81 protein-coding genes, 1 tRNA gene, 4 pseudogenes and 1 riboswitch are annotated in these 97,330 nt (G+C 72.2%); of the genes and pseudogenes, 35 read left to right on the top strand and 51 right to left on the bottom strand.

Annotated elements, in window-relative coordinates; all coding sequences use genetic code 11:
- Positions 1-220: 220 nt before the first annotated feature.
- Positions 221-1,228, bottom strand: a complete 1,008-nt coding sequence (locus KYY02_RS24120; protein WP_371241238.1) for a stage II sporulation protein M — start codon at positions 1,226-1,228, stop codon at positions 221-223.
- Between the two features lie 148 nt (positions 1,229-1,376).
- Between KYY02_RS24120 and KYY02_RS24115 the strand changes: the two genes are divergently transcribed.
- Positions 1,377-2,339, top strand: a complete 963-nt coding sequence (locus KYY02_RS24115) for an RDD family protein (RefSeq protein WP_371241236.1) — start codon at positions 1,377-1,379, stop codon at positions 2,337-2,339.
- 19 nt (positions 2,340-2,358) lie between these two features.
- Here KYY02_RS24115 and KYY02_RS24110 read toward each other — a convergent pair whose 3' ends face one another.
- From KYY02_RS24110 to KYY02_RS24070, 9 genes and pseudogenes are all read right to left on the bottom strand, one after another.
- On the bottom strand, positions 2,359-2,973 hold the full coding sequence (locus tag KYY02_RS24110) for a hypothetical protein (protein ID WP_371241234.1): 615 nt from the start codon (positions 2,971-2,973) through the stop codon (positions 2,359-2,361).
- Positions 2,974-3,123: 150 nt separating this feature from the next.
- Complete coding sequence (ahcY, locus tag KYY02_RS24105; RefSeq protein WP_371241232.1) at positions 3,124-4,581, bottom strand: adenosylhomocysteinase; 1,458 nt, start codon at positions 4,579-4,581, stop codon at positions 3,124-3,126.
- Positions 4,582-5,262: 681 nt separating this feature from the next.
- Complete coding sequence (locus tag KYY02_RS24100) at positions 5,263-6,243, bottom strand: cation diffusion facilitator family transporter (protein WP_371241229.1); 981 nt, start codon at positions 6,241-6,243, stop codon at positions 5,263-5,265.
- 142 nt (positions 6,244-6,385) lie between these two features.
- Complete coding sequence (gene manA, locus KYY02_RS24095) at positions 6,386-7,537, bottom strand: mannose-6-phosphate isomerase, class I (RefSeq protein WP_371241227.1); 1,152 nt, start codon at positions 7,535-7,537, stop codon at positions 6,386-6,388.
- Between the two features lie 95 nt (positions 7,538-7,632).
- Positions 7,633-8,760, bottom strand: a complete 1,128-nt coding sequence (locus KYY02_RS24090) for an SIS domain-containing protein (protein ID WP_371241225.1) — start codon at positions 8,758-8,760, stop codon at positions 7,633-7,635.
- A gap of 63 nt (positions 8,761-8,823) precedes the next feature.
- Positions 8,824-8,994 carry a Trm112 family protein gene (locus KYY02_RS24085; RefSeq protein ID WP_371241222.1) on the bottom strand — a complete coding sequence of 57 codons (171 nt, stop codon included), beginning with the start codon at positions 8,992-8,994 and terminating at the stop codon, positions 8,824-8,826.
- Between the two features lie 234 nt (positions 8,995-9,228).
- On the bottom strand, positions 9,229-10,596 hold the full coding sequence (locus tag KYY02_RS24080) for a phosphomannomutase/phosphoglucomutase (protein WP_371241220.1): 1,368 nt from the start codon (positions 10,594-10,596) through the stop codon (positions 9,229-9,231).
- Positions 10,597-10,699: 103 nt separating this feature from the next.
- Positions 10,700-10,911 (bottom strand): annotated as a pseudogene (locus KYY02_RS24075) (L-lactate permease); the annotation flags it as partial.
- Positions 10,912-11,390: 479 nt separating this feature from the next.
- Positions 11,391-11,813: a DUF3499 domain-containing protein gene (locus tag KYY02_RS24070; RefSeq protein ID WP_371241218.1), complete on the bottom strand. Its 423-nt coding sequence runs from the start codon at positions 11,811-11,813 to the stop codon at positions 11,391-11,393.
- A gap of 282 nt (positions 11,814-12,095) precedes the next feature.
- Between KYY02_RS24070 and KYY02_RS24065 the strand changes: the two genes are divergently transcribed.
- Positions 12,096-12,545, top strand: coding sequence for a metallopeptidase family protein (locus tag KYY02_RS24065; protein ID WP_371241216.1), 450 nt, complete (start codon positions 12,096-12,098; stop codon positions 12,543-12,545).
- A gap of 314 nt (positions 12,546-12,859) precedes the next feature.
- On the opposite strand, the gene KYY02_RS24060 is transcribed toward KYY02_RS24065, so the two are convergent.
- The 3 genes from KYY02_RS24060 to KYY02_RS24050 form a co-directional block, all read right to left on the bottom strand.
- Positions 12,860-14,350, bottom strand: a complete 1,491-nt coding sequence (locus tag KYY02_RS24060) for a DUF5719 family protein (protein WP_371241214.1) — start codon at positions 14,348-14,350, stop codon at positions 12,860-12,862.
- Positions 14,347-18,009 (bottom strand): glycosyltransferase family 2 protein, encoded by a 3,663-nt coding sequence (locus KYY02_RS24055; RefSeq protein WP_371241212.1) that lies wholly within the window; start codon positions 18,007-18,009, stop codon positions 14,347-14,349. The genes KYY02_RS24060 and KYY02_RS24055 overlap by 4 nt, the downstream gene beginning before the upstream one ends.
- A 213-nt stretch (positions 18,010-18,222) precedes the next feature.
- Positions 18,223-18,486 carry a WhiB family transcriptional regulator gene (locus tag KYY02_RS24050; RefSeq protein ID WP_003975777.1) on the bottom strand — a complete coding sequence of 88 codons (264 nt, stop codon included), beginning with the start codon at positions 18,484-18,486 and terminating at the stop codon, positions 18,223-18,225.
- 716 nt (positions 18,487-19,202) lie between these two features.
- Between KYY02_RS24050 and KYY02_RS24045 the strand changes: the two genes are divergently transcribed.
- The 4 genes from KYY02_RS24045 to KYY02_RS24030 are packed head-to-tail and all read left to right on the top strand — an operon-like array spanning position 19,203 to position 23,093.
- Entirely contained in the window at positions 19,203-19,745 is a 543-nt protein-coding gene (locus KYY02_RS24045) for a cysteine dioxygenase (protein WP_371241210.1), read from the top strand.
- Between the two features lie 33 nt (positions 19,746-19,778).
- Complete coding sequence (gene cofD / locus KYY02_RS24040; protein WP_371241208.1) at positions 19,779-20,738, top strand: 2-phospho-L-lactate transferase; 960 nt, start codon at positions 19,779-19,781, stop codon at positions 20,736-20,738.
- Positions 20,735-22,036: a coenzyme F420-0:L-glutamate ligase gene (locus KYY02_RS24035; protein ID WP_371241205.1), complete on the top strand. Its 1,302-nt coding sequence runs from the start codon at positions 20,735-20,737 to the stop codon at positions 22,034-22,036. Before cofD ends, KYY02_RS24035 begins: the two co-directional genes overlap by 4 nt.
- A 55-nt stretch (positions 22,037-22,091) precedes the next feature.
- On the top strand, positions 22,092-23,093 hold the full coding sequence (locus tag KYY02_RS24030; protein ID WP_371241201.1) for a DNA-3-methyladenine glycosylase family protein: 1,002 nt from the start codon (positions 22,092-22,094) through the stop codon (positions 23,091-23,093).
- 438 nt (positions 23,094-23,531) lie between these two features.
- Here KYY02_RS24030 and manB read toward each other — a convergent pair whose 3' ends face one another.
- Both manB and KYY02_RS24020 read right to left on the bottom strand, forming a co-directional pair.
- Positions 23,532-24,614 carry a mannose-1-phosphate guanylyltransferase gene (gene manB / locus KYY02_RS24025; RefSeq protein ID WP_371241199.1) on the bottom strand — a complete coding sequence of 361 codons (1,083 nt, stop codon included), beginning with the start codon at positions 24,612-24,614 and terminating at the stop codon, positions 23,532-23,534.
- A gap of 96 nt (positions 24,615-24,710) precedes the next feature.
- Positions 24,711-26,339, bottom strand: coding sequence for an N-acetylmuramoyl-L-alanine amidase (locus tag KYY02_RS24020; RefSeq protein WP_371241196.1), 1,629 nt, complete (start codon positions 26,337-26,339; stop codon positions 24,711-24,713).
- 129 nt (positions 26,340-26,468) lie between these two features.
- On the opposite strand from KYY02_RS24020, the gene KYY02_RS24015 reads away from it, so the two are divergent.
- From KYY02_RS24015 to KYY02_RS23990, 6 genes are all read left to right on the top strand, one after another.
- A complete protein-coding gene (locus KYY02_RS24015; RefSeq protein ID WP_371241191.1) occupies positions 26,469-27,230 on the top strand; it encodes a TIGR03089 family protein in 762 nt (253 codons plus the stop codon).
- A gap of 215 nt (positions 27,231-27,445) precedes the next feature.
- Positions 27,446-28,639 (top strand): LCP family protein, encoded by a 1,194-nt coding sequence (locus KYY02_RS24010; RefSeq protein ID WP_371241189.1) that lies wholly within the window; start codon positions 27,446-27,448, stop codon positions 28,637-28,639.
- Positions 28,640-28,899: 260 nt separating this feature from the next.
- Positions 28,900-30,618 carry an LCP family protein gene (locus tag KYY02_RS24005; protein WP_371241187.1) on the top strand — a complete coding sequence of 573 codons (1,719 nt, stop codon included), beginning with the start codon at positions 28,900-28,902 and terminating at the stop codon, positions 30,616-30,618.
- Positions 30,619-30,783: 165 nt separating this feature from the next.
- Positions 30,784-32,430: an LCP family protein gene (locus tag KYY02_RS24000; protein ID WP_371241185.1), complete on the top strand. Its 1,647-nt coding sequence runs from the start codon at positions 30,784-30,786 to the stop codon at positions 32,428-32,430.
- Positions 32,431-32,631: 201 nt separating this feature from the next.
- On the top strand, positions 32,632-34,350 hold the full coding sequence (locus tag KYY02_RS23995; protein WP_371241183.1) for an LCP family protein: 1,719 nt from the start codon (positions 32,632-32,634) through the stop codon (positions 34,348-34,350).
- A gap of 117 nt (positions 34,351-34,467) precedes the next feature.
- Positions 34,468-36,039, top strand: coding sequence for an LCP family protein (locus KYY02_RS23990; RefSeq protein WP_371241244.1), 1,572 nt, complete (start codon positions 34,468-34,470; stop codon positions 36,037-36,039).
- 55 nt (positions 36,040-36,094) lie between these two features.
- Here KYY02_RS23990 and KYY02_RS23985 read toward each other — a convergent pair whose 3' ends face one another.
- Complete coding sequence (locus tag KYY02_RS23985; RefSeq protein ID WP_371241181.1) at positions 36,095-37,132, bottom strand: glycosyltransferase family 2 protein; 1,038 nt, start codon at positions 37,130-37,132, stop codon at positions 36,095-36,097.
- Between the two features lie 128 nt (positions 37,133-37,260).
- Between KYY02_RS23985 and KYY02_RS23980 the strand changes: the two genes are divergently transcribed.
- Positions 37,261-38,724 (top strand): LCP family protein, encoded by a 1,464-nt coding sequence (locus tag KYY02_RS23980; protein WP_442538163.1) that lies wholly within the window; start codon positions 37,261-37,263, stop codon positions 38,722-38,724.
- Positions 38,725-38,730: 6 nt separating this feature from the next.
- On the opposite strand, the gene KYY02_RS23975 is transcribed toward KYY02_RS23980, so the two are convergent.
- Complete coding sequence (locus KYY02_RS23975) at positions 38,731-39,288, bottom strand: acyl-CoA thioesterase (RefSeq protein ID WP_371241177.1); 558 nt, start codon at positions 39,286-39,288, stop codon at positions 38,731-38,733.
- Between the two features lie 119 nt (positions 39,289-39,407).
- Between KYY02_RS23975 and KYY02_RS23970 the strand changes: the two genes are divergently transcribed.
- Positions 39,408-40,670: an LCP family protein gene (locus KYY02_RS23970; protein ID WP_371241175.1), complete on the top strand. Its 1,263-nt coding sequence runs from the start codon at positions 39,408-39,410 to the stop codon at positions 40,668-40,670.
- A gap of 49 nt (positions 40,671-40,719) precedes the next feature.
- On the opposite strand, the gene KYY02_RS23965 is transcribed toward KYY02_RS23970, so the two are convergent.
- On the bottom strand, positions 40,720-41,085 hold the full coding sequence (locus KYY02_RS23965; protein ID WP_371241173.1) for a four-helix bundle copper-binding protein: 366 nt from the start codon (positions 41,083-41,085) through the stop codon (positions 40,720-40,722).
- A 229-nt stretch (positions 41,086-41,314) separates the two neighbouring features.
- Here KYY02_RS23965 and KYY02_RS23960 point away from each other — a divergent pair, with 229 nt between their 5' ends.
- Positions 41,315-42,478, top strand: a complete 1,164-nt coding sequence (locus tag KYY02_RS23960) for a phospholipase D-like domain-containing protein (protein WP_371241171.1) — start codon at positions 41,315-41,317, stop codon at positions 42,476-42,478.
- 72 nt (positions 42,479-42,550) lie between these two features.
- Here KYY02_RS23960 and KYY02_RS23955 read toward each other — a convergent pair whose 3' ends face one another.
- The gene (locus tag KYY02_RS23955; RefSeq protein WP_371241169.1) at positions 42,551-43,723 is read right to left on the bottom strand and encodes an acyl-CoA dehydrogenase family protein; all 1,173 of its coding nucleotides are present in this window, start codon (positions 43,721-43,723) and stop codon (positions 42,551-42,553) included.
- A gap of 180 nt (positions 43,724-43,903) precedes the next feature.
- On the opposite strand from KYY02_RS23955, the gene KYY02_RS23950 reads away from it, so the two are divergent.
- On the top strand, positions 43,904-45,247 hold the full coding sequence (locus KYY02_RS23950) for a UDP-glucose dehydrogenase family protein (protein WP_371241167.1): 1,344 nt from the start codon (positions 43,904-43,906) through the stop codon (positions 45,245-45,247).
- A 179-nt stretch (positions 45,248-45,426) separates the two neighbouring features.
- Here KYY02_RS23950 and KYY02_RS23945 read toward each other — a convergent pair whose 3' ends face one another.
- Positions 45,427-45,933, bottom strand: coding sequence for a CGNR zinc finger domain-containing protein (locus KYY02_RS23945; RefSeq protein WP_371241165.1), 507 nt, complete (start codon positions 45,931-45,933; stop codon positions 45,427-45,429).
- Between the two features lie 109 nt (positions 45,934-46,042).
- Here KYY02_RS23945 and KYY02_RS23940 point away from each other — a divergent pair, with 109 nt between their 5' ends.
- The gene (locus KYY02_RS23940; RefSeq protein WP_371241163.1) at positions 46,043-46,402 is read left to right on the top strand and encodes a VOC family protein; all 360 of its coding nucleotides are present in this window, start codon (positions 46,043-46,045) and stop codon (positions 46,400-46,402) included.
- 47 nt (positions 46,403-46,449) lie between these two features.
- On the top strand, positions 46,450-46,842 hold the full coding sequence (locus KYY02_RS23935) for a VOC family protein (protein WP_371241161.1): 393 nt from the start codon (positions 46,450-46,452) through the stop codon (positions 46,840-46,842).
- 265 nt (positions 46,843-47,107) lie between these two features.
- Here KYY02_RS23935 and KYY02_RS23930 read toward each other — a convergent pair whose 3' ends face one another.
- The 4 genes from KYY02_RS23930 to KYY02_RS23915 all read right to left on the bottom strand — a co-directional run bounded on the left by KYY02_RS23930 (position 47,108) and on the right by KYY02_RS23915 (position 51,265).
- On the bottom strand, positions 47,108-48,259 hold the full coding sequence (locus tag KYY02_RS23930) for a dipeptidase (protein WP_371241159.1): 1,152 nt from the start codon (positions 48,257-48,259) through the stop codon (positions 47,108-47,110).
- Between the two features lie 98 nt (positions 48,260-48,357).
- Positions 48,358-49,536 carry a dipeptidase gene (locus KYY02_RS23925; protein ID WP_371241158.1) on the bottom strand — a complete coding sequence of 393 codons (1,179 nt, stop codon included), beginning with the start codon at positions 49,534-49,536 and terminating at the stop codon, positions 48,358-48,360.
- 14 nt (positions 49,537-49,550) lie between these two features.
- Complete coding sequence (purE, locus tag KYY02_RS23920) at positions 49,551-50,129, bottom strand: 5-(carboxyamino)imidazole ribonucleotide mutase (protein WP_371241157.1); 579 nt, start codon at positions 50,127-50,129, stop codon at positions 49,551-49,553.
- Entirely contained in the window at positions 50,126-51,265 is a 1,140-nt protein-coding gene (locus KYY02_RS23915; RefSeq protein WP_371241156.1) for a 5-(carboxyamino)imidazole ribonucleotide synthase, read from the bottom strand. Before KYY02_RS23915 ends, purE begins: the two co-directional genes overlap by 4 nt.
- 153 nt (positions 51,266-51,418) lie before the next feature.
- On the opposite strand from KYY02_RS23915, the gene KYY02_RS23910 reads away from it, so the two are divergent.
- The gene (locus KYY02_RS23910; protein WP_371241154.1) at positions 51,419-51,958 is read left to right on the top strand and encodes a GtrA family protein; all 540 of its coding nucleotides are present in this window, start codon (positions 51,419-51,421) and stop codon (positions 51,956-51,958) included.
- A gap of 3 nt (positions 51,959-51,961) precedes the next feature.
- Here KYY02_RS23910 and KYY02_RS23905 read toward each other — a convergent pair whose 3' ends face one another.
- Both KYY02_RS23905 and KYY02_RS23900 read right to left on the bottom strand, forming a co-directional pair.
- Positions 51,962-53,236 (bottom strand): sensor histidine kinase, encoded by a 1,275-nt coding sequence (locus KYY02_RS23905; RefSeq protein ID WP_371241152.1) that lies wholly within the window; start codon positions 53,234-53,236, stop codon positions 51,962-51,964.
- Between the two features lie 34 nt (positions 53,237-53,270).
- Complete coding sequence (locus tag KYY02_RS23900; protein WP_371241150.1) at positions 53,271-53,948, bottom strand: response regulator transcription factor; 678 nt, start codon at positions 53,946-53,948, stop codon at positions 53,271-53,273.
- A gap of 513 nt (positions 53,949-54,461) precedes the next feature.
- Here KYY02_RS23900 and KYY02_RS23895 point away from each other — a divergent pair.
- Positions 54,462-55,958: an oligopeptide:H+ symporter gene (locus tag KYY02_RS23895; protein ID WP_371241148.1), complete on the top strand. Its 1,497-nt coding sequence runs from the start codon at positions 54,462-54,464 to the stop codon at positions 55,956-55,958.
- 521 nt (positions 55,959-56,479) lie between these two features.
- Here KYY02_RS23895 and KYY02_RS23890 read toward each other — a convergent pair.
- Positions 56,480-57,043, bottom strand: a complete 564-nt coding sequence (locus tag KYY02_RS23890; RefSeq protein WP_371241146.1) for an ATP-binding protein — start codon at positions 57,041-57,043, stop codon at positions 56,480-56,482.
- A gap of 242 nt (positions 57,044-57,285) precedes the next feature.
- On the bottom strand, positions 57,286-57,663 hold the full coding sequence (locus KYY02_RS23885) for an STAS domain-containing protein (RefSeq protein WP_371241144.1): 378 nt from the start codon (positions 57,661-57,663) through the stop codon (positions 57,286-57,288).
- Between the two features lie 239 nt (positions 57,664-57,902).
- Here KYY02_RS23885 and KYY02_RS23880 point away from each other — a divergent pair, with 239 nt between their 5' ends.
- On the top strand, positions 57,903-58,829 hold the full coding sequence (locus KYY02_RS23880) for an RNA polymerase sigma factor SigF (protein WP_371241142.1): 927 nt from the start codon (positions 57,903-57,905) through the stop codon (positions 58,827-58,829).
- 78 nt (positions 58,830-58,907) lie between these two features.
- Here the strand turns inward: KYY02_RS23880 and hutI are convergent, their stop codons facing one another.
- The 4 genes from hutI to hutU form a co-directional block, all read right to left on the bottom strand.
- Complete coding sequence (gene hutI, locus KYY02_RS23875; protein WP_371241140.1) at positions 58,908-60,080, bottom strand: imidazolonepropionase; 1,173 nt, start codon at positions 60,078-60,080, stop codon at positions 58,908-58,910.
- 20 nt (positions 60,081-60,100) lie between these two features.
- Positions 60,101-61,444 (bottom strand): formimidoylglutamate deiminase, encoded by a 1,344-nt coding sequence (locus KYY02_RS23870; protein ID WP_371241138.1) that lies wholly within the window; start codon positions 61,442-61,444, stop codon positions 60,101-60,103.
- Positions 61,441-62,643 carry an allantoate amidohydrolase gene (locus KYY02_RS23865; protein WP_371241242.1) on the bottom strand — a complete coding sequence of 401 codons (1,203 nt, stop codon included), beginning with the start codon at positions 62,641-62,643 and terminating at the stop codon, positions 61,441-61,443. Before KYY02_RS23865 ends, KYY02_RS23870 begins: the two co-directional genes overlap by 4 nt.
- Positions 62,644-62,828: 185 nt before the next feature.
- Complete coding sequence (hutU, locus tag KYY02_RS23860; RefSeq protein WP_371241136.1) at positions 62,829-64,493, bottom strand: urocanate hydratase; 1,665 nt, start codon at positions 64,491-64,493, stop codon at positions 62,829-62,831.
- A gap of 211 nt (positions 64,494-64,704) precedes the next feature.
- On the opposite strand from hutU, the pseudogene KYY02_RS23855 reads away from it, so the two are divergent.
- Positions 64,705-65,229: pseudogene (locus tag KYY02_RS23855) on the top strand (type III PLP-dependent enzyme domain-containing protein); the annotation flags it as partial.
- Positions 65,230-65,305: 76 nt separating this feature from the next.
- Here KYY02_RS23855 and KYY02_RS23850 read toward each other — a convergent pair.
- Together KYY02_RS23850 and KYY02_RS23845 are read right to left on the bottom strand one after the other, a co-directional pair.
- Positions 65,306-65,890: a hypothetical protein gene (locus KYY02_RS23850; RefSeq protein WP_371241133.1), complete on the bottom strand. Its 585-nt coding sequence runs from the start codon at positions 65,888-65,890 to the stop codon at positions 65,306-65,308.
- Positions 65,891-66,006: 116 nt separating this feature from the next.
- On the bottom strand, positions 66,007-66,849 hold the full coding sequence (locus KYY02_RS23845) for a MurR/RpiR family transcriptional regulator (protein ID WP_371241131.1): 843 nt from the start codon (positions 66,847-66,849) through the stop codon (positions 66,007-66,009).
- Between the two features lie 29 nt (positions 66,850-66,878).
- On the opposite strand from KYY02_RS23845, the gene KYY02_RS23835 reads away from it, so the two are divergent.
- Together KYY02_RS23835 and KYY02_RS23830 are read left to right on the top strand one after the other, a co-directional pair.
- On the top strand, positions 66,879-67,643 hold the full coding sequence (locus tag KYY02_RS23835; RefSeq protein WP_503167873.1) for an LCP family protein: 765 nt from the start codon (positions 66,879-66,881) through the stop codon (positions 67,641-67,643).
- A gap of 257 nt (positions 67,644-67,900) precedes the next feature.
- Positions 67,901-68,323, top strand: a complete 423-nt coding sequence (locus KYY02_RS23830; RefSeq protein ID WP_371241240.1) for a hypothetical protein — start codon at positions 67,901-67,903, stop codon at positions 68,321-68,323.
- A 339-nt stretch (positions 68,324-68,662) separates the two neighbouring features.
- Here the strand turns inward: KYY02_RS23830 and KYY02_RS23825 are convergent, their stop codons facing one another.
- Entirely contained in the window at positions 68,663-70,051 is a 1,389-nt protein-coding gene (locus KYY02_RS23825; RefSeq protein ID WP_371241127.1) for a cystathionine beta-synthase, read from the bottom strand.
- Positions 70,052-70,214: 163 nt separating this feature from the next.
- On the opposite strand from KYY02_RS23825, the gene KYY02_RS23820 reads away from it, so the two are divergent.
- From KYY02_RS23820 to KYY02_RS23810, 3 genes are all read left to right on the top strand, one after another.
- The gene (locus KYY02_RS23820) at positions 70,215-71,246 is read left to right on the top strand and encodes an SGNH/GDSL hydrolase family protein (RefSeq protein WP_371241125.1); all 1,032 of its coding nucleotides are present in this window, start codon (positions 70,215-70,217) and stop codon (positions 71,244-71,246) included.
- Positions 71,247-71,512: 266 nt separating this feature from the next.
- A complete protein-coding gene (locus tag KYY02_RS23815; protein ID WP_371241123.1) occupies positions 71,513-72,733 on the top strand; it encodes an acetyl-CoA C-acetyltransferase in 1,221 nt (406 codons plus the stop codon).
- Between the two features lie 284 nt (positions 72,734-73,017).
- Positions 73,018-73,797: a hypothetical protein gene (locus tag KYY02_RS23810; RefSeq protein ID WP_371241121.1), complete on the top strand. Its 780-nt coding sequence runs from the start codon at positions 73,018-73,020 to the stop codon at positions 73,795-73,797.
- A gap of 9 nt (positions 73,798-73,806) precedes the next feature.
- Here the strand turns inward: KYY02_RS23810 and KYY02_RS23805 are convergent, their stop codons facing one another.
- Positions 73,807-74,118: a hypothetical protein gene (locus KYY02_RS23805; RefSeq protein ID WP_371241119.1), complete on the bottom strand. Its 312-nt coding sequence runs from the start codon at positions 74,116-74,118 to the stop codon at positions 73,807-73,809.
- A 102-nt stretch (positions 74,119-74,220) separates the two neighbouring features.
- On the opposite strand from KYY02_RS23805, the gene KYY02_RS23800 reads away from it, so the two are divergent.
- On the top strand, positions 74,221-74,451 hold the full coding sequence (locus KYY02_RS23800; RefSeq protein WP_371241117.1) for a DUF4287 domain-containing protein: 231 nt from the start codon (positions 74,221-74,223) through the stop codon (positions 74,449-74,451).
- Between the two features lie 66 nt (positions 74,452-74,517).
- Here the strand turns inward: KYY02_RS23800 and KYY02_RS23795 are convergent, their stop codons facing one another.
- Both KYY02_RS23795 and KYY02_RS23790 read right to left on the bottom strand, forming a co-directional pair.
- The gene (locus KYY02_RS23795; RefSeq protein WP_371241115.1) at positions 74,518-75,411 is read right to left on the bottom strand and encodes a Bax inhibitor-1/YccA family protein; all 894 of its coding nucleotides are present in this window, start codon (positions 75,409-75,411) and stop codon (positions 74,518-74,520) included.
- A gap of 1,143 nt (positions 75,412-76,554) precedes the next feature.
- Positions 76,555-76,640, bottom strand: a tRNA-Leu gene (locus tag KYY02_RS23790).
- A 392-nt stretch (positions 76,641-77,032) separates the two neighbouring features.
- On the opposite strand from KYY02_RS23790, the gene KYY02_RS23785 reads away from it, so the two are divergent.
- Entirely contained in the window at positions 77,033-77,803 is a 771-nt protein-coding gene (locus KYY02_RS23785; protein WP_371241113.1) for an ABC transporter ATP-binding protein, read from the top strand.
- A 63-nt stretch (positions 77,804-77,866) separates the two neighbouring features.
- Positions 77,867-80,395 carry an ABC transporter permease gene (locus KYY02_RS23780; protein ID WP_371241111.1) on the top strand — a complete coding sequence of 843 codons (2,529 nt, stop codon included), beginning with the start codon at positions 77,867-77,869 and terminating at the stop codon, positions 80,393-80,395.
- Positions 80,396-80,455: 60 nt separating this feature from the next.
- On the opposite strand, the pseudogene KYY02_RS23775 reads toward KYY02_RS23780, so the two are convergent.
- Both KYY02_RS23775 and KYY02_RS23770 read right to left on the bottom strand, forming a co-directional pair.
- Positions 80,456-80,741: pseudogene (locus KYY02_RS23775) on the bottom strand (class I SAM-dependent methyltransferase); the annotation flags it as partial.
- Positions 80,742-81,217: 476 nt separating this feature from the next.
- Complete coding sequence (locus KYY02_RS23770) at positions 81,218-82,603, bottom strand: NAD(P)/FAD-dependent oxidoreductase (RefSeq protein WP_371241109.1); 1,386 nt, start codon at positions 82,601-82,603, stop codon at positions 81,218-81,220.
- A gap of 589 nt (positions 82,604-83,192) precedes the next feature.
- Here KYY02_RS23770 and KYY02_RS23765 point away from each other — a divergent pair.
- Together KYY02_RS23765 and KYY02_RS23760 are read left to right on the top strand one after the other, a co-directional pair.
- Entirely contained in the window at positions 83,193-83,465 is a 273-nt protein-coding gene (locus tag KYY02_RS23765) for a type II toxin-antitoxin system Phd/YefM family antitoxin (RefSeq protein WP_371241107.1), read from the top strand.
- Positions 83,462-83,731, top strand: coding sequence for a type II toxin-antitoxin system RelE family toxin (locus tag KYY02_RS23760; protein WP_371241105.1), 270 nt, complete (start codon positions 83,462-83,464; stop codon positions 83,729-83,731). The genes KYY02_RS23765 and KYY02_RS23760 overlap by 4 nt, the downstream gene beginning before the upstream one ends.
- 37 nt (positions 83,732-83,768) lie before the next feature.
- Here the strand turns inward: KYY02_RS23760 and KYY02_RS23755 are convergent, their stop codons facing one another.
- From KYY02_RS23755 to KYY02_RS23705, 11 genes are all read right to left on the bottom strand, one after another.
- Positions 83,769-84,722 (bottom strand): Ppx/GppA phosphatase family protein, encoded by a 954-nt coding sequence (locus tag KYY02_RS23755; protein WP_371241103.1) that lies wholly within the window; start codon positions 84,720-84,722, stop codon positions 83,769-83,771.
- The gene (locus KYY02_RS23750; RefSeq protein WP_371241101.1) at positions 84,719-85,252 is read right to left on the bottom strand and encodes a DUF501 domain-containing protein; all 534 of its coding nucleotides are present in this window, start codon (positions 85,250-85,252) and stop codon (positions 84,719-84,721) included. Before KYY02_RS23750 ends, KYY02_RS23755 begins: the two co-directional genes overlap by 4 nt.
- A gap of 30 nt (positions 85,253-85,282) precedes the next feature.
- Positions 85,283-85,759 (bottom strand): FtsB family cell division protein, encoded by a 477-nt coding sequence (locus KYY02_RS23745; RefSeq protein WP_371241100.1) that lies wholly within the window; start codon positions 85,757-85,759, stop codon positions 85,283-85,285.
- A 100-nt stretch (positions 85,760-85,859) separates the two neighbouring features.
- The gene (eno, locus tag KYY02_RS23740) at positions 85,860-87,140 is read right to left on the bottom strand and encodes a phosphopyruvate hydratase (protein ID WP_371241098.1); all 1,281 of its coding nucleotides are present in this window, start codon (positions 87,138-87,140) and stop codon (positions 85,860-85,862) included.
- 232 nt (positions 87,141-87,372) lie between these two features.
- Positions 87,373-88,101, bottom strand: coding sequence for a transglycosylase family protein (locus KYY02_RS23735; RefSeq protein WP_371241096.1), 729 nt, complete (start codon positions 88,099-88,101; stop codon positions 87,373-87,375).
- A 4-nt stretch (positions 88,102-88,105) separates the two neighbouring features.
- A riboswitch (cyclic di-AMP (ydaO/yuaA leader) is annotated at positions 88,106-88,274 on the bottom strand.
- A 205-nt stretch (positions 88,275-88,479) separates the two neighbouring features.
- Positions 88,480-89,496, bottom strand: coding sequence for a transglycosylase family protein (locus tag KYY02_RS23730; protein WP_371241094.1), 1,017 nt, complete (start codon positions 89,494-89,496; stop codon positions 88,480-88,482).
- Positions 89,497-89,694: 198 nt separating this feature from the next.
- On the bottom strand, positions 89,695-90,957 hold the full coding sequence (locus KYY02_RS23725) for a cytochrome P450 family protein (RefSeq protein WP_371241092.1): 1,263 nt from the start codon (positions 90,955-90,957) through the stop codon (positions 89,695-89,697).
- A gap of 182 nt (positions 90,958-91,139) precedes the next feature.
- Complete coding sequence (locus KYY02_RS23720; RefSeq protein ID WP_371241090.1) at positions 91,140-92,132, bottom strand: nucleoside triphosphate pyrophosphohydrolase; 993 nt, start codon at positions 92,130-92,132, stop codon at positions 91,140-91,142.
- A 69-nt stretch (positions 92,133-92,201) separates the two neighbouring features.
- Entirely contained in the window at positions 92,202-92,849 is a 648-nt protein-coding gene (locus KYY02_RS23715; protein WP_371241088.1) for a SurA N-terminal domain-containing protein, read from the bottom strand.
- Between the two features lie 163 nt (positions 92,850-93,012).
- Positions 93,013-94,986 (bottom strand): tachylectin-related carbohydrate-binding protein, encoded by a 1,974-nt coding sequence (locus KYY02_RS23710; protein WP_371241086.1) that lies wholly within the window; start codon positions 94,984-94,986, stop codon positions 93,013-93,015.
- 181 nt (positions 94,987-95,167) lie between these two features.
- A complete protein-coding gene (locus KYY02_RS23705) occupies positions 95,168-95,518 on the bottom strand; it encodes an ATP-binding protein (RefSeq protein WP_371241084.1) in 351 nt (116 codons plus the stop codon).
- On the opposite strand from KYY02_RS23705, the pseudogene KYY02_RS23700 reads away from it, so the two are divergent.
- The 3 genes and pseudogenes from KYY02_RS23700 to KYY02_RS23690 form a co-directional block, all read left to right on the top strand.
- Positions 95,513-95,785, top strand: a pseudogene (locus tag KYY02_RS23700) (replication initiator); the annotation flags it as partial. The gene KYY02_RS23705 and the pseudogene KYY02_RS23700 sit on opposite strands and share 6 nt — an antisense overlap.
- On the top strand, positions 95,785-96,012 hold the full coding sequence (locus KYY02_RS23695; RefSeq protein ID WP_371241082.1) for a helix-turn-helix domain-containing protein: 228 nt from the start codon (positions 95,785-95,787) through the stop codon (positions 96,010-96,012). The pseudogene KYY02_RS23700 and the gene KYY02_RS23695, both read left to right, overlap by 1 nt.
- A complete protein-coding gene (locus KYY02_RS23690; RefSeq protein WP_371241080.1) occupies positions 96,012-97,256 on the top strand; it encodes a tyrosine-type recombinase/integrase in 1,245 nt (414 codons plus the stop codon). Before KYY02_RS23695 ends, KYY02_RS23690 begins: the two co-directional genes overlap by 1 nt.
- Positions 97,257-97,330: the final 74 nt, after the last annotated feature.

Genomic DNA, 97,330 nt, shown 5'->3' with positions numbered 1-97,330 from the left:
AGTCTCAGATCGGATTGACCGGCCCTTGTTTTCCGATTTATCGGGAGGGTGCTCCTTCGAAAGAAATCCTTCGACGAGAAGCTGACAGACCCTCACTGTCGCCTTCCGGGTCGTACCCCGTCTCCAGGCAACTGTTTGAATCTACCTCCCCACCGGACCCGTGTCAACGGCTCCTGTGGGGCGAAGAGGAGACTAACAGCTCAGCGAGCCCTCGCGCACATCAGGCAGCCGTGGGTACGTCGGCGCTGCGTTCGAACGCCTCCAGGTCACCGGTCTCGCCGGCGCGTGCCGCACGTCCGCCCAGGACGTAGACGTAGGCCAGGAAGGCCAGCTCGGCGACGACTCCGATGGTGATGCGTGCCCAGGTGGGCAGGCCCGACGGGGTGACGAAGCCCTCGATGGCACCGGAGACGAAGAGGACCAGGGCGAGACCGATCGCCATGGCCAGGGCTGCCCGGCCTTCTGCCGCCAAGGCCGCGCGCCGGGTGCGGGGACCCGGGTCGATGACGGTCCAGCCGAGGCGGAGACCGGTGCCGGCTGCGACGAAGACCGCGGTGAGTTCCAGGAGACCGTGCGGCAGGACGAGGCCGAGGAAGGTGTCGAGACGGCCGGCGGAGGACATCAGGCCGAAGCCGACACCCAGGTTGAGCATGTTCTGGAAGAGGATCCAGAGGACCGGCAGGCCCAGGAAGACACCCAGGATCAGGCAGAGGGCCGCGGCCCACGCGTTGTTCGTCCAGACCTGGGCGGCGAAGGAGGCCGCGGGGTGGCTCGAGTAGTACGTCTCGTACTGGCCGCCGGGACGGGTGAGCTCGCGCAGCTCGCTGGGGGCCGCTATGGACGCCTGCACTTCGGGGTGGGTGCCTATCCACCAGCCGAGGAGCGCCGCGACGGCTGTGGAGAGGAGCGCTGTGGGCACCCACCAGTGGCGTGACCTGTAGACAGCGGCCGGGAAGCTGTGGGACAGGAAGCGGGTGACGTCCCGCCAGGAGGCCCGGCGGGCGCCGGCCACGGCACTGCGCGCGCGTCCCACCAGCTGACTGAGCCGGCCGGTCAGCTGCGGGTCGGGGGCTGCCGACTGGATCAGGGAGAGATGGGTGGCCGTGCGCTGGTAGAGGACGACGAGTTCGTCGGCCTCCGCGCCGGTGAGGCGGCGCTGGCGCCGGAGGAGGGCGTCGAGGCGGTCCCACTCCCCGCGGTGGGCGGAGACGAAGACGTCGAGGTCCATCGGTGTGCCTGCTCCTCGGCTGTTCGTCGGCGGTCGACCTGACCGGTGGAAGGATGATCGGCTTGATCGGCTGGTCGTACTGCGGTGCGATGTGTCATCAGCTTGGCAGACTGGCGGTGTTCGGGGCAGGCGGGGAAGGGTGGCGGGCGTGAGTGAACTGGTGACGGGCGAGGCGGTGGCGTTGGAGCTGCGCCCCGCGAAGCTGCCCAGCAGGGCGCTGGCCGTACTGCTCGATCTGGTGGCGGCCATGGCCGTCTACGTCGTGGTGACCGTCGCCCTGGTGACCGCCACGGCCTCGTTGGACGAGGCGGCACGGGCGGCGATCTCGATCGCCTTGTTCGTCCTCGTGCTGGTCGGTGGACCGATCCTGGTCGAGACGCTCAGCCACGGACGGTCCCTCGGGAAGATGGCATGCGGGCTGCGGGTGGTACGGGACGACGGGGGGCCGATCCGGTTCCGGCACGCGCTGGTGCGGGGCCTGATCGGTGTGATCGAGATCCTGATGACGCTCGGGGTCGTGGCCTGCGTCGCGTCCCTGGTGTCGGCGCGGGGGCGACGGCTCGGGGATGTGTTCGCGGGGACCCTGGTCGTGCGGGAGCGGGTGCCGGCCGGTCAGGCGGGGTTCGTGCCACCGCCTCCGCCGTGGTTGGCCGGGCGTTTCTCGGGACTCGATCTGTCTGCGGTGCCCGATGGTCTGTGGCTCGCCGTCCGGCAGTACCTGACGCGGATGGGGCAGCTCGATCCGCAGGTCGGCCGGTCGATGGCGGAGCAGCTGGCCGCGAACCTGGCCGGCCGCACGGGGGCGCCGGTGCCGCCGGGGGTGCCGCCTGCGGCGTATCTCGCGGCAGTGGTGCAGGAACGGCAGGTCCGGGAGGCCCGGCGGACGTTCGGGCACGGGCCGGCCGGGAGCGGCGGGGCCTCGGGTGCGGCCGGTACGGCGGGCACCCATGCCCCGCCGGTGCATCCCGCTGCGACCGTGGCGCCGGAGGTGCGGCCGACTGCGTATCCGTCGACGGAGCCGGGAACCGTGGTGCACGGGGAACGGGCCGTCCCGTCGCAGGAGGGATCTCCGGCCGATCGGCCGCCGACGGGGTTCGCCCCGCCGGCGTAGGCGCCTTGGAAGGCGCCGGTCAGCCGAAGACCGACGGTGGTGATGCGAGGTCTTCCAGTTCGATGCCAGGGGCCGCGAGGACCACGTCCCCGGCGAGGTGCACGGAGTGCTGCTCACCCGTGTCCAGGGCTGTGACCTGGTACTCGTCCACGGTCAGGGGGCCGTTGTCAGTGGTGTGTGCTTCTCTCTTCACCAGCGCCCAGGACTGGTCCAGGGTGCGGGGGGCGAGCACCGGGTGCGTGAAGGCGACGAGGCGTACGCGGGTGGCGGGTGTCGAGGGGGTGAGGCGCAGGAGGCGGGCGGTGGCGACGAGGAAGGCGGGGGACGAGCCGGTGAAGGCGTGGGCGCGCGCATTGCCTTCGGTGGCGTGGTCCCCGGTGGGGTCGGTGCGGACCCAGGTGACGCCGTCGAGGGCGGCGCCGCGGACCTGCCAGCTCGCGGCGTGGAGTTCGAGGCGGATGGGGCGGCCGAGTTCGTCGAGGGCGAGGTCGACCGAGCCCAGGTGATCGCCTGAGGAGGCGGTGAGCTGGGAGACGTAACGCCAGCCGGAGGGGCCGGGGGCACAGTGGAAGTGTTCTTCTGCGAGGGGGGTGTGGTCGTGCGGATCGTGGAGCGAATAGCGGCCGCGGGGCATGGGGGTCCTGGGTCGTGACGGGCTGGGCCGGTCGCCGGTCCACACATGGGGCAGGCCCCCGGCACGGGGGTGCGGGGGCCTGCCTCGGAGGACCTGCTGCCGGGGAGCGCGTCCGTGCTCGGACGGGCTCCCCGCGGTGGGAGCGTGGGCTCAGTAGCGGTAGTGGTCCGGCTTGAACGGGCCCTCGACCTGCACGCCGATGTACTCGGCCTGCTCCGGACGGAGCGTGGTCAGCTTGACGCCGAGTGCGTCGAGGTGGAGGCGGGCGACCTTCTCGTCGAGGTGCTTGGGCAGCACGTAGACGCCGGTCGGGTACTCGTCGGGCTTGGTGAACAGCTCGATCTGGGCCAGGGTCTGGTCCGCGAAGGAGTTGGACATCACGAAGGACGGGTGGCCGGTGGCGTTGCCCAGGTTCAGCAGACGGCCCTCGGAGAGGAGGATGATCTTCTTGCCGTCGGGGAAGGTCCAGGTGTGGACCTGCGGCTTGATCTCGTCCTTGACGATGCCGGGGACCTTGGCGAGGCCGGCCATGTCGATCTCGTTGTCGAAGTGGCCGATGTTGCCGACGATCGCCTGGTGCTTCATCTTGGCCATGTCCGAGGCCATGATGATGTCCTTGTTGCCGGTCGTGGTGATGAAGATGTCGGCCTTGTCGACGACCTCGTCGAGCGTCGTGACCTGGTAGCCGTCCATCGCGGCCTGCAGGGCGCAGATCGGGTCGATCTCGGTGACGATGACACGGGCTCCCTGACCGCGCAGGGACTCCGCGCAGCCCTTGCCCACGTCGCCGTAGCCGCACACGACCGCGGTCTTGCCGCCGATCAGGGTGTCGGTGGCGCGGTTGATGCCGTCGACCAGGGAGTGGCGGCAGCCGTACTTGTTGTCGAACTTCGACTTGGTGACGGCGTCGTTGACGTTGATCGCCGGGAACAGGAGGGTGCCGTCGCGCTGCATCTCGTACAGGCGGTGGACGCCGGTCGTCGTCTCCTCGGTGACACCGCGGATCTCGGAGGAGAGCCGGGTCCACTTCTGCGGGTTCTCGCCCAGGGTGCGGTTGAGCAGTTCGAGAATGACGCGGTGCTCGTCGGACTCGGCGGTGTCGGGCGAGGGGGCCTTGCCGTCCTTCTCGTACTCGACGCCCTTGTGGACGAGGAGGGTGGCGTCACCGCCGTCGTCGAGGATCATGTTGGGGCCGCCGGTGGGGCTGTCCGGCCAGGTCAGCGCCTGCTCCGTGCACCACCAGTACTCCTCGAGGGTCTCGCCCTTCCAGGCGAAGACGGGAACGCCCTGGGGGTTGTCGGGCGTGCCGTCCGGGCCGACGGCGATGGCGGCCGCGGCGTGGTCCTGGGTGGAGAAGATGTTGCAGGACGCCCAGCGGACCCGGGCGCCGAGGGCGACCAGGGTCTCGATGAGGACGGCGGTCTGCACGGTCATGTGCAGGGAGCCGGTGACGCGGGCGCCGGCCAGGGGCTGGGCGTCGGCGTACTCCTTGCGGATCGCCATCAGGCCGGGCATCTCGTGCTCGGCGAGGGTGATCTCCTTGCGGCCGAACTCGGCCAGGGAGAGGTCGGCGACCTTGAAGTCCTGTCGGTTGTCGACAGTCGTCATTGCGAGCTGCTCCTCGGAGTGTGGGTCGAGGTGGGTACGGCTGGTCTGCACGGCGGCGGACACAGGGGTGCCCGAGGAGGACACAGGCATGCCCGCGTGCGCGCAGCGCAGTCCGTCGGAGGCCCTCTCTCCCTCGGCCGGTCCGTGGTGGACCGCCCGACCGCCATCAGCAGCGACGTCTGGCTCCGTCCCAAGCTACACCGACCGGCCGGGCCTGCCCCAGTCTGCCCGCGTACACATCAGGCCGATCTGGCGGGCATCCCGCGCCGGTCCCCCGGTGCTCGTCGTGCGGGCCGCCGGTCGCGCCCGCACGGACGGGCCTGCCCGTGAAGTCGCCCGAGTGCTCGTCGATGACCGCCGGTCGCGCCCGCACGGACGGGCCGTGCGGGAGGAGCTCGGGCGCGGACATGCGCGGGATTCCCGGTTCCTCGCCGGCGACCGTGGCGGCACGGCGCCCGTGCGGGCGGCGCGGGGCCGGGTGACGGAGGACCGTCCGGATGTGGTGCTGCTCACCGGGGCCACGCTGCTCGGACCGCTCATGGCGATCGCGGGTCCGATCGGTGTGCTTGCGGGGCGGGCGGTCGGCGGTCGGCGAAGTTCGGTACGGAGCGGCGGCCCGCGCACTTCTGGCGCGGGCCGCCCCTCCGTCGTGAGGTCCTGCGGTTCCCTGCGGGTCGGACCTCAGTGGGCGGTGTCGTGCGGCGTCGGGCCGCCGGGTGTGCCCTCGGGGCCGGCGCCCTTGGCGGCTTCGGTCTCGCTGTAGATGTCGGGCTCGAGGTAGATCATGCGGGCGATCGGGACGGCGTCGCGGATGCGGGACTCGGCGGCGTCGATGGCGGAGGCGATCTCGGTGGCCGTGTCGTCGTGCCGGACGGCGATCTTCGCGGCGACCAACAGCTCCTCGGGACCGATGTGGAGGGTGCGCATGTGGATGATGCGGGTGACGGTGTCGCCGTCGACGACGGCGGCCTCGATCTTCCGGGTCTCCTCGACGCCCGCGGCCTCACCGAGCAGCAGTGACTTCGTCTCGACGGCGAGGACCAGGGCGATCAGGATGAGCAGCACGCCGATGCAGAGGGTGCCGATGCCGTCCCAGACGCTGTCGCCGGTGGCCAGGGCCATCCCGACACCGCCGAGGGCGAGGATCAGGCCGACGAGCGCACCGAGGTCCTCCAGGAGGACGACCGGCAGTTCGGGTGCCTTGGAGTGGCGGATGAACTCCTTCCAGGAGCGCTGGCCGCGCAGGGCGTTGGACTCCTTGATGGCGGTGCGGAAGGAGAAGCTCTCGGCGATGATCGCGAAGACGAGGACGCCGACCGGCCAGTACCAGTTCGTCAGCTCGTGCGGGTGCTTGATCTTCTCGTAGCCCTCGTAGAGGGCGAACATGCCGCCGACCGAGAAGAGCACGATGGAGACGAGGAAGGCGTAGATGTAGCGCTCGCGGCCGTAGCCGAAGGGGTGCTGCGGGGTCGCCCGGCGCTGGGCCCTCTTGCCGCCCACCAGCAGCAGCCCCTGGTTGCCGGAGTCGGCGACCGAGTGCACGGACTCGGCGAGCATCGATGACGAGCCGCTGAAGATGAACGCCACGAACTTCGCTACCGCGATCGCGAGGTTGGCGACGAGTGCCGCCACGATCGCCTTGGTGCCGCCTGACGCGCTCATGTGTCCGCGTTGTCCCTTCGTACTCCGTGTGGGCCCGGGCAGACGTGGATCACTCCGCCCAAGGCTTCGCCCGTCCTTTGACGGTGGGCCATTGTCGCAGCCCCGTTCGGCGGCGGCGCGTCGAACCGTCGTCGCAGGACGGTCAGATGACGACAGTGGCCCTGAACAGGGTTCCGGTACCCGATGCTTCGGCCTTCTCACCCGAAGGGATGAACACGGAGGTGCCCGGTGTCAGTTCGTGCTCTCCCACCCGTACGGAACCGGCGGTGCAGAGCAGGATCTGCGGGGCGGCCAGGGTGAGGCCGTGGGTGACGCCGCCCGCGGGGAGGACGTAGCGGGAGAGGCGGAACTCGTCGATGGGGGTCTCGTAGACCTCCTCGCCGTCCGGGCCGGCCTCCGGGCGCAGCACGCCGGGGTCGCCGGCCTCGAAGCGGACGATGCGCAGGAGTTCGGGGACGTCGACGTGCTTGGGGGTGAGGCCGCAGCGCAGGACGTTGTCGGAGTTGGCCATGATCTCGACGCCGAGGCCTTCGAGGTAGGCGTGCGGGACGCCGGCGCCGAGGAAGAGTGCCTCGCCGGGCTGGAGCCGGACGTGGTTGAGAAGCATGGCGGCGATGACGCCGGGGTCGCCCGGGTAGTGGTGGGCGATGTCGGCGTACGGGGCGTACGCGCCGCCGAGGCGGTCGCAGGCGGCGGCCGCCTCGGCGACGGTGCGGGCCATCTCGTCGGGGTCGGCGGTGAGGACGGCGGTGAGGACCTCGCGCAGGGCAGCCTCTTCGGGGCGGGCGTGCAGCAGGTCGACGTACGGCTTGAGGGAGTCGACGCCGAGGCCGTCGAGGAGTCCGGCGGCGCGCTGCGGGTCGCGGAAGCCGCACAGGCCGTCGAACTCGGTGAGGGCACAGATCAGTTCGGGCTTGTGGTTGGCGTCCTTGTAGGTGCGGTGCGGGGCGGTGACGGGGACGCCGCGGCGTTCCTCGTCCTCATAGCCCTCCTTCGCCTGGGTCAGGTCGGGATGGACCTGGAGGGAGAGCGGGGCTCCGGCGGCGAGGAGCTTGAGCAGGAAGGGCAGACGGGGGCCGAACTTGGCGACCGCGTCCGGGCCGAGTTCCCGCTCCGGGTCGGCGTCGATGACCTCGACGAGCGTGCCCCGGTCGGTGCGCGAGGGCGCGCCGGGGTGGGCGCCCATCCACATCTCCGCCTGCGGCTCACCGGTCGGTTCGGTGCCGAGCAGCCGCGGGAGGGCGGTGGTGGAACCCCAGGCGTAGGGGCGGATGGTGTTGTCGAGGCGGTCCATGGGGTTCTCCGCGTTCCTTCTGCCGGTTCTCGTGCGGGCGGCGCGGTGCGTGCCGTGCGTCCGCGCGGGGGAGGGTCAGGTGTTCCCTGGCATGATCAGGCCCTTGAGGCGAGCGCCAGGTAAACGGCGGCGAAATCCGTGACGGCGATCAGCTCCGCGAGGGTCTCCAGTTCGCCGCCCGCCTCCGGTTCCAGCTCGCTGATCGGCGTGTCGTGGGTGAGGGCCAGGTCACGGGCGGCGGGGGCTGCGGTGAGGCCGCCGATGGGGCGGTCGCGGAGCAGCACCACGCGCGCGTGCAGGGCGGGCGCCTCCTCGACGCGGTCGCGGAAGAAGTCGTCCGGGTCCGCGCCGGCGGCGAGCCGGCCGGCCAGCAGGGCGCTGTGCGCGGCGAGCGCCTCGGGGAGTTCGGCGACGACGGCGGGGGTGCCGGAGAGCTCGGCGAGGGCGGCGGCGAAGCGGCGGCCGGCCGGCCCGGCTGAGACCCCTTCGGTCCATACGACGGGGAGCGCGTCGGCGATCTCGGCGGCCAGGGTCTTGGCGGGGTTGCTGTACGTCGCGATGGCGGGTCCACAGCGTTCGGCGATGCCGTCGAGGCGGTCGGCGATCTTTCCCAGGGCGTCCGGCGGGGCGGTGAGCAGGCCGGTGCGGTCCAGGAGCGCGAGCAGCGGGGTGAGCAGCGCCCACAGGACGCCGGGGGCGGAGGCGGCGAGGGGTTGGTCCTGGTCGTAGGAGGCGGTGGCCATGGGGACGAACAGGCCGACGGAGCCGTTCACCGTCTCGGCGAGCGGGGTGCGGGCGGGGGCGACCGCGACGACGGTGCAGCCGCGGCGGTACGCCTGCTCGGAGAGCAGGGTGAGCCCGGGTTCGGTGCCGTCCGGGGTGGCGATGAGGAGCAGGTCCACGGAGCCGGCCCAACCGGGCAGTTCCCAGCGCAGGGCGCCTGCCGCGGGGGCGACGCCGCTGGGTGCGAGGCGGGTGACGGGGCTGCCGGCTCCGGCCAGGGTGCCGAGGAGGTCCGCGGTCTGGGTGGCGGCGGCGCCGGGACCGGCGATGAGCACCGCGCGGGGGCGGCCGTCGGGTTTCAGCTCGTTGACGCCGGCTTCGGCGGCGTACCGCGCGGCGGTGCGGACGCGGGCGCCGGCTTCGGCGGCGCCGCGGAGCAGGGCGCGACGGTCGGCCTCGGCGAGGCCCTGCGGTGAGTCGAGCAGCGATTCGTCGAGCATGGGCGGCAGGCTCCGATCTCCGATCGGCGGGGCGTCGTCGGTGCGTGGTGTGCCGGTTACCCGTTACGCGGGGCGGCGTGCCTCGTCGACGAGGAGTACGGGGATGCCGTCGCGGACGGGGTAGGCCAGGCCGCAGTCCTGGCCGGTGCAGACCAGTTCCGTGTCCTGCTCCTTGAGGGGGGAGCGGCAGGCCGGACAGGCGAGGATCTCCAGGAGGCCGGCTTCGAGTGGCATGGGGGTCCCTTCGCTGGGTGGATGTGCTGGTCAGGGTACCGCCGGTGGAGGGTGGGCGGCGGGCCGGGCGGTGACCGGCGCGGGGCAGGGGTGTGGGTGGGCATGCGCCGGAGGCGTGCGCGGGGTGCGCCGCCGCCGGTGCGGGCCGGGGGTGCTTGCGCAGCCCGGCGCTTTCGGGGTGCCGTCGCGCCCGCCCGCACCGCCCCAGCGGCGCTTGCGGGCGCGGTCACGGGACTACGACCGGATGATTTCCAGGGCCTCGTCGCGGATCCTGGTCATCGTCGCCTCGTCCCGGGCCTCCGCGTTCAGGCGCAGGAGGGGTTCCGTATTGGAGGGGCGGACGTTGAACCACCAGTCGGAGGAGGTGACGGTGAGGCCGTCCAGGTCGTCGAGGGTGATGCCGTCGCGGTCCTCGTACGCGGCCCTGATCGCGGCCAGGCGGGCGGTCTGGTCGTCGACCGTGGAGTTGATCTCCCCGGAGCCGATGTAGCGGTCGTACTGGGCGACCAGGGCGGACAGCGTGCCCTGCTGGCCGCCGAGGGCGGCGAGGACGTGCAGGGCGGCCAGCATGCCCGTGTCGGCGTTCCAGAAGTCGCGGAAGTAGTAGTGCGCGGAGTGCTCGCCGCCGAAGATCGCGCCGGTCCTGGCCATCTCGGCCTTGATGAAGGAGTGGCCCACGCGGGTGCGCTCGGGGGTGCCGCCGTTCTCCCGTACGACCTCGGGGACCGACCAGGACGTGATCAGGTTGTGGATGACCGTGCCCTTGCCGCCGTTGCGTGCCAGCTCGCGGGAGGCGACCAGGGCGGTGATCGCGGACGGGGGGACCGGCTCGCCCCGCTCGTCGACCACGAAGCAGCGGTCGGCGTCGCCGTCGAAGGCGAGGCCGAGGTCGGCGTCCTCCTCGCGGACCCGCTTCCGCAGGTCGACGAGGTTGGCCGGGTCGAGGGGGTTGGCCTCGTGGTTGGGGAAGGTGCCGTCGAGTTCGAAGTACATCGGGACGAGGGCGAGCGGCAGGCCGGCGAAAACCGTCGGGACCGTGTGCCCGCCCATGCCGTTGCCCGCGTCGACGACGACCTTCAGGGGGCGGACGGAGGCCAGGTCGACGAGCGAGCGCAGGTGTGCCGCGTAGTCGTCCAGCGTGTCGCGCCGGGTGACCGTTCCCCGGGTGCCGGTCGTCGGTTCCGGGGCACCCGACTCGCTCCACCGCTCGACGAGTTCCCGGATCTCCGCCAGGCCCGTGTCCTGGCCGACCGGCGCCGCGCCCGCGCGGCACAGCTTGATGCCGTTGTACCGCGCCGGGTTGTGCGAGGCCGTGAACATCGCGCCGGGGAGGTCCAGGGCGCCCGAGGCGTAGTAGAGCTGGTCCGTGGAGCACAGGCCGATCTCGACGACGTCGGCGCCCCGGGCCGCCGCGCCGCGCGCGAAGGCGCCGGACAGGCCGGGGGACGACGGCCGCATGTCGTGACCGGTGACGACGGCGGTCGCGCCGGTCACCCGGACGAAGGCGGCGCCGAAGAGCTCGGCGAGGGACTCGTCCCACTGGTCGGGAACGACTCCGCGCACGTCGTACGCCTTCACGATCTGCGACAGATCAGCAGCCACGGCCAGCCCTTCCGGAAGTCCTGTCGGTCACCACAAACTACCCGTAGGTGGTGACGCTCCTGTCAGGGCCACCGAACGGGCCTTCGGACGGCGCGGAGGCCCGGGGCAGCACCCAGCCGAGTGCCGCCGTGCTCTGGCCCACCGTGACCAGGCACATCACGAGCAGCAGACCGAGGCCCCAGGGCAGTACCTTGCGCGGCGGGGCGCCCTCGCGGCCCGCCGGCCCGACGGCCGCGCAGGCGGCGGTGAGGTTCTGCGGCGAGACCATCCTGCGAGGACTCCGACGGAGCTGTAGGCGGCGGCCCGGACTGCCGGGCGGCGGTGGTCCGGAGGGCGGTGGTCCGGAGGGCGCCGAAGCAGAACGCGACGGCGAGTACCCGGATGCGGGGTCGTCGGAGAGACGGCCGAAGGAGCGGCGGGGGACGTCGGAATGGCGGATGCGGACGGTCATCCGGTGGGCCCACAAAGCGTTGACGGTGATCCACATGAGGAGGAAGAGGCCGAAGACGGCACCCCGGGAGCCGCCGGAGAGTGTCCGGTCCGGTGGCATGCCGTACCCCGGGCAGGCCGCAGGCAGGCCGGTCAGGCCTGCGAAGTGCGCCTTCGTCCGGACGCCGCCGAGCGAACCGGCGACGGGTTCCAGCCTGGACGCCCAGCGGCGCTTCCCGGAGTCCGTCACGTGAAAGCAATTTCTCACCACACCCCAGGAAACGACCATGCCCGCGACAAGCAGGCGTCGAGGGCGTACCGGGGTTCGCGCGGCGCCCGAGGTACGGGAGAGAGGCCCGCCCCGGTCAGTTGTCCGGGGAGCGGAGGACGCGCAGGTGGCCGCGGCGTGCGACCTCCATGGGGTCGGCCGCGCGGGGACCACCGGCCCCTCCCGCCGCGCGTTCCTGGGGGCGGGCGGCCTCACGCACCGCGTTCGCAAGCGCTTCCAGGTCGTCTCCGCTGGGCTGGGCCGGGGCCGAACCGTCGAGCAGACGGACGACCTCCCAGCCGCGCGGTGCGGTGAGGCGCTCGGAGTGCTCCGCGCACAGGTCGTAGCAGTGGGGTTCGGCGTAGGTGGCGAGCGGGCCGAGGACCGCGGTCGAGTCGGCGTAGACGTACGTCAGCGTCGCGACGGCGGGACGGCCGCAGGCGGTGCGCGAACAGCGACGTACAGGGCTCACGACGTTGGACGGTACCGCACTCTTGAGCGGGCCGCGACGACTCCCCACCACGTCACTCCACCGTGTCGTGACAGGAAACACCCCACATGTCCCTTTGGGTACACCTTGCTGACCTGGGTCGACACGAGGGCTCGAAGGGCTGGTCGGCACTGATTCCGGTCACCAGTCGGTACAAACACCGTCAATTGCCTTGAGGTCACCGGTCTCAGGGAGATGCGGAATCGAGCCCAACCTTGGCTGGAATGGTCACGTTGTGACATGCCGTACGGGTCGGCCGGAAGGCGTACCGGATCGGGCGGGGCGGCGACGTGACGACTACGCTTCGCGGTGATGGACAGCTCTGTGACGCCCCGTGCCGCCGGTCCAGGCCCCGGACCCCGACGCCGTGACCGCCACGGCCGGGGCATGCGGGGCCCGATCGCACCTCCGCAGGTGCCGCTCGCCGCGAGCCGTGCGGAGACGTTCTCGGATCTCGTGCAGGACTCCGTGGAGCGGCTGGAACGGCGGTGGCCGCAGTTGGCCGACATCGATTTCCTGGTGCTGGACGTGCCCCGGCCGGACGGGGGGACCTGGAGCGATGGGACGGTGCCGCTGGGCGGGACCGTGGCTGCTCGTGAGGGACAGCCGGCGCGGGTGGTGGTCTACCGGCGGCCGGTGGAGATCCGCTCCAAGGGGCGGGACGAGCGGGCGGCTCTCGTGCACGAGGTCGTGGTCGAGCAGGTGGCGGAGCTGTTGGGGCTGACGCCGGAGACGGTGGATCCCCGGTACGGGGAGGACTGACGGGGTTCGTACGGCTGCGGGTGCGACTGCGCCTGCCACCCGGCGCGTCACGGGTGCGCCGCGTCGGGGCGGCCCGGGGCGCTCACGGTCCGGCGCCTGCGGGGCGCCTCGCCCGTTCCCGGCTTCCGCTCTCCCGGCCCCGCCCGAGCGGGGCCCATGAGCGGGGTGCCCCACCGCCCGCTCCCGGCCCCGCCCGAGCCGGGGCCCCATTGCTCCCGCCTCCCAGGCCTTTGAGGCACTGCGGGAGGAAAGACCGCTCGCGGAGGGCGGCAGCCGGCACCCGGTCCCTGGAGAGGACTCCTCGTGGGTGGTGGCTACTGCACGATCGACAGGTCCTCGTTCGACTCCGGTACCGCGACCGTTCCCCGGTCGTCCGGGAGGGGCTGGACCGTGAAGAACGGGACACCGTTCTCCGTCGTCGTCAGCGTCCGGGACGCGTAGACCGGCGTGTCCGACTGGGGCTCCACCGTGAGGGCGTACGTGCCCTTCACCCCGGCCGGCACCGGCGCCTCGACGTCCTGCGTCGTGCCCGACTCGATCGTGTACGTCTTCGAGACCGCCGTACCGCCCTCGGTGCCCGCCGAGGCCGTGACCTTGATCTTCGCCGTGCCCTCGGGAGCCGTCACCGAGAGCGTCGTGCCCTTGGCCGCGTTGTCCACGGACGTGGCACGCGTACCGACCGGCCGTGCGGCGGGGATGAAGGCCGACTCCTGGTCGCCGCCCTTGCCGCGCAGCACCCGTACCGCCGCCACCACCGGGACGGAGTCGTCCGCCGCCGTCAGGACCAGGGAACCCGCCTCGCCGCGCGTGACGTCGCCCAGGTCGACGGCCGCCGTCATGCCGCCCTTCACGTGGAGGGTGTCGTGGCCGGCCGGGGTGATCAGGCCGGAGGGGGAGGCGAGACGCACCTTCAGGTCGACGTCGGCGTCGCCGGAGGTGAAGGCGACCAGGCGTACGGCGGTGGCGTCCTTCGGGATGCCGGGCAGGACCAGGCTGCCGGACGGATCGGCCGACGCGGGCAGCCAGTCGCCGCCCAGTTCGGCGTCCAGGGCCTGTACGGCGGCGCCGACCCGGCCGCTGCGGACGACCACGTGGACGGTCACATCGGTCTGCTTCTCGTCGGTGAGCGTCGAGAGCAGGACCGGCTCGGCGGAGTGCGGCTGGACCGTGATGCCCTCCCCCACCGTCGTCTCGAGGACGCCGTCCTTGCCGTAGAGCTCGATGTCCACGACCGCCGCCGCGTCGTCGGGGTTGGTCAGGTGGACGTAGTCGGTGCGGTCGCCCTCGGTGCTCGTGCCGGGGAACCAGAACTCCGTGTCCGGGGCCGTGCAGGTGACGCCGTGCATGCCCCGGCCCGTGCCCGCGGTGACCGTTGACGTCTGCTGCATGGTCCAGCCCGGCGCGAAGCGGCCCTCGGCGGTGCCGAGAAGGGCGGAGGAATCGCCGCCGGTCGTCTCCCCGGTGACCGGCTCGCCGGGCTCCCCGGGCTCCAGCACGGGCTTCTCGGACCCGTCGTCCCCGGACTTCGACTCGTCCGGCTTCCGCTCCGTGGCCGCCCGGAGTTCGGCCTTGCCCTCGCTCTGCGTGCCCTTCGTGACCGGCGTGAAGGACGTGTACGTCGTCTCGGCCAGGTCGGAGGTGCTGGGCGGGGGGCACACCAGGCTCGTGCGTTCCACGGGGAGGTGGGCCGCCGGCTTTGCCGTGCCGGCCGCGGCGTCGGCGCCCGGTGAGGACACCGCGGCGAAGCCGGTGACGGCGGCGAGCGCGGTCACGCCCGCGATCAGGGACAGGGTGGTGCGGTTCACTGCCGGCTCCCGTCGGGACGTTCGCTGCCCGTGCCGTGGGGGTCGTACGACGTGTCGTAGCCCTGCACGTAGTTCTGGTCGTAGCCCTGTGTGTAGGTCTGGTCGTACGGCGCCTGCCGGGCGTCGTAGGCGTACGGGTCGTACTCTCCGCCGTCCTGGGGATAGGCCCCCGCCTGGTAGGGCCGGCCGTAGGCGTCCACCGGGTACTGCTGGTACTGCTCGTCCGGGTGGGCGTCCGGGTACCGCGCCGCCGCGTCCCAGTCGCCGTGCTCGGACTGGTGCGGGACGGGGGCGGGAGGCTGCTCGGGCGAGGCGGGGAAGTCCTCGTCTACGCCCGGTTCCCCGGAGGCGGCCTCCGCCTCGGCCTGGGCGCGCAGACGGCGGGCGCGGCGGCCCTCGCCGGCCGTCGCCTCGGCGGGGACGGCCTGCTCCTCGGGCAGGTCGTCGTCGATGTCGCGGCGGCGGCCGGGCAGGGCCATGACGACGAGCACGACGGCGAACAGGCCCTGGGCCCACAGCCAGGCGGTGTGGGTGATCGGGGCGTCGTAGGTGACGTCCAGCGTGCCGCCGGAGGCGGGGAGTTCGAATCCCTGGGCCCAGCCGTCGACCGTGGTGGGGGTCAGCGGCCTGCCGTCGAGGGTGGCGGTCCAGCCCTCGGCGGCGGTGTCGGCGAGGCGCAGGACGCGGCCCTCCGCGCCGTTCGGGATCTTGGTGTGGATGTCGACCGGTCCCGCGGCGACGGGCACGGGCTCGACGGCGTCGTCCTTGGCGGGAACGCCGTCCTTGGCGGGAACGATGCTCGCGCGCGCGACCTGCCGGTCCACCCGCCACAGCGCGCCGCCCGCCTGCTGGCTGAGCCGGGACAGGCCGGGGGTGGCGTCCAGGACGCGGGTGACCTCGCGCGGTGCGCCCGGGTGGACGAGGACGTAGCGGACGGCGAAGCCGCCGAGCTGGTCGGCCTGGTCGGCGCCGGAGCCGGCGACGAGGTTGGCGACGACCTTGTCGAGCACGCTGTTCCCGCCGTTCACCGCGGCGATCTCCGCGTCGCCCATGCGGGCGCCCGAGCCGCGGACCAGGACGTAGCCGACCCGGGCGGTGGAGTCACTGTCGAGGACGAGGGTGCGGGCCTGGTCGCGGGTGCCGCTCTCCTCGGCGACGAACGCGGGCACCTGGACGGGGTCGCGCCGTTCGACCGGTCCGTCGGCGCCGCGGATCATCCAGCCGGCGGCGGCGACCAGCGGGCCGATCGCACAGGCGAGGGCGATCAGCACGGCGACCGGCTGGCGCCAGCCGAAGCTCTGCTCGGCGACGCGCGCGCGTGCCCCGTCGGCGCCGAGCGCGGCGGCGGCCAGGACGGCGATGCCGTAGACGAGGGTGGCGGGGCCCGCCCAGGCGGAGTTGTTGGACAGGACCGCGAAGACGAGGCCCACCAGGGCGGCCGTCCACGCGGCGACGATCGCCGTCCGGCGTTCCGAGCGGAGCAGGGCAGCGAGCGCGGCGAGCACCAGGCCGAGGAGCAGCAGGCCGCCGACGGTGCCGGGGCCGCCCGGGCTCGCGCCGAGCAGGTCGAGCGCGGAGGCGGCGGAGGAACCGTACTCCAGGCCCGCTTCCCGGAAGAAGCCGAGGGGGATCAGGGAGAGCGACCACGGGGCGAGGACCAGCAGGGGGGTGCCCAGTTGGGCCAGGAAGCGCAGTCCGTAGGCCGGGATGTCGGTCCTGCGCAGGGCCAGGACGCCGACGCCGAGGACCAGGGCGATGGGCCACACGATCGGGGTGAACGCCGTGGTGACCGTCAGGAGCAGGCCGTACGCCCAGGTGGCGCGCCAGCTGCCGCGGGTGCCCTCGGGGTTCGTGAGGCCGCTCGCGGCGACGCCCGCGCGGGCGATCAGCGGCAGCAGCACGGCGAGTACGGCGGTGCCGATGCGGCCACCGGCCAGGGCACCGGTCGCGGCGGGCAGGAAGGCGTAGGCGACGGCCGCCCACGCGCGCAGCAGCCGGGACTCGACGAGCGGGCGGGAGGCGAAGTACGCGGTGAGGCCGGCCAGCGGTACCGAGCAGACCAGGAGGATCGTGACGGCGAGGCCGGTGGAGCCGAGCAGGAGCGAGGCGAAGGCCGCGACGACCGCCAGGTAGGGCGGTGCGGATCCGGTGCCGCCGGCGCCCACGGTGTGCCAGGCGTCGGTGTAACGGGTCCACAGCTCACCGGCGCCGGCGGGCGCGGGGAGCAGGGCGCCGCCCGCGAGCGCGCCGCCACCGAGGAGCCCGCGGCAGGCCGCGAGGGAGACCAGCAGCAGCACCAGGAAGAGCACCGGGCCGGGCTTGCGGGCGATGCGCTTGAGCCGGGCGAACTGCTCGACCTCCAGGAAGTCGGCGTCGTCGCCGCCGGGTCCGGACTCGATGACGCCGCCGTGGCGTCCGGCACCGGAGGCGGCCTCGGGGTCGGAGCGGCCGACGAGGCTGCTCGCGACCTGTTCCACGGTGACGCGGACGGTCGCGCCGGGCGGCGGGAACAGCGGCCGCATCTCGCCCTTGTCGGTCTGCGGGCTGCCGCGGTGGCGCCGCCCGGCAAGGATCCGTTCGGGCCGGAACAGGGTGCCCACGAGACCACGGATCTCGTCGACGGCCTGTCCCGGGGCCTTGCCGACGAGGTAGGCGAGGGTGCGGAGCAGGGTGCCGAGGACGACGCGCAGCAGCACCCAGGGCAGAGCGGCCGTGCGGGCGTTGACGAGCAGGGTGTAGACGGCGCCCGCCTTGTCCACCTTGTGCGGGGAGGCGGAGGTGCGGCCCACGCAGTCGACGGTGCGGCGCTCGCGGGCGGCGGCCTCGGCGTGCCGGACGACCGCGTCGGGGGCGACCAGGACCCGGTGTCCCGCGGAGTGGGCGCGCCAGCACAGGTCGACGTCGTCGCGCATGAGGGGCAGGTGCCGGTCGAATCCGCCGAGCCGGTCGAAGACGTCACGGCGGATCAGCATGCCGGCGGTGGACACCGACAGCACGGGCCGTACGTGGTCGTGCTGGCCCTGGTCCTGTTCGCGGCGGTCCAGGCCGGTCCAGCGACGGCCGGAGTTGGCGATGGAGACGCCGACCTCGAGGAGCTGCCTGCGGTCGTACCAGCCGCGGAGCTTGGGGCCGACGACGGCCACGTCGTCACGGCCGAGTTCGTACTCGTTCTCCACGACGCGCAGCATCTGGGCCAGCGCGTCGGGTTCGGGCGCGCAGTCGTCGTGCAGCAGCCACAGCCACTGGACCGGCTCCCCGTGCGGGAGGTCCGGCAGGTCGTAGGCGTCGTCGCGCCAGCTGCGGGTGACCGGGTCCCAGCCGCTCGGCCGTTTCAGGTACGGCAGGTCGTCCGGCGTGAGGTGCGGGGCGCTGCGGCTGCACTCCTCGACCGCCTGGCCGAAGCCGGTGCGCCGGGCGAGGTGCAGCACGCGTTCGTCGCCGAGGGCCTCGGCGACCAGCCGGGCGGAGTCGTCCGCGCTGCCGGTGTCGGCGCCCATGGCGAACTGGACGGGGCGCTCCTGGCCGAGCAGCCCGGCGAGCGCGTCGGGCAGCCAGCGGGCGCCGTCGTGGGAGACGAGGACCGCCGTCACCACGTGACGCGGAAACTCAGGGGTGGCAGCGAGGTCTTGCCGGGCTGTCGTGTGGCTGTGCACGGACATCGAGGTACGGGCCCCGGTTCGGTGGTCTGGGGGGAACGCCTGTGCCCGACGGGGGCGACGAGGCGTCTCGGACGAGCGACCACACTATCGGCTGGGCACCGGAGCGGCCCGCCGCCTGTGGACAACCCACCCGCGACGGGCCTTAAGTGACGTATGTACGACTTGGCGTGCGCACGGTGCGCACCGTGCGCGCGACGGCGATGTGCCGGCCCGTCAGACGGCGGCCTTCTTCAGCCGGCGGCGCTCCCGCTCGGACAGGCCGCCCCAGATGCCGAAGCGCTCGTCGTTGGCGAGGGCGTACTCGAGGCACTCGGAGCGGACCTCGCAGGCGAGGCAGACCTTCTTCGCCTCCCGGGTCGAGCCGCCCTTCTCGGGGAAGAAGGACTCGGGGTCGGTCTGGGCGCACAGCGCGCGCTCCTGCCAGCCGAGCTCCTCATCCGCGTCGTCGACCAGCAGTTGCTGCACCAGCTCGGTCATGTGCGCCCCTCGTCCGTCCTTCGCATCCCCGTGATCCAGCCGTTACCGATCCCGGCTGAACGACACGAGTGAAATTACAAGTGTGCTGCTCCGGGCGAGTCAAGCCGAGATCTGCTATTGAGCCCCTTATTCACTCTGCGGAACCAAGGCCAAGCCGAAAGTGTTCAAATCGTCCTAAACCTTGACACGCGTACGGGACCCGCGCGGGTCTCCCACCCCACGCGGGGTCCACCGGGGGTGGACGCCCAAGGGGCCGATCTCGTTGCGACACCCGCACCGAAGCGAACCGGATCACAGTCGGATCACGGGATCGCAACGACGCGCGGGGCACCCGGCCGTGGGCACCATGTGTCCCGGGAAGCGGCTGAGCAAACCTTTCACCTGTGAGATGGACCGGATGAGGTGAACCATGTCCCACATGCCGGGCGCCGAGTTGACAGTGGAGGAGTGAACCGCTGTTCTAGTGGGCATGCTCGCGAATTCGGCACTCACCTCGGCCCGCTCCGTCGGGTTCCTCGGTGCTGCCCGCGCTCGCTGTAGCTGTCGCTGTTCCGGCTGTTGAGCCCTCTCCCGTAGCTCCAGCCCTCGCCGGGCCACAGACCCGGCCGCTGTTTCCTTCGCTCCCCACCAGGGCGCTCCTCGCCGCCGTCCGCGATCCGGACGCACGCGACGCGACACCCTCCCCACCGCTTCTCCGCCAAGGAACCTCCGCATCCATGAACAGCGACAGCGACCTCCAGATCGCCGGCGACATCCTCGAGGTCCCGCACCTGCTCCAGCCCCCGCGCGAGCACCCGGCCACCGTCGCCGAGTTCGCCGGCCTGGCCCGCTCCCTCGCCGCCGACCGCTCCCAGTGGGAGCACCTCGTCCGGTACGACGCCACCAGCCGCTGGTACCACCGGCTGCGCACCGGCCCCGGCTACGAGGTGTGGCTGCTGTCCTGGGTGCCCGGCCAGGGCAGCGGACCGCACGACCACGGCCGCTCCTCCGGCATGCTCACCGTCCTGGAAGGCACCCTGACCGAGCGCACGGAGCGCGGCACGCGCACGCTGACCGCCGCCGCGGCGGGAGTCCCCCCGCTCGAGCGAAACCGGGAGGGGATGAGGGTGTTCGCTCCGGGCTACGTGCACGAGGTCGTCAACGACGCGCTGGAACCCGCGGTCAGCCTGCACATCTACTACCCGGGCCTCACCGAGATGCCGATGCACGCCTCCCTCCGCTGCGAGAGCCGCACGGCGCCCGGCCCGGTGACTGCCTGACGCGATGCCGTGTCGGCCTGCGAGGATGGCCCCATGCGCATTGTGGTTCTGGCAGGCGGCATCGGCGGTGCCCGTTTCCTGCGCGGTCTGAAGCGGGCCGTGCCGGACGCGGACATCACGGTCATCGGCAACACCGGGGACGACATCCACCTCTTCGGGCTGAAGGTCTGCCCGGACCTCGACACGGTGATGTACACGCTCGGCGGCGGTATCAACGAGGAGCAGGGCTGGGGGCGGACCGACGAGACCTTCCACCTCAAGGAGGAACTCGCGGCGTACGGCGTCGGTCCGGAGTGGTTCGGGCTCGGCGACCGGGACTTCGCCACGCACATCGTGCGGACGCAGATGCTCGGCGCCGGCTTTCCGCTCAGCGCGGTGACGGAGGCGCTCTGCGACCGCTGGGAGCCCGGCGTGCGCCTCATCCCGATGACGGACGACCGCGTGGAGACCCATGTGGCGGTCGAGCTGGACGGCGAGCGCAAGGCGGTCCACTTCCAGGAGTACTGGGTACGGCTGCGGGCCTCGGTGCCGGCCGAGGCGGTCGTGCCGGTCGGGGCGGAACAGGCGAAGCCGGCGCCGGGTGTCCTGGAGGCGATCGCCGAGGCCGACGTGATCCTCTTCCCGCCGTCCAACCCCGTGGTCTCCGTCGGCACCATCCTCGCCGTCCCCGGCATCCGGGAGGCGATCGCCGAAGCGGGCGTGCCGGTGATCGGTCTGTCGCCGATCGTCGGGGGCGCGCCCGTGCGCGGCATGGCCGACAAGGTGCTGGCGGCCGTCGGCGTGGAGTCCACGGCCCCGGCGGTGGCCGAGCACTACGGCTCGGGCCTGCTGGACGGCTGGCTGGTCGACACGGCCGACGCGGACTGCGTGGAGCGCGTCGAGGCGGCCGGGATCCGCTGCCGGGCCGTACCCCTGATGATGACCGACGTCGACGCGGCCGCGCGGATGGCGCGGGAGGCGCTGACGCTGGCGGAGGAGGTCCGGGCGGTATGAGCGGCACGGGCTACCGGGTCTGGCCCGTGGCGGGCCTGCCCGAGATCCGCGAGGGCGACGACCTGGCCAAGCTGATCGCGGCCGCCGCACCGGACCTGTCCGACGGCGACGTCCTCCTCGTCACCTCGAAGGTCGTCTCCAAGGCGGAGGGCCGGATCGTCGGGGCGACGGACCGGGAGGCCGCGATCGACGCGGAGACGGTGCGCGTGGTGGCCCGGCGCGGCGCGCTGCGCATCGTGGAGAACCGGCAGGGCCTGGTCATGGCCGCGGCCGGGGTCGACGCCTCCAACACCCCCGCCGGCACGGTCCTGCTGCTGCCCGAGGATCCGGACGCCTCCGCGCGGACGATCCGCCAGGGCCTGCGCGAGGCCCTCGGCGTCGAGGTCGGTGTGATCGTCACCGACACCTTCGGCCGGCCCTGGCGTGCGGGGCTGACCGATGTCGCGATCGGCGCGGCGGGCGTCCGGGTGCTGGACGACCTGCGCGGCGGCACCGACGCGCACGGCAATCCGCTCGGCGCCACGGTCGTCGCCACGGCCGACGAGCTCGCCGCGGCGGGCGACCTGGTCAAGGGCAAGGCGTCCGGCCTCCCGGTGGCCGTGGTCCGCGGACTGCCGCACGTGGTGGCGGCCGACGACGGCGAGGGCGCGCGGGCGATGGTCCGCGGCGCGCGCGACGACATGTTCCGCCTCGGCACGTCCGAGGCGGTACGCCAGGCGGTGACCCAGCGCCGTACGGTGCGGGCCTTCACGGACGAGCCGGTCGACCCCGGAGCCGTACGCCGCGCGGTGGCCGCGGCGGTCACGGCGCCGGCCCCACACCACACCACGCCGTGGCGGTTCGTGCTGCTGGAGTCGCCCGGTTCCCGCACCCGTCTCCTGGACGCCATGCGCGACGCCTGGATCGCCGACCTGCGCCGCGACGGCAGGACCGAGGAGTCGATCGCCAAGCGCGTCCGCCGCGGCGACGTCCTGCGCAACGCGCCGTACCTGGCCGTCCCCTGCCTGGTCATGGACGGCTCGCACACCTACGGGGACGCGCGGCGGGACGGCGCGGAGCGGGAGATGTTCGTGGTCGCCACGGGCGCCGGCGTGCAGAACTTCCTGGTCGCGCTGGCCGGGGAGCGGCTGGGCTCGGCGTGGGTGTCGTCGACGATGTTCTGCCGCGAGGTGGTCCGCGAGGTCCTGGACCTGCCCGCGGACTGGGACCCGATGGGCGCGGTGGCGATCGGCCACCCGGCGCAGGACCCGCGCCCGCGGCCGGAGCGGGACGCGGGCGGTTTCATCGAGGTGCGGTGAGCGTGCGCCTATCCTCATGGGGACCCCCGCTCCACCTCCACCCCTGGAATTTCTCGTGGCAGGACGTTTCGCACCCCGCCCGGCACGTACGGATGTGCGCGGCGGGCAGGTCGCCGCGTCCCCGGGAGTACCCCGCCGGGCACCGGCTCCGGCCCGCGTACGGACATGGGCGCCGGAGGGGCCCCTGGACCTCGGGCTGGTCCTCGGGCCGCTGCGACGGGGGCCGGGGGACCCGACGTTCCGGGCGCTGCCGGACGGTTCCGTGTGGCGGGCCGGCCTGACCCCGGCGGGCCCGGGGACGCTGCGGGTGACGGGGCGTTCGGACGGGATCCGGGGCGAGGCGTGGGGGCCGGGCGCCGACTGGCTCCTGGACGGACTGCCGGAGCTGCTCGGCTCCGCCGACGATCCGTCCGCCTTCGTGCCCCGGCACAAGCTGCTGGCACTGACCCGGCACCGACGTCCGGGACTGCGGCTGACGCGGACCGGTCTGGTGCTGGAGTCGCTGATCCCGTCGATACTGGAACAGAAGGTCACGACGGGTGAGGCGTACCGGGCCTGGCGGCTGCTGGTACGGAAGTACGGCGAGCCTGCGCCCGGGCCCGCGCCGGAGCGGATGTCGGTGATGCCGGCGCCTCGGACGTGGGCGCTGATTCCCTCCTGGGAGTGGCATCGGGCCGGGGTCGACGACAAGCGGGCGTCGACGGTTCTGCGGGCGGTGCGGGTCGCCGCGCGGCTGGAGGAGGCGGTGGGGATGCCACCCGCCGAAGCACGGGCGCGGTTGGAGCTGGTGCCGGGGATCGGACCGTGGACGTCGGCGGAGACGGTGCAGCGGAGCCATGGGGCGGCGGATGCGGTGACCGTGGGGGATCTGCATCTGCCGGGGATCGTGGGATGGGCGCTGGCGGGGGACCGGCATGCGGATGACGCGGTGATGTTGTCGCTGTTGGAGCCGTACGCGGGGCAGCGGCATCGGGCCGCGCGGCTGATCCTGCTGAGCGGGAAGGTGCCGGAGCGGCGGGCGCCGCGGATGCCGTACGGGGACATCGGACGGCTCTGAGCTTCGGCCGGGCCGGCGTTCGGCGGGGGCGCGTCGTGGGCGCCCCGCGCCGACGCGGGCCGGGGGCGGCTTCACTGCCCGGCCCCGCCGGGTGCCGTCGCCTTGGTCCCGGCCGGGGCGGGCTCGCGCGGCCCGGCGCCTGCGGGGCGCCTGCGGGGCGCCTCCCCACTGCCGGCTCCGCTCGAACGGGGCTCCCCCACCGCCCCGCGGCACGGCTGCCCGCGGGAGCGGCGGCGACTGCCCGCGGGAGCGGACAGCCGCGTACGGCGTGGAGGGGACGGGGCGGGGTGGCCGCCCGCAGCGGCCGGTGCCTCCGCGCCCCGCGCGTCTTCCGGCAGACGTGATGCGCGCCGGCCCGGGGACGGACACCACGGACACGGCCCCGCCCCGCCCACCGGCATCAGGTGCTACCCGAGCCCCCACCACCGGACCGGACGGTCACCGGTCCGAGGAGAAGCGGAGGGCGCCCGCCGGAATGGTCGCGTCGCACCAGACGCGGGCGCCCTCGCGGAGCTCGTTGCGGGGACCTATGACCGCGCCGTCGCCTATGACCGTGCCGGTGAGGACCGTGTGCTCGCCCACCCGCGCCCGCGTGCCGATCAGCGAGTCGGTGATGACCGCACCCGGCTCGATCACCGCCCCCGGCAGGATCGTGCTGCCGAAGACGCACGCGCCCTCCGCCACGAACGCGCCCTCGCCCACCACCGTCCCGCCCGCCAGCTTCGCGTCCGGTGCCACGGTCGCCGTGGGGAGCACCAGTCGGTCCCCGCAGCGCCCGGGCACCGCAGGCGACGGAGCGCGGCCCAGCACCAGGTCCGCCGAGCCCCGCACGAAGGCCGCCGGGGTCCCCAGGTCCAGCCAGTACGTGGAGTCGACCATCCCCTGCAGGTGCGCCCCCGCCGCCAGCAGTCCCGGGAACGTCTCCCGCTCCACCGACACCACCCGCCCCGCCGGGATCGTGTCGATCACCGACCGGCGGAAGACGTACGCCCCCGCGTTGATCTGGTCGGTGACGATCTCCTCCGGCGTCTGCGGCTTCTCCAGGAAGGCGAGCACCCTCCCCGTGTCGTCCGTCGGCACCAGCCCGTAGGCCCGCGGGTCCGTCACCTTCGTCAGGTGCAGCGAGACGTCCGCGCCGGTCGTCTCGTGGGTGCGCACCAGCGCCCGGATGTCCAGCCCCGTCAGGATGTCCCCGTTGAAGACCAGCACCGGTTCGTCCGGCCCCGAGTGCAGCCGGGACGCGACGTTCCGGATGGCGCCGCCCGTACCGAGCGGTTCCTCCTCCGTCACGTACTCGATGTGCAGCCCGAGGGCCGCCCCGTCGCCGAAGTACGGCTCGAAGACCTCGGCCAGGTAGGACGTGGCCAGGACGATGTGCTCGACGCCCGCCGCCCTCGCTCTCGCCAGCTGGTGCGTGAGGAAGGGCACCCCGGCCGCCGGGACCATGGGCTTGGGCGTGTGCACCGTGAGCGGCCGCAGCCGCGTGCCCTTGCCGCCGACCAGGAGGATCGCTTCTGTCACCTGTCGTCTCTGCTTCCTGCCGGGACCGGCCGAACTGTCCTTCGGCCGGCCAGTGTATGCAGACCGTCTCCAGCAGGAAGGAGCGCCCGGCCCGCCTCAGCGGCCCTGGTAACGAGCCGCCGTGGAACGCGTGGTGCCGAGCTTCTTGTACAGCTTCCCCCCTGGGCACGAGGTGTTGAACCCGTCCCGGTGACCGGAGATCACGTTCAGTCGTACCTTCTTGCCTTTTCGGTGAAGATTGCCACCGGCGGACTTCAGATATGTCTTGGCACTCGGATTCATCCCGTGCAGTCCGAGTTTCCACGCGGTGAGCCGGGCGACTGCCTTCACGGCGGCGGAGGACGGCTCCTCGGAGCCGTAGGTGCCGATCACCGCGATGCCCGTGGTGTCGGTGTTGAAGCCCATGGTGTGGGCCCCCTTGACCGGCTTCGCCACTCCCCCGGCCCGGCCCTCGTAGATCCTGCCGCACTTGTCGACGAGGAAGTTGTAGCCGATGTCCCGCCAGCCCAGGCTCCGCACGTGGTAGCGGTGGAACCCGCGGATGAGCGAAGGGGCCTGCGCGCACGTGTAGGTGTTGCCGGAGGCGGTGTGGTGCACGAAGGCCGCCTTGACCTTGCCGGTGTACACGAACCGTTTCTCCCGCAGGCTCTCGTCGGCGCCCCAGCCGCGCCGGGTGACGATGGCGGGGCGCGGCCCGATGTACGGCTCGGCCCGCTGCTGCCCGGTCAGTTCGGGCCCGCGCAGGGTGAGGTACTCCTGCCGGGTCCGTTCGTCGTCCAGCGCGGGGACCTCCAGGGCGCCGAGCGGTACGAGTGCGGAGTTGGCCGCGGAGGCGGCGGTCGCCTCGGCGCTCATGGCGCCGGTGCGCGGGCCGTCCGGGGTTTCGTCCCCCGGGTCGACGAGTTCGAGCCGCAGCCCGGAGGGCGCCCCCGAGCGGTCGTCGTCCTCGGGCTCACCAACCCCCGACTCACCAACCCCCGACGCACCAGCCTCCGACGCACCAACCCCCGACGCACCGACCCCGGACGCACCAGCCTCCGACGCACCAACCCCGGACGCACCAACCCCCGACGCACCGACCCCCGACGCACCAACCCCCGACGCACCAACCCCCGACGCACCAACCCCCGACGCACCAACCCCCGACTCACCAGCCTCCGACTCACCAACCCCCGACTCACCGACCCCGGCCCCCTCCGCGCCGGCCCCCTCCTCGCTCGCGTCCTCGCTCTCACCGGGCTCCGGCAGAACCCGGATCTCCACCCCGTCCGACTCCCCCACCCACAACGGCGCCGTGGCGCCGCGGACCCCGTCCGCGGCGCCCTCCGAGCTGCCCGGATCGGCCCCGTGGTCGGCGTAGTGCGTCTCGACGTCCCGCCAGCCGGACCATGCGCCGGTGTCCACCGCCCGGGTGCGGACCTGGACGCGGCCGTGGAGTTCGGCGGCGGGGTCGTCCCAGACGACGCCGAGGAGGGAGAAGGGCCGTACGGCCCGTGGGGCCAGGCCGAGGACGGCTGCGCCGGAGGCGCGGTCACGGGTGAGGGGTCCCAGGGGCAGCGACTGGGTGCTGCCGGGTACGTCGGGCCGGGCCGTCACCGCTGCGCGCGTGGCCGCTCCTGCCGTCGGCACGGGTTCCGCGTCCGCCGCGGTGGCGGGCGGGGCGAGCGGGAGGGCGAGGGCGGTGGCGCAGGCGACGCCGACTGAGGAAGCAAGAATTCCACGCATGCCCCTGAGCTTGGACACAGTCAGACAAATCTGTCCATCGGGAAGTTGACGGCCTGTCGGGACCCGTTCCCCCGAACCGGTGCCCCCGGCGGGCGGTGCGCGCGGGCGGGTCGGCGTACGCTTGCGCGGGTGAACGCCACCGACCGCACCCCTGCCGACCTGCTGGGTTCCGCGCTCGCCGCGGACCCGGGACGCCCCCTGGTGACCTTCTACGACGACGCCACGGGCGAACGCGTCGAATTGTCCGTGGCCACCTTCGCCAATTGGGTGGCCAAGACCGCCAACCTCCTCCAGGACGAACTGTCCGTGGAGCCCGGTGACCGGGTGGCCCTGCTGCTGCCCGCGCACTGGCAGACGGCCGTCTGGCTGCTGGCGTGCGCGTCGGTGGGCGCGGTCGCGGACGTGGCCGGGGACCCGGCGGCGGCCGACGTGGCCGTGAGCGGTCCGGAGCCGGAGCCGCTGGAGGCCGCGCGGGCCTGCTCGGGGGCCAGGATCGCGCTGGCGCTCAGGCCGCTCGGCGGTCGCTTCCCGCAGCCGCCGGAGGGCTTCGCCGACTACGCCGTCGAGGTACCGGGGCAGGGCGACCGCTTCGTGCCGTACGCGCCGGTCGACCCCGAGGAGCCGGCGCTGATCGTGGCGGGCCGGGAGTTCACCGGGGCGGAGGTGGTCGAACGGGCCCGGGCCGGGGCGCCGGAGCTCGGTCTGACCGGACCGGGCTCGCGGATCCTGTCGGGGCGGCCGTACGACACGTGGGAGGGCCTGAACGCGGGCCTGTACGGGCCGTTGGCGACCGGCGGCTCCGTGGTGCTGTGCCGGAACCTGGACCGCCTCGGGGGCGACGCCCTGGACAAGCGGGTGGAGAGCGAACGGGTGACGGCCATCGCCCGGTGACGGCACCACCGCCCGCCGGGCCGTGAAGGGCGCCGCTCCCCACCCGGAGACGCGTTCCCCGCCGTCCCGCCGAAACCGTTCCCCACGACACCCCCGTCCGCCCCGATCCCTCCCCCGTCCGGCGCACCACCACCCGCCCCGAACCGCCGTCCCGGGTCATCGTCGTACGCAACGACACCACCACACGCCGTACGCAGTGAGGGGTGGACCCGGTCATGAGCGACACCGCAGGCGCGTCCTCCACGCGGCCGGAGGGCGGCCGTGCCCTCGGTCCGGGGACGGGGTCCTCGGCGAGCGGGCGGGGGCGGACCCGGCGCCGTCGGCGGCGCTGGGCGTGCGGTACCGGGCTCGCCGTCGCCGTCGCGCTGCTCGCGGCCGGGGGCGCCGGGTGGGCGGTGTACAGGAAGCTGGAGGGGAACATCACCCGGGACGAGGCGGCGGCGGCCGAACTCGAGCGGTTCGAGAGGGAACGGCCCACGGCGCTCGTCGAGGACGCCAGGAACATCCTGCTGATCGGCTCGGACTCGCGCTCCGGGGACGGGAACGCCCGCTACGGGCGCGACTCGGGGACGGAGCGTTCGGACACCGTGATCCTGCTGCACCTGTCGGCGGACCGGCGCAGCGCCACCGCGGTGTCCGTCCCCCGGGACCTGATGGTGGACGTGCCCGGCTGCCGCCGCCCCGACGGATCGCGTTCCGAACCGATGTTCACCATGTTCAACTCGGCTTTCGCGGTGGGCGGTTCGGCCTGCACCATCCGAACGGTGGAGAGACTCACGGACATCCGCGTCGACCACCACGTCGTCGTCGGCTTCGACGGTTTCAAGAGAATGGTCGACGCGGTGGGCGGGGTCGAGGTGTGCCTGCGCGAGCCCGTCGACGACGAGGACGCCGAGCTGGAACTGCCGGCGGGCCGGGTGACGCTGGACGGGGAGCAGGCGCTCGGTTACGTCCGCGCCCGCAAGACCCTGGGCGACGGCAGCGACACCGGCCGCATGGAGCGGCAGCAGCGCTTCCTCGGCGCACTCGCCCACAAGGTGAGCGGCAATGACGTGCTGCTGAATCCGGTGAAGCTGTACCCCGTCCTGGACGCGGCCACCTCGTCGCTCACCACCGATCCGGCACTGGCGAGCCTGCGGGGCCTGTACGAACTCGCGCGCGCCCTGCGCGAGATCCCCACGGAACGGGTGCGGTTCCTCACCGTCCCCCGGAGGCCGTACACCGGGGACCCCGATCGTGACCAGCTCGCGCAGCCCGCGGCGGAGGAGCTGTTCGCCCGGCTGCGCACGGACCGGCCCGTGGTGATCGCGCCGACCGCACGGGATCCCGCGCCGGACGGCAGTCCCGGCGGTGCCTCTCCGGCGCCCACGTTCTCCGGCAACTCCGCCGCCGACGCCCCCTGCGGGTGAGGAGGACTCCGGAGCCGGCACAGCACCGGACCGGAACGATGGACCCTTGGTTCGGGAAACGCACGCATTGCCCGCTGTAAGGAATCTGAGAATGCGCGGCCGCCGTCGCCCCGCGGCGAACCGGGCGGTTAGTGTGACGGTCCGGTGCGCCGGCACCCGAGAGGCCCCGCCGCGCGGCGGAGCGCGCACCGGGAAGACCGAGACCGGGCGTCCGGAGGGGAGGGCGCACCGCGTGGCCCCGACGGAGGATGCGGACAGCCGTGGACGCGCAAGGACGTGGGCGGGCAGACAACGTGGATCCCGCGGACCAGTGGGTGCTGAATCCGCGTACCGGCGAGTACGAAATGCGGCTGCCCCCTTCCGCACCGCAGCCGACCGTCCCGGGCCCGCGCAGGTCCGCCCCCGGTGACACCGCGGACGGTGCGAAGGGCCGCCGTACGGCCGCGCCCGGCCGCGAGGTCCCGCCCCAGCGCCGGCGCCGTACGGCACCCGGGGAGCCGGCGCCCGGGCGGCGCGGACGCCGCCCGGCGAAGAAGTCCCGCGGCAGGAAGGCCCTGCTGTGGACCGGCGGCACCACGGCGTTCCTCGTCCTCGCCACCGGCGTCGGCGGCTACCTCTACCTGGAGCACCTCAACGACAACATCCAGTCCCTCCCGGACGACGGCGCCGGCACCGGTGGCTTCCGGAAGGACAAGGCCATCAACATCCTGCTGATCGGCACCGACAAGCGCACCGGCGACGGCAACGAGGGCTACGGCGACGCGGGCAGCGCCGGCCACGCGGACACCACGATCCTGCTGCACGTCGCCAAGGACCGCTCCAACGCCACCGCGCTCAGCATCCCCCGCGACCTGATCGTCGACATCCCCGACTGCCCGACCACACAGGAGGACGGGACGGAGAAGGTCATCCCCGGCTCCACCGGCGTCCGGTTCAACACGAGCCTCGGCCAGGACGGCCGTACGCCCAGCTGCACCATGCGGACCGTCACCGAGCTGACCGGTGTCACCCCCGACAACTTCATGGTGGCCGACTTCAACGCGGTCAAGACGCTGACCACGGCCGTCGGCGGGGTCGAGGTGTGCCTGGCGAAGGACATCGACGACCCGGACTCGCACCTGAAGCTGTCGGCGGGCACCCACACCATCCAGGGCGAGCAGGCGCTGGCCTTCGTGCGCACCCGGCACTCGGTGGGCTTCGGCGGCGATCTGAGCCGCATCGAGATCCAGCAGCAGTTCCTCAGCGCGCTGATGCGCAAGCTGAAGTCCAACGACACGCTCACCAGCCCGTCCAAGATGCTGAAGCTCGCCGAAGCGGGCACCGAGGCGCTGACCGTCGACTCCCAGCTGGACAGCATCGGCAAGCTGAAGGACCTCGGTCTGGAGCTGGGCAGGCTCAACACCAAGAACCTGACCTTCACCACGGTGCCGGTGCAGGACAACCCGGCCGAGAAGGTCAAGTCGACGGTCGTCCTCAAGGAGACCCCCGCCCAGCAGGTCTTCGAGATGATCAGGAACGACGTCTCCTTCACCGAGGTCAAGAAGAAGGAGAAGAAGGAGGCCGCCGCGGTCGCCGCCCGCCTGAAGGGCGCCAAGGCCGACCCCTCCGAGGTCCGCGTCCGCATCCTCAACGGCGGCGCCCCCTCGGGCAGCGCCCGGCTGGAGCTCGACTACCTCCGGACCGAAGCGGGCGTCACCAAGTCCGAGAACGCCGGCAACGCCCCCGAGGAACTGAAGAGGACCACCCTCGAGTACGCCCCCGACCAGGCCGACCAGGCCCGCCGCCTCGCCGACATCCTCGGCCTGTCCGGATCCGCCATGAAACCCGGCGAGAGCGTCACCAACGCCCAGGGCCTGCCCACCATGACCCTCACCCTCGGCAAGGACTTCAAGGGCGCCGGAGTCGAACTCGACGCCGCGTCGGTCGAGACGCCCGAGGTGGAGAAGTCCACGGCCGACAAAGTCCAGTGCGCCGAGTGACCCGACGGGCCCGTCACGCGTCCTACAGAACGGTCCTGTCACGGCCGGAAGGGCAACCGATCCGCCGGCACGGTCGTACAACCATCGAGGGAGAGCACGGGTCCCACCGTGCGGAAAAGCCGCGCGCGGGGGCACGTCCGCGGGAGCGAGGGCGGGGAGAAGGGCATGGCACGCAGCAGTGTGCGGGCAGAGGGAGCACGGCCGGGCGCGGTCCGGCCCGCCGGGGGCGGCACTCCTGAGGGGGACGGTCCCGGCGGGGGCGGCGGGGCCGGCCGTGGGCGCGGTCACGGCAGACGGCCCGGACGGCGGCACCGCGTGCTCAGATGGTCCGCGATGACGCTGTCGGTCCTGATACTCGGCACGGCCGGCGCCGGATACCTCTACTCCCAGCACCTGAACGGAAACATCGAGAAGGGCGAGCGCAGCAGCGGCGACTCCAAGGCCCACAGGACCGAGCCGAACGCCGCCGGGCAGACTCCCCTGAACATCCTGCTGATCGGCTCCGACAGCCGCGCCTCCGACGCGAACGTGGCGCTGGGCGGCGGCAGGGACCACCGCGACAGTGTGCCGCTGGGCGACGTGCAGATGCTGATCCACCTGGCGGCGGACCGCAGGAGCGCCGCGGTGGTGAGCGTTCCGCGCGACACCCGGGTCGGCATTCCCGAGTGCATCGACCCGGAGACCGGCGAGACCTATCCGGCGGCCGACACCATCATCAACGCGTCACTGGGCCGCGGCGGCGCCGGCTGCACGCTGGCCACCTGGGAGAACCTCACCGGCGTCTACATCGACCACTGGATGACCATCGACTTCGCGGGCGTGGTGCGGATGGCCGACGCCATCGGCGGTGTCGAGGTCTGCGTCAACCAGAACGTGTGGGACCGTCCGCTGCCCGGGGTGCCCGGCGGATCGGGGCTGAGGATGAGGGCCGGCACCAAGAAGGTCGAGGGCGAGCAGGCGTTGCAGTGGCTGCGCACCCGGCACGCCTGGGGCAGCGATGTGCTGCGGACCCGGGCGCAGCGCGTGTACATGAACTCGGCGATGCGCACCCTGCGGGGCCAGAACGTCTTCACCGACACCGGCAGGCTGATGGACCTGGCCGAGGCGGCCACGGAGTCGCTGGTGGTGTCCGAGGAGATCGGCACGGTCAGGAAGCTGTTCGACCTCGGCATGCAGCTCAAGACGGTCCCCTCGAACCGCATCACCATGACGACGATGCCCACCGTCGCGGACCCCGAGAACGCGAACCACCTGCTTCCGGCCGGGGACGACGCCGAGCGGATGTGGGCGATGCTCCGCGACGACGTGCCCTTCGACGGCAACGGCGGTGAAGAAGGCGACGACAAGGACGGCTCCGCGAAGGCCTCCGCGGAGCCGTCCGGCCACTCGACCGCCGACGCCGCAGGCGTCGGCGTCCTGGTACGGAACGCCACCCGGTCCGGCACACTCGGACCGGTCGACGGCCGTGCGCGCGCCGTCGCCCGGACGCTGGTGGAGCGGGGCTTCGACAAGGCGACGGCGGACACGTCGGCGGCGCTGTCCGAGCAGCGGACCGTCGTCCGTTACCCGAGCGACGAGTCGGCCGGGGACGCCCGGCGGGTCGCCGAGGCGCTGGGCGTTCCGGCGAGCGCGACGCGGAAGTCGACGGACGCGCCCGGGATCACGGTCGACGTCGGAGCGGACTGGCGTTCGGGGGCGTCGTATCCCCGGCAGAAGAAGCCGGAGGCCGGAGACCTGCCCGACAGCAGCGACGCCCTGAACGGATCGGAGAGGGGCACGTGCATGGACGTGTACAAGCCTTACCGATGGTAGGAATTCGGCACAAACGAGAGATCACACCGGGAGTGGGAACGTCGGATACGTCACCTGTACCGTTCGACGCTCAACTTGGCAGATAGTGTGAGCACCCCCGTGCCCCGCCATGAGGTCCGCTCTGGCGCAGTGCACGTGCAGACTTTTACCGTGCGCCTTCGGAGCAGGCGCCGCGTGGCCCTGACGGAGGATGGGAAGACCGTGGACGCGCAAGGACGTGGGCGGGCAGACAACGTGGATCCCGCGGACCAGTGGGTGCTGAATCCGCGTACCGGCGAGTACGAAATGCGGCTGCCCCCTTCCGCGCCGCAGCCGACCGTCCCGGGCCCGCGCAGGTCCGCCCCCGGTGACACCGCGGACGGTGCGAAGGGCCGCCGTACGGCCGCGCCCGGCCGCGAGGTCCCGCCCCAGCGCCGGCGCCGTACGGCACCCGGGGAGCCGGCACCCGGGCGGCGCGGACGCCGCCCGGCGAAGAAGTCCCGCGGCAGGAAGGTCCTGCTGTGGATCGGCGGCACCACGGCGTTCGCCGTCCTCGCCACCGGCGTCGGCGGCTACCTGTACCTCAAGCACCTCGAGGGCAACGTCACGACGACGGACGTGGGCGACGCGGGCAGCAGCAGCTTCAAGAAGGACGAGGCCTTCAACATCCTCATCGTCGGCACCGACAAGCGCACCGGGGCGGGCAACGAGGGCTACGGCGACGCGGGCAGCGCCGGCCACGCGGACACCACGATCCTGCTGCACGTCGCCAAGGACCGCTCCAACGCGACCGCGCTCAGCATCCCCCGCGACATGATCGTCGACATCCCCGACTGCCCGACCACGCAGGAGGACGGGACGGAGAAGGTCGTTCCGGGCCAGCAGGGCGTCCGCTTCAACCGCAGCCTCGGTGAGGGCGGCCGGGACGCCGGCTGCACCATGCGCACCGTGAAGGAGGCGACCGGCATCCAGCCCCACCACTTCATGATGGCCGACTTCAACGCGGTCAAGACGCTGACCACGGCGGTCGGCGGCGTGAAGGTCTGTGTGGAGCACGCCGTCGACGATCCGAAGTCCCATCTGAAGCTGCCTGCGGGCGAGTCCGAGATCGAGGGCGAGCAGGCCCTGGCCTTCCTCCGCACCCGGCACTCCTTCGGCAACGAGGGCGACCTGGACCGCATCAAGGTCCAGCAGCAGTTCCTGGGCTCCCTCATGCGGCAGATGTCCTCCAGCGACACCCTCACCAGCCCCACCAAGCTGATCGGTCTGGCCGAGGCCGCGACCGAGGCGCTCACCGTGGACAGCGCCATCGGCACGGTGGGGACGCTCAAGGACATCGCCCTGGAGCTGAAGAAGGTGCCGACGAAGAACATCACGTTCCTGACGGTGCCGGTGGTCGACAACCCGGCCGAGAAGGTCAAGGCGACGGTCGTCCCCCACCAGGCCCGGGCTCCCCAGGTCTTCGAGATGATCAGGAACGACGTCTCCTTCACCGAGGTCAAGAAGAAGGAGAAGAAGGAGGCCGCCGCGGTCGCCGCCCGCCTGAAGGGCACCAAGGCCGACCCCTCCGAGGTCCGCGTCCGCATCCTCAACGGCGGCGCCCCCTCGGGCAGCGCCCAGCTGGAGCTCAACTACCTCCAGACCGAAGCGGGCGTCACCAAGTCCGAGAACGCCGGCAACGCCCCCGAGGAACTGAAGAGGACCACCCTCGAGTACGCCCCCGACCAGGCCGACCAGGCCCGCCGCCTCGCCGACATCCTCGGCCTGTCCGGATCCGCCATGAAACCCGGCGAGAGCGTCACCAACGCCCAGGGCCTGCCCACCATGACCCTCACCCTCGGCAAGGACTTCAAGGGCGCCGGAGTCAAACTCGACGCCGCGTCGGTCGAGACGCCCGAGGTGGAGAAGTCCACGGCCGACAAAGTCCAGTGCGCCAGTTGAGTCCGTAGCGCAACCTCACGGGCCCGTCGCATGTCTCCAGGACGTACGACGGGCCCGTTCCGTGGGCGCCGAGGGCGTTGAGTCCTGGGGAGGACTTGGAAGTTGACGCAGGACAGTGTGCAGGAGGCCGTGCCGGCCGCCGAGGACGAGGCCGTCGCGGAGGACGGGAGCGGCGAGGGCCGGGGCAGCGGGCGCAGGGCGCCGCGCAAGCACCGGGTGCTCCGTTGGTCGGCGCTGGTGCTGGCGGTGCTGATAGCGGGCACGGCCGGCTCCGGCTATCTCTACTACCGGCAGCTCAACGCCAACATCGAGCAGCAGGAACTCAACCTCGGCGACACGCAGGTCCCGGAACCGACACCGAACGCCGCGGGGCAGACCCCGCTGAACATCCTGCTCATCGGCTCCGACGCGCGGGACAGCAAGGAGAACCAGGAACTCGGGGGTGCCCGGGAGACGTTCGGCTCCACACCGCTGGCGGACGTCCAGATGCTGGTGCACCTGTCCGCCGACCGCAGCAACATGTCGGTCGTCAGCATGCCGCGGGACACCCTCGTACAGATCCCGAAGTGCACCGATCCCGACGACGGCACGGTGTACCCGGCGAGCAACGGGCGGGTGATGACCAACCGGAGCCTCGGGCACGGCGGTCCGGGTTGCACGGTCGCCACCTGGCAGGAGCTCACCGGCATCCACATCGACCACTTCCTCATGGTCGACTTCGCGGGTGTGGTGGCGATGGCGGACGCCATCGGCGGTGTCCCGGTGTGCGTCGACGCCAACATCCACTCGCGCGACAGCCGGGGCCACGGTTCCGGCCTGAAGCTCGAGAAGGGCACCCACCCGGTCAAGGGCGAGCAGGCCCTGCAGTGGCTGCGCACCCGTTACGGCTTCGAGGACGGCAGCGACCTGGCGCGGGCCAAGGCCCAGCACATGTACATGAACTCGATGGTCCGGGAGCTGCGCGAGAACGCCACCCTGAGCAACCCGAACAAGCTGCGCAGGCTCGCCGAGAAGGCCACCGAGGCGCTCACGGTCGACCCGGGCCTGAACTCGGTCAAGAAGCTCTACGACCTCAGCACCGAGCTGCGGAAGGTGGAGCCGAAGCGCATCACCATGACCACCATGCCGAACCGGTACGTGGGCGCCCGGGTGGAGCCCACGGAGGACGCCGAACAGCTCTTCCGGATGGTGCGCGAGGACATCGCCCTGGACGGCGGGGACGCGGAGAAGAAGGCCGCCCCGGCACAGGAGGACCAGGGCTCGGACGACCCGGCGGCCGAGGACGCCGAGATCGCCGTCCTGGTGCAGAACGGCACCCGCACCGACACGCTGGGCTCGGCGCGCGGGCGGGCCGGCGACGTGGCGGACCTGCTCGTGGAGGAGGGGTTCGCCAGGGCGGTCGCCGATCCGAGCACGTCCCTGAGCGAGAAGACGACCGTCGTCCGCTACCCGAGCGCGGACCTGGAGGGCGACGCCGAGGCGGTCGCCGAGGCGCTGGGGCTCGAGCCGGGCGCGGTGCGCAGGTCGACCGACGTCTCCGGGGTCACGCTCGTGGTGGGCGCGGACTGGCGCGAGGGCACGACGTACCGGGCCCCGAAGCAGGACAACGAGGTGCCGGAGTCCGCCGAGGCGCTCAACGGGGCGGACGACGGGGCCTGTATGAAGGTGAACCCCGCGTTCACCTGGTGAGAACGGCCGACGGGCCCCTCTCCGGAGGGGAGAGGGGCCCGTCGGCGGCGTCCGGTCAGCGCGGTGCGGCGTCCGCGCGGACCGGGGGCCGCCGGCTCGCGATCACCTTGCGCGCCAGCGCCTTCGGGCTGGTCAGGAAGCCCCAGCCCCACGACATGTGCATGGTGGCCAACGCCACCGGGATCTGCAGCCGCGCCCTGAGCGGCAGCCCCTTGCCGGCGGGGACGGACCCCAGCACGATCGCCGCGAGGTAGCCGCCGGGCACCACGAAGCCCCACGGGGTGAGCACCGCGCCCACCACGATCCCGGCCGCGATCGCGCACACCGCGGTCGGCGGGGCCAGGTAGCGCAGGTTGATGGAACCGGAGTGGTAGCGGGCCACGACGTGCCGCCAGCGGCCGTAGTCCTTGTACTGCTTGGCCAGCGCCCGCACGCTCGGCCGGGGCCGGTACGACACCTTCAGCTCCGGCGAGAACCAGATCAGCCCGCCGGCCTCGCGTATGCGGAAGTTCAGCTCCCAGTCCTGGGCGCGGATGAACTCCTCGTTGTAACCGCCCTGCTGCTCCAGCGCCTCACGCCGGAACACCCCCAGGTACACCGTCTCGGCGGGAGCGGCCTCGCCACCGGTGTGGAAGGCGGCGTTGCCCACGCCTATCCTCGACGTCATCGCGGCCGCGACGGCCCGCTCCCAGTCGTTCTCCCCCTCGGCGTGCATGATGCCGCCGACGTTCTGCGCGCCGGTCTCCTCCAGGAGCCGCACGGCGGTCGCGATGTAGTTCGGGGAGAGCATCCCGTGCCCGTCGACGCGGACCACGATCGGATGACGCGAGGCCTGGATCGCCGCGTTCAGGGCGGCCGGGGTGCGGCCGGTCGGATTGGGCACGGTGTGCACCCGCGGGTCCTCGGCCACGAGCTCGGCGGCGATCTCGTCCGTGCGGTCCGTGGACGGACCGAGGGCGATCACGACCTCCATCTCGCCGGCGTACTCCTGGGCGAGGATCGCGCGGACGGCTCCACGCAGGTGCCGCTCCTCGTTGAGGACGGGCATGATCACGGAAACGGCGGGGAGCCGCACGTCGGGATTGGCGTTCATAGAGCGCTCACGTTACCGCGAACGGGGGACACCGACGCGCGCGCCGGGGGCGATGCGCCGGACCGCAGATCGTATCGGCCTACCGTGCTCACGATCCCACGTACGGCCGTCGTCCGGAGGTGTCCCCCTTGCCCACGCCGCCGCGGTCCCCCCGGCCCCGTACCGCACCGCAGTGTCCGCCGCGACCGCCCGCGCCGCCGCGCGGGAAGCCGCGCTGGGTCGTGCGCACCGTCACCACGCTCTCGGTGGTGGTGCTCGCGGCCGCGGGGATCGGGCACGCGGTGATGAGCAGCCTCGACGAGGAGATCGCACGGGTCGACCCGTTCCGCGACATGAAGAACCGTCCCGAGGCCGGGCACGGCATGAACATCCTGCTCGTCGGCACCGACGGCCGGGAGAGTGTCGGCACCGAGGAACGGGAGAAGTACCGGCTCGGCGGAACGCCCTGCCACTGCACCGACACGATCATGATCGTGCACATCTCGGCGGACCGCGACCGTGCCTCCGTGGTCAGCCTGCCCCGCGACTCCTACGCCGTGGCGCCCCCGCACACCGACCGCGTGAGCGGCGAGCGGCACGAGGGACACCCGCTCAAGCTGAACACGGCGTACGCGGAGGGCGGGCCGCAGCTGACCGTGCGCACGGTCGAGAGGATGACCCGGGTGAAGATCGACCACTACCTGGAGATCGACTTCACCAGCTTCATGAAGACCGTGGACGTGGTCGGCGGCGTCGAGATCTGCACCGGCAGGCCGCTGAAGGACGGCCGGACCGGCCTCGACCTGCCCGCCGGCCGGCACACCCTGGAAGGCGGCCAGGCCCTGCAGTACGTCCGTTCCCGGCATGTCGACGGCACCTCCGACCTCAGCCGGATGAGGCGCCAGCAGCACTTCATGGCGGCCCTGGTGGAACGGGTCACCTCCTCCGGCGTCCTGCTGAACCCGATGAGGTTCCGGGACGTGACCCGGGCGGTGCTCGGCTCGGTCCGCGCCGACAAGGGCTTCGGCACCGACGAGCTCCTCGACCTCGGCCGGGCGATGCGGAACTTCTCGCCCTCCTCCTCCGAGTTCGCCACCGTGCCGATCGCCGACATGAAGTACGCCGTGAAGGGCGTCGGCTCGACGCTGAAGTGGGACGCCGGCAAGTCCGAGCGCGTCTTCGAGGCGCTGCGCCGGGACGAGCCGCTCTCCGCGCACATCGCGCACCGCACCCCCGACGCGGCGTTCCGGGTCCCGGTGGACCCCCGGCGGATCCGCGTCCAGGTCGAGAACGGCACCCGCACCGCGGGCCTCGGCCGGCGGGTGGACGCCGCGCTGGCGGCGACCGGCTTCGACACCACCCGCGCCCCGGTCAACGCGGCGGACCGGGACGTGCGGCGGACGGTCGTCGCCCACGACCCCCGCTGGGACCGCTCCGCGAAGTCCCTCGCGGCGGCCCTCCCCGGCAGCGAGCTGCGCGCGGTGGAGGGCCAGGGCGCCACGCTGAGGGTGATCGCGGGCGCCGACTTCGAGAAGGTCCGCGAGGTGCGGGCGCAGGACGCGGAGCGGGGCGAGTTCGGGGTGGTGCGGGGCGACGAGGCGGGCTGCTCCTGACCTCCGTCAGTCCTCGAACCCCTCGGCGGCCCGCTGCTCCCGCAGTTCCATGATCGCCCGGCGGCGGGCCAGGCGGTGGGCGCGGCGGATCTGGGCCTCCTGGTAGCGGCGTCTGTCCCGCTCGGTCTCCGGCGTCACCGGCGGCACCCGGCGCGGCTTGCCGTCGGCGTCGACGGCCGCGAAGACGAGGTACGCCGAGCCGACCTGGGTGGGCGGCGCGGACTCGTTCCAGCGCTCGGCCAGCACCCGCACCCCGACCTCCATCGAGGTCCGCCCGGTCCAGTTGACCTGGGCCTTCACATGGACCAGGTCGCCGACGCGGACCGGCTCCAGAAAGGCCATCTCGTCCATGGAGGCGGTGACGGCAGGCCCTCCGGAGTGCCGTCCGGCGACGGCGCCCGCGGCGTCGTCGACCAGCTTCATGATCACCCCGCCGTGCACCGTGCCCAGCAGGTTGGTGTCGCTGTGGGTCATGATGTGGCTGAGGGTCGTACGGGACGCCGAGGTGGGTTTGCCCGGGATTTCCGTAATCTCCGTGGCTGCGGCGGGGGCCTGATCTGTCATGGCCTCCACCCTATGCCGAGGTCGCACCTGTGGAATTTGTGTCGGCTTCGCAACAGCGGGACCCTGATTTTCCGACGACCCTTGTATGGCGCACCGCCAGGACCTGCACACTGTCTCCCATGACTGATTGGCCCGAGGCACGGCCCGACGACAACCGCGGCGGACGCTACGGACGCGGCAGCGCGAGCGCACAGCCCGAAGGCGCCCGCGTCATGCGGCAGGTCCGCCGCGGCCCGGCGGCCCCTCCCGGGCAGGGCGGGTACAGCGGCGTTCCGCAGCAGCCGTCGTACGTGGACGGCCACGGCAGCGGCGGCTACGACAGCGGCTACAACACCGGCCAGGTGTACGGCACTCCCGGCGGCGGCGGGCCGGGCGGGGACGGCTACGGCCCGCAGCGCCCAGCGCCTGACTGGCGCCGCCGCATCAAGTGGACGGCGATCACCGTGGCGACGGTGCTGGTCGTGACGACCGTCGGCACCTACTTCTGGGCCGACTCCAAGCTCAACCGCGAGGTCGACCTGTCGAAGGTGATCGAGCGCCCCGAGAAGGGCGAGGGCACCAACTACCTCATCGTCGGCTCCGACAGCCGCGAGGGGATGTCCGACGAGGACAAGAAGAAGCTGCACACCGGGTCCGCCGAGGGCAAGCGCACGGACTCGATGATGATCCTGCACACCGGCGACAACGGCCCCACCCTGATCTCGCTGCCCCGGGACTCCAACGTCGAGATCCCGTCCTTCGTGGGCTCCGAGTCGGGCAAGTCCTACTCCGGGACCGGCCGGCAGGTGAAGCTCAACGCCGCCTACGCCGAGGACGGGCCCGAACTGCTGGTCCGCACGGTCGAGTTCAACACCGGCCTGTACATCGACCACTACGTGGAGATCGGCTTCGCGGGCTTCGCCAGCATCGTGGACGCGGCCGGCGGCGTGGAGATGGACATCCCGCAGGACATCAAGGACACCAAGTCCGGCGCCGACCTGAAGAAGGGCAAGCAGACCCTGAACGGCGAGGAGGCCCTGGCCTTCGTCCGCACCCGCTACGCGCTGGCGGGCTCCGACCTGGACCGTACGAAGAACCAGCAGAAGTTCCTCTCCGCCCTCGCCAACCAGGTGGCCACGCCGAGCACGGTCCTCAACCCCTTCAGGCTCTACCCGACCATGGGCGCCGGCCTGGACTCCCTGATCGTCGACGAGGACATGGGCCTGTTCGACCTCGCCGACATGTTCTGGTCGATGAAGGGCGTCAGCGGCGGTGAGGGCACGTCCATGAACATGCCGATCGCGGGCTCCACCGGCGGCAACCTGCTCTGGGACAAGACGAAGGTGAAGCAGCTGGTGAACCAGCTGAACAACGACGAGAAGGTCACCGTCAAGGGCGACTGAACCGGGCGTGGGCGCCCCGCGGGGGCGCCCACGCCCGTGCCCGGTGGCGTCACATCGTGGCGCCCGCCATGGCGCGGCACACCTCGGAGCAGCGGCGACAGGACTCGGCGCAGCGCGTCATCCTCTCGTCGTCCGGCATGGACATGCACGCCTCGGCGCACATGTCGCAGGCCTGCGCGCACATCGTGCACATCTCGTTCGCCAGCGGCGAGCGGCGCATCATCATGTCCGCGCACATGCGGGTCATCTCCGAGCAGTCCATGAGCGTCCGCATGATCTGCATCTGGGCCTGGCCGCCCATCTGCAGACAGGAGCTCATGGTCTCCTCGCACACACCGTGGCAGGCCATGCACGCCTGGACGCAGTCCTGCATCTCCTTGCTCATCGGTTCCATGGTCGGCTGCTGCTGGGTCATGGTTCCTCCCGGGGGACGGCGAGGACCGCTTCCGGCCCCCGCCCCTCCGTCCTACGCCCTCGGCCCCATGAGCACCACAGGAGACGGAACGCCCGCCGGTCCGCCCCTGTCGGGCAGGACACACGGGACGCCCGCGTGGAACCCCCGGCAGCGGCAAAAAGAGGAGGGGCGGCCGGGACGGCGCCGGCCGCGCCACGGGGCGGGACGAGCGATCGAGGAGAGAGCACACGTGACACCACAGGAGGAGCGACAGCGGCTGCGCAGACGACTGGAGCGGCTCATCGGCATCGCCGCGACCGAGGGCAACGAACTCGTGCCGCTGCGCAACGGCGACCAGATCTTCCCCGCGATGCTGGAGGCGATCCGCGTCGCGGAACACACCGTCGACATGATGACGTTCGTGTACTGGCGCGGCGACATAGCGCGGGAGTTCGCCGACGCCCTGGCCGAGCGGGCGCGCTCGGGGGTCCGGGTGCGGCTGCTGCTGGACGGTTTCGGCGCCAAGGAGATCGAGCCGGAGCTGCTGGACGCCATGGACGACGCCGGCGTCCAGGTGGCCTGGTTCCGCAAACCCACCCGGCTTTCTCCGATGCGGCAGAACCACCGCTGCCACCGCAAGGTCCTGGTGACCGACGAACACACCGCCTTCACCGGGGGCGTCGGCATCGCCGAGGAGTGGTGCGGTGACGCCCGCAACCCGGGCGAGTGGCGCGACACCCACGTGCAGGTCAGGGGACCCGCAGTGGACGGCATGGCCGCGGCCTTCGCCCAGAACTGGGCCGAGTGCCACGACGACCTGTACGACGAGCACGACCGCTTCGCCTCCCAGGAGCAGCCGGGGAACGCCACGGTGCAGGTGGTGCGGGGTTCGGCCAGCTTCGGCTGGCAGGACATGCAGACACTGCTGCGCGTGGTGATCACCTCGGCGCGGGAGCGTTTCCGGCTCTCCACCGCCTACTTCGCGCCCGACCCCTACTTCATCGGCCTGCTGGCCGACGCCGCCCGCCGGGGGGTGCGCGTCGAGATCCTGCTGCCCGGCCCGCACACCGACCAGCGGGCCTGCCAGCTGGCCGGACGACAGCACTACCAGACCCTCGTCGACGCGGGCGTGGAGGTGCGGGAGTACCAGCCGACCATGCTGCACACCAAGGTCATCACCGTGGACGGCGTCTGCTCCCTCATCGGCTCCACCAACTTCAACCGCCGCTCCCTGGAGCACGACGAGGAGGTCATGCTGACCGTCCTCGACGAGGACTTCACCGCCGCGCTGGACGCCGACTTCGACGCCGACCGCAAGCTGAGCGAGCCCGTCGACCCGGCCCGCTGGCGGCGCCGCCCCTTGGCCGCACGCCTCGCCGAGACCGCGGTCACGCCGATCCGCCACTTCCTGTGACGGCGCGCGGCGGCCGGGAAGGACGAAGGGCGCCCGGCCCGCGGACGCCCTCCACCCGTCGGTCCCCGGTCCTCACGGGAGGTTGCGGGCCATCACGATCCGCTGAACCTGGTTCGTGCCCTCGTAGATCTGGGTGATCTTCGCGTCGCGCATCATGCGCTCGACCGGGTAGTCCCGCGTGTAGCCGTAGCCGCCGAGGAGCTGGACGGCGTCGGTGGTGACCTCCATGGCGACGTCGGAGGCGAAGCACTTCGCCGCGGCGCCCTGGAAGGTCAGGTCCCCTTCCCCGCCTCCGGCGGCGACGCGCTCGGACTTCGCCGCGGCGGCGTACGTCAGCTGGCGGGCGGCCTCTATCTTCATGGCCATGTCGGCGAGCATGAACTGGACGCCCTGGAAGTCGGCGATCGGCTTGCCGAACTGCTTGCGCTCCCTGACGTAGCCCTTGGCGTAGTCGAGGGCGCCCTGGGCGATGCCGAGGGCCTGGGCGGCGATGGTGATGCGGGTGTGGTCCAGGGTCTTCATCGCCGTGGCGAAGCCGGTGCCCTCCTCGCCGATCATGCGGTCGGCGGGGATGCGGACGTTGTCGAGGTAGACCTCGCGGGTCGGGGAGCCCTTGATGCCGAGCTTCCTCTCCGGGGCGCCGAAGGAGACGCCCTCGTCGGACTTCTCGACGACGAAGGCGGAGATGCCCTTCGAGCGCTTGGCCGGGTCCGTGACGGCCATCACCGTGTAGTACTCGGACTCGCCGGCGTTGGTGATCCAGCGCTTCACACCGTTGAGGACGTAGGTGTCGCCGTCGCGGACCGCCTTGGTCTTCATGCCGGCCGCGTCGGAGCCCGCGTCGGGCTCGGAGAGGCAGTACGAGAACATCGCGTCGCCCTTGGCGAGCGGGGTCATGTACCTCTTCCTCAGCGCCTCGGAGCCGGAGAGGATGACCGGCAGCGAGCCCAGTTTGTTCACGGCGGGGATGAGGGAGGAGGACGCGCAGACGCGGGCCACCTCCTCGATCACGATGACCGTCGCGAGGGCGTCCGCGCCGGCGCCGCCGTACTCCTCGGGGACGTGGACGGCGTGCAGGTCGTTCGCGACCAGCGCGTCGAGGGCCTCCCGGGGGAACCGGGCCTCCTCGTCCACCGCGGCGGCGTACGGCGCGATCTTCGCCTCGGCCAGCGAGCGGACGGCGTCGCGGAGCATGTCGTGCTCCTCGGACGGGCGGTACAGGTCGAAGTCAGCCGATCCGGCCAAGGTATCTCACGCTCCAAAACGCTGCGATGCTGATCACGCTAACTACCGTTAAGTAACTCAAATGTTAGGCCTTCACCGCCGTCCGTGGATAGGTGAGCTGGACGACAGGCCGACGATGGCGCTCCCGGGCCCCGGTTATGCTCGGGCCCGCACTGCAGGCCGCACACCCCTGGAGCACTCATGGCCCTCAAGATCACCGTGATCGGCACCGGTTATCTCGGTGCGACCCACGCGGCGGCCATGGCGGAACTGGGGTTCGAGGTGCTGGGTCTCGATGTCGTACCGGAGAAGATCGACAAGCTCCGGCGCGGTGAGGTCCCGATGTACGAGCCGGGGCTCGAGGAGCTGCTGCGCAAGCACGTCGCCGGGATCGACGGGTCCAGCGGGCGGCTGCGGTTCACGACGGACTGGGCCGAGGTGGGCGAGTTCGGCGACGTCCACTTCGTGTGCGTGAACACCCCGCAGCGGCACGGCGAGTACGCGTGCGACATGTCGTACGTCGACTCCGCGATCGCCTCGCTCGCGCCGCATCTGAGGGGTCCCGCACTGGTCGTGGGCAAGTCGACGGTGCCGGTCGGCTCGGCCGACCGGCTGGCCGCCTATCTGGCCGAGCACGCCCCGGCCGGGGAGGGCGCGGAGCTGGCGTGGAACCCGGAGTTCCTGCGGGAGGGGTTCGCCGTGCGCGACACGCTGCACCCGGACCGGCTCGTGGTGGGCGTGCGCAGCGAGCGGGCGGAGAAGGTGCTGCGGGAGGTGTACGCCACGCCGATCGAGGAGGGATCGCCGTTCGTGGTGACCGACTTCGCGACCGCGGAGCTGGTGAAGACCTCGGCGAACTCCTTCCTGGCCACGAAGATCTCGTTCATCAACGCGATGGCCGAGGTGTGCGAGGCCGCGGACGGTGACGTCGCCAAGCTGGCGGAGGCCATCGGCTACGACGACCGGATCGGCGCGAAGTTCCTGCGGGCCGGGATCGGTTTCGGCGGCGGCTGCCTGCCGAAGGACATCCGGGCGTTCATGGCGCGCGCCGGCGAGCTGGGCGCGGACCAGGCGCTGACGTTCCTGCGGGAGATCGACTCGATCAACATGCGCCAGCGCGGCCGGATGGTGGAACTGACCCGGCAGGCCCTGGGCGGCGGGTCGTTCCTGGGCAGGCGGGTGGCGGTGCTGGGCGCGACCTTCAAGCCGGACTCGGACGACGTCCGGGACTCGCCGGCGCTGAACGTGGCCGGGCAGATCCATCTGCAGGGCGGCCAGGTCACGGTGTACGACCCGAAGGGCATGGCCAACGCCCGCGCCCTCTTCCCGACCCTGGGGTACGCCGACTCGGCGCGGGAGGCGGTGCACGGCGCGGACGTCGTGCTGCACCTGACGGAGTGGCGGGAGTTCCGCGAGCTGGACCCGGCGGCGCTGGGCGAGGTGGCGGCGGAGCGGCTGATCCTCGACGGGCGCAACGCGCTCGACCCGGAGGCGTGGCGGCGGGCCGGCTGGCGCTATCGCGCGATGGGGCGCCCCACCGCCTGATCCCGGGGACCTAGGGCGGGCGACGCCGGTTCGGCCGAGGCTCAGTCGGCCGAACCGGCGTCCTGCCGCATTCTCCCCCACCGGGCGCGGGACCGTACCGACGTGCGGCTGCCGCCGCGGGGGTGCGGCCGGCCACGACGGCGCAGCGGACGACCGACGGCACACCTCCGACGGAGCGCTCACGCGCCCTTCGCCCGGTACCGGCGCATCTTCGCGCGGGCCCCGCACACCTGCATGGAGCACCAGCGGCCGCGTCCGGCAGGGCTGCGGTCGTAGTACGCCCAGAGGCAGTCGGCGGCCTCGCAGGCCTTCAGCCGGTTCCAGGTGCCCGCCGTGACCGCTTCGGCGACGGCGGCGGCCACGCGGGAGAGCAGGGGCCCGTCGTCGACGGGAGCGAGGGCGGCGGAGCCGTCCGTGGTGTCGACGGTGACCACCAGGGGCGCCCGGGCGAGCAGCTCGCCGAGCGGGGTGACCGCGCGGTGGGGCGGGTGGCCGGCGTGGGCGAGGAGCGTGGCGCGCAGGGACTCGCGCAGTTCACGGGCGGGGGCGGCGGTCTCCTCGGTGAGCCCGAAGGGCGCGCGGCCGGCCGCCGTGTCCAGCGCGTCGGCGCCCGACTCGACGTCCAGTGTGTTGACCAGGGCCTGGACCAGGGCCAGCTTCCCGGGCGGGGCCGCTCTCTCGCTCATGTCCGGACCGTACCTCTCGCCCTTCCCTTGCGACGTTACCCCCCATGCGGCAGCATGCAGTAACGGATACCAGTTGACCTTATCTTCCGGTAACAACGAGGAGGAAGACATGTCCGTTGCCAAGGTGGGCTCCGTCGTCCTGGACTGTTCGGATCCGCGCGCGCTGGCCGATTTCTACGCCGGGGTGGTGGGCGGCACGGTGGTGGACAAGGGCGAGTGGGTGGACCTCGAGGTGCCCGGCGGCCCGGTCATCGCCTTCCAGGCGTCCCCCGGGCACGTACCGCCGCGGTGGCCGTCGGCCGACGGCTCGCAGCAGTTCCACCTGGACCTGACGGTCGAGGACCTGGACGCGGCCGAGAAGGAGGTGCTGGCGCTGGGCGCGAGGCCGCTGGATACGGACGACCGCACGCGGACCTTCCGGGTTTACGCGGATCCGGCCGGGCACCCGTTCTGCCTGTGCTCCTGCTGACCCTGACCCCCTGACCCCCTGACCCCCTGACCCCCTGAGGATGATCCATGGCCCCCGTGGCCCGTTTCCGTTCCGTCGTTCTCGACTGCCCCGACCCGCGCGAACTGGCCGTCTTCTACGCGGCCGTCGGCGGCGGCACGCCCGTGGAGGAGGACCCGGACTGGGTGGTACTGCAGGTCCCCGCGGGACCCCGGCTCGCCTTCCAGCGGGCGCCGGGGCACACCCCGCCGAAGTGGCCGAGCGCCGACCACGACTCCCAGCAGTTCCACTTCGACTTCGACGCCGGCGGGACCTGGGAGGAGGTCGACGCGGTCGAGGAGAAGGTGCTGGCGCTGGGGGCCCGGGTGCTGGACCGGGAGGACTACGAGAGCAAGGGCTTCCGGGTGTACGCCGATCCGGCGGGGCACCCGTTCTGCCTCTGCCGGATCGAACAGCCCTGACCGCCCCGTGGTGGGGACCCGGCCGGCGGGTCACGCCGGGGACGCGGGGCCCGGCACGCGCTCCCGCGCTGCCTGAAGGGCGTGGGCGGCACCCCCGGTCTCGTCGCCGTCACCCACCGGCTCCCCCGCCCGACTTCGCCCGCGCGGGAGGGGGTCCCGTCGCGCCGGCTCCCTCCTCCGCCTTGCGGCCGCACGCACCGGCCCCCCGCTCACCTCGTCGGCAGGACGCGGCCGTTCCCCTCCGACACGGTCCGCCGACCAGGCCCTAACCGTCCAGGTCGGCGATGGTGGCCGTCGACGGAGGGCGGCGCTGCTGGGCCACGTGCGCGGTGAAGTGGGCCTCGCGCAGCACCCGCTGGACGTTGCCCCAGGTCAGCAGGGCCACCTCGGACTCGTCCCAGCCGCGCCGCAGCAGTTCGGCGATCAGTCTCGGGTAGCAGGAGGTGTCGGCGAGCTCCTGCGGGTGGGCGCTGCCGGTGTCGTAGGTGCCGGACAGGCCGACGCACTCCGGTCCGGCGACCGTGCGGACGTGGTCGAGGTGGTCCGCGACGTCTCGGACGGTCGGACCGGACTGCTCGGCGGTCAGTGGCACCATGCACAGGCCCTTGGCCCTCCCCGCCTCGGCGAGCAGCTCGTCGGGGAGGTTGGCCGGGTGGGAACGCAGGGCGCGGGCGGCGGAACGGCTGAACAGCACGGGCGCCCTGGAGACGGTCAGGACGCGGCGGATCGTCGGGGCCGAGGCGTACGAGAGGTCGACGATCATGCCGATCCGGTTCATCTCGCGGACGGCCTCCTCGCCGAACCGGGTCAGTCCCTCGGCGCCCGCCCAGGAGACGCCGGTCAGGGTGAGCACGCGCAGACCGAGGGTGTGCAGCGAACGCAGGACGCCGAGCGAGTCGCCGAGGGCGGCGGCACCGGCGGGGCCGAACAGGACGGCGACCCGGCCGCGGCTGCGGGCGTCGGCGACCTCTCCGGCGGTGTGGGCCGGACACAGGCCCTCGTCGTGGGCGGCGACCACCGCCTTCGCCAGGTCCAGCTGCTCCAGGGTGGCACCGACGGCCCGGTCGCCGTCGCCGGCCTCGGGCAGGTCCAGCGACCAGAACACCGCGCCGACCCGCCCCTTGCGCAGCCGGGGCACGTCCGCGTCGACGGCGCTCTCCCCCAGGTCGAGGTCGTACCAGGGCAGCCGGCGCAGCGCCCACGGCAGTCCGCTGTAGCCGTCGGCGACGGGGTGGGCGGCGAGGACGGCGCGGGCGCGGATCAGGGGCTCGGCATCCGGATCGGAGACGGGCTCGTACGTCTCCGGCTCGACGACGGCCGCCTCCTGGGGGCACGGCTCGTCGATACGGCCGACCTCGGCGGTATCGATACGGCCGACCTCGGCGGTGGGGTACAGGTCGTCCTGGAGATCGGCCATCACGGGCTCCGTACGTCGTGACCTCGGCAGTACGGTCACCGTCGCACGGAGCACCCACCGGCTTCCTGGTGAACGCGGCGTTCGGGGTACGGCCGTCCTCAGCCGTCGAGCGCCTCCGGTGTCGCGTGGGACGGTCCCCGCGTGGCCTGGAGCCCCCGGGCCACGTCCTCCGCGGCGCCCAGGACCCGCACCGCGTTCTTCCAGGTGAGCTTGGCCAGGTCCGCCCTGGACCAGCCGCGGTCCAGCAGCTCCGCGATCAGGTTCGGGTAGCAGGAGACGTCGCCGAGGCCGTCGGGGGTGAAGGCCGTGCCGTCGTAGTCGCCGCCGATGCCCAGGTGGTCGACGCCGGCGACCTCGCGCATGTGGTCGAGGTGGTCGGCCACGGTGGACACGGTGGCGACCGGGCGCGGGTGGGTCTCCTCGAAGGCCCGGTGGACCTTCATCCCCTCGGCGGTGGTGTCGAGGTGGTGGAAGCCGTGCGCGCGCATGTTCTCGTCGGCCGCGGCGGTCCAGTCGACGGCCGCCTGGAGCACAAACTTCGGCACGAACGTCACCATCGCGACACCGCCGTTGGCGGGCAGCCGCTCCAGGACGTCGTCGGGGATGTTGCGCGGGTGGTCGCAGACCGCGCGGGCGGAGGAGTGGGAGAAGATCACCGGCGCGGAGGTGGCGTCCAGCGCGTCCCGCATGGTCGTGGCGGCGACGTGGGAGAGGTCGACCAGCATGCCGAGCCGGTTCATCTCCCGCACCACCTCGCGGCCGAAGGCCGACAGGCCGCCCACGCCGGGCTCGTCGGTCGCCGAGTCCGCCCACGCCACGTTGAAGTTGTGGGTGAGGGTCAGGTAGCGGACGCCGAGGTCGTACAACCCGCGCAGCGTGCCGAGGGAGCCGGCGATGGAGTGGCCGCCCTCCGCCCCCATGAGGGAGGCGATACGGCCCTGGCCGCGCGCGGCCTCCATGTCGGCGGCGGTCAGCGCGGGCGCCAGCTCCCGCGGGTGACGGGCCAGCAACTGCCGTACGCAGTCGATCTGTTCCAGCGTGGCCGGCACCGGGTCGGGCTGGTCCGCGCGGACGTACACCGACCAGAACTGCGCACCGACCCCGCCCGCGCGCAGCCGGGGGATGTCGGTGTGCAGGTGGGCGGACTGGTCGTCGGCGATGTCGCGGGCGCCGAGGTCGTAGCGGACCTGTTCGCGCAGCGCCCACGGCAGGTCGTTGTGCCCGTCGACGACGGGGAACTCGGCCAGCAGCGCGCGGGCTTCGTCGAGGGACGTCATGGCACCCGCCCCGCTCACTTGCCGAAGCCGAAGCCGCCGCCGGAGCCCTCGGCCCTGGCGCGCAGCCGCCTGCCCTTCTCGGTGGCCTGGTCGTTCAGCTCCTGCTGGAACTCCCGCATGCGGCCGAGGAGTTCTCCGTCGTGGGCGGCGAGGACACGGGCCGCGAGCAGGCCCGCGTTGCGGGCGCCGGCCACCGAGACGGTGGCGACCGGGACACCGGCCGGCATCTGCACGATGGACAGCAGGGAGTCCATGCCGTCGAGGTACTTCAGCGGCACGGGCACGCCGATGACGGGCAGCGGGGTGACGGAGGCGAGCATGCCGGGCAGGTGGGCGGCGCCGCCCGCGCCCGCGATGATCACCTTCAGCCCCCGGTCCGCGGCCTGCTCGCCGTACGCGATCATCTCGCGGGGCATGCGGTGCGCGGAGACGACGTCGACCTCGTAGGCGATCCCGAACTCGTCGAGGGCCTTGGCGGCCGCCTCCATGACGGACCAGTCGGAGTCCGAACCCATGACGATGCCGACCGAGGGGGAGGGGCGCGCGTCAGCGCTCGTCGAGGGGTGGTGGCCGGGCGACGGGTGGGCGCTCATTCGGTGATCGTGCCTCTCAGGTAGCCGGCTGCGTGACGGGCGCGCTCCAGCACGTCGTCGAGGTCGTCGCCGTAGGTGTTGACGTGGCCCACCTTGCGGCCGGGCTTCACGTCCTTGCCGTACATGTGGATCTTCAGCTGGGGGTCGCGGGCCATGCAGTGCAGGTACGCGGAGTACATGTCCGGGTAGTCGCCGCCGAGGACGTTGACCATGACCGTCCACTTCGCGCGCGGGCGGGGGTCGCCGAGCGGGAGGTCGAGGACGGCGCGGACGTGGTTGGCGAACTGCGAGGTGATCGCGCCGTCCATGGACCAGTGTCCGGAGTTGTGCGGGCGCATCGCGAGCTCGTTGACGAGGATGCGGCCGTCGCGGGTCTGGAACAGCTCGACCGCGAGGTGGCCGACGACGCCGAGTTCCCCGGCGATGTTCAGCGCCATCTCCTCGGCCCTCAGCGCGAGGTCCTCGTCGAGGCCGGGGGCGGGCGCGATCACCGTGTCGCAGACGCCTCTCACCTGCTGCGACTCGACGACGGGATAGGCGACGGCCTGTCCGTGCGGGGAGCGGACCACGTTGGCGGCCAGCTCGCGCACGAAGTCGACCTTCTCCTCGGCGAGGACGGCGACACCCGCCTTGAACGGCTCGGCCGCCTCCTCGACGGAGTCGACGACCCACACGCCCTTGCCGTCGTAACCGCCGCGGACCGTCTTGAGGACGACGGGGAAGCCCTCCCCCTCGGCCGCGAACGCGGCCACGTCCTCGGGGTCGGCGACGATGCGGTGCCGCGGGCACGGCACGCCGATCGCGTCGAGCTTCGCGCGCATCACGCCCTTGTCCTGGGCGTGCATCAGCGCGTCGGGGCCCGGACGGACGGGGATGCCGTCCGCCTCCAGGGCCCTGAGGTGCTCGGTGGGCACGTGCTCGTGGTCGAAGGTGATCACGTCGCAGCCGCGCGCGAACGCGCGCAGCGTCTCCAGGTCGCGGTAGTCGCCGACGACGACATCGCCGACGACCTGCGCCGCGGAATCCTGCGGAGTGTCACTGAGGAGCTTGAACCTGATGCCGAGCGGGATGCCCGCCTCGTGTGTCATACGAGCGAGCTGGCCACCGCCGACCATGCCGACTACCGGGAACGTCACGCCCCCAGGGTATCGGCCGAGCCACCGTGGCCGGTTTACCGGCCTCCCCCCGGACGGTCCACGGCCGGGATCATCGCCCGCAGGAAGATCGCGGACACAGGTGGTTAGCATGGTCTGATTGACGCCGACCGATGGACGGGGGCCAGTACGACCATGGGACGCGGTTCCTCAGGGCCTCCGACCACGGCCCCGGCACCGTCTCCGCGCGGCGGCGTGCGGGAGCGGATCGACCGGTTCGTCCGTGAGGTGGCGAAGTTCGGCGCGGTCGGCGGAGCCGGCCTGCTGGTCAACCTCCTCGTGTTCAACCTGGTCCGGCAGGCGACGGACCTCCAGGTGGTGCGGGCGAGCGTCATAGCGACCGTCGTCGCGATCGTCTTCAACTACGTCGGCTTCCGCTACTTCGCCTACCGGGACCGCGACAGGTCCGGGCGCACCCGGGAGATGTCGCTGTTCCTGCTGTTCAGCGCGGTCGGCCTGGTGATCGAGAACGGCGTGCTGTACACGGCGACGTACGGCTTCGGCTGGGACACCCCGCTGCAGAGCAACATCTTCAAGTTCTTCGGCATCGCCGTGGCGACCCTGTTCCGCTTCTGGTCGTACCGCACCTGGGTGTTCCGCGCGCTGCCGGTCCGGGAGCCGGTGGCGCGGGGCGCGCGCCCCGCGGGCTCCCGCGCGACGCAGCGCGTGCCGTAGCCGTCAGCGCACCGTCCGGCGGTACTCGTCGTCCGGGGACCTCTGCGGCGGCGTGCGGGAGAGGAACAGGCCGAAGACGGCCGGGCTGGCCTGGAGCATCTCCAGCCGGCCGCCGTCCGCCTCGGCCAGGTCGCGGGCGACGGCGAGGCCGATGCCGGTGGAGTTGTGGCCGCTGATCGCCCGTTCGAAGATCCGCGAGCCCAGCTCGGCGGGGACGCCCGGGCCCTCGTCGGTGACCTCGACGACCACCTGGTTGCCGGTGACCCGGGTGCGCAGGGCGACCGTGCCGCCCCCGTGCATCAGCGAGTTCTCGATCAGCGCCGCCAGCACCTGGGCGACCGCGCCCGGCGTGCCCACCGCCCGCAGCTCCCGCTTGCCGGAGGTGACGATCGCGCGGCCCGCGCTGCGGTAGGCGGGACGCCACTCGGCGAGCTGCTGCTGGATCACCTCGTCGAGGTCGAAGGTGACCGCGGAGCCGGTGCGCGGGTCGCGGGAGTTGGTCAGCAGCCGCTCCACCACGTCCGTCAGCCGCTCCACCTGCGCCAGCGCGATCGTCGCCTCCTCCTTCACCGTCTCCGGGTCGTCGGTGAGGGTGATCTCCTCGAGGCGCATGGACAGGGCGGTCAGGGGCGTGCGCAGCTGGTGGGAGGCGTCGGCGGCCAGCCGCCGCTCCGCGGTCAGCATGCGGGCGATGCGCTCGGCGGAGCGGTCCAGCACGTCCGCGACCCGGTCCAGCTCGGGAACGCCGTAGCGGCGGTGGCGGGGGCGCGGGTCGCCGGACCCGAGGCGCTCGGCGGTCTCCGCGAGGTCGGTCAGCGGGGAGGCGAGCCGGTTGGCCTGGCGTACCGCCAGCAGCACCGCCGCGATCACCGCGAGCAGCGCCACCAGGCCGATGATCAGCAGCGTACGGCCGACCTCCCGGGTCACCGAGGAGCGCGGCTCCTGGACGGTGACCGTCTCGCCCGCCTCGCCGGGCGCCGAGCCGCTGATGACGTCGCCGGCCGGCCTGGTGCCGACCTCGATGGGCGGCTTGCCGGGGATCCGGATGACGGCGTACCGGTCCTCGGTGACCTGGTTGCTGAGGATCTCGGCGGTGACCTGGTCCTCGACGATCAGCCGGCTGTCGACGATGCTGGCCAGCCGCACCGCCTCGGACTCCACCCGCTCCCTGGCGCTCTCGCTGATGGTGCGGGTCTCGACGATCACCAGGGAGACGCCGAAGACGGCGATCACGACGAGCACCACGGCGAGCGTGGACTGGATCAGACGGCGGCGCATGTCCTCTTACCCACTTGCTGGACCCCGACGGGGTTCAGCTCTTCTCGAACCGGAAGCCCACACCGCGCACGGTCGCGATGTAGCGGGGGTTGGCCGCGTCGTCGCCCAGCTTCTTGCGCAGCCAGGAGATGTGCATGTCGAGGGTCTTGGTGGAGGACCACCAGGTGGTGTCCCAGACCTCGCGCATCAGCTGGTCACGGGTGACGACCCGGCCCGCGTCCCGCACCAGGACCCGCAGCAGGTCGAACTCCTTCGCGGTGAGCTGGAGCTCCTCGTCGCCCATCCACGCCCGGTGCGACTCGACGTCGATGCGCACCCCGTGGGTGGCGGGCGGCTGCTGGGGCTCGGCGGAACCGCGCCGCAGCAGGGCCCGGACCCGGGCCAGCAGCTCGGCGAGCCGGAACGGCTTGGTGACGTAGTCGTCGGCGCCCGCGTCCAGACCGACGACCGTGTCCACCTCGTCGGCGCGCGCGGTCAGGATCAGCAGGGGGACCGTGTGCCCCCCGGAGCGGAGCCGGCGGGCGACCTCCAGACCGTCCATGCCGGGCAGTCCGAGGTCCAGCACCACCAGGTCCACGCCGCCCCGCATGCCGGCTTCGAGCGCTGCGGGTCCGTCCTCACGCACCTCGACTTCGTATCCCTCCCGGCGCAGGGCGCGGGCCAGCGGCTCCGAGATGGACGCGTCGTCCTCGGCGAGCAGTACACGGGTCATGCAGTGATGGTAGTCCCGCCGCCGCGGGGCCCGGGGGGTGATCGCGGTGTCGGCTGCTCCCTCCGGCACACCCGTTCCTCGCCTGCGGTGCTCCCGGTTCGCTCCTGCGGCTGTGGGGTGCGAACCTGGGAGAGACCTTCGAATGGGGGCTCGCGGTTGCAGTGAAACCTGTGATCCGTGTCTCAAGTCCTTCCATATCCGGCGCTGTCCTGCCGTATGGTGAATCAACGCCTGTTGCACCACGGGGGCCTTTGGCGCAGTCGTCGCCGAGGGTCTCTTTTGTGTGCGGGCCGGCTTCTCCGCCGGCCCCGGAAGGAATGACCTGTGGCCGGGCCTCACCGCGCACTGACGCGCGTAGAGGCGTGGATCCCGGTGGTCGCCGTCCGCCGTTCCGCAACCCGGAACGGCCTCCCCGGGGCGTGGGGTGGACGGTACGGCCCCGCCGGTGCCGGCCGCCCCCCCACCGGGCGCGTACACGCTCGCGCGACGCGTCCCGACCAGCAAGGATCGACCATGGCGTCCAGCCTGACGAAGGACTCGGCCACTCCGGGCACCCCCGGCTCCGAGAAGACCTTCTTCGGCCACCCCCGCGGACTGGCCACTCTCTTCATGACCGAGATGTGGGAGCGTTTCTCCTACTACGGCATGAGGGCTCTGCTCCCGCTGTACCTCGTCGCCCCGGGCGGCCTGGCCCTGAGCGCCGGCGCCGCGACGGCGATCTACTCGGTGTACGTGTCGCTGGTGTACCTGCTCGCCATGCCCGGCGGCTGGTTCGGCGACCGTGTCTGGGGTCCCCGCAGGACCGTCGCCGTCGCCGGCGCCGTCATCATGCTGGGCCACCTGACGCTGGCCCTGCCGTCCTCCGGCACCTTCTACGCGGGTCTCGGTCTGGTCGCCATCGGCTCCGGTCTGCTCAAGGCCAACATCTCCACCATGGTCGGTCACCTCTACAAGGGACCGGACGACCCGCGCCGGGACGGCGGCTTCACCGTCTTCTACATGGGCATCAACCTGGGTGCCTTCGCCGCGCCGTTGATCATCGGCACCATCGGCGAGAGCGTCGACTGGCACCTGGGCTTCGCGCTCGCCGCGCTGGGCATGGGCCTGGGCCTGGTCCAGTTCCTGCTGGGCAGCCGTCACCTGGACGCGCACTCCAGCGTCGTCCCGAAGCCCCTGTCGGCCGCGGAGAAGTCCTCCACCCTGCGCAAGGCCGCCCTCTGGGCGGGCATCGCCGTCGTCGCCTACGCCGCCCTCGGCCTCTCCGGCCACTACACGCTGAACTGGGTCCTGGTCCCGCTGACGCTGCTCGGTGTGATCATCCCGGTGATGGTGCTGGTCCGCATCAAGCGCGACAAGGAGCTCGACCGCGCCGAGCAGTCGAAGATGTCCGCGTACATCTGGTTCTTCGTCGCCGCGGCCGTGTTCTGGATGATCTACGACCAGGGCGGCTCGACGCTGTCGATCTTCGCCAACGCGTCGGCCGACAACACCGTCCTCGGCTGGGAGTTCCCGGTCTCCTGGTACCAGTCGGTCAACCCGGTCCTGATCATGGCGCTGGCCCCGGTCTTCGCCTGGTTCTGGCTGGCGCTGAACCGGCGCGGCAAGGAGCCGAGCACGATCGTGAAGTTCTCCTCCGGCCTGGTGCTGGTCGGCGCCTCCTTCTTCCTCTTCCTGGCCCCGCTGTCGATCGCCGAGGGCGGCCACAAGGCGGCGGCGCTGTGGCTGGTGGCGATCTACTTCACGCAGACCGTCGGTGAGCTGCTGCTCTCCCCGGTCGGCCTGTCGGTCACCACGAAGATGGCGCCCGCGAAGTACGCCTCGCAGATGATGGGCGTCTGGTTCCTGGCCGTCACCGCCGGTGACGCCACGACCGGTCTGCTCTCCATCGCCGGTGTCGACCTGAACAGGCCGGGCATCGTCGCGATGGAGGCGAGCCTCGCGGTGGTCGCCGGTATCGCGGTGTGGATGTACCGCAACAAGGTCAAGGCCCTCATGGGCGACGTGCGCTGAACGGCGCCCCGAAGGGGAGCCGAACGGACGGAGGGCCCCGCCTCCGGCTCGGGTTCCAGTGGTTGTCGCGGCACCCGGGCCCGAGGGGCGGCATGGACTTCGGGATCCGTGAGGACCGGCAGCCACGGGGACGTGGGAAGCCCGTGCGTGAGCGGAAGGCGCACTTCCACTCACGCGGCAGGGCGTGAGCCACACGGAAGCGTGCCGGATCGCCGGGATCGACCGGCGGGCCGGGAGACGCCGGCGCCACGGACGTACCGCGTCCGGCAGGAACGAGGCGGCTCCACCGAATCAACGCGGTGGAGCCGCCTTTCCGTGCCGTCGCGATACCTGTCCGAGGCCGGCCCGGGGCCCCGCGCCAGACCTCGCCGCACTCCCCCGGAGGGCTGCGTTCCAGCGTCTTCGGTGTGTGGGAGCAGGGGGCCGGGGCAGCGCCCTCCGGGGACGGGACCGGGAAGGGGGGCGGGGCGCAACCCTCCGGGCCCGGAGCGACGCAGGGCTCCGGGCGCTGCGGGCCGGAACTACGCGGGCGCCCCGAGTTCCGCCCAGACCGTCTTGCCCGCGACGTCCGCGGCCCGGACGACTCCCCAGTCCAGGCAGAGCCGCTGCACGATGAACATGCCGTGGCCGCCCGGGCGGCCCGCCCGGTGCGGGGTGCGCGGGGCCGGCTGGCCCGTGCCCCGGTCAGTGACCTCGATCCGGATCACCTTCTTGTCGCAGGTGACGGCCAGATGGTCCGGCCCCTCCGCGTGCAGGCAGGCGTTGGTGACCAGTTCGGAGACGACGAGCAGGACGTCCTCGGCGGCGGCCCGCTGATCGGCGCCGGCGGCGGGCAGCCAGCCCCACGCGTACAGCGCCTGGCGGGTGAAGTCACGGGCGAGCGGTACGACGCCGCTCTGGTCGTCGAAACTCAGCCGGTAGACCTGGCCGCCGCCCGACGGACCGGACGACCCCGCCGGTGCGGTGGGCACGGCGACGCCCCCGTCGGGTGCGCTCTCCGTCGGCGCGCCGCCCCCGGGCGTCCCGGAAGCGCCGCTGGGCTCCGGACCGCGGTCGCCCGGCGAGTAGGGCCGGGTGGTGCTCATCAGCGCTTCACCTCACCGTGTCACCAGTTCACGATTCAAAAGTTGCCGTACTAGATCGGTCACGCACGGACGACTCGTCCGGTTCCCGGCGCCCTCGCGACCACCGTGTCCGACGCGTTCAGGGTGTCTCCTGCCCGGGCGGACCGAGGGGACACCCCCGCATCCGCGCGAAAAGGCGCGACGAAGACCGCCCCCCGGCAGCGAGGGCGGCGCGAAAGCCCGGTCCGACCTGCCCGCGCGCGTCACGCGGAATCGTCGGCCAGCGCCGCCTCGAGAGTGTCGTGGACGGCGAACACCGCGTCCGCTCCCGTGATTTCGAAGACGCGCGCGACGACGGGCTGCATCCCCACGAGATGGACACCGCCGCCGGCCGCCTCGGCCTTCAGCCGGGCACCGAGCAGCACGTTCAGCCCGGTGGAGTCACAGAACTCCAACCGGGAGCAGTCGATGACGAGCCGCTTCATTCCCTTGGCGAGGCAGTCCTCCAGTGGCTCCCGCAACAGATCGGCGGTGTGGTGATCCAACTCACCCGCCGGAGTCACGACGGCACTGGGGCCCTCTTCTCGCACCTCGACCAGAAGCCGGCCAGACTGTGCGCTGCCGACCGTCCCGCGGTCCATGCCGTCTCTCTCTCCCGACGTCGTGGCTGCCTACTGACGTCCTCGAACATTACGCCTTATGGCCACACTCCGACAGCCGAACAATCGCGCACAAACGGACATATGCGAACAGACTGCACTTGCGATCGGTTCGGGAAAGCGGGTAGGGCTAGTAAGAACACGCAACCGACACGGCCGGCTTTGGAGGCGCCGCACACCGCAGTGCACGTATCGGCTTCGGCAGCCATATGCCGAGAACGATGGAGGACATCATGTCACCCCGGCTCGACGCATCGCATACCCCGAAAGCGACGTCGACACTCCCTCCGGAACATCTGGATCCCATCGAACAGGACGACCCGGGTGTCGTCCCGGACGACCTACTCGCCGGGCTCCCGGAGATCCCCCCGTACGACGAGGTGGGCCCGGTCGACGCCCGAGCCCTCTCCAAGACCCTCTTCGAGCGCCTGGAGTCGCTGCAGGAGGGCACCGAGGAATACTCGTACGTACGCAACACGTTGGTCGAGCTGAACCTCGCCCTGGTCAAGTTCGCCGCCTCCCGTTTCCGCTCGCGCAGCGAGCCGATGGAGGACATCATCCAGGTCGGCACCATCGGCCTGATCAAGGCGATCGACCGCTTCGAACCGTCGCGCGGTGTGGAGTTCCCCACTTTCGCGATGCCCACCATCATCGGCGAGGTCAAGCGCTTCTTCCGTGACACCTCGTGGTCCGTGCGCGTACCGCGCCGGCTGCAGGAGCTCCGACTCGACCTGGCCAAGGCCGGCGACGAGCTGGCCCAGCAGCTGGACCGGGCGCCGACGGTGGCCGAACTGGCCGGGCGTCTGGGCATCACCACCGAAGAGGTCATCGAGGGCATGGCGGCGTCGAACGCCTACACCGCCTCCTCACTGGACGCCCAGCCGGAGGAGGACGACACCGAAGGCGCCCTGGCGGACCGGATCGGCTACGAGGACCACGGGCTCGAAGGCATCGAGTACGTCGAGTCGTTGAAGCCGCTGATCGCCGAACTGCCGCCGCGGGACCGGAAGATCCTCTCCCTGCGCTTCGTCGCGGGCATGACCCAGTCCGAGATCGGCGAGGAACTGGGCATCTCCCAGATGCACGTCTCCCGGCTGCTGTCGCGGACGCTGGTGAAGCTGCGCAGGGGGCTCACGGTCGAGGAGTGACCCTCACCGGGTGACGTCCGCCCTCCGGGGCGGACCGCGGCCGGGCCCCCTTCGCCGCGTCCGGGAGCGCCGGGCCGCTCACACCCTGCGTACGCCCCGCCGCCACACCCCCGCGACCAGCGGGACACCGGGCCGGTAGGCGAGGTGGACGTGGCTCGGGGCGTCGAGGAGGGTGAGGTCGGCGTACGCGCCCGGGGCCAGCCGGCCGATGTCGTCACGGCGCAGGGCCGCGGCGCCGCCCGCGGTGGCCGCCCAGACGGCCTCGTCCGGCGTCATGCCCATCTCGCGCACGGCGAGCGCGATGCAGAAGGGCACGGAGGACGTGAAGGACGAGCCGGGGTTGCAGTCGGTGGACAGCGCGACGGTGACGCCCGCGTCCAGCAGCCGGCGGGCGTCCGGCCACTCGGCACGGGTGGAGAACTCGGCGCCGGGGAGCAGGGTGGCGACGGTGTTCCCGTCGGCGAGGGCGTCCACGTCGGCCTCGGTGAGGTGGGTGCAGTGGTCGGCGCTGGCCGCGTCGAGTTCGACGGCGAGCCGGACGCCGGGACCGTACGACAGCTGGTTGGCGTGGACGCGCGGGTGCAGGCCCCTCGCCTTCCCGGCGGTGAGGATCGCGCGGGCCTGGTCGCCGTCGAAGGCGCCCTTCTCGCAGAAGACGTCGATCCAGCGGGCGTGCGGTGCGCAGGCGTCCAGCATCTCGCCGGTGACCAGGGCCACGTATCCGGCCGGGTCCTCGGCGTACTCGGGCGCGACGACGTGGGCGCCGAGGTAGGTGACCTCGTCGGTGTGGCGGGCGGCCAGGCGCAGGGCACGGGCCTCGTCCTCGACGGTCAGGCCGTAGCCGGACTTGGTCTCGAAGGTCGTGGTGCCCTGGCGGAGCGCCTCGTCGAGGAGACGGACGAGGTTCGCCTCCAGATCCGCGTCGTCGGCGGCCCGGGTGGCGGCGACGGTCGTACGGATGCCGCCGGCGCTGTAGGCGCGGCCGGACATCCGGGCGTTGAACTCCTCGGTGCGGTCACCGGCGAAGACCAGGTGGGAGTGGGAGTCGACGAAGCCCGGCAGGACCGCCCGGCCCCCGGCGTCGACCCGGTTGTCGGTGGCGGGTGCTTTGCTTGATTCACCGGTCCACACGACGCGGTCGTCCTCGATGACGACGGCCGCGTCCCGGACCGGACCGAGGGGGGACGAGCCGTCCGGGGAGGGGTCGTTGGTGACCAGCGTGGCGATGTTGCTGATGACGGTGCTGCTCATGGCGTCCTCATGGGTGGTCGTCAGGCGCGCAGTGCCGCGACGGCCTGCGCGAGGGCTCCGGGTACGTCGGGGACGAGCGTGTGCGCCCCGTCGCGCACGACGTGCCGGCCCGCCACGACCGTGTGCCGCACGTCCGCCGCTGTCGCCGCGAATACGGCCGTCTCGGCGCCGAGCCGGGGCGGCGGCCCCGCTGTTCTGACCGAGTCGAGCCCGAGGGTGGTGAGGTCGGCGCGCGCCCCGGCCTCGATGCGGCCGGTGTCGTCCCAGCCGAGGGCGGCGTGTCCGTCCGCGGTGGCGGCCCGCAGCAGCGCGGCGGCCGTCCAGTGGCCGCGGGTGCGGGTGCGCAGGCGCTCGTCGAGCTCCATCGCGCGGGCCTCTTCGAGCAGGTCGATCACGGCGTGGCTGTCGGAGCCGAGGGAGAGCGGGGAGCCTTCGTTCTGCAGGGCGGCGGCGGGACCGATCCCGTCGGCGAGGTCGCGTTCGGTCGTCGGGCACATGCAGGTGCCGGTGCCGCTGCCGCCGATGAGGGCGATGTCCTCGGCGGTGAGGTGGGTGTTGTGGACACCGGTGGTGCGCGGCCCGAGGACACCGTGCAGGGCCAGGAGCTGCGCCGGGGTGCAGCCGTGGACCTCCCGGCAGGCGTCGTTCTCGGCAGTCTGCTCGGACAGGTGCACATGGAGCGGGGCCCGCCGCTCCCGGGCCCACCGCGCCACGGTCGCCAGTTGCCCCGCCGGTACGGCCCGCACGGAGTGGATCGCCGCACCGATCCGTGCGTGCTCCCGTTCCCTGAGAACCGAACAGCGCTGGGCCCAGGCGTCCGCGTCGCCGTCGGAGAAACGGAGCTGGTGGGTGGTGGGCGGCCGTCCGAAACCGGAGGAGAGGTAGGCGGTGTCGAGGAGGGTGATGCGGATGCCGGCCTCGGCGGCGGCCTCGACGAGTGCCTCGCCCATGGCGTTGGGGTCGGCGTAGGGCGTGCCGCCGGGAGCGTGGTGGACGTAGTGGAACTCGCCGACCGCCGTGATGCCCGCCAGCGCCATCTCGGCGTACACGGCCCGGGCGAGGGCGTGGTAGGTGTCCGGGGCGAGCCGGCCGGCCGTGGCGTACATGGTCTCGCGCCAGGTCCAGAAGGTGCCGGAACCCACTTGGACCGTGGAGCGCAGGGCGCGGTGGAAGGCGTGGCTGTGCGCGTTCGCCAGTCCCGGCAGGGTCAGTCCGCGCAGGATCTCGGCGCCGGGCGGCGGGACGGGGGCGTCCGGACGGACGGCGGTGATGCGGCCGCCCCGGACCTCCACGGTCACGCCCGGCTCGACGCGGGCGCCGAGCCAGGCGTGCTCCAGCCAGTACGTCCGCGGGGTGGCAGTCACGTGCAGGCCAGTCCTTCCAGTACGTCGGCGAGGGCGAGGACCCCGGCCACGCAGTCGTCCTCGTCGGCGGACTCGGCCGGGGAGTGCGAGACGCCGGTGGGGTTGCGCACGAACAGCATGGCGGCCGGGACGCGTCCGGAGAGGATGCCGGCGTCGTGTCCGGCGCCGGTGCCGAGGACGGGCACCCCGAGGCCGGTACCGCTGCCGAGGATACGGGCGAGTTCGTCGCGCAGGGCATGGTCGAACTCGACGACGGGGGTGAAGGACTCGCGTTCGACGTCGAGTGTGACGCCGTGCTCCCGCGCGTGGGCGCGGGCGGCCCGCCGTACCCCGTCCACGACGGCGTCCAGGCTCTCCTGGTCGGCGGCGCGGGAGTCGAGCCAGCCGCGCACCAGGGAGGGGATGGCGTTGACGCCGTTGGGCTCGACGGCGAGCTTACCGAAGGTGGCGACGGCACCGGCGAGTTCGGCCTCCCGACGGGCGGCGAGGACGGTCCCGGCGTACGACAGCATGGGGTCGCGCCGGTCGGCGAGCCGGGTGGTGCCGGCGTGGTTGGCCTCGCCCCGGAAGTCGAACCGCCAGCGGCCGTGCGGCCAGATGGCGGACGCGATGCCGATGCGGTCGCCGGACAGGGCGAGGGCGCGGCCCTGTTCGACGTGGAGTTCGACGAAGGCGCCGATGCGGTCGAGCCGTTCGGGGTCGGGGCCGATGGTGCCCGGGTCGTGTCCGGCGGCCTCCATGGCCTGCGGGAGCGTGATGCCGTCCCCGTCGGTGAGCCGGTGGGCCTGCTCGACGGTGAGCGCGCCCGCGGTGAGCCGGGAGCCGACGCAGGCGAGCCCGAAGCGGGCGCCCTCCTCGTCCCCGAAGTTGACGATGCCGAGCGGCTTGGCGAACCGCGCGCCCCGCCGGCGCAGTTCGTCGAGCGCGGCGAAGGCGGACACGACCCCGAGGGGCCCGTCGAAGGCCCCGCCGTCGGGTACGGAGTCGAGGTGCGACCCGGTGACGACGGCGTCCCCCCGCGCGGGCTCACCCAGCCAGGCCCACTGGTTCCCGTTCCGGTCGGCCTCGTAGTCCAGCCCTCGGCCACGGGCCTGCTCCTCGAACCACCTCCGGCACTCGGAGTCGGCCCGGGTCCAGGCGAACCGCCGGTAGCCGCCGGAGACGGCGTCGCGCCCGATGGGCAGCAACTGCCGCCACATCTCGTGGAAGGAGGCCGGCACCGGCTGCGAACCGCCGCCCGGCCGATGACCGCCGGGCCGCGGTCGGTCGTCCCGCGGGGCGACGGGGGCGTCTCCCATGCCCTTCGGGCCGTGGGTACGGGTGGGTACAGCCGGACCCGCGGGTGGCGACGACGCCTCCGCTCCCGCCGGGGAGGTGCCGTCCCTCACACCGGCCCGCCCTCACGCATCGGCACCCGCACGCCCCGCGAGTCCGCCACCGACTCCGCGATGCCGTACCCGGCGTCGACGTGCCGGATCACCCCCATGCCGGGGTCGTTCGTGAGCACCCGGCGGATCTTCTCCCCCGCCTGCGCGGTCCCGTCGGCCACCGTCACCTGCCCGGCGTGGATCGACCGCCCCATGCCGACGCCCCCACCGTGGTGGACCGACACCCACGAGGCCCCGGAAGCCACGTTCACCATCGCGTTCAGCAACGGCCAGTCGGCGATCGCGTCGGACCCGTCCAGCATCGCCTCGGTCTCCCGGTAGGGAGAGGCCACCGACCCGCAGTCGAGGTGATCGCGCCCGATCACGACCGGCGCGGCCAGCTCCCCGCTCGCGACCATGTCGTTGAACCGCTCACCGGCCCTGTCCCGCTCGCCGTACCCCAGCCAGCAGATACGCGCGGGCAGCCCCTGGAAGCGCACCCGCTCCCCCGCCATCCTGATCCACCGGGCCAGGGACTCGTTCTCCGGGAACAGCTCCAGGACCGCCCTGTCGGTCCTGGCGATGTCGGCGGGGTCACCCGACAGCGCGGCCCACCGGAAGGGCCCCTTGCCCTCGCAGAACAGCGGCCGGATGTACGCCGGCACGAACCCCGGGAAGGCGAACGCGCGCTCGTACCCGGCGAGCCGCGCCTCACCACGGATGGAGTTGCCGTAGTCGAACACCTCCGCACCGGCGTCCTGGAAGCCGACCATCGCCTCGACGTGCCGGGCCATGGACTCACGCGCGCGAGTGGTGAAGCCGGCCGGGTCCTTCGCGGCGGCGTCCGCCATGTCCTCGAAGGCGGTCCCGACGGGCAGGTACGCCAGCGGGTCGTGGGCGGAGGTCTGGTCGGTGACGATGTCGATGGGCGCGCTCATGGCGAGCAGGTGCGGGAGCAGCTCGGCGGCGTTGCCGAGGACGCCGATGGACAGGGGCCTGCGCCGGTCGCGGGCCTCGACGGCCAGCCGGAGGGCGTGGTCGAGCGAGTCCGCCCTGACGTCGAGGTACCGGTGCTCGATGCGACGCTCGATCGCACGGGGGTCGCAGTCGACGCAGATCGCGACGCCGTCGTTCATGGTGACGGCGAGCGGCTGGGCGCCGCCCATGCCGCCGAGTCCGGCGGTGAGGGTGATGGTCCCGGCGAGGGTGCCGCCGAACTTCTTCGCGGCGACGGCGGCGAAGGTCTCGTAGGTGCCCTGGAGGATGCCCTGGGTGCCGATGTAGATCCAGGACCCGGCGGTCATCTGCCCGTACATGGTGAGGCCGAGGGCCTCCAGGCGGCGGAACTCCTCCCAGTTGGCCCAGTCGCCGACGAGGTGGGAGTTGGCGATGAGGACGCGTGGCGCCCACTCGTGGGTCTGCATGACGCCGACCGGGCGGCCGGACTGGACGAGCATCGTCTCGTCCTGCTTGAGGGTCCTCAGCGTGCGGACCATGGCGTCGAAGGAGCGCCAGTCCCGGGCCGCCCTGCCCGTGCCGCCGTAGACGACGAGCTTGTCGGGGTGCTCGGCGACCTCCGGGTCGAGGTTGTTCTGCAGCATCCGCAGGGCGGCCTCCTGCTGCCATCCCAGGGCGCTCGGTTCGGTGCCGCGGGGCGCCCGGACGGGCCGGGGTCCTGACATGTCTGCCTCCTCAGCTGCGGATGACCACTGCGGATGACCACTGCGGCTATTCACATCCTCGTGCCCTGAATAGAGCTAGTCAATACGGGGGCGGGTCGGCGCGGCCGCCCGGAGGATGTTTGGCTGGGTCCATGCGGGCGGACACGGAGAACGCCGAAGGGACGGGGGACGCGGTGGCCCACGACGACGGCCGGACGGACGAGGTGGACGCGCGGTGCCGGGGCTGTTCGACGGACGGTACGGGCTGGTCACCGAGTTCGGCCGGTCGCTGCTGGCCAAGCACGGCACGGTGGTCGCGCGCGTGGAGTACGCCAAGAACGCCGGCGGCCGCCCGGTCGCGGTGACGCACGCGGGCGTGCAGGTGGCGACGCGGACGGTGTACGCGCCGGAGTCGTGGCCGCTGCGGATCGCCGCGTACGACGCGCAGGGGCGGCCCAAGGAGGGCCCGGCGGTCGTGCAGGACGTGGCGGGACCGGCCTGCTTCGCGGGCGACCTGCTCGCCCGGGCGCAGCCACTGCCGTTGCTGGAACAGGGCGACTACGCGGCGGCACTGGACACGGGCGCGTACTACTTCGCCCACCACTACGCCTACAACTCGCTCCCCCGCCCCGGCATCCACGGTTTCGTCCCGGACGGGGCGGGAGGCGTCACCTTCGCGACGGTGCGCACCCCCCAGACGATCGCGGAGATCGTGACCGAGTCGGGTGGCGCCCACACCGACGCCCTGGTCCCCTAGGGGCACGGGGGCCGTACCGGCTCGCGACCCCGCCGCGCGGGAGCGGCCGCTCACCGCGTCCCGGAGGGGACCGGCCTCAGACGAGGGCCGGCGTCCGCCGGCGCGCACCGCCCGGCGCCGCGTCGCCCGCCGCGATACCGGTCGTCCGGTACCCCTTGACCGCCTTGCCGGCCGGCCGCCCCGTCCCCGCACGGAGCCAGTCGACGCGCACCCACAGCAGAACCTCGTCCGCCTGTTCCAGCCGCCCGATCCAGGCCGCCTTCAGCCAGAGCCCCGCCCCGCACCCGGCGAGCAGCAGACCGCCTGCGGCGGGTACCGCGAACGCCGTGCCCAGCGCGGCGAGGAAGGCGAGCAGCAGCCACCAGCGGTGCCCGCGACGCCAGTTGCGGACGGTCACCGCCCGGTCCTGGAGCACGTCGTGCCTGCCCGCCCGGGCCGCCGAACGGGCCGACGCGCGGTACCGCCCCCGCCGTCCGTACGCCACCACGGCCGCCGCCACGAGGAACAGCGCGGCGCCCGCCAGTACCCCGATCCGACGCCCCGTCAGCCCCGGCACCAGTACTCCGGTGCCCGCCGCGACCACTCCCAGCCACCACAGTGGCGCGGCCCCTGCCCGTACGACGACGGCCACCCGGGCCAGCCCCTGTCCTCCACGCGTCATGTCCGGCCTCCCGTCCTCCGACTGCCTGTGCACGTCCTGGAGGACGGACGCTAGCGGCGTAAGGTGAGACGAGTCTGAGAAAACACGGGCGGACCTCCCCGCCGCCCCGCGCGTCGTCAGTCGACGAACAGCCCGCGCGCCGCCGCCTTCACGTCGAACTCCTCCAGCCGCGCCTGCGCGTCGGGCAGGTCGTCGCACATCGCCTCCAGCAGCACCCGGCCCAGCAGCATCGGCGCGCACGCCGTGTCGAAGGCCAGCCCGGTGCCGACGGCGGCGGGCAGCAGCAGGTCGGACACCTTGGCGACCGGCGCGAACGGGGAGTCCGCGACGGTGACCACGGTCAGCCCCGTCTCCTTGGCACGGGCGAGGGCGTCGACGACCTCGCGGGGATGCCGGGGCAGCGCGAAGCACAGCAGGGCGCTCGCCCCGGCCCGCGCGGCGGCGTCGATCCGGTCGTGGAGCATCGTGCCGCCCTCGTTGAGCAGCCGTACGTCCGGATGGACCTTGGCGGCGAAGTAGGCGAACCCGTGCGCCTGGGCCGCCGCGGCCCGCAGCCCCAGCACGGGCAGCGGCCGGCTCCCGGCCAGCACCCGGCCCGCCCGCCGCACCGGCCGGGGATCGGCCAGCGCCTCCGCCAGGTGCCGCAGGTTCTCGATCTCGGCCTCGACGGCCTGCTGGTACTCGTTGTACGAGCCGGCCCCCGGCGCCGGCTCGGCGGGCGTGACCTCGCGCAGGTGCCGCCGCAGGGCGGGATAGCCGTCGAAGCCGAGGGCGACGGCGAACCGGGTCACGGACGGCTGGCTGACCCCGGCCAGCTCGGCCAGCTCCACGCTGGACAGGAACGGCACGTCGGCGGCGCGTCGCACCATGCTGTGCGCGATGCGCCGCTGGGTCGGTGTCAGCCGATGCCCCTCGAAGAGCGCCTGGAGGCGCGCGGCGGGACCCTCGGTGCCGCTCATGACCTGACTCCCTCTCGACACCTCGGCCTATTCACCCATCGAAATTCCTGCATACCGTTATACAGGCACATACGGCGCTGGAGAAGCCTCTCAAGGACCTGGACGGCGGCTCCGGTCTCGACCTGCCGGAAGGGGAGAGCACCCGCCAGGGCGAGGACGCGCTCTCCTTCCTCCGCAACCGGCACGGCCTGAAGAACGGGAGCGACCTGGACCGGATCGGGATGCAGCAGAAGTTCGTCGCGTCGATGCTGCGCCGGCTGAAGGAGGACACGCTGGGCAGCCCGTCGAAGATGCTCGACGTCGCCGACGCGGCCACCAAGTCCCTCACCGTGGACAAGGGCATAGGCAGCCCCGGCAAGCTGCTCACCCTCGCCAGGGAACTCGGCAGGATCGACCTGAAGAACATCACCATGATGACCGTGCCGGTGAGGGACAACCCGGCCGAGCCCACGCCCGTCACCGTCGTGCTGGACCCGGTCAAGGCCCCGAAGGTCTTCAGCATGCTGCAGAACGACGTCTCCTTCACCGAGGTGAGGAAGAAGGAGAGCAACGCCAAGGACAAGCAGGCCGAGCTGCTGGAGGGCACACGGACCGAGGCGCCCGAGATCCGCGTCGACGTCTTCAACGGCGGCGGCCCGGACGGCGCCGCGCAGGACACCCTCGCCTGGCTGCAGACCGGCGAGGGCGTGGCCAGGTCCACCAACACAGGGGCAACGCCCCGGCCGAGGTCGACAGGACCCGGCTGGAGTACGCGCCGGACCAGGCCGGCCAGGCCCGCGAGCTCGCCGACCTGATGGGCCTGCCCGCCTCGGCCATGAAGCCCGGTACGGAGGACGCCGGGGAGACGGCCCCGATGACGCTCACCCTCGGCCCCGACTTCACGGGGCCGGCCTCCCCGTCGCCCCGCCGAAGAAGGTCGACGACGTCGCGCAGTCCCGGGCCGACGAGAGGATGTGCAGGAAGTAGCGGCCCGGCGAACCCGAGCGCCAGAGGGGGGTTACCCCCAGTGCAGCCGGCCCCCCGCCTCCCTACCGTGGGACGCATGACCGGAATGGACACGCGGGACACCGAGCTGAAGAAGGAACTCGACGCCTCCCTGCAGGCCCGCAGGGAGCTGGGCGAGGAGTACGAGTCCGCGCTGGTCGACTCGTTCCTGGAGAAGGTCGACCAGCGCATCGACGGTGCGGTGGAGCGCCGGGTGCGCCGGCAGTGCGCCGAGCAGCGGATGACGGCGGCCCGGGACTCCCGGTCGCCGAAGGCCACGGACAGCTGGGGCGAGCGCTTCGGCTTCGGCATCGTCTCGCTGGTCCTGGCGGTGCCGCTGTCCGCGATCGGCGGGGGCGTGGGTGATCTGCCCGGCCTGCTGGTCACCTGGCTGGGCATCGTCGGCGTCAACGTCGTCCAGGCCGCCCGCACCAACCCGGGCCTGTTCGGCCGCCGCAAGCCGGTCCGGGACGGCGACTGGGAGGACTGAGGCCGATTGCGCGGGGACCGCCGCACCCCCGTCGCCGGGGGGCGGGACGACGGCGGTCCCCGCGAGGGACGCGCGCCCGTTGAGGCAGGTCGCGCGCCCGAGGCGTCCATGGAGGTCCGGGAGCCGCTCCGGAGGTCCTTCGACGCCGTTCGGTCGCCGGCCGGAACGGGGAGCCGCTCCCGTCCCTGCCGACACCCACCAATGTGCCGGACCCGTGTTAAGCGAGTGCTGCGCGGACGTGACGCCCTCGTACCACTTCCGCGAAGTCCACGAAGATCATCGACGGGGTGACGCCCGGCCGTTCACCCCGGGTCCGCCCGTGGTTCGCCCGACGCCCCGTCACTTCCCGGTCCCGGCGAGGAAGGACAGCAGGTCCTGGCGGCTGACCACACCGGTCGGCTTGCCCTCGACGAGGACGATCGCCGCGTCCGCCTTGCCCAGGACGGCCATCAGGTCCGCGACGGGCTCACCCGAGCCGACCTGCGGCAGCGGCTCGGACATGTGCTTCTCCAGCGAGTCGTCGAGCGAGGCGCTCTTGCTGAACAGCGCGTCCAGCAACTCCCGCTCCACCACCGAGCCGACGACCTCGGCGGCCATCACGTCCGGGTGACCGGCGCCCGGCTTGACCACCGGCATCTGCGAGACGCCGTACTCGCGCAGCACCTCGATGGCCTGGCCGACCGTCTCGTCGGGGTGCATGTGGACGAGGGAGGGGATGTGACCGCCCTCCTTGTCGTTCAGGACGTCGGCGACGCGGGCGCTGGGGCCGGCGTCCTCCAGGAAGCCGTAGTCGGCCATCCACTCGTCGTTGAAGATCTTGCTGAGGTAGCCGCGTCCGCTGTCCGGCAGCAGGACGACGACCACGTCGTCCTCACCGAGCCGCGAGGCCACCTCCAGCGCCGCCACGACCGCCATGCCGCAGGAGCCGCCGACCAGCAGGCCCTCCTCCTTGGCGAGCCGGCGGGTCATCTGGAAGGAGTCCTTGTCGGAGACGGCGACGATCTCGTCCGCGACGTCACGGTCGTACGCGGTCGGCCAGAAGTCCTCGCCGACGCCCTCGACCAGGTACGGCCGCCCGGAACCACCGGAGTACACGGAGCCCTCGGGGTCGGCGCCGATGACCTTCACGCCGCCGTCGCTGACCTCCTTCAGGTAGCGTCCGGTCCCGGAGATGGTGCCGCCGGTACCGACGCCGGTCACGAAGTGGGTGATCCTCCCCTCGGTCCGCTCCCACAGCTCGGGGCCGGTGGAGTGGTAGTGGGAGAGGGGGTTGTGGGGGTTGGAGTACTGGTCCGGCTTCCAGGCCCCCGGCGTCTCGCGCACCAGCCGGTCGGAGACGTTGTAGTAGGAGTCGGGATGCTCGGGCGCCACGGCGGTCGGGCAGACGACGACCTCGGCCCCGTAGGCCCGCAGTACGTTGATCTTGTCCGTGGACACCTTGTCCGGACAGACGAAGATGCACTTGTAGCCCTTCTGCTGGGCCACGATGGCGAGCCCGACCCCGGTGTTGCCGCTGGTCGGCTCGACGATGGTGCCGCCGGGCTTCAGCTCCCCGCTCCGCTCCGCCGCCTCGATCATGCGCAGGGCGATGCGGTCCTTCACCGAACCGCCCGGGTTGAAGTACTCCACCTTGGCCAGGACGGTCGCCCTGATGCCCTGGGTCACGTTGTTGAGCCGCACCAGCGGGGTGTTGCCGACGAGGCTGATCATCGAGTCGTGGAATTGCACCGTTGTCTCCGGATGCTGCAAAAGATGTGGTGGTAGTGGTCCTGCCAGCCTAGGCCCTCACCGGTCCGGACCCGGCCGGGTCGCCCACTCGCCGTGGGGATTGGACCACGGTCCGTACGGGGCAAGCACTGGGTGTACGGGTTCGAGGAGGTGGCGGCGAGGCATGACGGGCTTGTCGAGGGCGAGGGCGAGGGCGGCCCGGCGGATCGCGGCCGGCGCGGCGTACGGCGGCGGGGGGATCGGTCTGGCCGGGGCGGCCACCGTGGGGCTCCTGGTGGCCGAGGCCCAGTTGGTGCGGCGCCGCGTGGGCAACGGCGCGGCTCCTCACGTGCCGAACGCGGACGGGCTGTACGGCGCGGCGTACACGGCGCCGGGCGAGCCGGCGCTGCGGCTGACGATGCTGGGCGACTCCACGGCGGCCGGGCAGGGCGTGCACCGGGCCGGGCAGGCGCCGGGCGCGCTGCTGGCGGCGGGCGTCGCGGCGCTCGCGGAACGTCCGGTGGGGCTGAGCACGGTCGCGGTGCCCGGGGCCTGTTCCGACGATCTGGACCGGCAGGTGACGAGGGCGCTGGCGGACCCGTCCCGGGCGCCCGACATCTGCGTGATCATGGTCGGCGCCAATGACGTCACCCACCGCATGCCGCCCACCCGGTCCGTACGCCATCTGTCCTCGGCGGTACGACGGCTACGGACGGCCGGTGCGGAGGTGGTCGTCGGCACCTGCCCCGATCTCGGCACGATCGAGCCGGTGCGGCAGCCGCTGCGCTGGCTGGCCCGCCGGGCCTCGCGGCAGCTGGCGGCGGCGCAGACGATCGGGGCCGTCGAGCAGGGCGGGCGCACGGTGTCGCTGGGCGACCTGCTGGGACCCGAGTTCGCGGCGAACCCGCGCGAGCTGTTCGGGCCGGACAGCTACCACCCCTCGGTGGAGGGGTACGCCACTGCCGCGATGGCGGTGCTGCCGACGGTGTGCGCGGCGCTGGGGCTGTGGCCGGCGGAGGAGGAGCGGCCGGACGCCGACCGCCGCGAGGGGTTCCTGCCGGTGGCCCGGGCGGCGGCGGAGGCGGCGGCGGAGGCGGGCACGGAGGTCACCGCGGCGATGCCGGCGGGGTCGCGGGGGCCGTGGGCCCTCCTGAAACGCCGCAGGCGCCGACGGGTCGCAGAGACGGAGCCGGAGCGTCCGGTTCAGCCGTCGTAGCGGGGATGCGACGTCGTCGCCACGGGCGGTCGCGCCTCCCCCGGTCGCCCGCCCGTGCCGCCGGGCGGCACGGGCGGGCGCGTTCCCCACCCGTCCAAGCAAGCGCTTGGACAGTTGCGGTCCATGTCACATCGCGCCGCCCGTGACCCCGCCCGTACGGCCGGGTAACTTCCCAGGAAGCCCCGCACCGACCATCCGGTACGCCCTCGCCCGACCACCGCCCCTCGACGAGGCGCTACGCGCCGCCCCTCACCTCTGGAGCCGTGATGCCCGAAGCCGTGATCGTCTCAGCCGCCCGCTCCCCCATCGGCCGCGCCTTCAAGGGATCCCTGAAGGACCTGCGTCCGGACGACCTGACCGCCACCATCATCCAGGCCGCCCTCGCCAAGGTCCCCGAGCTGGACCCGAGGGACATCGACGACCTGATGCTCGGCTGCGGCCTCCCCGGCGGCGAGCAGGGCAACAACCTCGGCCGTGTGGTCGCCGTGCAGATGGGGATGGACCACCTCCCCGGCTGCACCGTCACCCGCTACTGCTCGTCCTCGCTGCAGACCTCCCGCATGGCCCTGCACGCCATCAAGGCCGGCGAGGGCGACGTGTTCGTCTCGGCCGGCGTCGAGACGGTCTCCCGCTTCACCAAGGGCAACTCCGACAGCCTCCCGGACACCCGCAACCCGCTGTTCGCCGAGGCCGAGGCCCGTACCGCCGCCGTCGCCGAGTCGGAGGGCTCCTCCTGGCACGACCCGCGCGAGGACGGCCTGCTGCCCGACCCGTACATCGCGATGGGCCAGACCGCGGAGAACCTGGCCCGTCTCAAGGGCGTCACCCGCCAGGACATGGACGAGTTCGGCGTCCGTTCGCAGAACCTCGCCGAGGAGGCCATCAAGAACGGCTTCTGGGAGCGCGAGATCACCCCGGTGACCCTCCCCGACGGCACGGTGGTCTCCAAGGACGACGGCCCCCGCGCCGGCGTCACCATGGAGGGCGTCCAGGGCCTCAAGCCGGTCTTCCGCCCGGACGGACTCGTCACCGCCGGCAACTGCTGCCCCCTCAACGACGGCGCCGCCGCGCTCGTCGTCATGAGCGACACCAAGGCCCGCGAACTGGGCCTGACCCCGCTCGCCCGCATCGTCTCCACCGGCGTCTCCGGCCTCTCCCCCGAGATCATGGGCCTCGGCCCGGTCGAGGCGAGCAAGCAGGCGCTGGGCCGCGCCGGCCTCACCATCGACGACATCGACCTGGTCGAGATCAACGAGGCGTTCGCCGCCCAGGTGATCCCCTCCTACCGCGACCTCGGCATCCCGCTGGAGAAGCTGAACGTCAACGGCGGCGCCATCGCCGTCGGCCACCCCTTCGGCATGACCGGCGCCCGCATCACCGGCACGCTCATCAACTCCCTGCAGTTCCACGACAAGCAGTTCGGTCTGGAGACGATGTGCGTCGGCGGCGGCCAGGGCATGGCGATGGTCATCGAGCGCCTCAGCTGATCCCCCGCGGCACGGGCGGACCGTAGCCGTCGCGGCACGGTCCGTGATCCCATGGCCCGGGCCTCCGGAACCTCCGGGGCCCGGGCCGATTCGTGATCCAATCTCCCCCAGGATGTGACCTATCTCCCCGGCCGCGAGAATTCACGCAGGTCAGGGCCGGACCCCTCGCGGGCGCATCCTCAAGGGCCCGCCCGTTTCGTGACGTTACGCACTGACAGATGGTTAGTCCACCCTTCAAGCTGATGTAGGAAGTCGGGGGTCGACTTTGAACCGGGAGTACGTCAGTGAGCGCCATGCCGATCGCCCTGCTGATCACCACGGCCGCCACCGGCGCCGTGGGCGTCGCGGTCCTGCGCAGCATCATGGTGCTGCGCCGACAGGTCGCGGCCCTGCACACCGCGCTGGCCGAGAGCCGCGCCGCGACCGTGCGCGCGCACGTGCCGCCCGCCCGCGCGGCCGGCGCCGACGAGATACGCGCCGCCGTGGCGGAGGCGCTCGCCGAGGAGCGGGAGCGTGAGCTCGCCGAGGCGCGGGCCTTCTGGGCCGCCCAGGAGGCACGTGACGCGTCCGACGCGCCGTCCCTGCTGAATCTGTCCGACAGCGAGCCGTTCCTGCCCCGGCAGGCCGATTTCGTGGGCCTGGAGCCGGTGACCGAGCCGGGCGCGGACACCGAGGAGCACTCCGGGGACTCCCCGGAGCTGGCCGCGGCCCGCCGCCGTCACCCCTCGCACCCCGACTTCGTGCCGAACCCCTCGCCGGTCGTGAACGACCACGAGCGCACGGCGGCCGCCCTGGAGGAACTGGCCGCGGCCCAAACCGAGCTGACCGACGTCCGTCCGGGCCCGCTGGGCACCCTCGACGTCTACGTCTTCGCCGACGGGACGACGCTGTGCATGACGCCGGGCCACCGCGAGACCGCCGAGCGCCTGGCCGCGGCCCTGCGCGCGGGCGAGACCCCGTTCCTGCTGGGCGGCTCCGGCGTCTCGGGCGCGTACACGCTGACGTTCTCCTGCGGCGAGGAGAACGTCTACATCCTGGCGGACCGCGTCATCGCGTCCTTCTAGGGGCGGCGGCTACACACCGGCGCGCTCGCGCGCCTCCTCCACCAGCCGTACGGCCTCCCGCACCTCGTCCTCGCTCCTCAGTACGAGCGCCAGGTCGTGTCCGGCGACGGTGATCTGGTCGGCGGCGGCGAACATGCCCGCGTCGGGCATCTCACGGGGCTCGGTGCCCGGCTCCTCGACGAGCTGGGTGCGCCGCGCCAACTCCCTGGCCAGGGCGAGTGCCTCGGCGGCCCCGCCCCGCTGCAGCCTGCTCTGCGGCGCGGCCCGCAGACGGTCGGCGAAATGATCCACGGCACGGGTGAAGGGCGTCGTATCAACCACGCGGCGAGCGTACGCGGCGCGGCGGGACTGTTGCCAACGGGCGGACGCTCGGGCACGGTGACCTGAAGGACCGGCTCACACCCCATGCGTCCGGAGGCGCCGATGTCCCACGTCTTCTCCGCAGAGACCCATCGCAACATGCTCGCCCGCATCCCGCACTGCACCGGTCGTGAGATCTCCGACTGGCTGCGCGCCGTCGAGGAGGGCCCGGCGCTCCTCCGCTTCGAGGAGAAGGCCGGCTGGCTCCGGCACGAGTACGACCTGGCGTACGGCCACGCCAAGGCGATCGTCCACGAGTACGACCTGAGGAGGGCCGCGCGCAAACTGCTCTGACGCGCGCGGACACGACGAGGGCCCCGGGTGGGAACCCGGGGCCCTCGTCCGTACCGTGCTCGGGTACTAGTCGCTGCTGTTGAGGATCGAGATGAGCCGCAGGAACTCCAGGTAGATCCACACCAGCGTCAGCGTCAGGCCGAAGGCTGCGAGCCAGGCCTCCTCACGCGGGGCGCCGTAGGCGATGCCGTCCTCGACCTGCTTGAAGTCCAGGGCGAGGAAGCAGGCGCCCAGGATGATGCCGATGACGCCGAAGACGACGCCGAGCGCACCGCTGCGGAAGCCGAGGCCGTCACCGCCGCCGAACACCGCGAACAGCAGGTTCACGGCCATCAGCAGGATGAAGCCGAGCGCGGCCGCCATCACGAAGCCGTAGAAGCGGCGGTTGACGCGGATCCAGCCGGCCTTGTAGGCCACCAGCACACCGGCGAAGACCGCCATGGTGCCGATCACGGCCTGCATGGCCGCGCCGTCGGCGATGCGGTTGTCGACGATGTTGGAGATCACGCCGAGGAAGACGCCCTCGAACGCGGCGTACGTCAGGATCAGCGCCGGCGAGGCCTTGCGCTTGAAGGCCTGCACGAACGCCAGGACCATGCCGATCAGCGCGGCGCCGATGCCGATGCCGTACGACCGGCTGATGTTGGCGTCGTCGATCGGCAGCAGCGCCCAGGAGAGCGCGGCGGTGACGATGAGCACGCCGAGCGTGGTGCCCGTGCGCATGACGACGTCGTCGATGGTCATCCGGCCGGTGGTGGCCGGGGCCTGCGGCGGTGCGCCGTACTGCTGGTCCTGCTGCGCGTAGGGGTTCTGGGCGTACGGGTTGCCCGTTGGCTGCGCGTACGGGTTGGCCTGCGTGGCAACAGCGGGGCCCCCGGCCTGCGGCGCGGTGTTGAAGCCCGCGTAGCCGTTGTCGCGGCCGAACCCCCGTCGCGAGAAGACCGGGTTACTGCTCCTCATTTCACTCCTCCATGGCCGCACGACGCGGCCTTGGCTCAAGAGTAATAGGTAGGCAAAGGAATGACCCCCATGCTTGAGAAGGATCTTTCCCTCGTTGTGCTGCGTAACACGCTACGCGGTCGGGTGATTCCCCTCACCGGGCGGCACCGAACCATGACCGACCCGGAACCGGTCGGAGATCATCCGTTCATCCCGCCCGGACGATCGCGCGACGGCCCGGGACGTCCGGCCCGGGCCCCGGGCGGCGGGACGCGCCCCGGGCGGGCGGACCCGCGGGGCGCGGTCGCCGGGTGCGGGCCCGCAGCCCCGGGCCCGCGGCCCACCCGGGGGTGTCGATGGCGTAGCCGGTGGATCCGCGGGCCGCGATCCGGCGGATCACGGGCAGCCCGTTCACCCGGACGGGTCGCGCGGGGATGCGGTCCGAGCGGTCCCCGTCACCGAGGGCGCCGCTCGTGCCCCGCGCCCCCGGCCGGGACGGTGCCGTCCCAGGCGGGGCACGGGGCACGTCCGATCCGCCGGCCGCCTGGACGACGTCTCCGGCCCCCGTACGCGCACGGGCCGCTCCGACCGCCCGCCGCGCGGCTCGACGCCCAGCAGTCCGTGGGCACCGCCGCCCCGGGCGAGGACCCGGCCGGCCGCCGCCGCGGCGGTCACGGCGCCGCCGGCCGAGGCCACGTCGGCGACGCCCCTCCCCCGTCGATCGTGGTGAGCCGGGTGCCGTCCCGGCCGCCCAGGACGTCGGTCGCATGGGCGCCCCGGGCGGGGAGACCCGGCCCTCGTCGCGCAGCGCGAAGGCGTCGGGCGGGCCCGGTCCCACGGCGGGGCCGCCCTTCATCCCGGGCGCCCGCTCGGAGTGGTCGCCCCGGCGTACCCCTCCCGCTTCCCGGCCCCGACCGGGACCGGTCAGGGCCCCGGGCCGTCACGGTGCCGTCCCGCAGCACCCTGCGGAAGACGGGCCCGCCGTGGCGGACCGCGCGCGGGGCCGGTCCCGGTCACCCGCCGGCGCTCGGCCCGGTAGTGGCGCTCCCGCCCCACCGCGGCCGACTACGCGCACCCGCGATCACGCGGAAGCGTCCGGGACAGGGGACGTCGCGCGCGGCCGGACCCTCACGGGGCGGCCCACAGGGGGAGCGGCATACGTAGTGGTGCCCGGAGCCGGACTCGAACCGGCACGCCCGCTCAGGGCAGCGAGGTTTAAGCTCGCCGTGTCTGCATTCCACCATCCGGGCAGGCCATGGGCTCCGCGTCGCGGTTCCGAGCCTATCGGTGACCCTCCCTCTCACCGTGACCGGAGGGGCTGATCTTGTCTTATTTTATTGGCGCTTGATGGTGCATCAGGACCATGAACCCGCCGCCAGCACACGCCAACAGCCTCGCGTGTGACGACCCGTCACGCATGCGGAATGACGGAATTTCACCGTAGGAACAAGGGTGCTCCACCTGTTCCGCACGCCCCCCGGCTCAGGGGCGCGGTGTCATCCCCAGGTATGACACCGCGTCCGGTGGTCCCTCCCCGGTCGCCCCCCGGAACCGGAGCAGCGGGTGACTACACGGCGGTGAAACGGCGGAACGATGGACGACGTCCCCGAGCACACGCCGTCCTGACAGGAGCGTCCATCCCGTGACCACTCCCTCCCTCGCCGACCGGACCACCGCCGTGGCCGCGCGTGCCACGGAGCTTTCGAAGATCTACGGCCAGGGCGAGACCCAGGTGGTCGCCCTGGACCAGGTCTCCATCGCCTTCCAGCAGGCCGAGTTCACCGCGATCATGGGCCCCTCCGGGTCCGGCAAGTCCACGCTGATGCACTGCGTGGCCGGCCTCGACACCTTCTCCTCCGGGTCCGTACGCATCGGTGAGACCGAGCTGGGCCCGCTGAAGGACAAGCAACTGACCAGGCTGCGCCGGGACAAGATCGGTTTCATCTTCCAGGCGTTCAACCTGCTGCCGACCCTGTCCGCGCTGGAGAACATCACGCTCCCGATGGACATCGCGGGCCGCAAGCCGGACAAGGAGTGGCTGGACACCGTGATCCGGATGGTCGGCCTCGCGGACCGGCTGAGCCACCGGCCCTCGCAGCTGTCCGGCGGTCAGCAGCAGCGGGTCGCCGTGGCGCGGGCGCTGGCGTCCCGGCCCGACATCATCTTCGGTGACGAGCCCACCGGAAACCTCGACTCCCGTTCCGGCGCCGAGGTGCTGGGCTTCCTGCGCAACTCCGTGCGCGAGCTGGGGCAGACGGTGGTCATGGTGACACACGACCCGGTCGCCGCCGCCTACGCGGACCGGGTGGTCTTCCTCGCGGACGGCCGGATCGTGGACGAGGTGCACGGGCCGACGGCCGACTCGGTGCTCGACCGCATGAAGCGGTTCGACGCCAAGGGCCGCACCAGCTGACGTCCCCGCCCGCTCCTCAGCCCGCCCCCCCTCCTCCGTACGTCTGGACCCGAGAAGACTCCCATGTTCCGTACCGCCTTGCGCAACGTCTCCGCGCACAAGGCCAGGCTCCTGATGACCGTGCTCGCCGTCATGCTCGGCGTGGCGTTCGTGTCGGGAACCCTGGTCTTCACCAACAGCCTCTCCGACGCCCTGCAGAAGCAGTCCGCCAAGGGCTTCGACCACGTCGACGTCGCCGTCACCCCCAAGTGGAAGAAGGCCGAGGGCGACAAGGTCGGCGAGTACCAGGTGCTGACCCGCGAACTGGTCGACGACAGCGCCGCCGTGCCCGGCGCCGCGCAGGTCATCGGCACTGTCCAGGGCTTCACCGCGATCGCCGACAAGGACGGCGATCTGCTCGGCGACGGCTTCCAGTCGCAGGGCGGCAACTACTGGGGCGCCGAGGACCCCCGGTACCCGCTGGTCGACGGGCGCACGCCGAAGGGCGAGGGCGAGATCCTCATCGACTCCGAGACCGCGGAGCGGGCCGGTTACCAGGTCGGTGACACCGTACGGATGTCGGTCGACGGTCCCGTCCTGGAGCCGGAGATCACCGGCATCTTCACCACCGACGACGGCAATGTCGCGGCCGGCGGCAGCCTCACGCTGTTCGACACGGCGAGCGCGCAGAAGCTGTTCGGCAAGGCGGGCACCTTCGACGAGATCGCCGTCAAGGCGAAGGACGGCGTCAGCGACACCGCACTGCAGGCCCAGCTGGAGAAGGCGCTGCCCTCCGACGTCGTGGAGACCACGACGGGCACGGAGCTCGCCGACGACCAGGCGAAGGCGATCGCCTCCTCGATGAGCGGCCTGAAGCAGGGCCTGCTGGTCTTCGCCGGGATCTCGCTGTTCGTCGGTACGTTCATCATCGCCAACACCTTCACCATGCTGATCTCCCAGCGCACCAAGGAGCTGGCCCTGATGCGCGCGGTCGGCGCCTCCCGGCGCCAGGTCACGCAGTCGGTGCTGATCGAGGCGTTCGTGGTCGGCGCGGTCGCCGCCGTCGCCGGACTCGTGGCCGGTGTCGGCATCGGCGCGGGGTTGCGCTCCCTGATGGGGACGCTGGACGCGCCCATGCCCGACGGGCCCCTGGTGGTCAGTCCGGGCACGGTCGGTTCCGCGTTCGCGGTCGGCATCCTGGTGACCGTGCTCGCCGCATGGCTGCCCGGCCGCCGGGCCGCGAGGATCCCGCCGGTGGCGGCGATGAGCGCGGTGCACGCCCAGGCGACCACCAAGTCGCTGGTGCTGCGCAACACGCTGGGTGCGCTGCTCTCGGCCGCCGGTGTCGCGGTGGTCCTCGCGGCCACGACGATGGAAGGCACCGACGGCCAGGCCCCCATGGGGCTGGGCGCCGTCCTGCTGATCATCGGGGTCTTCGTCCTGACCCCGCTGGTGTCCCGCCCGCTGATCGCCGCCGCCGCGCCGGTGCTGCGCGTCTTCGGGGTCTCCGGGAAGCTGGCCCGGCAGAACTCGGTGCGCAACCCGCGCCGTACCGCCGCCACCGCGTCCGCACTGATGATCGGGCTCACCCTGATCACCGGTATGACGGTGATGGCCGGCAGTCTGCAGAAGTCCATCGACAAGATGGCGGCCTCCGCGATCGAGGCGGACTACATGGTGTCCATGGCCAACGGGCGCCCGCTGTCGCCGGAGGTCGAGAAGAAGCTGAAGCGGTCCGGCGACGTCACCGCCACCAGTCCGATGCGCAACGCGGTCGTCCGCATCGACGGCGGGACCGAGTACCTGACCGGCGTGGACGGCGCCACGATCGGCGAGCTGACCGAGTTCCCGGTGGCGCAGGGCGCCTTCGAGGTCGGCGGCACACAAGTCGTCGTGGACGAGGACACCGCGAAGTCGTACGGCTGGAAGACCGGTTCGGACTTCACCGTCGTCTACGCGGACGGCGAGAAGCAGCAGCTCACGGTCTCCGGTGTCTACCGGGCCAACGAGATGGTGAGCGGCATCATGATCGACACCGCGGCCCTCGGTCCGCACGAGGCGGAACCGGCCGACATGATGGTCATGGTGAAGACCGCCGACGGTACGTCCGACGTGGTGAAGGACGCGCTGGAGAAGACCCTCGGCACCAGCCCCGCGATCAGCGTCCAGGACAAGCAGGACCTCTCCAACGAGATCGCGCAGATGTTCACCCTGATCCTGAACATGGTCTACGGCCTGCTGGCGATGGCGGTGATCGTGGCGGTCCTCGGCGTCGTCAACACCCTGGCGATGTCGGTGTTCGAGCGGTCCCAGGAGATCGGCATGCTGCGGGCGATCGGCCTGGACCGCAAGGGCGTCAAGCGGATGGTCCGGCTGGAGTCCCTGGTGATCTCGCTGTTCGGGGCGGTGCTCGGCCTCGGTCTGGGCGTGTTCTTCGGCTGGGCGGCCGGTGAGCTGGTGGGGTCGAGAATGGCGACGTACGAACTGGTCCTGCCGTGGAGCCGGATGGGGGTCTTCCTGCTGCTGGCCGCGGTGGTGGGGGTGCTGGCGGCGCTGTGGCCGGCCCGGCGGGCGGCCCGGCTGAACATGCTGCAGGCGATCAAGGCCGAGTAGCGCACGGCTCCTGACGCGGGTCCCGTTCCGAATGGAGCGGGGCCCGTCGTCGTGTGCGGGTCAGTTCCAGGTGCGGGCGCGCAGGGGGAGACCGGAGGCGCCGGACTCGGGGGTCCTGACGGCGAGGACCTGGTTGACGCCGATGTGGTGGTGTTCGAAGGCGAGGGCGGACGCGGCCATGTACAGCAGCCGGACGCGGGCCCGTCCCGGGCCGGCGAGCGCCACCGCGCGGGCCCAGCCGGCTTCCAGGTCCGCCACCCAGCGGCGCAGGGTGAGCGCGTAGTGCTCGCGGATCGACTCGACGTCCCGCAGCCTCGAAGCCCGAACGTTCCAGCAGGGAGACGGTGGCGTCTGGCATGGGGGACACCTCCGTGACGGGAATCCCGCAATGCCGTCACCACTTGAACACCCGGGGCACGGGTCGGCGGTCCCCGGCACGCGCCGTCTCCGGGCAGAACACTGAATCGTACGCGCGGCGGCGCGTCGCGGGCTCCGTCCGGAGGACCGGGGAGGGCGCCCCTTCGACGCCTTCGGCCCCCGGGACTCCCCTCCTGTCCCCTGCCGGGGCTCGCCCCCCTGATCCCACGGCCTGTAGCCGCCACCCGGCCCGGGAACCGAGGACGCAGCCCCGGGGGCGTCCTTCACCCCACCGAGCCGGCCGGACGGACCGGAGCCGGGGTCCGGGGTCCGGGGCGGACGCCCAGGGGGCGGCCCGTCGATCCGCCGATCCGGGCGGGCGAGCCCCCGCCGGGCCCCTCGGGAACGCCGAAGGGGCCGCCCGCACCACGGATGGCAGGCGGCCCCTTCGCGGGTGACCGGAGGTCAGGAGGCCTTGGCCTCGGTCTTCTTCGGTTCCTGCTGGGCGGCCGCCGGCGCCGGCTTCGCCGCCTCGTAGAACTCGTCGCGCGGCGACTCGATCGCGCCCAGGGACACGACCTCGCGCTTGAGGAACATGCCGAGGGTCCAGTCGGCGAAGACGCGGATCTTGCGGTTCCAGGTCGGCATCGCCATGCCGTGGTAGCCACGGTGCATGTACCAGGCGAGACGGCCCTTGAGCTTGATCTTCATCTTGCCCATGACGATCATCGCCACGCCCTTGTGCAGGCCGAGGCCCGCCACCGCGCCCTTGTTGGCGTGGCTGTACTCCTTCTGCGGGAAGCCCCGCATGCCGGAGACCACGTTGTCGCCGAGGACCTTGGCCTGGCGCAGCGCGTGCTGGGCGTTCGGCGGGCACCAGGCGTTCTCGTTGCCGGCCTTGCGGCCCACGAGGTCCGGGACCTGGGCGTTGTCGCCCGCGGCCCAGATGTAGTCGGTGCCCTTGACCTGGAGGGTCGGCTCGGTGTCGACGTGGCCGCGCGGCCCCAGCGGCAGGCCGAAGCGGGACAGCGCCGGGTTCGGCTTGACGCCCGCCGTCCACACGATCGTGCTGGAGTCGACCTCGAGGCCGTTCTTCAGCACCACGTGGCCGTCGACGCAGGAGTCCATCGACGTGGACAGGTAGACCTCGACGCCGCGGCTCTCGAGGTGCTTCCTGCCGTACGCGCCGAGCTTGGGCCCGACCTCGGGGAGGATCTTGTCGGCGGCGTCGACCAGGATGAAGCGCATGTCCTCGCGGGACACCGTCTTGTAGTACTTGGCCGCGTCCCGGGCCATGTCCTCGACCTCGCCGATCGTCTCCGCGCCGGCGAAGCCGCCACCGATGAAGACGAAGGTGAGCGCCTTGCGCCGGATCTCCTCGTCCGTGGTGGAGTCGGCCTTGTCGAGCTGCTCGAGGACGTGGTTGCGCAGGCCGATGGCCTCCTCGACGCCCTTCATGCCGATGCCCTGTTCGGCGAGGCCGGGGATCGGGAAGGTACGGGAGACCGCGCCGAGCGCGATCACCAGGTAGTCGAAGGGCAGCTCGTACGCCTCGCCGACCAGCGGGGCGACCATGGCGACCTTGCGGTCCTGGTCGATGGTGGTGACCCGGCCGGTGAGGACCTCCGCCTTGGGCAGCACGCGTCGCAGCGGGACGACGACGTGTCGCGGGGAGATGTTGCCGGCGGCGGTTTCGGGGAGGAAGGGCTGGTAGGTCATGTACGACCGCGGGTCGACGACGGTGACGGTCGCCTCGCCGTAACGCATCTTCTTCTGGATGCGCCGAGCTGCGTACAGGCCTACGTACCCACCGCCTACTACGAGGATCCTGGGACGCTCCGTGGTGCTCATGCCATCGAGTATCCACCCGCCTCAGGGGGGTACCTCGTGCGCCCCTTCACAAGCTTCGACAGGGCCTGTGTTACCATCCTCGGCTTCTTGATCCAGATCACAGCGCGAAACGGGAACCGAAACCCTGCGCGGCACGTTGTCAATGCCGCGTGAGCTGCCTCTCTGTCCGTCGACAGGGACCGTGAGGCCGATCGGGGCGCCCTCGCGACGATCGCCGGTACACCATCCGCCAGTCTCTTCTGAACGTGTTCAAAGGGGTGTTGAGGGCCCGAATGGGTCAACCGGGTCCGGTTCTCCGCCCCCTCGGGGTCAATTCCTTGTGAAGAACTTCACGAACTTTTCCGGCAGGGCCCCGCCGAGGGGCCCGAAAGACCCCCGGGCGCCGCTCAAACGCCATACCGACTGCTCAGCGGAGTGCCACCGACCAGTGGTGGAGCAGGTCCGGGCCACCGGCCGGGCGATGCCGTCGAGGGCCGCACGCCAAGGTCACCCGGTGGACGCGCAACTCCAGGCGACCTCGTCGAGCATCGCCCACGAACGCGACTCCCGACAGATGCCGCGTGTACACGTGCGCGCGTACACTGACCTCATGAGTGAGAACACCGTGACCGTGCGGGAAGCCCGCGCACACCTCGCCGACCACATCAACCGGGCCGAAGAAGGCGTCCCGACTGTCATCACGCGCAATGGCGCCCCGGTGGCCGCCGTGGTGCCGATCTCGGACTTCGAGGCGTTGGAGGAAGCGGCCGACGTGATGCTGGCGCGCGAGGCCGAAGCGGTGCTGGCCGAGGGAGGCAGCACCGTAACCATGGCGGAACTGCTGGCGGACCTGTTCACCGAGCAGGACGGCGAGGCGGCGTGAAGTACGCCTTCCGGTTCACCACGGCAGCGCAGCGGCAACTCCGGGCCATCAGCCGGCCCGACGCCATGCGCATCCTGACCGCGCTGACCTCACTCGGTGACGACCCGTACCGCCAGGACGCCGACGTCAAGAAGCTCACCGGCCCGTCGGGGCTCTACCGGCTCCGGGTCGGAAACCACCGGATCGCCTACCAGATCAACGATGGTGAACTCGTCATTCTCGTTGTCGAGGTGGGCGACCGGCGGGACGTCTACCGCAACCTGTGACGCCCCACCCGACACCGAGGCCGCTGGGCACCGTCCCTCAACGCACCTCACGCGCCGTGAAGTGAGCGATCCCGTCGAGGATGTCGTGCTCCGAGACCACGACCTCCTCCGCGCCGGTCCGCTCCATGATCGACAGCAGCACCAGGGCCCCGGCGCCGATCACGTCGACCCGGCCCTGATGCATGGAGGGCACCGCCGCGCGCTCGGCGCGGGTGGAGCGCAGCAGCCACTCGGTGATCTCGCGGACGCGGGCGCGCGAGACCCGGGAGTGGTGGATCGCCCCGGAGTCGTACTCGGGGAGGTCCTGGGCGATCGCCGACACGGTCGTGACCGAGCCGGCCAGGCCGACCAGGGTGCGCGCCTCGCGCAGCGGGACCGTCTCCTCGGCGTGGTCGAGGGCGGCCTCGATGTCGGCGCGCATCGCCGCGATCTGCTCCTCGGTCGGCGGGTCCGTGACGGCCCCGTCCCGCACCAGGTGCCGCTCGGTCATCCGTACGCAGCCGACGTCCACGGAGCGGGCGGCGCGGACGTGGTCGTCGCCCACGACGAACTCGGTCGAGCCGCCGCCGATGTCCACGACCAGGAACGGGCGGTGCAGGTCGGTCCGGCCCGTCAGCTCCTTGGTGGCCCCGGTGAAGGAGAACTCGGCCTCCTGGTCGCCGGTGATGACCTCGGGCTCCACGCCCAGGATGTCCAGCACCCCGCGCACGAAGTCGTCGCGGTTGTCGGCGTCGCGGGAGGCGGAGGTGGCGACGAAGCGCAGGTGCTCCGCGCCGTGCTCCTTGACGGCCTCCGCGTACTCGCGGCAGGCGGCGAACGTCCGCTCCAGTGCCTCGGGCGCCAGCCGGCCCGTACGGTCGACGCCCTGGCCGAGCCGCACGATCGTCATCCGCCGGTCCAGGTCGACGAGTTCCCCGGTCCGCGGATCCGCGTCGGCCACCAGGAGCCGGATGGAGTTCGTACCGCAGTCGATGGCGGCGACCCGGGTCACTGGCCGTCCTCCTTCACGGGAAGCGTCACACAGGCGCCCTTGCGCCACCACTGGGGCAGCATCGCCAGCGCCTCGTCGCCCAGCGGGTTGACCCCGGGGCCCGCCGCCAGCGAGTGGGCGACCAGCACGTGCAGGCACTTCACGCGGTCCGGCATGCCGCCCGCGCTGGGGAAGCCCTTGAGCTCCTCGATCTCGTCGCGGCGCCGGACGTAGTCCTCGTGCGCCGCGCGGTACGCGGCCGCCAGCTCGGGGTCGGCGGCCAGCCGCTCCGTCATCTCCTTCATCACGCCGTTGGCCTCCAGCGTCCCGATCGCGGAGTTCGCCTTCGGGCAGGTGAGGTAGTACAGCGTCGGGAAGGGGGTGCCGTCGGGCAGCCTCGGCGCGGTCTCCACGACGTCCGGCTGCCCGCAGGGGCAGCGGTGCGCGATGGCGCGCAGCCCGCGCGGGGGCCGCCCGAGCTGCTGCTTGAAGGCCTCGACGTCCGCGTCGGTGGGCTCGGTGCGCGGGGTCGTGGGCGGGGGCGTTTCCATACGTGTCTTTCTGCGGCTTCCAACAGGGGGTCACTGGTCGGCGGCGTCGGCCTTGTCGACGCCGTCCCAGACGTTCGCGTACCAGGGGCGGTCGGCGGCTTCGAGGTCCGTGCGGGACTGTTTCGCCGCACCCGGGTCGATGACGATGTAGCCGGTCTCGCCGGGCATGACGTAGTGCAGCCGCCGACGGATCTCCTGCTCGGCGTAGGCGTCGTCCTGCCAGCGGGCCTTCAGGTCGCGCAGTCGTTCGACCCGTCGGCGGGTCTCGTCCTGCTCCTGCTGGAGGTCGGCGATGTCCGCGCGCTGGGAGACGTACTGCCGCATGGGGTAGGCGAGGGCGACGATCAGGGAGCAGACCACCAGGGCGAGCAGCGCCGCCCGTCCGGTCAACCGGGAGCGGCGGGCCTGACGCCTGGTCTGCGAGCGGTAGACCCGGGCCGCGGTCTGCTCACCGATCAGCCGGATCCTGGTCGCGGTGGAGAAACGGTCCCGGTCCCTGACCGCCATGTTCCGCCTCCGGTTCGCCTTCATACGTGCGTACGTCCCCGCACACGGTACGGGACCGGGTACGGGGACGTACGTACGACGCCGCCTGCAGGGGCGGCGCTCAGCCCTTGAAGCGCGGGAACGCGCTGCGGCCGGCGTACACCGCGGCGTCGTCGAGGATCTCCTCGATGCGCAGCAGCTGGTTGTACTTGGCGACGCGCTCGGAGCGGGCCGGGGCACCGGTCTTGATCTGGCCGCAGTTGGTGGCGACGGCCAGGTCGGCGATGGTGACGTCCTCGGTCTCGCCGGAGCGGTGGGACATCATGCACTTGAAGCCGTTGCGCTGGGCCAGCTCGACGGCGTCCAGGGTCTCGGTCAGCGAGCCGATCTGGTTGACCTTGACCAGCAGGGCGTTGGCGGCGCCCTCCTCGATGCCGCGGGCGAGGCGCTCGGGGTTGGTGACGAACAGGTCGTCGCCGACGAGCTGGACCTTGTCACCGAGCTTGGCGGTGATGGTCTTCCAGCCCTCCCAGTCGTCCTCGAACAGCGGGTCCTCGATGGAGACGAGCGGGTACGCGTCGACGAGCTCGGCGTAGTACTCGGTCATCTCGGCGGCGGAGCGCTCCTTGCCCTCGAAGGCGTAGGAGCCGTCCTTGTAGAACTCGGACGCGGCGACGTCGAGCGCCAGGGCGATCTGCTCGCCCGGGGTGTAGCCGGCCTCCTTGATGGCCTCGAGGATGAGGTCGAGGGCCTCGCGGTTGGAACCGAGGTTCGGGGCGAAGCCGCCCTCGTCGCCGAGGCCGGTGGCCAGGCCCTTGCTCTTCAGGACCTTCTTCAGGGTGTGGTAGACCTCGGCGCCCCAGCGCAGGGCCTCGGAGAAGGACTCCGCGCCGATCGGGGCGATCATGAACTCCTGGATGTCCACGTTGGAGTCGGCGTGCGAGCCGCCGTTCAGGATGTTCATCATCGGCACCGGCAGCAGGTGCGCGTTGGGGCCGCCCAGGTAGCGGAAGAGCGGGAGGTCGCTGGCCTCGGAGGCGGCGTGGGCGACGGCGAGCGAGACGCCGAGGATGGCGTTGGCGCCGAGGGAGCCCTTGTTGTCGGTGGCGTCCAGGTCGAACATCGCCTGGTCGATCAGGCGCTGCTCGGTGGCGTCGTAGCCGACGAGCTCCGGGCCGATCTGCTCGATGACGGCCAGGACCGCCTTCTCGACGCCCTTGCCCAGGTAACGGCCTGCATCGCCGTCACGGAGTTCGACGGCCTCGAAGGCGCCGGTGGAGGCGCCGGACGGGACGGCGGCACGACCCGTGCTGCCGTCGTCGAGGCCGACCTCGACCTCGACCGTGGGGTTGCCTCGGGAGTCCAGGATTTCCCGGGCTACGACGACGTCGATGGACGGCACGAGCATCTCCTTCTTGGATGTGACGCGGGTGAGCAGGACCCCGAAGGGTCTTGCGAGACCGAGCCTAACCGGCTCCGGGCGATCGGCCATCCGGCCGCCCGTCCCGTGGACAGAACCGAGAGTAAATTGTTTCCGAACGAAACAAAGCCGTTCCCGGAAACCCGGCCGTGAAAAACCCCGCCCCGGCGCGTACGGGGGAAGACGCACCGGGGCGGGAGCAGGGGGCGGCCGCTTACTTCAGGTGCAGCTGCTGGCCCGGGTAGATGAGGTCGGCGTCGTCGACGATGTCGTCGTTCAGCTCGAACAGCTGGGCCCAGCCGCCCGCGACGTCGTGCTCGGCGGCGATGGAGCTGAGGGTGTCGCCCTTGACGACCTTGTACTCGCCGTCGCCCTTCTCGACCTTCTCGCCGGTCGGGGTGGTGACGGTCTTCTCCTTGGCCTTCTGCTCGGTCTTCTGCTCGGTCTTCTGCTCGGCGGCCGGACGCTCGGCGGAGCGGGAGGCCTTCTGCCCGCTCTCACGCGTGCCGGTGGAACCGGTGCCCTGCGAGGAGCCGGCCGAGGAGCCGTTCGAGGAGGAGCCGGTGTAGGCGGCACCGGACAGGCTCTTGCCACAGACCGGCCAGGCGCCCTTGCCCTGGCCCGCGAGGACCTTCTCGGCTATCTCGATCTGCTGCGCCTTGCTGGCCCGGTCGGCGGTGGAGGCGTACTGCGTGCCGCCGTACGCGGCCCAGGTGGAGGCGGAGAACTGCAGGCCGCCGTAGTAACCGTTGCCGGTGTTGATGGACCAGTTGCCGCCGGACTCGCACTGGGCGACGGCGTCCCACTCGGAGGCGGTGGCGGCGGAGGCGCTGCCGGCCGCCATCAGCGGGGCGGCGACGGCGGCGGAGGCGACACCGGCGACGGCGATCGCGCGGGTGGCCTTGGACGGACGACGGTGCTTGCCCTTGCCGGAAAACAGCATGGTTGGATCCCCTCACCGACGCCTACGAGGTGAGCTGTCGGGTTCGGGCCGGTTGAGTTGCCCGGCCGCGTCCCTCACGGGAGGCGGCTCCACCCCAAGCCCGATCCGGTGTCAATCACCGGAAGGGGCGCTTACCTTGGGTCCCCCGCTCCTGCCTGCGGCGCATGACGCGACGACTGTTCCCGTGCTGCCGCTGGCAGGATTCGGCGTGGCGGCAGCCGGGGCCCGCGATGGCGAGCGATCACGACCGTAGGCACGCGATCCGCGGAATTTCAAAGACGATCAGGGCTTCTGAGACCTATCTCTCACAGCCTTCAAAGCGGACATTGGCCGCGAATCGTGACGTCAACTGTCGTCGGAGTTACACCCTTTCGGGCGTCACTTTCCGCCCGGTTCGATCCCGACCTCAAGCTCCTGCCCCGGCAGGATGAGGTCCGGGTCGGCACCGACGACCTGCTCGTTCTCCGCGTAGAGCGACCGCCATCCGCCGTCGAGCTCGAGGGAGCCGGCGATGGACGAGAGGCTGTCGCCGGTGCGCACGGTGTACGAGCCGTCGGCTGCGTCGCGCGGGGCGTCGGCACCGCGCGAGGCGTGCCGTCCGGACGAGTCCGCCGCACGGTCCTCCGCCTCGCCCTCCTCGGCACTGATGCCACGATGACGGCCGCCGCTCGCGTCCTCGGTGCCGGTGAGTTCGGAGGAGCCGGTGTTCTGGCCGGACGTGGCCGACTCGTCGCTCCTGGGAGTGGCCGAGGCGGAGGGGGAGGCGCCGGATCCGTCGTCGGAGCCGGTGTCCGATTCCTTCCCCGAGCCGGCCGAGCCGTCGGACTTCGCCGATCCACCGGTCGCACCCTCGCCGTCCTCCGGCTCCTCGGCGCCGGACGTGGCCGACGGCGAGGGCGAAGCGGCCGGATCAGCGGAGTCCGCCGATCCGGACGGGTCCGTGGAGCCGGACGAGCCCGTGAGGCCGGAGGAGCCGGACGAGTCCTCCGCCACACCCGTGTCGATGTCGGCCGGCGCCGAGTCCTGCTCGAGGCCCGCCGTCGGTCCGCAGGTGTGCCAGGCGCCGACCCCCCGGTCGGCGAGGATCCTCTCGGCCACGGCGATCTGCTGACCGCGGCTGGCCTGGTCGGGGCTGGCCGCGTAGTCCAGGCCGCCGTAGCCCTCCCAGTCGTCCTGGGTCAACTGCAGGCCGCCGTAATAGCCGTTGCCGGTGTTCTGGCTCCAGGAGCCACCGCTTTCGCATTCGGCGACCCGGTCCCAGGTCGTGCCGTCGGCCGCGCTGGCGCCGCCGGCCCCGAGGAGCGGGATCGCGATGGCGGAGCCGGTCACTCCGGCCGCGACGAGGAGAGCCGGAGCCTGGCGGGGGCGACGGTGCCGACCGTTCCCGGAGAGCATGCGGAGACCTTTCGCAGAACAGCAACGACAGGTGCGGTGAGTGAAGCCCTGGGCACCGCACTTGATGGGTGAACGTATCGGCAGACGATCACTTGTCACAAGTTCATGCCGCGCAGATCACGTGAAGATCACAGAGCTGAGGGCGTGTCATGTTTACGCTGGCCCACTCCGGGTCACTGCGGACGGCGGTCCGGTCCTTCACCTCCGCGGAGGAGTGAAGTCCACCGGGAGCGTGCGCAGTCCGCGCATGATGAGCCCGCCCCGCCAGCGGAGTTCGGCCGGCTCCACCGCGAGCCGCAGGTCCGGCAGACGCGTCAGCAGGGTGGCGAGCGCGGTCCGGCCCTCCAACCGGGCCAGCGGGGCCCCCAGGCAGTAGTGGATGCCGTGGCCGTACCCCAGATGCTGGTTGTCGCGCCGGCCGAGGTCGAGCACGTCCGGGTCGCCGAACCGCTCCGGGTCCCGGTCCGCGGCGGCGAGCACGACGAGAACGGGGTCGCCGGCCGCGATGCGCTGCCCTCCGATGGTGACCGGCTCGGTGGCGAACCGCCAGGTGGCGAGCTCCACGGGACCGTCGTACCGCAGGAGCTCCTCGACACCGGTCTCCAGCAGCCCGTGTTCCCCGGCGGCGAGGGAGCGCTGCAGGCGGTCGCGCTGTCCGGGGTGGGTGAGCAGGGCGTAGGTGCCGTTGCCGATCAGGTTGACGGTGGTCTCGAAACCGGCGAACAGCAGGATGAACGCCATGGCGGCGGCCTCGTTCTCGGTGAGGTGCTCACCGTGGTCGGAGGCGCGGATGAGGCCGGAGATGAGGTCCTCGCCGGGGGCGGCTTCGGCGGGGAGCGCCTCGCGCTTGCGGTGGATCAGCTCGGCGAGGTAGCCGCGCATCTTCTTCACGGACCGGGCGACCCCGCCGCGCGGCCCCCCGCCGTGGCGGATCATCATGCCCGCCCAGTCCCGGAAGTCGTCCTGGTCCTCGCGCGGGACGCCGAGCAGGTCGCAGATGGCGTAGATGGGGAGGGGGAAGGCGAACTCGTGGATGAGGTCGGCGGAGCCGCTGTCCGCGAACCGGTCGATGAGCCCGTCGGTGAGCTCCTGCACGCGGGGCGCGAACTCGGCGACCCGGCGCGGGGTGAACGCCTTGCTGACCAGCCGGCGCAGCCGGGTGTGGTCCGGCGGGTCGATGTTCAGCAGATGCGTCATCAGCTCCGCCTGGCGCTCCCCGGGGATACCGGTCCTGCCCTTGGCGTGCGCGGGCTCGTCGTGGTGCGCGGGGTTCTTGGACAGCCGGCTGTCGGCGAGGGCCTGCTTGGCGTCGGCGTACCGCGTGACCAGCCACGCCTCCACCCCGCTCGGCAGCCGGGTGCGGTGCACGGGGGCGTGCTCGCGCAGCCATGCGTAGGCGGGATAGGGATCGGCGGCGAACTCCCAGGTGAACAACTCGGGAGCGAGGGGCTGGTCGTGCATGCGGCGACCCTAACGGGCGGGGCGACGGGGCGGCGCGGGAGAGCCCGGTGGCCGGGGTCTCCGGCGGGTGCGGGCACGGGTGCGGGCGCGGGTGCTCGTTCGCGCACCTCCCCGCGCTCCCTCGGGGGCGCGGGCCGGGGACGGGCGGGAAGGGGATGATCCTCCCGCGCCGCACCCGCGCCTCAGTTCCCGCCCTGCCCCTCCGCGGCCCGTATCGCGTCGCGGTACACCCGCGCGGCCGCCCGCAACGCCGCCTCCGGATCGACCCCCACGGCCTCCGCCCGCACCGCCAGCCCCAGCAGCTCGTAACCGACCCCCTGCCCCGTCGGCACCGGCACGTCCAGCCCCGCGGTCCGCGCCCGCGACCCCAGCTTCGCCGCCAGCGCCAGTCCGGGCTGCCCGAGCGGCACCCCCTCCGTCACCGAGCTGCGCCGCTTCTCCTCCGCCTTCGTCCGCAGCCAGTGCGCCTTGACGTCCTCCGGCGTGTCCGCCGTCTCCTCGCCGAAGACGTGCGGGTGCCGGTGGATCAGCTTGGCCACGATGCCCCCCGCCACGTCGTCGACGGAGAACGGCTCCTCCGGGTGCTCCTCGGCGATCCGGGCGTGGAAGACGACCTGGAGCAGCACGTCCCCCAGCTCCTCGCGCAGCTCGTCCCGGTCGCCCTCCTCGATGGCCTCGACGAGCTCGTACGCCTCCTCGATGCCGTACTTCGCCAGACCCTCGTGGGTCTGCCGGGACGACCACGGGCACTCCGCGCGGATGCGGTCCATGACCTGCACGAGGTCGAGCAGCCGGGCGCCCGGCAGGTCGTAGGAGGCGGGCAGCAGCTCCAGTTCGGGCATCCGGACCCGGCCGGTCCCGGCCAGCCGCGCCAGCCCGTCGGTCAGCGCGGGCTCGCCCTCCCCCGTCGCCACGACCACCACCGTCCGCCCGCCCGCGCAGGCGTCGACGATCTCCTCGGCGGTCGGTGACGCCTCCTCGACCGGTACCCCGGCCTCCCGCAGATACGGCAGCTGCGGGTGGGCGCCGTCCGCGCACAGCACCCGGTCGGCCGCGTGCAGGGCCTGCCAGGCCGGCCAGGACAGCAGGCCGGGCGCGACACGGTGGCTGGTGGTGAGCAGGACGGCACGGCCGGGGACGGCCTCGGAGCTCGGGGCGGGGCTGTTTGCGTTCACGCCTCGAAACTAACCCACCCGGCCGGCACCCCCGGGCCGTCCACCGGCCGGTCGTCCACGGGCGGCCGGTCAGGGCGTCTGCGGTGCCCCGGCCGCCGTGACGTCCCGCACCCACGGCGTCCCGGCGTCGACCCGGCTGCTCTTCTCCGCGTCCCAGTCGCCGTAGCGCGGGTTGAGGTCGACGTCGAGCTCCTTGCTCGCCTCGGACAGCGCCCGCCAGAACTCGGGCCGGCCGGTGTCGGTGCCGAGCCGCTGGGCGAGCTTCTGGGCCTGGGCCTGGAGGCGGAGGTTGGCGTCGAGGCGCTGCGGCGGGATGCCGTACTGCTGCAGCCAGGCCGCCTCCAGCGCCTCGGCGCCGCCGGCCTGCTGCTCCAGTCCGGTCCGCATCCGCTGGACCTCGCGGTCCGTGACCGTCACGCCGGCGTCCCGCGCGGCACGCTCCAGGACCCGGTCCAGGACCATGCTGTGCAGGGTGTCGCGGGTGAGGCTGCCGGTCCGGGCGATGGCCTGCTGGTACTGCGCGTCGTCCGGTACGGCCGCCCGCTGGGCCGCGCGGACCTCGTCGACCCGGTTCTCCAGCTGCGACACGGTGATCCGCTCGCCGCCGACGACGGCCGCCGCACCGGGGTGCGCGTCGTTCCCGCAGGCGGTGAGCAGGGGCGCCGCCGCGGCGATCGCGGCGGTGAGGAGGAGCGCGGTGCGACGGCGGCGGTGCAAGGAGACCTCCTGAGGAGAGCTTGTGCGGCGGTGCACAAAGTCTTGCGGTGATCGATGGTAGGCATCGGCCAAGCTCTGGCCAACCCATTCGACCAACGATTCACCAAGACGTCGGGCACCGCCGCGCTGCGCCGGCCGGAGCGTGCGGGCGCGGGCCGGCGGACTAGCGGGACTGCTCGTCCGCCGGTGCGGGGAGTTCGTGGGCGGTGAAGACGGGTGCCGGCGGAACCGTGGCCGCGGCGGTGCGGGCTGCGGCGAAGGCGGTGAGGGCGCTGGAGGTCGCGTAGAGGCGGGTCTGGTTGGTGCCGGTGCGGTAGGAGAAGGCCCAGGTGGGGCCGGAGGCGTTGGTGTAGGTGAAGGCGGTGGGGTCGGTGGCCGCCGCTTCGGAGGTCTCCTGCTTCCAGGTGCGCCAGGTGCCGGAGCCCTGGGTCCGTTCGCCGGTGTTGTAGAGGAAGCCGTCGTCGGCGCGGGCCATGATCTCGGTGATGCCGGTGAGGGGGCTGATGACGACGGAGGGGCTGCCGGCGAAGGTCCTGTCGCCGACCTGGGACCAGGTGTCGGGGAAGGCGCCGCCCTCGGCGGTCTGGCCCATGGTGACGATGTGCCCGTCGGCGTCACGGGCGAAGACGGCGAGCCGGTAACCCGGGTAGACCACGACCGCCGGCGTGCCGGTGAAGCCCGTGCCGGCGAGGTTGGTCCAGGCCGAGAGGGTGCCGTCGCTGAAGTGGGCGGTGGTCACCGTGCCGGACGCGTTGACGCCGAACAGCTGGATGCCGTCGCGCACCGTGACGGCGGTCAGCGGCCGGGTGTGGCTGCCGCCGCTCAGCGGCAGCCAGCTCATGAAGTAGCCGTTGGCCTCCTGTTCGGCGCGGTACCAGGGCCTTCCGTCCGCGTCGACGGAGAACTGGACCAGACGGCCGTCGGGCAGCTTCGCGGTGGTGGCGTGCTGGGCCATCGCACCGGCCAGGTCGACCCAGTTCGACCAGTCGGCGCTGGACCGGGCGGCCTGGTCGCGCGTCCAGATGTCGCCGTTCAGGTTGTGGGCGGTCAGCGCCACGCGGCCGTCGGGGTGCTCGGCGAGCGAGGGCCGGCCGGTGAACCCCTCCTGGTCGTCGACGACGGTCCACTGGACGCTGTTGAAGTCGGAGGGGTCGGACTGGCGTCCGTGCACGAGCCGGCCGATGCCGTCCGTGTAGGCGTACTCCACGGTGCCTGCGGACGCCTGCAGGATGCTGGTGGTGCTGTGGGGTTCCACCTCGATCTGCGGGGACGGCGGGGTGTGGTCGGTGGTGACGCGGCAGGTGTCGGGGGCGGCGGTCACGTTGCGGTAGCCGGCCCAGCGGCCGGAGCCGACGACCTTGGCCGCGACGGCCCAGGTGTCGGTGTCCTCGTCGTAGCGGTAGTAGCGCAGGTTGCCGTCCGGCATCACGCGCAGCAGGGTGTCGCCGCCGAGCGACGCCAGGTCGCCCTCGGTGTCCCAGCCGGAGTAGCTCACCCGTACGTGACGCTCGATCCAGCGCTGGCTGGTGAAGTCGTAGCGGGAGCGGTAGAGGGACCCGGTCGCGGCCTCCCGGCCGTAGATCACCCCCGCGTCACCGGCGACGATCGCGTCGTAGCGGCTCCAGGCCGCGTCCACGATCTTGTCCCCGCCGGGGTACCAGGAGCCGGTGTCCGCGTAGTACTTGTGCCAGCGCAGGGCGCCGTTCCCGTCGAGCCGCCAGATGTGGCCGGCGCGGTCGACGGTTATCTTGTCGCGGTTCGCGGCCTGCTGGTACTGGCCGAAGTTGTTGCTGATCTTCTTGTGGCGGATGTCCCAGGTGCCGGAGCCGGTGCGCCGGCTCAGGTAGAGGCCGTCGGACTTGACCCCGTACAGCTCCTGGTCCGGGCCGGCCATGACCTGGCCGTAGCCGGACCAGCCGGTGTCGATCGTGCTCGGCGACGGCATCGTGCCGCCGGTGAGCGGGGTGGGCATGGACTGACGCAGCAGGTTCCCGGCCGTGTCGACGGCGTACGTCGGTCCCGTACTGGCGCAGGTGACGGCTGCTGCTGCGGTCCCGGTGGCCTGGGCGGCCTGGGCCGTGCTCGGGGCGAGCGCCACGACGGGCAGCGCGGCGGCGGCGGCCAGAACAGCGACCAAGCGGTGGCCGGGGCCTCTTCGCGTCGCGTCTCTCATCGATGTCCTTCCCTCACGGAGCCGATGTTCTTGATCACAGGACGTTAGGCAACGGACGGTGAACGAGGCAGTGTCGGGTGAGGGAACAACGCGTTCCTTCCTGTGTGAATCCGCTGAATGGTCGGTGAAATCACTGACAGCGGCGTCAGGCCGGCACCAGCTCGCACCACACCAACTTGCCCCTGTTGCCGCCCTCGGCCAGAGGCCGCCAGCCCCACACATCCGCGCAGGCCCGCACCAGGACCAACCCGCGACCGTCCTCCTGCTCGTCGACTCCCGCTCCGGCCTCCGGAGGAGGCGCGGGCGGCTCGGGATCGGTGTCCCACGCCGCGATCCGCAGCACTTCGCCCGACCAGCGCACCCGGAGGGCGGCGGGCCCCCTGGTGTGCCGTACGGCGTTGGAGACCAGCTCCGCCGCGAGCAGTTCGGCGGTGTCGACGAGGCGGATCAGTCCGTGGACGGTCAGGATCAGGCGGAGGGGAGGTGCAGGGCACACACGCTCGGTTTCCGGGGCCACTTCTCCACCAAGTCCCGCCGCTACTCCACCACCCTCGGCGCGCTGCGCGCCGCCCGCCGCGCCTGGCGCACCGAACAGGCCCGCTCCCACGCCGGTCTGCCCGAGCGCGACCCGGACACCACCCTCGTCGTCGGCCACTGGACCTACCTCGGCTCGGGCTATAGCCCCGGCGCCGCGCTCCTGGCTGCCGCCGTCTGGCATCGCAGGGAGCTGGAACGCCGGTTCATCGCCGAAGGGGGCTGCTGATGACCTCGCCACCGCCCACCGTCCTCCACCCGGAGACAGAGCCAGCGCTGGACCTGCTGACGGTGCCCCAAGTCATGGCCCGCCTCCAGCTCGGCCGTTCTGCCGTCTACGACCTGCTCCGCACCCGGCAGCTCGCCTCGATCACCCTCGGCCGCGCCCGCCGTATCCCCGCCCACGCCCTTACCGACTTCATCCGCACACGCCTCGACCAGGAAGCCGCCGCCTGATGACTGCTCCCCGCGACACCCCCGCCTCCCGCCGCAGCCGTGCCAACGGTGACGGCACCGTCTACCAGCGCAAGGACGGCCGCTGGGAAGCCGCCGGATACGTCCTCGCCCCCGGCAACACCCGTAAACGCGTCCGTGTCTACGGCACCACCCGCAAAGACGCGCTGGCCAAGCTCACCGAGAAGATCGCCGCCAGCAACCGCGGCCTCCCCGTCCCCTCCACGCAGGGCAGCGTGGCCGCGTACCTGACGTACTGGCTGGAGAACGTCGCCGTCCACCACCTCCGCGAGAACACTCACACCCGCTACACCACCTGCGTCCACCGCTACCTCGTCCCCGGCCTTGGCAAGAAGAAGCTCGCCAAGCTCACCGCCAAGGACGTCCGCACCTGGCTCAACAAGCTCCGCACCACCTGCCAGTGCTGCACCCGCGGCATCGACGCCCGGCGCGACCAGCCCCGCTGCTGCGCCGCCGGCCAGTGCTGCCACAAGCTGCTCTCCCCGCTGACGCTCACCTACATCCACTCCGTACTCAAATCCGCCCTGGAGCACGCCGTCCGCGAGGAAGAGATCCCGCGCAACGTCGCCCGCAACGTCCGCACCGGCACCCCACGGCCCCGACGCTTCGAACCGCTCACCGCCGACGAAGCCCGTCAATTCCTCACCGCAGCGCAAGGTCACCGGCTGCACGCGCTGTTCGAACTCGCACTCCACACCGGACTCCGCAAAGGCAAACTCCTCGGCCTCCGCTGGGAAGACCTCAACCTCGACGCGGGCACCGCCGCAATCCGCCGAACCTTGCAGCGCACCAGCGCAGGCGGGCTCACCACGCTGCCCACCAAAACGCGGGCCTCCGAACGCCGCATCGCACTCCCCACCCGCTGCGTCCAGTCGCTGAAGCTCCACCACGAGCAGCAGAAGCCCGAACGTGAGGCCGTAGGCACCAGATGGCAGCACGACGGACACGTGTTCACCACCGCGCAGGGCCGACCGATCGACCCGACCAACCTCACCCGCGCCTTCATCACGCTCCTCCGCAAGGCCGACCTCCGCCGCATCCGATTCCACGACCTTCGCCACACCACCGCCACCCTGCTTCTGGAACAAGGCGTCGAACTTGTCGTCATTAAGGAGCTGTTGGGCCACGCCCACATCGGCGTCACCGCCACCGTCTACGCCCACGTACGCCTCCGCCTCCAACGCGAAGCCATGACCGCCCTCGGAAACGCCCTCAGCCACTCCTGACCCACACACGGCAACGGCGGCGAACACTGTGGTGTCCGCCGCCGTTGCCGTCAACTACTGCCGTCACAGCGCCC

Source organism: Streptomyces pimonensis (assembly GCF_041380215.1).
GTDB classification, from domain to species: domain Bacteria; phylum Actinomycetota; class Actinomycetes; order Streptomycetales; family Streptomycetaceae; genus Streptomyces; species Streptomyces pimonensis.
Note: the sequence above shows the minus strand (reverse complement) of the source record. Positions and strands in the feature narration are given on the sequence as shown.

What these genes read in the sequence shown, in the direction of transcription:
- KYY02_RS24110 (WP_371241234.1), bottom strand. Translation starts at nt 2,973, where the DNA reads ATGCCCCGCGGCCGCTATTCGCTCCACGATCCGCACGACCACACCCCC.
- KYY02_RS23900 (WP_371241150.1), bottom strand. Translation starts at nt 53,948, where the DNA reads ATGACCCGTGTACTGCTCGCCGAGGACGACGCGTCCATCTCGGAGCCG.
- KYY02_RS23885 (WP_371241144.1), bottom strand. Translation starts at nt 57,663, where the DNA reads ATGGACCGCGGGACGGTCGGCAGCGCACAGTCTGGCCGGCTTCTGGTC.
- KYY02_RS24055 (WP_371241212.1), bottom strand. Translation starts at nt 18,009, where the DNA reads ATGTCCGTGCACAGCCACACGACAGCCCGGCAAGACCTCGCTGCCACC.
- KYY02_RS23965 (WP_371241173.1), bottom strand. Translation starts at nt 41,085, where the DNA reads ATGACCCAGCAGCAGCCGACCATGGAACCGATGAGCAAGGAGATGCAG.
- KYY02_RS23770 (WP_371241109.1), bottom strand. Translation starts at nt 82,603, where the DNA reads ATGAGCACCACGGAGCGTCCCAGGATCCTCGTAGTAGGCGGTGGGTAC.
- KYY02_RS23910 (WP_371241154.1), top strand. Translation starts at nt 51,419, where the DNA reads ATGGGACGCGGTTCCTCAGGGCCTCCGACCACGGCCCCGGCACCGTCT.
- ahcY (WP_371241232.1), bottom strand. Translation starts at nt 4,581, where the DNA reads ATGACGACTGTCGACAACCGACAGGACTTCAAGGTCGCCGACCTCTCC.
- cofD (WP_371241208.1), top strand. Translation starts at nt 19,779, where the DNA reads ATGCGCATTGTGGTTCTGGCAGGCGGCATCGGCGGTGCCCGTTTCCTG.
- KYY02_RS23735 (WP_371241096.1), bottom strand. Translation starts at nt 88,101, where the DNA reads ATGCTGTTTTCCGGCAAGGGCAAGCACCGTCGTCCGTCCAAGGCCACC.
- KYY02_RS23930 (WP_371241159.1), bottom strand. Translation starts at nt 48,259, where the DNA reads ATGGCCGATCTCCAGGACGACCTGTACCCCACCGCCGAGGTCGGCCGT.
- KYY02_RS24000 (WP_371241185.1), top strand. Translation starts at nt 30,784, where the DNA reads ATGGCACGCAGCAGTGTGCGGGCAGAGGGAGCACGGCCGGGCGCGGTC.
- purE (WP_371241157.1), bottom strand. Translation starts at nt 50,129, where the DNA reads ATGAGCGCCCACCCGTCGCCCGGCCACCACCCCTCGACGAGCGCTGAC.
- KYY02_RS23795 (WP_371241115.1), bottom strand. Translation starts at nt 75,411, where the DNA reads ATGAGGAGCAGTAACCCGGTCTTCTCGCGACGGGGGTTCGGCCGCGAC.
- KYY02_RS23905 (WP_371241152.1), bottom strand. Translation starts at nt 53,236, where the DNA reads ATGCGCCGCCGTCTGATCCAGTCCACGCTCGCCGTGGTGCTCGTCGTG.
- KYY02_RS24020 (WP_371241196.1), bottom strand. Translation starts at nt 26,339, where the DNA reads ATGCGTGGAATTCTTGCTTCCTCAGTCGGCGTCGCCTGCGCCACCGCC.
- KYY02_RS23850 (WP_371241133.1), bottom strand. Translation starts at nt 65,890, where the DNA reads ATGACGCGTGGAGGACAGGGGCTGGCCCGGGTGGCCGTCGTCGTACGG.
- hutI (WP_371241140.1), bottom strand. Translation starts at nt 60,080, where the DNA reads ATGAGCAGCACCGTCATCAGCAACATCGCCACGCTGGTCACCAACGAC.
- KYY02_RS23750 (WP_371241101.1), bottom strand. Translation starts at nt 85,252, where the DNA reads ATGGAAACGCCCCCGCCCACGACCCCGCGCACCGAGCCCACCGACGCG.
- KYY02_RS23800 (WP_371241117.1), top strand. Translation starts at nt 74,221, where the DNA reads ATGTCCCACGTCTTCTCCGCAGAGACCCATCGCAACATGCTCGCCCGC.
- KYY02_RS23730 (WP_371241094.1), bottom strand. Translation starts at nt 89,496, where the DNA reads ATGCTCTCCGGGAACGGTCGGCACCGTCGCCCCCGCCAGGCTCCGGCT.
- KYY02_RS24100 (WP_371241229.1), bottom strand. Translation starts at nt 6,243, where the DNA reads ATGAGCGCGTCAGGCGGCACCAAGGCGATCGTGGCGGCACTCGTCGCC.
- KYY02_RS23970 (WP_371241175.1), top strand. Translation starts at nt 39,408, where the DNA reads ATGACTGATTGGCCCGAGGCACGGCCCGACGACAACCGCGGCGGACGC.
- KYY02_RS23950 (WP_371241167.1), top strand. Translation starts at nt 43,904, where the DNA reads ATGGCCCTCAAGATCACCGTGATCGGCACCGGTTATCTCGGTGCGACC.
- KYY02_RS23780 (WP_371241111.1), top strand. Translation starts at nt 77,867, where the DNA reads ATGTTCCGTACCGCCTTGCGCAACGTCTCCGCGCACAAGGCCAGGCTC.
- KYY02_RS23880 (WP_371241142.1), top strand. Translation starts at nt 57,903, where the DNA reads ATGGAGGACATCATGTCACCCCGGCTCGACGCATCGCATACCCCGAAA.
- KYY02_RS23725 (WP_371241092.1), bottom strand. Translation starts at nt 90,957, where the DNA reads ATGCACGACCAGCCCCTCGCTCCCGAGTTGTTCACCTGGGAGTTCGCC.
- KYY02_RS24085 (WP_371241222.1), bottom strand. Translation starts at nt 8,994, where the DNA reads ATGCCACTCGAAGCCGGCCTCCTGGAGATCCTCGCCTGTCCGGCCTGC.
- KYY02_RS23985 (WP_371241181.1), bottom strand. Translation starts at nt 37,132, where the DNA reads ATGAACGCCAATCCCGACGTGCGGCTCCCCGCCGTTTCCGTGATCATG.
- KYY02_RS23690 (WP_371241080.1), top strand. Translation starts at nt 96,012, where the DNA reads ATGACTGCTCCCCGCGACACCCCCGCCTCCCGCCGCAGCCGTGCCAAC.
- KYY02_RS24045 (WP_371241210.1), top strand. Translation starts at nt 19,203, where the DNA reads ATGAACAGCGACAGCGACCTCCAGATCGCCGGCGACATCCTCGAGGTC.
- KYY02_RS24120 (WP_371241238.1), bottom strand. Translation starts at nt 1,228, where the DNA reads ATGGACCTCGACGTCTTCGTCTCCGCCCACCGCGGGGAGTGGGACCGC.
- KYY02_RS23945 (WP_371241165.1), bottom strand. Translation starts at nt 45,933, where the DNA reads ATGAGCGAGAGAGCGGCCCCGCCCGGGAAGCTGGCCCTGGTCCAGGCC.
- KYY02_RS23895 (WP_371241148.1), top strand. Translation starts at nt 54,462, where the DNA reads ATGGCGTCCAGCCTGACGAAGGACTCGGCCACTCCGGGCACCCCCGGC.
- KYY02_RS23925 (WP_371241158.1), bottom strand. Translation starts at nt 49,536, where the DNA reads ATGACGTCCCTCGACGAAGCCCGCGCGCTGCTGGCCGAGTTCCCCGTC.
- KYY02_RS23745 (WP_371241100.1), bottom strand. Translation starts at nt 85,759, where the DNA reads ATGGCGGTCAGGGACCGGGACCGTTTCTCCACCGCGACCAGGATCCGG.
- KYY02_RS23845 (WP_371241131.1), bottom strand. Translation starts at nt 66,849, where the DNA reads ATGAGCGGCACCGAGGGTCCCGCCGCGCGCCTCCAGGCGCTCTTCGAG.
- KYY02_RS24010 (WP_371241189.1), top strand. Translation starts at nt 27,446, where the DNA reads ATGAGCGACACCGCAGGCGCGTCCTCCACGCGGCCGGAGGGCGGCCGT.
- KYY02_RS23940 (WP_371241163.1), top strand. Translation starts at nt 46,043, where the DNA reads ATGTCCGTTGCCAAGGTGGGCTCCGTCGTCCTGGACTGTTCGGATCCG.
- KYY02_RS24050 (WP_003975777.1), bottom strand. Translation starts at nt 18,486, where the DNA reads ATGACCGAGCTGGTGCAGCAACTGCTGGTCGACGACGCGGATGAGGAG.
- KYY02_RS23865 (WP_371241242.1), bottom strand. Translation starts at nt 62,643, where the DNA reads ATGTGGCGGCAGTTGCTGCCCATCGGGCGCGACGCCGTCTCCGGCGGC.
- KYY02_RS24090 (WP_371241225.1), bottom strand. Translation starts at nt 8,760, where the DNA reads ATGCTCGACGAATCGCTGCTCGACTCACCGCAGGGCCTCGCCGAGGCC.
- KYY02_RS23890 (WP_371241146.1), bottom strand. Translation starts at nt 57,043, where the DNA reads ATGAGCACCACCCGGCCCTACTCGCCGGGCGACCGCGGTCCGGAGCCC.
- manA (WP_371241227.1), bottom strand. Translation starts at nt 7,537, where the DNA reads ATGGACCGCCTCGACAACACCATCCGCCCCTACGCCTGGGGTTCCACC.
- KYY02_RS23765 (WP_371241107.1), top strand. Translation starts at nt 83,193, where the DNA reads ATGAGTGAGAACACCGTGACCGTGCGGGAAGCCCGCGCACACCTCGCC.
- KYY02_RS24035 (WP_371241205.1), top strand. Translation starts at nt 20,735, where the DNA reads ATGAGCGGCACGGGCTACCGGGTCTGGCCCGTGGCGGGCCTGCCCGAG.
- KYY02_RS23820 (WP_371241125.1), top strand. Translation starts at nt 70,215, where the DNA reads ATGACGGGCTTGTCGAGGGCGAGGGCGAGGGCGGCCCGGCGGATCGCG.
- KYY02_RS23975 (WP_371241177.1), bottom strand. Translation starts at nt 39,288, where the DNA reads ATGACAGATCAGGCCCCCGCCGCAGCCACGGAGATTACGGAAATCCCG.
- hutU (WP_371241136.1), bottom strand. Translation starts at nt 64,493, where the DNA reads ATGTCAGGACCCCGGCCCGTCCGGGCGCCCCGCGGCACCGAACCGAGC.
- KYY02_RS24065 (WP_371241216.1), top strand. Translation starts at nt 12,096, where the DNA reads ATGGACAGCTCTGTGACGCCCCGTGCCGCCGGTCCAGGCCCCGGACCC.
- KYY02_RS23815 (WP_371241123.1), top strand. Translation starts at nt 71,513, where the DNA reads ATGCCCGAAGCCGTGATCGTCTCAGCCGCCCGCTCCCCCATCGGCCGC.
- KYY02_RS23830 (WP_371241240.1), top strand. Translation starts at nt 67,901, where the DNA reads ATGGACACGCGGGACACCGAGCTGAAGAAGGAACTCGACGCCTCCCTG.
- KYY02_RS23695 (WP_371241082.1), top strand. Translation starts at nt 95,785, where the DNA reads ATGACCTCGCCACCGCCCACCGTCCTCCACCCGGAGACAGAGCCAGCG.
- KYY02_RS23935 (WP_371241161.1), top strand. Translation starts at nt 46,450, where the DNA reads ATGGCCCCCGTGGCCCGTTTCCGTTCCGTCGTTCTCGACTGCCCCGAC.